The 115,343-nt window shown below is 71.5% G+C and carries 89 protein-coding genes and 2 tRNA genes (2 of these 91 running past the window's edge); 45 read left to right on the top strand and 46 right to left on the bottom strand.

Annotated elements, in window-relative coordinates:
- The 14 genes from ABT170_RS08340 to ABT170_RS08275 all read right to left on the bottom strand — a co-directional run.
- Positions 1-124, bottom strand: the beginning of a protein-coding gene (locus ABT170_RS08340) for a TIGR03936 family radical SAM-associated protein (RefSeq protein WP_329944003.1). It extends 659 nt beyond the left edge of the window; 124 of the gene's 783 nt are visible here — the first part of the coding sequence; the start codon lies at positions 122-124; the stop codon falls past the left edge of the window.
- Positions 125-247: 123 nt separating this feature from the next.
- The gene (locus ABT170_RS08335; protein WP_351865125.1) at positions 248-1,426 is read right to left on the bottom strand and encodes a hypothetical protein; all 1,179 of its coding nucleotides are present in this window, start codon (positions 1,424-1,426) and stop codon (positions 248-250) included.
- Between the two features lie 62 nt (positions 1,427-1,488).
- Complete coding sequence (locus ABT170_RS08330; RefSeq protein ID WP_351865122.1) at positions 1,489-2,061, bottom strand: GNAT family N-acetyltransferase; 573 nt, start codon at positions 2,059-2,061, stop codon at positions 1,489-1,491.
- Positions 2,062-2,128: 67 nt separating this feature from the next.
- A complete protein-coding gene (locus tag ABT170_RS08325) occupies positions 2,129-4,057 on the bottom strand; it encodes a TIGR03960 family B12-binding radical SAM protein (RefSeq protein WP_329944006.1) in 1,929 nt (642 codons plus the stop codon).
- A 52-nt stretch (positions 4,058-4,109) separates the two neighbouring features.
- Positions 4,110-5,678, bottom strand: a complete 1,569-nt coding sequence (locus ABT170_RS08320; protein WP_351865119.1) for a CYTH and CHAD domain-containing protein — start codon at positions 5,676-5,678, stop codon at positions 4,110-4,112.
- A 96-nt stretch (positions 5,679-5,774) separates the two neighbouring features.
- Positions 5,775-6,968: a rod shape-determining protein RodA gene (rodA, locus tag ABT170_RS08315; RefSeq protein ID WP_329944008.1), complete on the bottom strand. Its 1,194-nt coding sequence runs from the start codon at positions 6,966-6,968 to the stop codon at positions 5,775-5,777.
- On the bottom strand, positions 6,968-9,142 hold the full coding sequence (gene mrdA, locus ABT170_RS08310; RefSeq protein ID WP_329944009.1) for a penicillin-binding protein 2: 2,175 nt from the start codon (positions 9,140-9,142) through the stop codon (positions 6,968-6,970). The genes rodA and mrdA overlap by 1 nt, the downstream gene beginning before the upstream one ends.
- Positions 9,143-9,203: 61 nt before the next feature.
- Positions 9,204-9,866: a rod shape-determining protein MreD gene (mreD, locus tag ABT170_RS08305; RefSeq protein WP_329944010.1), complete on the bottom strand. Its 663-nt coding sequence runs from the start codon at positions 9,864-9,866 to the stop codon at positions 9,204-9,206.
- Between the two features lie 5 nt (positions 9,867-9,871).
- On the bottom strand, positions 9,872-10,987 hold the full coding sequence (mreC, locus tag ABT170_RS08300) for a rod shape-determining protein MreC (RefSeq protein ID WP_351865115.1): 1,116 nt from the start codon (positions 10,985-10,987) through the stop codon (positions 9,872-9,874).
- A 98-nt stretch (positions 10,988-11,085) separates the two neighbouring features.
- On the bottom strand, positions 11,086-12,105 hold the full coding sequence (locus ABT170_RS08295) for a rod shape-determining protein (protein WP_037698738.1): 1,020 nt from the start codon (positions 12,103-12,105) through the stop codon (positions 11,086-11,088).
- 291 nt (positions 12,106-12,396) lie between these two features.
- Positions 12,397-12,810: a nucleoside-diphosphate kinase gene (gene ndk / locus ABT170_RS08290; protein ID WP_266930635.1), complete on the bottom strand. Its 414-nt coding sequence runs from the start codon at positions 12,808-12,810 to the stop codon at positions 12,397-12,399.
- 123 nt (positions 12,811-12,933) lie between these two features.
- Positions 12,934-13,284 carry a DUF4233 domain-containing protein gene (locus tag ABT170_RS08285; protein WP_329944012.1) on the bottom strand — a complete coding sequence of 117 codons (351 nt, stop codon included), beginning with the start codon at positions 13,282-13,284 and terminating at the stop codon, positions 12,934-12,936.
- A gap of 2 nt (positions 13,285-13,286) precedes the next feature.
- A complete protein-coding gene (gene folC, locus ABT170_RS08280; protein ID WP_329944013.1) occupies positions 13,287-14,810 on the bottom strand; it encodes a bifunctional tetrahydrofolate synthase/dihydrofolate synthase in 1,524 nt (507 codons plus the stop codon).
- A 283-nt stretch (positions 14,811-15,093) separates the two neighbouring features.
- Positions 15,094-17,715: a valine--tRNA ligase gene (locus ABT170_RS08275; protein ID WP_351865109.1), complete on the bottom strand. Its 2,622-nt coding sequence runs from the start codon at positions 17,713-17,715 to the stop codon at positions 15,094-15,096.
- Between the two features lie 137 nt (positions 17,716-17,852).
- Here ABT170_RS08275 and ABT170_RS08270 point away from each other — a divergent pair, with 137 nt between their 5' ends.
- Complete coding sequence (locus ABT170_RS08270; RefSeq protein ID WP_351865106.1) at positions 17,853-18,869, top strand: hypothetical protein; 1,017 nt, start codon at positions 17,853-17,855, stop codon at positions 18,867-18,869.
- A gap of 91 nt (positions 18,870-18,960) precedes the next feature.
- On the opposite strand, the gene clpX is transcribed toward ABT170_RS08270, so the two are convergent.
- The 5 genes from clpX to ABT170_RS08245 form a co-directional block, all read right to left on the bottom strand.
- The gene (gene clpX, locus ABT170_RS08265; RefSeq protein WP_073723175.1) at positions 18,961-20,262 is read right to left on the bottom strand and encodes an ATP-dependent Clp protease ATP-binding subunit ClpX; all 1,302 of its coding nucleotides are present in this window, start codon (positions 20,260-20,262) and stop codon (positions 18,961-18,963) included.
- A gap of 156 nt (positions 20,263-20,418) precedes the next feature.
- Positions 20,419-21,102 carry an ATP-dependent Clp protease proteolytic subunit gene (locus ABT170_RS08260; RefSeq protein ID WP_323179675.1) on the bottom strand — a complete coding sequence of 228 codons (684 nt, stop codon included), beginning with the start codon at positions 21,100-21,102 and terminating at the stop codon, positions 20,419-20,421.
- Positions 21,103-21,181: 79 nt separating this feature from the next.
- A complete protein-coding gene (locus tag ABT170_RS08255; protein ID WP_329944148.1) occupies positions 21,182-21,787 on the bottom strand; it encodes an ATP-dependent Clp protease proteolytic subunit in 606 nt (201 codons plus the stop codon).
- A gap of 315 nt (positions 21,788-22,102) precedes the next feature.
- A complete protein-coding gene (tig, locus tag ABT170_RS08250; RefSeq protein WP_351865102.1) occupies positions 22,103-23,512 on the bottom strand; it encodes a trigger factor in 1,410 nt (469 codons plus the stop codon).
- Between the two features lie 150 nt (positions 23,513-23,662).
- Positions 23,663-23,739: transfer RNA gene (locus tag ABT170_RS08245), tRNA-Pro, on the bottom strand.
- A 193-nt stretch (positions 23,740-23,932) separates the two neighbouring features.
- Between ABT170_RS08245 and ABT170_RS08240 the strand changes: the two genes are divergently transcribed.
- Positions 23,933-24,006: transfer RNA gene (locus ABT170_RS08240), tRNA-Gly, on the top strand.
- A 114-nt stretch (positions 24,007-24,120) separates the two neighbouring features.
- On the opposite strand, the gene ABT170_RS08235 is transcribed toward ABT170_RS08240, so the two are convergent.
- Positions 24,121-24,315: a hypothetical protein gene (locus ABT170_RS08235; protein ID WP_073723181.1), complete on the bottom strand. Its 195-nt coding sequence runs from the start codon at positions 24,313-24,315 to the stop codon at positions 24,121-24,123.
- A 524-nt stretch (positions 24,316-24,839) separates the two neighbouring features.
- On the opposite strand from ABT170_RS08235, the gene ABT170_RS08230 reads away from it, so the two are divergent.
- On the top strand, positions 24,840-26,021 hold the full coding sequence (locus ABT170_RS08230) for an acyltransferase family protein (RefSeq protein WP_351865099.1): 1,182 nt from the start codon (positions 24,840-24,842) through the stop codon (positions 26,019-26,021).
- A 99-nt stretch (positions 26,022-26,120) separates the two neighbouring features.
- Here the strand turns inward: ABT170_RS08230 and ABT170_RS08225 are convergent, their stop codons facing one another.
- The 3 genes from ABT170_RS08225 to ABT170_RS08215 are packed head-to-tail and all read right to left on the bottom strand — an operon-like array spanning position 26,121 to position 30,041.
- A complete protein-coding gene (locus ABT170_RS08225; RefSeq protein WP_351865096.1) occupies positions 26,121-26,621 on the bottom strand; it encodes an HD domain-containing protein in 501 nt (166 codons plus the stop codon).
- Between the two features lie 28 nt (positions 26,622-26,649).
- A complete protein-coding gene (locus tag ABT170_RS08220) occupies positions 26,650-29,112 on the bottom strand; it encodes an ABC transporter permease (protein WP_351865093.1) in 2,463 nt (820 codons plus the stop codon).
- Positions 29,112-30,041 carry an ABC transporter ATP-binding protein gene (locus tag ABT170_RS08215; protein ID WP_351865090.1) on the bottom strand — a complete coding sequence of 310 codons (930 nt, stop codon included), beginning with the start codon at positions 30,039-30,041 and terminating at the stop codon, positions 29,112-29,114. The genes ABT170_RS08220 and ABT170_RS08215 overlap by 1 nt, the downstream gene beginning before the upstream one ends.
- Positions 30,042-30,281: 240 nt before the next feature.
- On the opposite strand from ABT170_RS08215, the gene ABT170_RS08210 reads away from it, so the two are divergent.
- Entirely contained in the window at positions 30,282-31,508 is a 1,227-nt protein-coding gene (locus ABT170_RS08210) for a cation:proton antiporter (RefSeq protein WP_329944021.1), read from the top strand.
- 130 nt (positions 31,509-31,638) lie between these two features.
- On the opposite strand, the gene ABT170_RS08205 is transcribed toward ABT170_RS08210, so the two are convergent.
- Positions 31,639-32,784 carry a SpoIIE family protein phosphatase gene (locus ABT170_RS08205; protein ID WP_329944022.1) on the bottom strand — a complete coding sequence of 382 codons (1,146 nt, stop codon included), beginning with the start codon at positions 32,782-32,784 and terminating at the stop codon, positions 31,639-31,641.
- 105 nt (positions 32,785-32,889) lie between these two features.
- Between ABT170_RS08205 and ABT170_RS08200 the strand changes: the two genes are divergently transcribed.
- Positions 32,890-34,122, top strand: a complete 1,233-nt coding sequence (locus tag ABT170_RS08200; protein ID WP_329944023.1) for a GNAT family N-acetyltransferase — start codon at positions 32,890-32,892, stop codon at positions 34,120-34,122.
- 140 nt (positions 34,123-34,262) lie between these two features.
- Here the strand turns inward: ABT170_RS08200 and ABT170_RS08195 are convergent, their stop codons facing one another.
- Positions 34,263-35,075, bottom strand: coding sequence for an Fpg/Nei family DNA glycosylase (locus ABT170_RS08195; protein ID WP_329944024.1), 813 nt, complete (start codon positions 35,073-35,075; stop codon positions 34,263-34,265).
- A gap of 152 nt (positions 35,076-35,227) precedes the next feature.
- A complete protein-coding gene (locus tag ABT170_RS08190; protein WP_329944025.1) occupies positions 35,228-35,716 on the bottom strand; it encodes a ribose-5-phosphate isomerase in 489 nt (162 codons plus the stop codon).
- Between the two features lie 223 nt (positions 35,717-35,939).
- On the opposite strand from ABT170_RS08190, the gene ABT170_RS08185 reads away from it, so the two are divergent.
- Positions 35,940-37,385: an amino acid permease gene (locus ABT170_RS08185; RefSeq protein WP_329944026.1), complete on the top strand. Its 1,446-nt coding sequence runs from the start codon at positions 35,940-35,942 to the stop codon at positions 37,383-37,385.
- Between the two features lie 189 nt (positions 37,386-37,574).
- Here the strand turns inward: ABT170_RS08185 and ABT170_RS08180 are convergent, their stop codons facing one another.
- Positions 37,575-38,168: a biotin transporter BioY gene (locus tag ABT170_RS08180; RefSeq protein ID WP_266930664.1), complete on the bottom strand. Its 594-nt coding sequence runs from the start codon at positions 38,166-38,168 to the stop codon at positions 37,575-37,577.
- 396 nt (positions 38,169-38,564) lie between these two features.
- On the opposite strand from ABT170_RS08180, the gene ABT170_RS08175 reads away from it, so the two are divergent.
- Both ABT170_RS08175 and ABT170_RS08170 read left to right on the top strand, forming a co-directional pair.
- Positions 38,565-40,022 carry an amino acid permease gene (locus ABT170_RS08175; RefSeq protein ID WP_329944027.1) on the top strand — a complete coding sequence of 486 codons (1,458 nt, stop codon included), beginning with the start codon at positions 38,565-38,567 and terminating at the stop codon, positions 40,020-40,022.
- A gap of 119 nt (positions 40,023-40,141) precedes the next feature.
- Positions 40,142-41,563 carry an amino acid permease gene (locus ABT170_RS08170; RefSeq protein WP_329944028.1) on the top strand — a complete coding sequence of 474 codons (1,422 nt, stop codon included), beginning with the start codon at positions 40,142-40,144 and terminating at the stop codon, positions 41,561-41,563.
- Positions 41,564-41,684: 121 nt separating this feature from the next.
- Here ABT170_RS08170 and ABT170_RS08165 read toward each other — a convergent pair whose 3' ends face one another.
- Positions 41,685-42,320 (bottom strand): histidine phosphatase family protein, encoded by a 636-nt coding sequence (locus ABT170_RS08165; RefSeq protein WP_351865080.1) that lies wholly within the window; start codon positions 42,318-42,320, stop codon positions 41,685-41,687.
- Positions 42,317-43,741, bottom strand: coding sequence for an FGGY-family carbohydrate kinase (locus ABT170_RS08160; protein WP_329944030.1), 1,425 nt, complete (start codon positions 43,739-43,741; stop codon positions 42,317-42,319). The genes ABT170_RS08165 and ABT170_RS08160 overlap by 4 nt, the downstream gene beginning before the upstream one ends.
- A gap of 146 nt (positions 43,742-43,887) precedes the next feature.
- On the opposite strand from ABT170_RS08160, the gene ABT170_RS08155 reads away from it, so the two are divergent.
- From ABT170_RS08155 to ABT170_RS08100, 12 genes are all read left to right on the top strand, one after another.
- A complete protein-coding gene (locus tag ABT170_RS08155) occupies positions 43,888-45,318 on the top strand; it encodes an ABC transporter substrate-binding protein (protein ID WP_351865076.1) in 1,431 nt (476 codons plus the stop codon).
- 60 nt (positions 45,319-45,378) lie between these two features.
- A complete protein-coding gene (locus ABT170_RS08150; protein WP_329944032.1) occupies positions 45,379-46,284 on the top strand; it encodes a carbohydrate ABC transporter permease in 906 nt (301 codons plus the stop codon).
- Positions 46,285-46,397: 113 nt separating this feature from the next.
- Positions 46,398-47,243: a carbohydrate ABC transporter permease gene (locus ABT170_RS08145; RefSeq protein WP_351865072.1), complete on the top strand. Its 846-nt coding sequence runs from the start codon at positions 46,398-46,400 to the stop codon at positions 47,241-47,243.
- On the top strand, positions 47,240-48,400 hold the full coding sequence (locus ABT170_RS08140) for an ABC transporter ATP-binding protein (protein WP_329944034.1): 1,161 nt from the start codon (positions 47,240-47,242) through the stop codon (positions 48,398-48,400). Before ABT170_RS08145 ends, ABT170_RS08140 begins: the two co-directional genes overlap by 4 nt.
- A complete protein-coding gene (locus ABT170_RS08135; RefSeq protein WP_329944035.1) occupies positions 48,397-49,272 on the top strand; it encodes a DeoR/GlpR family DNA-binding transcription regulator in 876 nt (291 codons plus the stop codon). Before ABT170_RS08140 ends, ABT170_RS08135 begins: the two co-directional genes overlap by 4 nt.
- Positions 49,265-50,341: an ABC transporter ATP-binding protein gene (locus tag ABT170_RS08130; RefSeq protein ID WP_351865069.1), complete on the top strand. Its 1,077-nt coding sequence runs from the start codon at positions 49,265-49,267 to the stop codon at positions 50,339-50,341. The genes ABT170_RS08135 and ABT170_RS08130 overlap by 8 nt, the downstream gene beginning before the upstream one ends.
- Positions 50,338-51,360, top strand: coding sequence for a 2-hydroxyacid dehydrogenase (locus tag ABT170_RS08125; RefSeq protein WP_351865066.1), 1,023 nt, complete (start codon positions 50,338-50,340; stop codon positions 51,358-51,360). The genes ABT170_RS08130 and ABT170_RS08125 overlap by 4 nt, the downstream gene beginning before the upstream one ends.
- 92 nt (positions 51,361-51,452) lie before the next feature.
- Positions 51,453-52,940, top strand: a complete 1,488-nt coding sequence (locus ABT170_RS08120) for an FGGY family carbohydrate kinase (RefSeq protein ID WP_351865064.1) — start codon at positions 51,453-51,455, stop codon at positions 52,938-52,940.
- A 141-nt stretch (positions 52,941-53,081) separates the two neighbouring features.
- Entirely contained in the window at positions 53,082-54,149 is a 1,068-nt protein-coding gene (locus ABT170_RS08115; RefSeq protein WP_329944039.1) for a glycerophosphodiester phosphodiesterase family protein, read from the top strand.
- A 129-nt stretch (positions 54,150-54,278) separates the two neighbouring features.
- The gene (locus tag ABT170_RS08110) at positions 54,279-54,920 is read left to right on the top strand and encodes a superoxide dismutase (protein ID WP_215110486.1); all 642 of its coding nucleotides are present in this window, start codon (positions 54,279-54,281) and stop codon (positions 54,918-54,920) included.
- Positions 54,921-55,105: 185 nt separating this feature from the next.
- On the top strand, positions 55,106-55,462 hold the full coding sequence (locus tag ABT170_RS08105; RefSeq protein ID WP_351865059.1) for a metalloregulator ArsR/SmtB family transcription factor: 357 nt from the start codon (positions 55,106-55,108) through the stop codon (positions 55,460-55,462).
- Positions 55,459-56,205, top strand: a complete 747-nt coding sequence (locus ABT170_RS08100; protein WP_329944041.1) for a DUF2071 domain-containing protein — start codon at positions 55,459-55,461, stop codon at positions 56,203-56,205. Before ABT170_RS08105 ends, ABT170_RS08100 begins: the two co-directional genes overlap by 4 nt.
- On the opposite strand, the gene ABT170_RS08095 is transcribed toward ABT170_RS08100, so the two are convergent.
- Together ABT170_RS08095 and ABT170_RS08090 are read right to left on the bottom strand one after the other, a co-directional pair.
- Positions 56,189-56,863: an O-methyltransferase gene (locus tag ABT170_RS08095; RefSeq protein ID WP_351865056.1), complete on the bottom strand. Its 675-nt coding sequence runs from the start codon at positions 56,861-56,863 to the stop codon at positions 56,189-56,191. The genes ABT170_RS08100 and ABT170_RS08095 overlap by 17 nt on opposite strands.
- A gap of 149 nt (positions 56,864-57,012) precedes the next feature.
- Positions 57,013-57,615, bottom strand: a complete 603-nt coding sequence (locus tag ABT170_RS08090) for a GNAT family N-acetyltransferase (RefSeq protein WP_329944043.1) — start codon at positions 57,613-57,615, stop codon at positions 57,013-57,015.
- Positions 57,616-58,140: 525 nt separating this feature from the next.
- On the opposite strand from ABT170_RS08090, the gene ABT170_RS08085 reads away from it, so the two are divergent.
- Positions 58,141-58,785 (top strand): CatB-related O-acetyltransferase, encoded by a 645-nt coding sequence (locus ABT170_RS08085; RefSeq protein ID WP_351865052.1) that lies wholly within the window; start codon positions 58,141-58,143, stop codon positions 58,783-58,785.
- Between the two features lie 135 nt (positions 58,786-58,920).
- Here ABT170_RS08085 and ABT170_RS08080 read toward each other — a convergent pair whose 3' ends face one another.
- The 4 genes from ABT170_RS08080 to ABT170_RS08065 all read right to left on the bottom strand — a co-directional run bounded on the left by ABT170_RS08080 (position 58,921) and on the right by ABT170_RS08065 (position 61,993).
- Positions 58,921-59,766 (bottom strand): hypothetical protein, encoded by an 846-nt coding sequence (locus ABT170_RS08080; RefSeq protein ID WP_351865049.1) that lies wholly within the window; start codon positions 59,764-59,766, stop codon positions 58,921-58,923.
- A gap of 221 nt (positions 59,767-59,987) precedes the next feature.
- A complete protein-coding gene (locus tag ABT170_RS08075; protein WP_329944149.1) occupies positions 59,988-60,962 on the bottom strand; it encodes a phosphotransferase family protein in 975 nt (324 codons plus the stop codon).
- A gap of 224 nt (positions 60,963-61,186) precedes the next feature.
- Positions 61,187-61,609: an RNHCP domain-containing protein gene (locus ABT170_RS08070; RefSeq protein ID WP_329944046.1), complete on the bottom strand. Its 423-nt coding sequence runs from the start codon at positions 61,607-61,609 to the stop codon at positions 61,187-61,189.
- Positions 61,610-61,651: 42 nt separating this feature from the next.
- Positions 61,652-61,993: an RNHCP domain-containing protein gene (locus tag ABT170_RS08065; protein WP_329944150.1), complete on the bottom strand. Its 342-nt coding sequence runs from the start codon at positions 61,991-61,993 to the stop codon at positions 61,652-61,654.
- Positions 61,994-62,596: 603 nt separating this feature from the next.
- On the opposite strand from ABT170_RS08065, the gene ABT170_RS08060 reads away from it, so the two are divergent.
- Positions 62,597-63,664: a TSUP family transporter gene (locus tag ABT170_RS08060; protein ID WP_329944047.1), complete on the top strand. Its 1,068-nt coding sequence runs from the start codon at positions 62,597-62,599 to the stop codon at positions 63,662-63,664.
- Positions 63,665-63,814: 150 nt separating this feature from the next.
- Here the strand turns inward: ABT170_RS08060 and ABT170_RS08055 are convergent, their stop codons facing one another.
- From ABT170_RS08055 to ABT170_RS08045, 3 genes are all read right to left on the bottom strand, one after another.
- Positions 63,815-64,375 carry a DinB family protein gene (locus tag ABT170_RS08055; RefSeq protein WP_329944048.1) on the bottom strand — a complete coding sequence of 187 codons (561 nt, stop codon included), beginning with the start codon at positions 64,373-64,375 and terminating at the stop codon, positions 63,815-63,817.
- A gap of 79 nt (positions 64,376-64,454) precedes the next feature.
- Positions 64,455-65,639 (bottom strand): serine hydrolase domain-containing protein, encoded by a 1,185-nt coding sequence (locus tag ABT170_RS08050; protein WP_351865045.1) that lies wholly within the window; start codon positions 65,637-65,639, stop codon positions 64,455-64,457.
- 225 nt (positions 65,640-65,864) lie between these two features.
- Positions 65,865-66,515 carry a mycothiol-dependent nitroreductase Rv2466c family protein gene (locus ABT170_RS08045; RefSeq protein ID WP_329944050.1) on the bottom strand — a complete coding sequence of 217 codons (651 nt, stop codon included), beginning with the start codon at positions 66,513-66,515 and terminating at the stop codon, positions 65,865-65,867.
- Between the two features lie 146 nt (positions 66,516-66,661).
- Between ABT170_RS08045 and pepN (ABT170_RS08040) the strand changes: the two genes are divergently transcribed.
- The 5 genes from pepN (ABT170_RS08040) to pepN (ABT170_RS08020) all read left to right on the top strand — a co-directional run bounded on the left by pepN (ABT170_RS08040) (position 66,662) and on the right by pepN (ABT170_RS08020) (position 78,384).
- Complete coding sequence (pepN, locus tag ABT170_RS08040; RefSeq protein ID WP_329944051.1) at positions 66,662-69,262, top strand: aminopeptidase N; 2,601 nt, start codon at positions 66,662-66,664, stop codon at positions 69,260-69,262.
- A 364-nt stretch (positions 69,263-69,626) separates the two neighbouring features.
- The gene (locus ABT170_RS08035) at positions 69,627-70,697 is read left to right on the top strand and encodes a hypothetical protein (RefSeq protein WP_351865041.1); all 1,071 of its coding nucleotides are present in this window, start codon (positions 69,627-69,629) and stop codon (positions 70,695-70,697) included.
- 300 nt (positions 70,698-70,997) lie between these two features.
- The gene (locus ABT170_RS08030; RefSeq protein WP_351865038.1) at positions 70,998-74,300 is read left to right on the top strand and encodes a S8 family serine peptidase; all 3,303 of its coding nucleotides are present in this window, start codon (positions 70,998-71,000) and stop codon (positions 74,298-74,300) included.
- Positions 74,301-74,547: 247 nt separating this feature from the next.
- A complete protein-coding gene (locus tag ABT170_RS08025) occupies positions 74,548-75,576 on the top strand; it encodes an aspartate-semialdehyde dehydrogenase (protein WP_329944054.1) in 1,029 nt (342 codons plus the stop codon).
- A 231-nt stretch (positions 75,577-75,807) separates the two neighbouring features.
- Complete coding sequence (gene pepN / locus ABT170_RS08020; protein WP_329944055.1) at positions 75,808-78,384, top strand: aminopeptidase N; 2,577 nt, start codon at positions 75,808-75,810, stop codon at positions 78,382-78,384.
- Between the two features lie 112 nt (positions 78,385-78,496).
- Here pepN (ABT170_RS08020) and ABT170_RS08015 read toward each other — a convergent pair whose 3' ends face one another.
- The 6 genes from ABT170_RS08015 to ABT170_RS07990 all read right to left on the bottom strand — a co-directional run bounded on the left by ABT170_RS08015 (position 78,497) and on the right by ABT170_RS07990 (position 84,107).
- Positions 78,497-78,958, bottom strand: a complete 462-nt coding sequence (locus tag ABT170_RS08015; RefSeq protein WP_351865033.1) for a hypothetical protein — start codon at positions 78,956-78,958, stop codon at positions 78,497-78,499.
- 90 nt (positions 78,959-79,048) lie between these two features.
- On the bottom strand, positions 79,049-80,197 hold the full coding sequence (gene alc, locus ABT170_RS08010; RefSeq protein ID WP_351865030.1) for an allantoicase: 1,149 nt from the start codon (positions 80,195-80,197) through the stop codon (positions 79,049-79,051).
- Positions 80,198-80,260: 63 nt separating this feature from the next.
- On the bottom strand, positions 80,261-81,169 hold the full coding sequence (locus tag ABT170_RS08005) for a LysR substrate-binding domain-containing protein (protein WP_351865027.1): 909 nt from the start codon (positions 81,167-81,169) through the stop codon (positions 80,261-80,263).
- Positions 81,170-81,279: 110 nt separating this feature from the next.
- The gene (locus tag ABT170_RS08000) at positions 81,280-81,510 is read right to left on the bottom strand and encodes a hypothetical protein (protein ID WP_266930723.1); all 231 of its coding nucleotides are present in this window, start codon (positions 81,508-81,510) and stop codon (positions 81,280-81,282) included.
- 20 nt (positions 81,511-81,530) lie between these two features.
- Positions 81,531-83,771, bottom strand: coding sequence for a 4-alpha-glucanotransferase (malQ, locus tag ABT170_RS07995; RefSeq protein ID WP_351865024.1), 2,241 nt, complete (start codon positions 83,769-83,771; stop codon positions 81,531-81,533).
- Complete coding sequence (locus tag ABT170_RS07990) at positions 83,772-84,107, bottom strand: hypothetical protein (protein ID WP_329944060.1); 336 nt, start codon at positions 84,105-84,107, stop codon at positions 83,772-83,774. It abuts the gene before it with no gap.
- 296 nt (positions 84,108-84,403) lie between these two features.
- On the opposite strand from ABT170_RS07990, the gene ABT170_RS07985 reads away from it, so the two are divergent.
- Positions 84,404-87,397: a glycoside hydrolase family 84 protein gene (locus tag ABT170_RS07985; RefSeq protein ID WP_351865239.1), complete on the top strand. Its 2,994-nt coding sequence runs from the start codon at positions 84,404-84,406 to the stop codon at positions 87,395-87,397.
- A gap of 43 nt (positions 87,398-87,440) precedes the next feature.
- Here ABT170_RS07985 and ABT170_RS07980 read toward each other — a convergent pair whose 3' ends face one another.
- Positions 87,441-87,977 (bottom strand): HNH endonuclease, encoded by a 537-nt coding sequence (locus tag ABT170_RS07980; RefSeq protein WP_266930731.1) that lies wholly within the window; start codon positions 87,975-87,977, stop codon positions 87,441-87,443.
- A 328-nt stretch (positions 87,978-88,305) separates the two neighbouring features.
- On the opposite strand from ABT170_RS07980, the gene ABT170_RS07975 reads away from it, so the two are divergent.
- From ABT170_RS07975 to ABT170_RS07910, 14 genes are all read left to right on the top strand, one after another.
- A complete protein-coding gene (locus ABT170_RS07975; RefSeq protein ID WP_329944061.1) occupies positions 88,306-89,370 on the top strand; it encodes a mechanosensitive ion channel family protein in 1,065 nt (354 codons plus the stop codon).
- 198 nt (positions 89,371-89,568) lie between these two features.
- Positions 89,569-90,774, top strand: coding sequence for an ROK family transcriptional regulator (locus ABT170_RS07970; RefSeq protein WP_329944062.1), 1,206 nt, complete (start codon positions 89,569-89,571; stop codon positions 90,772-90,774).
- Positions 90,775-90,857: 83 nt separating this feature from the next.
- Entirely contained in the window at positions 90,858-92,189 is a 1,332-nt protein-coding gene (locus tag ABT170_RS07965; protein ID WP_329944063.1) for an ABC transporter substrate-binding protein, read from the top strand.
- 7 nt (positions 92,190-92,196) lie between these two features.
- On the top strand, positions 92,197-93,138 hold the full coding sequence (locus tag ABT170_RS07960; protein ID WP_329944064.1) for a carbohydrate ABC transporter permease: 942 nt from the start codon (positions 92,197-92,199) through the stop codon (positions 93,136-93,138).
- A 3-nt stretch (positions 93,139-93,141) separates the two neighbouring features.
- Entirely contained in the window at positions 93,142-94,038 is an 897-nt protein-coding gene (locus ABT170_RS07955) for a carbohydrate ABC transporter permease (protein WP_266930738.1), read from the top strand.
- 2 nt (positions 94,039-94,040) lie between these two features.
- Positions 94,041-95,306 (top strand): 6-phospho-beta-glucosidase, encoded by a 1,266-nt coding sequence (locus ABT170_RS07950; RefSeq protein WP_329944065.1) that lies wholly within the window; start codon positions 94,041-94,043, stop codon positions 95,304-95,306.
- Positions 95,297-96,271, top strand: a complete 975-nt coding sequence (locus ABT170_RS07945) for an N-acetylglucosamine kinase (RefSeq protein WP_329944066.1) — start codon at positions 95,297-95,299, stop codon at positions 96,269-96,271. Before ABT170_RS07950 ends, ABT170_RS07945 begins: the two co-directional genes overlap by 10 nt.
- Positions 96,272-96,604: 333 nt before the next feature.
- Positions 96,605-98,011 carry a GlnX family signal transduction membrane protein gene (locus tag ABT170_RS07940; protein WP_443034315.1) on the top strand — a complete coding sequence of 469 codons (1,407 nt, stop codon included), beginning with the start codon at positions 96,605-96,607 and terminating at the stop codon, positions 98,009-98,011.
- Between the two features lie 11 nt (positions 98,012-98,022).
- A complete protein-coding gene (locus tag ABT170_RS07935; RefSeq protein WP_329944068.1) occupies positions 98,023-99,069 on the top strand; it encodes a glutamate ABC transporter substrate-binding protein in 1,047 nt (348 codons plus the stop codon).
- A 48-nt stretch (positions 99,070-99,117) separates the two neighbouring features.
- On the top strand, positions 99,118-100,464 hold the full coding sequence (locus ABT170_RS07930; protein WP_351865014.1) for a coiled-coil domain-containing protein: 1,347 nt from the start codon (positions 99,118-99,120) through the stop codon (positions 100,462-100,464).
- A complete protein-coding gene (locus ABT170_RS07925; RefSeq protein ID WP_351865011.1) occupies positions 100,461-103,256 on the top strand; it encodes a tetratricopeptide repeat protein in 2,796 nt (931 codons plus the stop codon). Before ABT170_RS07930 ends, ABT170_RS07925 begins: the two co-directional genes overlap by 4 nt.
- A 2-nt stretch (positions 103,257-103,258) precedes the next feature.
- Positions 103,259-104,689 carry a PP2C family protein-serine/threonine phosphatase gene (locus tag ABT170_RS07920; RefSeq protein ID WP_329944071.1) on the top strand — a complete coding sequence of 477 codons (1,431 nt, stop codon included), beginning with the start codon at positions 103,259-103,261 and terminating at the stop codon, positions 104,687-104,689.
- Between the two features lie 77 nt (positions 104,690-104,766).
- Positions 104,767-106,125, top strand: coding sequence for a vWA domain-containing protein (locus tag ABT170_RS07915; RefSeq protein WP_329944072.1), 1,359 nt, complete (start codon positions 104,767-104,769; stop codon positions 106,123-106,125).
- A 74-nt stretch (positions 106,126-106,199) separates the two neighbouring features.
- The gene (locus tag ABT170_RS07910) at positions 106,200-107,555 is read left to right on the top strand and encodes an FHA domain-containing protein (protein ID WP_351865007.1); all 1,356 of its coding nucleotides are present in this window, start codon (positions 106,200-106,202) and stop codon (positions 107,553-107,555) included.
- 16 nt (positions 107,556-107,571) lie between these two features.
- Here ABT170_RS07910 and ABT170_RS07905 read toward each other — a convergent pair whose 3' ends face one another.
- Positions 107,572-108,567, bottom strand: a complete 996-nt coding sequence (locus tag ABT170_RS07905; RefSeq protein WP_351865236.1) for a methyltransferase domain-containing protein — start codon at positions 108,565-108,567, stop codon at positions 107,572-107,574.
- A gap of 147 nt (positions 108,568-108,714) precedes the next feature.
- On the opposite strand from ABT170_RS07905, the gene ABT170_RS07900 reads away from it, so the two are divergent.
- The 3 genes from ABT170_RS07900 to ABT170_RS07890 form a co-directional block, all read left to right on the top strand.
- Positions 108,715-109,119: a globin gene (locus ABT170_RS07900; protein WP_329944074.1), complete on the top strand. Its 405-nt coding sequence runs from the start codon at positions 108,715-108,717 to the stop codon at positions 109,117-109,119.
- 145 nt (positions 109,120-109,264) lie between these two features.
- On the top strand, positions 109,265-112,579 hold the full coding sequence (locus ABT170_RS07895) for an ABC transporter permease (RefSeq protein ID WP_329944075.1): 3,315 nt from the start codon (positions 109,265-109,267) through the stop codon (positions 112,577-112,579).
- A gap of 1 nt (position 112,580) precedes the next feature.
- Positions 112,581-115,343: the 5' portion of an FtsX-like permease family protein gene (locus tag ABT170_RS07890; protein WP_351865004.1), read on the top strand. The gene runs 105 nt beyond the window's last position; 2,763 of the gene's 2,868 nt are visible here — the first part of the coding sequence; it begins with the start codon at positions 112,581-112,583; its stop codon lies off the right edge, out of view.

Below are 115,343 nucleotides of genomic sequence, written 5' to 3'. Positions count from 1 at the left end.
CGGCCGAGTACGCCATCGGCACCTCGGAGCGGCGCAATGCCCGCTCGAAGGCCCGCTGGAAGTCTCGGTGGCTGGTGAACCGGAGGCGGCCGCGCTTGGTGTAGCGCAGGCGGATGCGCTGCACTGCCGGTGCGGGCGGCGGGCCTTCGGGCTGTCGCTTGCCCAGTGGTTCTTCTCCTCGGTGCGGGGCGGGCTCGGTGGAGCGCCGCCCACGAAATACGGGTGGCCCCGGGGCGCCCGCCCCGGCTCACCCCCGCTTGAGGGTTTCCGCTCCAAGCGGGGAGATCTCGGGTGCCTGCGCCGCGCTGGGGACAGTCGCTGTCTGTTGCGCACTACCCAGCGTACGCGCAGCAACCGTGCCCCGTTCCCCGGCCCGGGGGTCCGCTCCTCCCCCGACCAGCGCCCGCCAGGCACCCCGGCGGGCCTGCCGTACGCTCTCGCGGGCCGCTCGCAGGGCGTCGCGGGTGGCCCGCCCGGCCTCCACAGCGGCCCGTACGGCGGGGGCCCAGACCGCGTCGCGCACACGATGTCCGACCGGGGTGCACACCGAGCGGTAGACCCAGGTCGCCGGGGCGACGACCAGATACCGGGCCAGCCGGGCCAGGGCCCGGCCGATGGCCCGGGAGAGCTGTCCGGCGACCCGCCAGGCGACCTCGATCGCGGCGCCGATCTCCCGGCCGACCGGGGCGAGCACCCGCCGGTAAAGCCAGGAGACGGGGGCGACCAGCAGCGTCAGGACCAGCCGTACGAGGGCTGCCGCCAGGCCGCGTACGACTGCCTCGATACCGCGTCCCACCATGACGAGCAGCCAGGAGACGCCGTGGCCGATGGGGGTGAGGACCGTCCCGTACAGCCACACCAGCGGTACGACGAGTCCGTACCGCACCACCGGCACCACCGCGTACCGCCACAGGCCGGCCACCGGCCGTACGAACAGTGCGGTCAGCAGCCGGCCCAGCGCGGTGCCGATGCCGCGCCCGGCCGGGACCAGCAGCGTGCGGTACAGCCACCGCGTCCCGTGGCCGATGGGGGTGAGGACCGTCCCGTACAGCCACACCAGCGGTACGACGAGTCCGTACCGCACCACCGGCACCGCCACATACCGCCACAGGCCGATCCAGGGCCAGACGAACAGTGCGGTGGCCAGCCACCGCAGGGCGTGGCCGAGCGGGGTGAGGACGGTGCGGTACAGCCAGGCCGACGGGACCGCGACGAGCGTGTCGAACAGCCGGGCCAGGGCCCGGCCCAGCGGGCGCAGCAGTACCCGTTCGGCGGCACGCCAGGTGACGACGAGCGCGTCCCGGACCATGCGTACGGGCAGCACGATCACCAGGACCACGATCCGCACCGGAACCCTGATCAGGGTGGTCAGGCAGCCCTCACCGGGCTCGTACGCCTGTGGCGCCTGGTGCTTGCCGTATTCCATGCCGTGAATGACGCGATGGCCCGGTCCGGAGTTTCCCGGACCGGGCCATCGTCATCGAGCTGTCACCCGGCGGAAGCGGGGGCGGAGCGACCGGACGGGCTCACCGGCGACCGCACACCGAACCACTGCTCGGCGCCGTGCTCCTCGAACCGCTCCACCTCGGCGAACCCCAGCCTCGCCGCGAGACGCATCGCGCGGTCGTTGGCGGTCCGGGTGCAGAGCACGACCGGCTCGCCGGGAAGCGCGTCGGCGAACCAGTCCAGTGCCGCCGCGCACGCCTCGGCGGCGTACCCGCGTCCCCACGCCCGCGGCAGGAACAGGTAGCCCAGCTCGGCCTCATCGGCGTCCGGGCCGACGTGCCCGGGACGCTCCGCGGCGCGCCGGTCGAGCGTGGTCATGCCGATCATCGTTCCGTCGAGCTCGACCACGAAGAGGCCGGGGCGACGGCCCGGCACCTCGGGCACCGCGCGTTCGAGGTCGTCGCGCGGCCGGGAGCCGCCGAGGTGGGTACCCACCTCCGGCGAGGCGAACAGCTCGATGAACTCCGCGCGGTCCCGGGCCTCGGACTCGCGGAGCACCAGCCTCTCCGTCCGGATCGGGGCAGGCGGCCAGGCGACGGTTCCCAGCCCGGTCATGGTCGGCGTCCTCTCGTGCGCCTGCCGGGCATGAGCCCCGGACGGCCGGCATCCCCGCTGGTCACGGCTACTTGTTGACCACGGTCAAGGGCAGCAGCGTCTTGCCCGTCGGGCCGATCTGGATGCTGGTGTCCATCTGCGGGCAGACGCCGCAGTCGAAGCACGGGGTCCAGCGGCAGTCCTCGACCTCGGTCTCGTCGAGCGAGTCCTGCCAGTCCTCCCAGAGCCAGTCCTTGTCGAGGCCGGAGTCGAGGTGGTCCCAGGGCAGGACCTCCTCGTACGTGCGCTCCCGGGTGGTGTACCAGTCGACGTCCACGCCGAACCCGGGCAGCGTCTTCTCGGCGCTGGCCATCCACAGGTCGTAGCTGAAGTGCTCGCGCCAGCCGTCGAAACGGCCGCCGGCCTCGTAGACGGCGCGGATGACGGAGCCCACCCGGCGGTCACCGCGCGAGAGCAGGCCCTCGACGATGCCGGGCTTGCCGTCGTGGTAGCGGAAGCCGATGGAGCGGCCGTACTTCTTGTCGCCGCGGATCTTGTCGCGGAGCTTCGTCAGCCGGGCGTCGGTCTCCTCGGCGCTGAGCTGCGGGGCCCACTGGAAGGGGGTGTGCGGCTTGGGCACGAAGCCGCCGATGGAGACGGTGCAGCGGATGTCGTTCTGGCCGGAGACCTCGCGGCCCTTGGCGATCACCTTGACCGCCATGTCACCGATCTGGAGGACGTCCTCGTCGGTCTCGGTGGGCAGGCCGCACATGAAGTACAGCTTCACCTGGCGCCAGCCGTTGCCGTACGCGGTGGAGACCGTACGGATCAGGTCCTCCTCCGAGACCATCTTGTTGATGACCTTGCGCATGCGCTCGGAGCCGCCCTCGGGGGCGAAGGTGAGCCCGGAGCGGCGGCCGTTGCGGGTCAGCTCGTTGGCCAGGTCCACGTTGAACGCGTCGACGCGGGTGGAGGGCAGCGAGAGGCCGATCTTGTCCTCGGTGTACCGGTCGGCGAGGCCCTTGGCGATCTCGCCGATCTCGGTGTGGTCCGCGGAGGAGAGGGACAGCAGGCCGACCTCTTCGAAGCCGGTGGCCTTGAGGCCCTTCTCGACCATCTCGCCGATGCCGGTGATGCTTCGCTCCCGCACGGGGCGCGTGATCATGCCGGCCTGGCAGAAACGGCAGCCGCGGGTGCAGCCGCGGAAGATCTCGACGGACATCCGCTCGTGGACGGTCTCCGCGAGCGGGACCAGCGGCTGCTTCGGGTAGGGCCACTCGTCGAGGTCCATGACGGTGTGCTTGGACACGCGCCACGGCACGCCGGACCGGTTGGGCACGACACGGCCGATGCGGCCGTCGGGGAGGTACTCGACGTCGTAGAAGCGCGGGACGTAGACGCCGCCCGTCCTGGACAGCCGGAACAGCACCTCGTCACGGCCACCGGGACGGCCTTCGGCCTTCCAGGCCCGGACGATCTCGGTGATCTCCAGGACCGCCTGCTCGCCGTCGCCGATGACCGCGCAGTCGATGAACTCCGCGATCGGCTCGGGGTTGAACGCGGCGTGGCCGCCCGCGAGCACGATCGGGTCGTCGACCGTACGGTCGGCGGCCTCCAGCGGGATGCCCGCGAGGTCGAGGGCGGTGAGCATGTTGGTGTAGCCGAGTTCGGTGGAGAAGCTGAGCCCGAAGACGTCGAACGCGCCGACGGGACGGTGGCTGTCCACGGTGAACTGCGGGACCCGGTGTTCGCGCATCAGCGCTTCGAGGTCGGGCCAGACGCTGTAGGTGCGCTCGGCGAGGACGCCCTCGCGCTCGTTGAGTACCTCGTAAAGGATCATGACGCCCTGGTTGGGCAGTCCGACCTCGTAGGCGTCGGGGTACATGAGGGCCCAGCGGACGTCGCAGCTGTCCCACTCCTTGACGGTGGAGTTCAGCTCACCGCCGACGTACTGGATGGGCTTCTGCACATGCGGGAGCAGAGCTTCGAGCTGTGGGAAGACCGACTCGGCAGACATCTCGCGAACCTTCGTGAGCTGGCAGGGGTGACCATCCAGCGTACCCCGCTGCTCACCCCTTCAGATCCGCCCGCAGTTCCGGCCCGGACGCCCTCCGCCAGACCTCCGGCAGCTCTCTCTCACCGGCCGCCGCCCGCGCCTCCTCCCTGCCGTACAGCAGTCCCCAGGTGAAGGCGGACTCCCCCGCCGCGTGTGCCTGGACCGCGAGGTCGCGCAGCGCCTCGCGGGCGACGACGCTGTCCTGGTGGTCGCCGAGGAGGGTCTGTACGGCCTTGGTCCTGCGGACGAACCGCTCGGCGGGCCCGCCGAGGGCGGGCCCGGCCGCCTCGCCCGCGTACCGGGCGCGTTTGGCCGCCTTGCGGGCCTCGTGCAGCGCCAGGTCGCGCTCGTGGCCGGGCGGGTGCGCGAGGGCGTGGCGGATGCGGTCGGCGAGGCGGTCGTGGTCCTTCAGCACCGCGCGGGCCAGGGCCTTCCTGGGCTTGCGGGCCGCGCCGGGCAGCAGGGGCGGGTCCGCGCGGAGCGCGTCCAGGGAATCCAGGAGGGCGAGGTAGCGCCGCCCGTCGAGCAGGGCGACGGTGCGGCGGCGGGAGCCGGCGCGACGGGCCGCCGACCAGATCCGCAGCCGGCCGCGGACGGGGCCGAGGCACAGGGTGCGGGGCAGTTCGGCGAGCGCGGTGCGCAGCCGTTCGGCGAGGACTTCCCGGTCGCGCTCGACGCCGAGCTCGGTGGCGAGCCACTTCAGCTCCTCGCGCACCGGATCGGTGACGGCGCGGTCCAGCACCTTGCGGTACGTCGTGAAGGCGCTGCGCAGCCGCCGGGTGGCCACGCGCATCCGGTGCAGGGAGTCGGGCAGGTCGCGCCGTACGGCGGGGTCGAGGGCGATGATCGCCTCGATCTGTTCGCGTACGTAGGTGAGGACATGGTCGCCCGCGGTGACCCGCGCTCTCCCGCCGCTGCCCCGCCCGTCCCCGCCCCCGCTCCCCCGCCCGTCCCCGTTCCCTCGGCGCGTCGTCGCGGGGGCGGTCTCGGCGAGGGCCCTGGCCAGCTTGGAGGCGGACGCCGAGGGGCGCACCCCGGCCTCGCGCAGCCTGCGTTCGACCACGTCCAGGAACGCGGGGTCGCCGTCGTCGGCCAGTTCCACCTCCAGCTCGGTCCACTGCGCGGTGGCGCCGCCGCCGTCCTCGGTGAGCCGTTCGGCGCGGACCCGGTCGACGCTGAGCTCGGCGAGGAGGCTGCCGTCGGCGGCGAGCAGATGGTGGACGTCACGGGCGGAGCGCAGCCGTACGACGGGGGCGAGTGCGGTGTGCCGGACCCGGGAGCGGAGCAGTGCGGCGAGCTCGGCGGGCAGGGTGTCGGCGAGCGGGGCGCGGATCTCGTCGCGGATGCCGGAGGCGACGGGGAACTTCAGGTGCCAGCCCTCGTCGTCGCCGCCGGTCCTGCGCCGCAGGGTGAGCGAGGCGGCGGCGAGCCGGAGGTCCTCGGTGTCGTAGTAGACGGCATCGAGCTCATGGACGCCTCGGTGGGCGACTTCGAGGACCCCGGCCGCGCGGGTCAGGTCGGGCAGCCGGGTTCCGGGAGCCGCTTCGTACTTCCGCTCGATCTCACGCTTCGAGTCCGCCATGTACCGAACCTAAGGGCAGAACGGCCGTGAGACGCGTTGTCCGCGATGGGGAGGGACGCGATGAGGCAGGGGGGCGGGGCGTGCTGTCGGCGCGTCTCAGGCCGTTATCGGCCGCTGCACCCTGATCGACTGCAACAGCCCGATCGCCACCCAGACGGCGAACATCGAGGACCCTCCGTAGGACACGAACGGCAGCGGGAGACCCGCCACCGGCATGATGCCGAGGGTCATCCCGATGTTCTCGAAGGCCTGGAAGGCGAACCAGGCGATGATGCCCGCGGCGACGATCGTGCCGTACAGCTCGGTGGTCTCGCGGGCGATCCGGCAGGCGCGCCACAGGACGACGCCGAGCAGGACGAGGATCAGTCCGGCGCCGAGGAAACCCAGTTCCTCGCCGGCGACGGTGAAGACGAAGTCGGTCTGCTGCTCGGGGACGAACTGGCCGGTGGTCTGGGTGCCCTCGAACAGCCCGGTGCCGGTGAGGCCGCCGGAGCCGATCGCGATGCGGGCCTGGTTGGTGTTGTAGCCGACGCCCGCCGGGTCCAGCGCCGGGTTGGCGAAGGCGGCGAAGCGGGCGATCTGGTAGTCGTCGAGCAGCCCGAGCTGCCAGATGGAGACGGCGCCCGCGGTGCCCGCGCCGAGCAGTCCGAAGACCCAGCGGTTGGAGGCTCCGGAGGCCAGCAGCACACCGAGCACGATGACGGCCATGACCATCACCGAGCCGAGGTCCGGCATCAGCATGACGACGGCCATCGGGATGACGGCCAGGCCCAGGGACTTGGCGACCGTCCGGTGGTCCGGGTGCAGCTGGTCGCCCGCGTCGACCCGGGCGGCGAGCAGCATCGCCATGCCCAGGATGATGGTGATCTTGGTGAACTCGGAGGGCTGGAGGGAGAAGCCGCCGCCGACGATGATCCACGCGTGGGCGCCGTTGACCGTGGCGCCCAGCGGGGTGAGCACGGCCATGACCAGGAGCACCGAGAGGCCGTACAGGATCGGGACCGCCCCGCGCAGGGTGCGGTGGCCGAGCCAGATGGTGCCGATCATCAGGGCGACGCCGATGCCGGTGTTCAGGGCGTGCCGGAAGAAGAAGTAGTACGGGTCGCCGTGGGTGAGCGTGTCGCGGTTGCGGGTGGCGGACCAGACGAGCAGCGAGCCGATGAAGGAGAGCGCGAGCGCCGAGCCGAGCAGCGGCCAGTCGAGCCGGCGTACGACGGAGTCCCGGGCGGTGAGCTTGGCCCAGGAACCGGGCTCGGGGGCGTACCGGGAGACGGAGAAGCCGCCGGCCATCAGTCCCGCCTTCCCGGTGCTCCGGCGAGTGCCTGCTGTCCCTCTTCGAGGGGAGGCTTCTGCGAGTTCGGGTCGTACGGCTTGATCCTCGGGGCGTCGATCGAGCCGTCGGGCTGGATCTTCGGCAGCGCCTTCTGGGGCTTGGGCAGCAGTGCCTTCTTCAGGTCCTGCTTGCCCGTGGTGTCGAGGCCGTAGAGGGCGTTGTAGATGTTGCGCACGGCGGGCCCGGAGGCACCGGAGCCGGTGCCGCCCTGGGAGATCGTCATGACGATCGAGTAGTCCTTGGTGTACGTGGCGAACCAGGAGGTCGTCTGCTTGCCGTAGACCTCGGCGGTGCCGGTCTTGGCGTGCATCGGGATCTTGTCCTGGGGCCAGCCGCCGAAGCGCCAGGCGGCCGAGCCCCGGGTCGCGACACCCGCGAGGGCTTCGTCTATTTTGTCGCGCGTGTCTCCGGTGAAGGGGAGCTTGCCGTGCGACGTGGGCTTGATCTTCTGCACGGTCCTGCCGTCGCCGCTGATGATCGCCTTGCCGACGGTCGGGTCGTACAGGGTGCCGCCGTTGGAGATGGCGGCGTAGATGGTCGCCATCTGGATCGGGGTGACGAGGGTGTCGCCCTGGCCGATCGAGTAGTTGACGGAGTCACCGGCGCGCATCTTGTTGCCTTCGAGACAGTTCTCGTACGCGATCTGCTCGACGTACGTCCCGCCCTTCTTGCCCTGCTTGCACCAGGCGTCCTTGTTCGCCTTGAAGAAGTCCTGCTTCCACTTGCGGTCGGGGACACGGCCGCTGACCTCGTTGGGGAGGTCGATGCCGGTCTCCTTGCCGAGGCCGAACTCGTGAGCGGTCCTGTAGAACCAGTCGTTGGCGTTCTTCTTCGGCAGCGTGCCGCCGTCCTTCTGCCACTCCTTGTGCGCGAGACCGTAGTAGACGGTGTCGCAGGAGACCTCCAGGGCGCGGCCGAGGGAGATGCTGCCGTAGCCCTGGGACTCGAAGTTCTTGAAGGTCTGGCCACCGATGGAGTACGAGCTGGGGCAGGGGTAGTTGCCGTCGAAGTCGTATCCCGCGTTGACGGCGGCGGTGGAGGAGATCACCTTGAAGATGGAGCCGGGGGCCGCCTGCCCCTGGATGGCCCGGTTCAGCAGCGGGAAGTTGGACTTCTTGCTGGTGAGCTTGGCGTAGTCCTTGCCGGAGATGCCGCCGACCCAGGAGTTCGGGTCGTAGTTCGGCAGGGAGGCCATCGACACGATGCGGCCGGTCTTGGCCTCCATGACGACGACGGCTCCGGAGTCCGCCTTGTAGTTCACCCCGGTGTTGCGGTCGAGCTCCTTGCGGGCCGTCTCCATGGCCTGGTTCAGCTCGTACTCGGCGACCGCCTGGACCCGGGCGTCGATGGAGGTGACCACGCTCGCGCCGGGCTCCGCCTTGTCGTTCTCCGCCTGGCCGATGACCCGGCCGAGGTTGTCGACCTCGTAGCGGGTGACGCCCGCCTTGCCGCGCAGCGCCTTGTCGTAGGTGCGCTCCAGCCCGGAGCGGCCGACCTGGTCGGAGCGCAGGTACGGCGAGTCGGTGTTCTGCGCCTTGGTGATCTCGTCGTCGGTGACCGGGGAGAGGTAGCCGAGGACCTGGGCGGTGTTGGCCTTGCCGGGTGCGGCGTAGCGGCGTACGGCGGTGGGCTCGGCGGTGATGCCGGGGAAGTCCTCGGCGCGTTCGCGGATCTGGAGGGCCTGCTGGGTGGTGGCCTCGTCGGTGACCGGGATCGGCTGGTAGGGCGAGCCGTTCCAGCAGGGCTGCGGGGTCTTCGCGTCGCAGAGCCGGACCTTGTCGAGGACGTCCTTGGGCTTCATGTCCAGCACCTCGGCGAGCCGGGTGAGGACGCTGTTGCCCTTGTCCTCCATCTTCATCAGCTCGGTACGGCTGGCGGAGACGACGAGGCGGGTCTCGTTGTCGGCGAGCGGTACGCCGCGGGCGTCGAGGATGGAGCCGCGGACCGCGGGCTGGACGACCTGCTGGACGTGGTTGTTCTTCGCTTCGTCGGTGTACTCCTGGCCGTTGCGGATCTGGAGGTACCAGAGACGGCCGCCGAGGGTGAACAGCAGGGAGAAGACGAGGACCTGAATGACGATGAGCCGGATCTGGACCCGCTGGGTCCGGCCGGTCTCGGGGATGTTGCTCACCGGTCACCCCCGGCGGTGGTCCGGCCGGCGGTACGGGGCTCCCGCCCCGGGAAGTACGGCGTCACAGTCGCTTGACCCCCTTGATCCTTCCTGCGCGTGCGGCACGGTTACGGGCGGCCTTGACGCGCAGTCCGCCGCGCTGGCCGCCGATCCGCAGCCCGGTGCCCGAGGTGAGCCACCCCGCGGCGACATCGCCGCCGCCGGAGGACTCGGTGAGCGGGTCGTTCTCGGTACGTCTGGCGAGGGCCATGATCAGCGGCACGGTGAACGGTGCCAGCAGCAGGTCGTAGACCGCGGCGGTGAACAGCAGGCTGCCCAGCCCCACATGGCGGGCGGCCGTGTCGCCGACCAGGGCGCCGACACCCGCGTACAGCAGTGTCGAGCCGATGGCCGCGGCGACCACGACGGCCATCGGGGCGAGCGCCGACTTGAGCTGCCCGTTCGTGGGCCGGGCCAGTCCCGCGAGGTAGCCGATGACGCACAGCACCAGGGCGTAGCGCCCCGCGGCGTGGTCGGCGGGCGGTGCCAGGTCGGCGAGCAGTCCCGCGCCGAAGCCGATGAGGGCGCCGCTGACGTGCCCGTACACGAAGGCGAGTCCGAGGACGGTGAGCAGCAGCAGATCGGGGACGGCGCCGGGGAGCTGGAGGCGCGCGAGTACGGAGACCTGGATGACGAGGGCGACCACGACCAGGGTGACGGAGAGCAGAGTCCGGTTGAAGCGCATGGGAATCAGCCCTGCTCCTGGTCGTTTGCCGCATTGTCGGAATCGGCGGCGTTGCCGGAATCCGCCGCGTTGTCGGCGTTGCCGGTGGAATTCCCGGCGGGATTCCGCGTGCTGTTCCCGGCCGGCTCGCCCGTGGTGTTCCCCGTGGGTTTCGTGCCGGGCTTCTCGTGGATGTTGCCGACGACCTTTCCGCCGCCGTCGACAAGATCGCCGTTCGGCTGGAGGGTGACGGTGACCGTGGGGGTGGGCTTCGGCTTTTCGGGTTTCTTCGGCAGCACCATGTCGCGGGGGTCCTCGCGCGGTGCCTGGACCACGATGCCGACGATGTCGAGCTTGGTGAACCCGACGTACGGCTTCACATAGACGGTCCGGGTCAGATCGCCGCCGGACGGGTCGACCCGGACGACCTCGCCGACCGGGACGCCGGGCACGAAGGGCTTGTCCTTGCTGGAGCCGAAGGTGACCAGCCGGTCGCCCTTCTTCACCTTGGCCTTGCCGTTGAGGAACTGGACCGACAGCGGCCGGGAGCCCTGGCCGGTGGCGAAGCCGAGCTCGTCGGTCTTCTCCATCCGGGTGCCGACGGTGAAGTCGGGGTCGTTGGCCAGCAGTACGGTCGCGGTGTCGGGGCCGACGGTGGTGACCCGGCCGACCAGCCCCTGACCGTTGAGCACCGTCATGTCGCGCTTGATGCCGTCGTTGCTCCCGACGTCGATGGTGATCGTCCAGGAGAAGCCCTGGGCCGCTCCTATGGCGATGACCTCGGCGCCCTTGATGCCGTACTGGCCGGCGCCCGCGTTCTTCATCATGGCGTCGAGCTGGCGGACCCGGCTGTTGTTGCGGTCGTCGCTGCCGAGCCTCGCCTTCAGGGCGGCGTTCTCCCGCTCCAGCGCGGCGATCCGGTCGTGCCGGTCGCCGGAGTCCCGTACGGCACCGATGGCATTGCCCACCGGGTCGACCGCTGCCGCCACGCCGTTCTCGACCGGTCCGAAGACCGTTGCGGCGGCCTGCCGGGCGCCGTCCACCGGTGACTCCTCACCGCCGCGGATATCCACCGTGATCAAAGCGAATGCGATGGCGATCAGCAGCACCAGGAGCAGCCGGCTCTCTCGTGTGTCCCTCACGTGCGGCGGCCGTGCCTTCCTCGTCGGAATGTTCGTGCCTGTATATCAACGATCCGACGTACGGAGCGGCAGCGTCCGCACGTCGGATCGTGGAGTTTCTACCGTCGGGGCTGGGCGTCCAGCACCTGCTGGAGCGCCTCGAACTCCTCGACGCACTTGCCCGATCCGAGCGCCACCGAGTCCAGCGGGTCCTCGGCGATGTGGATCGGCATGCCCGTCTCGCGGCGCAGCCGCTCATCGAGTCCGCGCAGGAGCGCGCCGCCGCCGGTGAGGACGATGCCGCGGTCCATGACATCGCCGGAGAGCTCCGGCGGGCACTTGTCGAGCGTCGTCTTCACGGCGTCGACGATCGCGTTGACCGGCTCCTCGATGGCCTTGCGGACCTCGGCGGCCGAGACCACGACGGTCTTGGGCAGCCCCGAGACCAGGTCGCGGCCGCGGATCTCGGTGTGCTCGTCCTTGTCCATGTCGTACGCGGAACCGATGGTGATCTTGATCTGCTCGGCGGTCCGCTCACCGAGGAGGAGCGAGTACTCCTTCTTGATGTGCTGGATGATCGCGTTGTCCAGCTCGTCACCGGCGACCCGGATCGACTGGGCAGTGACGATTCCGCCGAGCGAGATCACGGCGACCTCGGTGGTGCCGCCACCGATGTCGACGACCATGTTCCCGGTGGCCTCGTGGACCGGCAGACCGGAGCCGATGGCCGCTGCCATGGGCTCCTCGATGATGTGCACCTGGCGTGCGCCGGCCTGCGTCGACGCCTCGATGACGGCGCGTCGCTCGACCCCGGTGATACCGGAGGGCACGCAGACGACGACCCGCGGGCGGGCCAGATAGCGGCGCTTGTGGATCTTGAGGATGAAGTAGCGGAGCATCCGCTCCGTGATCTCGAAGTCGGCGATCACGCCGTCCTTCAGAGGCCGCACGGCAACGATGTTGCCCGGCGTACGGCCGATCATCTTCTTGGCCTCGGAGCCGACCGCGAGAATTCCGCCGGTGTTGGTGTTGATGGCCACGACGGACGGCTCGTTCAGAACGATGCCGCGCCCCCTGACGTACACCAGCGTGTTGGCAGTCCCGAGGTCGATAGCCATGTCACGGCCGATGAACGACATTGAGTTCCCCTTGTTCCCCATGAGGATGCGTCGGGCCTTCCCAAGAAGCGGAGATGGCTTTTTTTGGTAGGCGAGGGTTGGCGCTGCGGGCGTGGAAGCTTCCATCGTAGTGCCGTATGCACGGACACAGCGCGAGGGTCCTTCGCCATGGTGAGCGGAACGGGTTCCCGTTCTACCCATGGTGACGTTACGTCGCTGGGATGCGTTCCCGCGATCCGGAACCCTATGCCGAAGGGCGACCGAATTACTTCGGTCGCCCCAGGTCATGAGCGCTGATTGGCCGATCCGAAGTCAGGAAAGTCCCGGAAAGAACAGCTTGAGTTCTCGCTCCGCGGACTCCTCGGAGTCCGAGGCGTGGATGAGGTTCTCCCGGGTGATCGTGCCGAAGTCACCGCGGATCGAGCCGGGCGCGGCGGCGATCGGGTCGGTGGGGCCGGCCAGGGCACGGACACCCTCGATGACCCGCTCGCCCTCGGCCACCAGGGCGACGACGGGCCCGGAGGCCATGAACTCGACGAGCGGCTCGTAGAACGGGCGGCCCTTGTGCTCGCCGTAGTGCTGCTCCAGCGTCTCCTGGTCCAGCGTACGCAGCTCCAGCGCGGTGATCTGCCAGCCGGCCTTGCGCTCGATACGGCCGACGATCTCGCCGATCAGCCCACGCCTGACGGCGTCCGGCTTGAGAAGGACGAGGGTGCGCTGAGTCATGTGCGGCTCCTTGCAGGCATACGGGTGCGGTGAGGCGAGATTACAGGTGTACGGGAACGGGCCGGCGCCCGGGTTTACGCAGCGTCATCCCCTGGCCCGGGATGGCGGCCCAAGGGGCCGACGTCAGGCCGGGGCCTCGGTGGCCTCCTGTGCCGCCCAGCGGGCCTTCGCCTCGTCGATCTTGCGGCCGTAGTGCACCGAGGCCCACCACAGACCGCCGAAGGCCAGACCGAGGATGAACATCATCGGGACCACGAAACCACTGAGCACCAGAGCGATCTGGAGCACCCAGCCGAGCTGCACCCCGCCGGGGCGGGCGATCATCCCGCACAGCAGCACGGACAGCAGCATGCCGATGCCGCAGACCGTCCAGACCGTGGCCGCCGTCAGGTCGTCGGACTTCATCGCGACGAGACCGGCGAAGCCGATCACGAAGAACTCGCCGATCAGCGTCGACGCGCAGAGCGTACGCACCCTCAGCCCCTTCCCAGCAGCAGCCGGGCCTCGCCGACCGTGATCACGGATCCGGTCACCAGGACCCCGGCGCCCGCGTACTCCTCGTGCTCCTCGGCGAGGGTGATCGCCGCCTCCAGCGCGTCGTCCAGCCGCGGCTCGACCTGGACCCGGTCGTTGCCGAAGACCTCGACGGCGATACCGGCCAGCTCGTCCGCGTCCATCGAACGGGCGCTGGAGTTCTGGGTGATCACGACCTCGGCGAAGATCGGCTCGAACGCTTCGAGCAGCCCCCGCACGTCCTTGTCGCCGCTCGCCCCGACCACACCGATCAGCCGGGAGAAGCCGAACGCCTCGGAGATCCCCTCCGAGGCCGCGCGGGCACCCGCCGGGTTGTGCGCGGCGTCCAGGACGACGGTCGGACTGGAGCGGACCACTTCGAGGCGGCCCGGCGACAGCACCGAGGCGAAGGCCTTGCGGATCGCGTCGATGTCGAGCGTCCGGGCCTGCTCGGCGCCGATGCCGAAGAACGCCTCGACCGCGGCGAGCGCCACCGCCGCGTTGTGCGCCTGGTGGGCCCCGTACAGCGGGAGGAAGATCTGGTCGTACTCGCCGCCGAGACCGCGCAGCGTCAGCAGCTGGCCGCCGACCGCGATCTCCCGGGAGGCGACGCCGAACTCCATGCCCTCGCGGGCGACGGTGGCGTCCACCTCGACGGCCTTCTTCAGCATCACCTGCGCCGCGTCCACCGGCTGCTGGGCCAGGATGACGGTGGCACCCTGCTTGATGATCCCGGACTTCTCCCCCGCGATCTCGGCGGGCGTGGAACCGAGCCGGTCGGTGTGGTCCAGCGAGATCGGGGTGACGACGGCGACGGAGCCGTCGATCACGTTCGTCGCGTCCCAGGTGCCGCCCATGCCGACCTCGACGACCGCGACATCGACCGGCGCGTCGGCGAAGGCCGCGTACGCCATACCGGTCAGCACCTCGAAGAACGACAGCCGGTAGGGCTGCTGGGCGTCGACCATCTCGACGTACGGCTTGATGTCCTCGTACGTCTCGATGAAGCGGGTGGCCTCGATCGGGGCGCCGTCCAGACTGATCCGCTCGGTGATCGACTGGACGTGCGGCGAGGTGTAGCGGCCGGTGCGCAGCTCGAAGGCGTTGAGCAGGGCCTCGATCATGCGGGCCGTGCTGGTCTTGCCGTTGGTGCCGGTGATGTGGATGGAGGGGTACGCGCGCTGCGGCTCGCCGAGCACGTCCATCAGGGCCGCGATCCGCGTCACCGAAGGTTCGAGCTTGGTCTCGCCCCAGCGGCCGGCGAGCTCCTGCTCCACGGCGTGCAGCGCCCTGTCGGTCTCGGGGTCGGCCGGGCGGGTGGGGACGGTATCGCCCTGGGGCGGTCCGGACTGGGTGCGCAGGGTGCGGCTCCCGGCCTCGATCACCGCCAGGTCGGGGTCGCGCTGGGTCGCTTCGTCGACGATCTCCGCGAAGGTGTCGTCGGACTCTGACGCGTCGTGCCGGTCTGAAGGGCGGGGCTCACTCACGGGACCAGTCTACGGATGGGCACGGACATCGCGCGCAGCGCCCGGCGACGTGGGCGCGGGCGGCGGGCGGATCAGCCGTCCGGACCTCCGCCGACGGCCCCACCGGCCTCGTCCGGCCGCCGGCCCGTCCGCTGACGCCTGCCCTCACCCCGGTGATCCTCGCGCCGCTCGCCGTGGGGTGGCGTGCGGGGGCCCGGGCCGCGGGTCCCGAGCCGCGCCCGGGTACGGCGAAGCCCCCGCGCTCCCGGTCGGTCGGGGGTGCGGGGGCTTCGCCCTCAGGTCATCATCCCTGCGGCAGGCTCGCCAGCTGGGCGGTGATCCGCTCGATGTCGGCCTCGGCCTTGGCCAGCCGGCCGCGGATCTTGTCGACCACGTTGTCCGGGGCCTTGGCCAGGAACGCCTCGTTGCCGAGCTTCCCGTTGGCCTGGGCCTTCTCCTTGCCCGCGGCCTCCAGGTCCTTCGTGAGGCGCTTGCGCTCGGCCGGGATGTCGATCGTGCCGGAGAGGTCGAGGGCGACCGTGGCCCCCGCGACGGGCAGCGTCGCCGTGGCGTGGAAGCCGTCCCCGGCGGGCTGGAGCCGCAGCAGCTGGCGGATGGCCGCCTCGTGCGGGGCGAGCGCCGTGCCGGTCAGGGTCAGCTCGGCCGGGACCTTCTGGCCGGGCTGGAGGCCCTGGTCCGAGCGGAACCGGCGGACCTCGGTGACGACCTGCTGGACCAGCTCGATCTCCCGCTCGGCCGCGTCGTCCCGGAAGCCGGAGTCGGCCGGCCAGTCGGCGATGACCACGGACTCCCGGGCCGTGAGCGCGGTCCAGAGCGTCTCGGTGACGAACGGGACGATGGGGTGCAGCAACCGCAGCATCACATCGAGGACCTCGCCGAGGACCCGGCCGGAGACCTCGGCCGGCCGGCCGCCCGCGAAGAACGTGGTCTTGGACAACTCGACGTACCAGTCGAAGACCTCGTCCCACGCGAAGTGCCGCAGCACCTCACTGAGCTTGGCGAACTGGTAGTCGTCGTAGAACGCGTCGACCTCGGCCACGGTCTTGTTCAGCCGGGACAGGATCCAGCGGTCGGTCACCGACAGCTCGTCGGCGGGCGGCAGGTCGCCCTCGATCGTGGCGCCGTTCATCAGCGCGAAGCGGGTGGCGTTCCAGATCTTGTTGGCGAACTTGGCCGAACCCTGGACCCACTCCTCACCGATCGGGACGTCGGTGCCCGGGTTGGCGCCGCGCGCCAGCGTGAAGCGCAGGGCGTCGGAGCCGTACTTGTCCATCCAGTCCAGCGGATTGACCACATTGCCGAAGGACTTCGACATCTTCTTGCCGTGCTCGTCGCGGACCATGCCGTGCAGGACGACGGTCTCGAACGGCGGGACGCCGTCGTTGACGTACAGGCCGAACATCATCATCCGGGCGACCCAGAAGAAGAGGATGTCGTAGCCGGTGACCAGGACGGAGTTCGGGTAGAACTTCGCGAGGCTGTCGGTCTGTTCCGGCCAGCCGAGCGTGGAGAACGGCCACAGGCCGGAGGAGAACCAGGTGTCCAGGACATCGCTGTCCTGGGTCCAGCCCTCGCCCGTGGGCGCTTCCTCGTCCGGTCCGACGCAGACGACCTCGCCGTTCGGGCCGTACCAGACGGGGATGCGGTGGCCCCACCAGAGCTGGCGCGAGATCGTCCAGTCGTGGAGGTTGTCGACCCAGTCGAAGTACCGCTTCTCCATCTCCTGCGGGTGGATCTTGACCTTGCCGTCGCGGACGGCGTCACCGGCCGCCTTGGCGAGCGGCGCGACCTTGACCCACCACTGGAGGGAGAGGCGCGGCTCGATGGTGGTCTTGCAGCGCGAGCAGTGGCCGACCGAGTGGACGTAGGGCCGCTTCTCGGCGGTGATCCGGCCCTCGGCGCGCAGCGCGGCGACGATGGCGGAGCGGGCCTCCAGACGGTCCAGGCCCTGGAAGGGGCCCGGGACCGTGATGACGGCGCGCTCGTCCATGACCGTGAGGAACGGCAGGTCGTGGCGCTTGCCGATCTCGAAGTCGTTCGGGTCGTGCGCGGGGGTCACCTTGACGGCGCCGGTGCCGAACTCCGGATCGACGTGGTGGTCGGCGACGACGGGGATCGTGCGGTCGGTGAGCGGCAGCTTGATCTGCTTGCCGACGAGGTGGCGGTAGCGCTCGTCGTCGGGGTGGACGGCGACCGCGGTGTCACCGAGCATCGTCTCGGCGCGGGTCGTGGCGACGACGATGGTCTCCTCGCCCTCGCCGTACGTCATGGAGACGAGCTCGCCGTCGTCGTCCTGGTACTCGACCTCGATGTCCGAGATCGCGGTCAGACAGCGGGGGCACCAGTTGATGATGCGCTCGGCGCGGTAGATCAGGCCGTCGTCGTACATCCGCTTGAAGATGGTCTGGACGGCGGTGGACAGGCCCTCGTCCATGGTGAAGCGCTCACGGGACCAGGCGACGCCCTCGCCGAGGCGGCGCATCTGCCCCGCGATCTGGCCGCCCGACTCCTTCTTCCACTTCCAGACGCGCTCGACGAAGGCCTCGCGGCCCAGGTCGTGGCGGGACTTGCCCTCCTTGCCGAGCTCGCGCTCGACGACGTTCTGGGTGGCGATTCCGGCGTGGTCCATGCCGGGCTGGTACAGCGCCTCGAAGCCCTGCATGCGCTTGCGGCGGACGAGGGCGTCGATCAGGGTGTGCTCGAAGGCATGCCCGAGGTGGAGGCTTCCGGTGACGTTCGGCGGCGGGATGACGATGCTGAAGGGCGGCTTGTCGCTGTGTTCGTCCGCTTCGAAGTACCCGCGTTCTACCCAGCGCTCATACAGCTTCCCCTCTACATCGGCCGGCGCGTACTGGGTCGGCAGTTCGGGGTTGCTGGCTGGCTGCTGCTGAGTGTTCTCGGTCACGGGGGACAGTTTAGGGCCGTCACAGTCCTGCACTGAAACGGGATTGTTCAGTAACGGTGTGATCCGCGATGCCCCACGCCAGTGCCGCTTCCGCCAGGATGTTCGGAACGCATAAGCATTCTGGAGGGGACAGCGCAATGAGCTACAACCAGCCGGGCCCGTACGGCGGGCAGCCGCCGCAGGGCCAGCCCGGACCCTACGGTCAGGGCCAGCCCGGACCGTACGGACAGCAGCCCGGACCGTACGGCGGCCAGCCGCCCCAGGGCCCGCCGCCGGGTCCCCCGCAGGGCCAGCCCGGCTACGGCTACCCGCAGCAGGCCCCCCAGGGCGTTCCCCCGCAGGGCTACGGCTACCCGCAGGGCCAGCAGCCGGGCCCGTACGGCCAGCAGCCCCCCACGCCCCCCTACGGCGGCCAGCAGGCCTACGGCGGCCAGCCCCCGTTCCCCCCGGCCCCGCCGAAGAAGAAGACCGGCCTGGTCATCGGCGTGACCGTGGTGGCGCTGGCGGTCATCGCGGGCGGGGTGTACTTCCTCACCTCCGGCGGTTCCAGCAACAGCGATGTGGCGGACTCCACCAAGGGCTACAAGCTGACGCCCGCGGCCGCCGTGGACGACTACAAGAAGGACAGCTCGGAATCGGCACCCTCGGGCCCCGTCACCGGGACGGACAAGGCCAAGGCCGAGGCCATGGGCATCAAGAACGCCAATCAGGCGGGCGCCGCGTACAAGAGCGGTTCCGAGGAGAACCCGCTCACCATGAAGATGCTCATGCTCACGGGCTTCTGGGGTGAGGTCACCGATCCGGCGAAGGTCGTCGACAACGCGTTCAACGACGCCGAGAAGGACATGTCCAAGAGCAGCGGCGGCCAGAAGGTCTCCCTGGTCGGCAGCGCCAAGAACGTCAAGCCGGCCGGTTTCGAGGGCGCGCTGATGAAGTGCCAGGACCTCAAGATGGTCAACGACAAGGCCGACGGCACCGCGGCGGGCGGGCCGAAGGAGATGATCACGCCGGTCTGCGTCTGGTCCGACTACAGCACCGTGGGCATCGTCGTCGCGATCGACGTCGGCGGCGCGCTGACGGGCAAGGGCATGGCGCAGGACGAGGTGGCAGCCCTCGCCGCGAAGCTCTACAACACCTCCCGCACCAAGATCTGACACCCACAGGCCCGGTCCGCACAACAGCGAAGGGGCGCCCGCCGGTTGACCGGTCGGGCGCCCCTTCGGCGTACGTCGTGACGCTGCGCCGCTACGCGGACTTCTCGTGTCGGCCGCCGCCGTCGTTCTTGCCGATCGTGCGCGGCTCGCGCGGGACCAGCGTGGGGTTCACGTTGTTGCGGACGACGTCCGGGGTGATGACGACGCGGGCGACGTCCTTGCGGGACGGCACCTCGTACATCACGGACTGGAGGACTTCCTCCATGATGGCGCGCAGACCACGGGCGCCCGTCTGGCGCAGGATCGCCTGGTCGGCGATGGCCTCCAGGGCCTCGCGCTCGAAGTCCAGCTCCACACCGTCGAGTTCGAACAGCCTCTGGTACTGCTTCACCAGGGCGTTACGCGGCTCGACCAGGATCTGGAGCAGTGCTTCGCGGTCCAGGTTGTGCACCGAGGTCAGCACGGGAAGACGGCCGATGAACTCGGGGATCATCCCGAACTTCACCAGGTCCTCCGGCATGACCTCCTGGAACTGGTCGCTCGCCTGGATCTCCAGCTTCGAGCGGATCGTCGCGCCGAAGCCGATGCCCTTGGCGCCGGCCCGCGACTCGATGATCTTCTCCAGACCGGAGAACGCACCGCCCACGATGAACAGCACGTTCGTCGTGTCGATCTGGATGAACTCCTGGTGCGGGTGCTTGCGTCCGCCCTGCGGCGGTACGGAGGCGGTGGTGCCCTCCAGGATCTTCAGCAGGGCCTGCTGCACGCCCTCGCCCGAGACGTCGCGGGTGATCGACGGGTTCTCGCTCTTGCGGGCGACCTTGTCGATCTCGTCGATGTAGATGATCCCGGTCTCGGCCTTCTTGACGTCGTAGTCGGCCGCCTGGATCAGCTTGAGCAGGATGTTCTCGACGTCCTCGCCGACATAGCCGGCCTCCGTCAGCGCCGTCGCGTCGGCGATGGCGAACGGGACGTTGAGCATGCGGGCCAGCGTCTGCGCGAGGAGCGTCTTGCCGGAGCCGGTGGGGCCCAGCAGCAGGATGTTGGACTTGGCGAGCTCGATCGCGTCCTCGCGATTCGCGCCGCCGCCGTTCTCTCCGGCCTGGACCCGTTTGTAGTGGTTGTACACCGCGACCGAGAGGGCCTTCTTCGCGGGCTCCTGCCCGACGACGTACCCCTCAAGGAACTCGTAGATCTCCCGAGGCTTGGGAAGCTCTTCCCAACGCACCTCGGAGGTCTCGGCGAGCTCCTCCTCGATGATCTCGTTGCAGAGATCGATGCACTCGTCGCAGATGTACACACCGGGTCCCGCGATGAGCTTCTTCACCTGCTTCTGGCTCTTTCCGCAGAACGAGCACTTGAGCAGGTCGCCGCCATCACCGATGCGTGCCACGAGGTGCTTCCCCTTCGCCTGGGAGACGCCTGGTTCAGCGACTCCTGGTGCCTCTATCCGACGGTACCTTGCCTGGCCCCCCGTTCGGGCCCCCCTTGGCACGGTTCGCACGGTCCGGACCGTGCGATCGGACTGTGCCAAGGGGAAAGACCGACGTCAGACGGCTGCGCCGGCCGTGGTCTTACGGGTGGAGACGATCTGGTCCACCAGACCGTACGCGAGGGCGTCCTCGGCGGTCAGGATCTTGTCGCGCTCGATGTCCTCGCTGATCTTCTCCAGCGGGGTGGTGGAGTGCTTGGCGAGCATCTCCTCCAGCTGCGTACGCATCCGCAGGATCTCGTTGGCGGCGATCTCCAGGTCGGAGAGCTGCTCGCGGCCGGTCTGCGAGGACGGCTGGTGGATGAGCACCCGGGCGTGCGGGAGCGCCATGCGCTTGCCCGGCGTGCCCGCGGCGAGCAGGACGGCGGCGGCGGAGGCCGCCTGGCCCATGCAGACCGTCTGGATGTCCGGCTTCACGAACTGCATCGTGTCGTAGATCGCGGTGAGCGCGGTGAACGAGCCGCCGGGGCTGTTGATGTAGATCGAGATGTCGCGGTCCGGGTCCATCGACTCCAGGCACAGCAGCTGCGCCATGACGTCGTTGGCCGAGGCGTCGTCGATCTGGACGCCGAGGAAGATCACGCGCTCCTCGAAGAGCTTCGCGTACGGGTCGTACTCACGCACACCCTGCGAGGTGCGCTCCACGAAGCGCGGGACGACGTAGCGGTTGTCCACCTGCGGGCCGGTGTAGAGGCCGCTCGCGGAGGCGCCGGGGAAGTTGTTCATGTGGGTGTTCACCATCCTGGTGGCGTTCTGTGGGCTGGGGGTCTCGGCGTACGAGAGGTGCGCGGTGGGTGCTGCCGGTCCGGTGGAGACCGGATCAGGCACCGGTGCCGCCGCCGCCCGGAATGCCCGACGCGAACGTGATGATCTCGTCGATGAGGCCGTACTCCTTGGCCTCCTCCGCGGTGTACCAGCGGTCGCGGTCGCCGTCGCGGATGATCGTCTCCACGGTCTGGCCGGAGTGGTGGGCGGTGATCTCCGCCATCCGCTTCTTCGTGCGGAGCAGGTACTCGGCCTGGATCTTGATGTCCGAGGCGGTACCGCCGATGCCGGCCGAACCCTGGTGCATGAGGATGTCGGTGTTCGGAAGCGCGAAGCGCTTGCCCGCGGAGCCGCCGGTGAGCAGGAACTGGCCCATCGAGGCCGCCATGCCCATACCGATCGTGACCACGTCGTTCGGGATGTACTGCATGGTGTCGTAGACCGCCATGCCTGCCGTCACCGAGCCGCCGGGGCTGTTGATGTAGAGGTAGATGTCCTTGTCCGGGTCGGCGGCAAGGAGGAGGAGCTGTGCGGTGATCTTGTTGGCGATGTCATCGTCGACCTGCTGACCGAGGAAGATGATGCGCTCGCCGAGCAGTCGGCTGTAGACCTGGTCACCGAGGCCTCCACCGAGGGACGGCTCTCCGGCGGCGTAGGGCATCAGATTCGTCACGTATCCACCTGCTCGTCTCTGACGGCTCCGGCCGTCTCAGCGTCTTCGTACCGGGTGGGCGGGGACTCCCCCACCCTTCCTCTTCATGGACCCTAACGCGCAGGTAGGACAACGCCATCCCGCTTCCCCAACTGTTCGCTGGGAGCGCAAGGTCCGCAGTGGGCACAAGGGTTCCGGTGGTCGCACGGCGATACGACGGCGACCCTCGGACCCGGTACGGCGACGGGCCCCGGACGCGATGCGTCCGGGGCCCGTCGTACGAACCGTTCCGTGCCGGTCGGCCGGTGCCGATCGGCGCGGGGATCAGGCCTCGGTCTTCTCCGCGGACTGCGCCTCGGCGGCGGCCTCGGTGCTCTCCTCGGTGGCGGCCTCGGTGCTCTCCTCGGTGGCGGCCTCGACGTCCTCGTCCTCAAGGTCGATGACCTCACCGTTGGTGTCGGTGACCTTGGCGGCCTCGACGACCACGGCGAGCGCCTTGCCGCGGGCGACCTCGCCGACGAGCATCGGCACCTGGCCACCCTCGACGACGGCCTGGGCGAACTGGTCGGGGCTCATGCCGGAGGAGGCCGCACGCCGCATGAGGTGCTCGGTGAGCTCCTCCTGGTTGACGTTCAGCTTCTCCTTGTTGACGAGCTCGTCCAGGATGAACTGGGTCTTGATGCCCTTGATCGCCTGCTCGGCGGTCTCGGCCTCGAACTCTTCGAGCGTCTTGCCCTGGATCTCCAGGTACTTCTCCAGGTCGAGACCCATCTGGCCGAGCTGGTGGTGCTCCAGGTTGTGCTTGCGGGTCTGGACCTCGTCCGCGAGGAGCTTCTCGGGGATCGGGACCTCGGCGAGCTTCAGCAGCTCGTCCAGGACGCGCTCCTGGGCCTGGGTGGCCTGGTCGTACTGCTTGGTGTTCTCCAGGCGCTTGCGGCTGTCCGCCTTGAGCTCGTCGAGCGTGTCGAACTCGCTCGCCATCTGGGCGAAGTCGTCGTCCAGCTCGGGAAGCTCACGGGCGGCGACGGCGGTGACCTTGACGGTGACCTCCGCTTCCTTGCCCTCGGCGGAGCCGCCCTTCAGCTCGGAGGTGAAGGTGGCCTCGCCACCGGCCTCCAGGCCGGTCACGGCCTCGTCGATGCCGTCGAGGAGCTCGCCGGAACCGATGGTGTACGAGACACCGGCGGCCACGCCGTCCTCCAGGACCTCTCCGTCGACCTTGGCCTCCAGGTCGATCGTCACGACGTCGCCCTCGGCGGCGGCGCGCTCGACCGGGTTGGTGGAGGCGAAGCGCTCGCGGAGCTGCTCCACGGCCTTCTCGACGTCCTCATCGGTGACTTCGAGGGCGTCCACGGTGACCTCGATGCCGGAGTAGTCCGGGATCTCGATCTCGGGGCGTACGTCAACCTCGGCGGTGAAGGCCAGCAGCTCGCCGTCCTTCAGCTCGGTGATGTCGACCTCGGGCTGGCCGAGGACGTTCAGCTCACCCTCGTTGACGGCCTCGGTGTAGAACTTCGGGAGGGCGTCGTTGACGGCCTCCTCCAGCACCGCACCACGGCCGAACCGCTGGTCGATGACCCGGGCCGGGATCTTGCCCTTGCGGAAGCCCTTCACCGTGACCTGCTGGTTGATCTTCTTGTACGCCGCGTCGAGGCTGTCCTTGAGCTCCTCGAAGGGCACCTCAATGCTGAGCCGAACCCGGGTCGGGTTCAGGGTCTCCACGGCGCTCTTCACGGTTCGGTCTCCTTGGTGGCTGACTTCTTGGGGTTCTGCTGGGCCGCCGAGAGGCGGCTTCGCGGACCGAGCCCGGTACATCAGACACACGGGCACGCATTTTGCATAGTAACGGCAAGGGGGATGACTCCCACAATGCGATCTTGCCGGTGGTCGGGGTGGCCGGATTCGAACCGACGACCTTCCGCTCCCAAAGCGGACGCGCTACCAAGCTGCGCCACACCCCGTCGGTGCGACACGTAGGGTACATGCAGAAGGGCGGTGCATCCGCCGCTTTCCCCGGCGACCGGGCACCCGGTCCGAACGCGGCCCTCTCGGGGGCCGGAACACCGGCCGGAGACAACGGGTGTGCGGAGCGGGTCACGGACCCGCTACGATGCTCTTCGTGCCGAGGTCGCGACGACCTCCGGTGCGGTGCTTGCGGGCGTAGCTCAATGGTAGAGCCCTAGTCTTCCAAACTAGCTACGCGGGTTCGATTCCCGTCGCCCGCTCCATGCTTGGGCCCGGTCCGACGACAACCTCGTCGGACCGGGCCTTTTGCGTGCGCCGCTCGCGCACCGCGGATCACGCGCCGCGCCCGCCCGGGGATCCCGGGCGGGGGCGCGCGGTCAGAAGCTGATCTGGTTGATGGTGTCCGCTATCGAGTTCATGAACCTGTTGATCGACGGCGCCATGCCGGTCGACGCCAGGAAGAAGCCGAACAGCACTGCCACGATCGCGGGCCCGGCCTTGATCGATCCGCCACGGATCAGCACCACCAGGATGACCGCGAACAGCAGCACCATAGACAGTGAAATAGCCACGTCTGATCACACCCTCGGTCGGTCCGCCTTGCCGGCCCGGAAGCGTGCACCAGAGCGCGCCCCGTTGCGTCCATCGTGCCACCAACTCCCCTGTGGTTGCTGCCGCCTGATGAACCGACCTGACCGGATCCCGCCATCCTCGGAGCCGGATCGGATGAACCGGGCGGGGTCCGGGGCGGATCCGGGGGCCGGTTCCGGATCCCGGCGCGACCGGTACCGCCGGGGATTCACCGAAATCTGTACGGGCGCTGTGGGTGAACTGTGAATCCGCGACCGGGGACACGGGGCCGAATATGAATCACAGTGATCGTTTCCGTATCCCCACACTTCGTTCACAGGCTTTTGCCGATGCCAAGTGCGACGTAATTCACTGATCTCAACTGCCCGACGATATGCCCTATTTAAGGGGGATCAGTCGTGTCATAACGGTCGGTTTTTGGTAGTTTCACTTTCGAATGGGCGGGAACACGCGATATCTCGTGGTCGTTTTACGAACGCCAATCAACGGGTCTAAGGTGCCTTAGATGTTCCACGCTCCGAGCGCATTCAAGAGGGCCCCGCTCCCCCCAGCGACCCGGGAGTCGGAGCCCAGACACGAACAGACCATGACCGTCACCCGGACCTCCCCCACAGCGGTTCCGGTCACGCCGTCGGTCACCCCCTCGTCCGCGTCGGCGTCGTCCGCCGCACCCTCGAAGAAACGTGACCCCTACTTCGACAATGTGAAGTATCTGGCCATCGTGCTGGTCGCCGTGGCGCACGCCTGGGAACCGGTGATGGACGGCAGCCGTACCACCCGGGCGCTGTACCTCGTCGTCTACACGTTCCACATGCCGGCCTTCATCCTCATCTCCGGCTACTTCTCCCGCTCCTTCGACATGACCCCCGCCAAGGTGAAACGCCTGGTCACCGGGGTCGCCGTGCCGTACGTACTGTTCGAGACCGCGTACGCGCTGTTCAAGCGGTACGCGGGCGGCTCGGCCGACGAAGCGGTCAGCCTGCTCGATCCGCTGTTCCTGACCTGGTTCCTGGTCGCCCTCTTCGTCTGGCGGATCACCACGCCGATCTGGCGCGCGCTGCGGCACCCGCTGCCGGTCGCGCTGACGATCGCCGTGCTCGCCTCGGTGTCGCCGGACATCGGCGACGACCTCGATCTCCAGCGGGTTCTGCAGTTCCTGCCGTTCTTCGTGCTCGGTCTGGTCATGAAGCCCGAGCACTTCGAGACGATCCGCCGCCGCGAGGTGCGGCTGCTGTCCCTGCCGCTGTTCGCGGGGGCCCTGCTCTTCGCCTACTGGCTCGCCCCGCGGACGCAGCTCGGCTGGTTCTACCGCAGCAGCAGCGCGCAGGAGCTGGGCGCTCCGTGGTGGTCGGGTGCGGTGATGTCCCTGGCGATGTTCGGGTGCGCGCTGGTGCTGACGGCCGGGTTCCTGGCCTGGGTGCCGCGCCGCCGCATGTGGTTCACGGTGCTGGGCGCGGGCACCATCTGCGGCTATCTGCTGCACGGCTTCCTGGTCAAGGGTGCCGGCTACGCGGGGCTGTTCGACCGGCAGGAATGGCTCGCCGAGCCGGCCGGGCTGGTCGTCGTCTCCCTCGTCGCCGCCGCCGCCGTGACGCTCCTGTGCACTCCCCCGGTACGGCGCGCGCTGCGTTTCGCGACGGAGCCGGACATGGACTGGGCGTTCCGCCGGGACGCCGCCGGGCGCTGAGGCGCCGGTCGTCGCGCGATCAGATGGGCCCGGCCGGGTTTCCGGCCGGGCCCGCGCGGTCGCGGGTACGGGGTGCCGGTGCGGCTGCGGACGCTCCCGTCAGTGCGTCGCCGGGTTGGCTTGATCCTGACGGTCGGTGGGCGATTCCGGCCCGGTGAGACCCAACAGGCCGCGTACCTGCGCATATTTCGCTGTCAGCCGGGTACGAGTGGCCGGTTCCAGGACCGCGAGGCGGGCCGGGTCGGCGTTGTGGGCCAGGTCCGCCTCCTTCACGAGCAGGGCGCCCGGGGTGGCGAGGATCCGTCCGGTGTACGCGGACAGGTCCTCGCCGGTCCGTTTGGTGACGGCGAGGACCATGTCCTTGACCTGTCGCGGCAGTGCCGCCCCGGCCAGCCAGTCGGCGGAGAGCGCGTCGTCCTCGATCGCGTCGTGCAGCCAGGCCGCGGCGATCTGTTCGTCGCTGCCGCCCCGGGTCCGTACCCCCTCGGCGACCGCCTCGATGTGTTCGGTGTACGGGCGTCCCGCCTTGTCCCGCTGGGTCGCGTGGGCCGCGCGGGCGATCGCCTCGATCTCGGCCAGGGTCAGCTGTGGGGTCGGCACGGCCCCGACTGTACGGCCCGGCGGGGTCTCAGCGCAGGGCCGCGCGGGCCGGGATGGTGGAGGCCCCGAGCCCCAGGAGCACGGTCGCCGCGGCGAACGAGCCGTACAGCATCGGCGGGATGTACGGGGCCTCGCCCGTCAGGCCCTTCATCATCGGGACGAGTGTGGCCAGGGCGATGCCCGTACCGAGGACGATCCCGGCGCCGGTGACCAGCAGGGCCTCCCAGCGGATCATGTCCATGACCTGACGCCGGGTGGAGCCGACGAGGCGGAGCACGGTGAGCTCGCGGCGGCGGGCCAGGACCGTCATGACCAGGGTGTTGACCGCCGCGACCGCGGCGAATCCGCCGAGTACCGCGGCCATGGTGGTGTTGGCCCAGGCGTTCAGCTCCCGCTGCTGGTCCTGCGCGGCGGCGTAGCCGGAGTGGTCGGTGACGGTGCCCAGCGCGGTGAGCGCGCCCGCCGCCTCCGGGGTGGCGCGGACCAGGACGTCGGAGGCGTACGGCGAGGTGACATGGCCCCCGAGGTCGGCCGCGGGCAGGGTGACGAGCGAGATGCCCAGGCCCCGGCCGTAGATGGCGACGACCTTCGGGGACGCCTTGGTGCCGTCCGGGAGACGCAGTGCGAGCCGGTCGCCGGTGGTGACCTTCGCGGAGTTCGCCAGGGTGGTGTCGATGGCGACCGTGCCGGGGCGGAGGGCGCCGAGCGTCCCCGTGCGGACGTCGAGGTCCTGGACCTCGGCGAGGTCGGCGGGTGAGCCGATGACGCCCTGGGCGGACGCGGTGGCCAGCCATCGGTCGCCGCCGCTTCCGCTCGGCACCACGACGGCGGTGCGCAGCAGGCCGACCGCGGTGGACACGCCGGGGGTCGCGGCGGCTCGTCCGGTGGCGTCGGAGGCGAGTCCCGCCGGGGCGGAGACGATGTGGTCGGCGGTGATGCCGTCGCGCCGCTGGTGCTCGACGGCCCGGTTCTCGCTGGTGTGCATGAAGACGAGGGTCGAGGAGAAGGCCATGGCGAGCACGATCGGGGTGATCGCGGAGGCCAGCCGGCGGGCGTTCGCACGGGAGTTGGCGGCGGCCAGTTCCCCGGAGGCGCCCGCGGCGCGCAGCGGGAGGCCGAGGACACCCGCGCAGACCCGGGCGATCAGCGGGCCGAGCAGGGCGACGGCCAGCATGAAGAGCATGACGACGCCGAGCGCGGCGTTGGCGGCGTCGTCGCCTGTCTCAGAGGCGGCGACACCCGCGAGGACGCCCCCGCCGACGAGGGAGAGGATGCCCAGCGGTGTACGGATCCAGCCGAACGGGGCGCCCTCCACGGCGCTCCGGGCCAAGGCCAGGCCCGGCTTGACCTTCGCCGGGCGGCGGGCGGCGAGGTAGCCGGCGAGCAGCGCGGTGAGCACCGTGGTGGCGACGGCGATGCCCAGGGGCAGCGGACCGATGTCGAGCCGTACGGCTTCGGGGATGGCGCCCTTGTCCTTCAGCCGGCCGAACCACCAGTTCGCCAGGGCGATTCCGGGCAGGGTGCCGAGGGCTCCGGCGAGCGGGGCGACGAGGAGGGATTCGGTGGCGATCGTGCGGCGCAGCTGGCGCGGGGTGGCTCCGATGGCGCGCAGCAGGGCGAATTCGCGGCTGCGCTGAGAGACGGAGAGGGCGACCGTACCGGCGGCGGTGAAGACGGCGACCATGGTGGCGACGCCGCCGAAGGAGCCGCCGAGTCCGACGAGCAGTTCCTCGGCGCCCGCGAGGCCGGGGTCCTCGACTCCGCCCCGGTCGTCGCCGGTGTGGACCTTCGCGGAGTGCGCGCCGCCGACGGCCCGGCCGACCTCGTCGGCGAGGGTGTCGGGGGTGGTGCCGGGGGCGGCGAGTACGGCGATGGCGTCGACCTTGCCGGGGTGGCCGGAGACGGCGTCGGCCTGCCGGTCGGCGAACCAGAGGGTGGCGGCGGTGCCGGTGGTGCCCGAGACGCGGAACTCGCGTGCGCCGGCCGGGGTGTCCAGGGTGACGGTGTCGCCGATCCGGCCCGCGATGCCGGTGCCGATGACGACCTCGCCGCTCCCCGGCGCGTCGCCGGTGACCAGTTCCGTACCGGTGAACGCGGTGGATCCCCAGCCGTGGGCGGTGAGGGGGGTGCGGTCCTGGTGCACCGGGAAGGTGAGGTCGCCGATCGCGGCGGCGGCTCCGGGGGCCGCCGCGGCCTTCTTCACGAGGGATGCGGGCAGCCGTGCGGTGTCCGGGAGCACGGCGGTCGCCTCGTAGGCCTCCTCGCCGCTGCCGGACGTCATGCGGGCCTGCTGGTCGGCGGCGACGAGGACGGGGGCCCTGGCGTAGCGGTCGGCGGGGACCGAGGCGGTGATGCCGGTCTGGAGCAGGATGCCGCACGCGGAGACGATCGCTGCGGCCATCAGGAGCGCGACGAAGGTCCCGGCGAACGAGGAGGGCCGGAAGCGGACGGCCGCGCGGGCCAGGCCGTTCGGGAGGTGCGGGGTGAACATCAGGCCGCCGCTCCGGCGTGGGCGTGCGCGGGGGCGGGGGCCGTGAGGGCGGTCATCCGGGCCGCGATCCGCTCGGCCGTGGCGTGCGGCAGGCTGTCCGCGATCTCTCCGTCGGCGAGGAAGAGCACCCGGTCGGCCCAGGCGGCGGCGGCCGGGTCGTGGGTGACCATGACGACGGTCGCGCCGAGGCTGTCCACGGCGTGCCGGAGCAGGGCGAGGATCTCGGCGGCGGTGGTGGTGTCGAGGGCGCCGGTCGGCTCGTCGGCGAAGACCACGTCGGGCCGGGTGACCAGGGCGCGGGCGATGGCGACGCGCTGCTGCTGGCCGCCGGAGAGCTGGCCGGGGCGGCGATCGCCCTTGTCGCCGAGGCCGACGCGGGTGAGCATGTCGGCGGCGCTGCGGCGGGCCGCGGCGGAACCGGTGCGCCGTCCGTCGAGGCGCATGGGCAGCACGATGTTCTGTTCGACCGTCAGGGACGGCAGCAGGTTGAAGGCCTGGAAGACGAAGCCGAGGCGGCTGCGGCGCAGTTCGGTGAGCTTGTTCTCGCTCATGCCGGTGATCTCGGTGCCGCCGAGGCGTACGGATCCCTCGGTGGGGCGGTCGAGTCCGGCCGCACACTGGAGGAAGGTCGACTTCCCGGAGCCGGAGGGGCCCATCACGGCGGTGAAGCTGCCGCGCGGGAGCGTGAGGTCGATGCCGCGCAGGGCGTGGACGGTGGCGGAGCCCCGCCCGTACTGCCGCCGGACGCCGCGCAGTTCGACGGCCGCGTCGGAACGGGCGTGCTCCCCGCGCTCCCCGTACTCCGCGCGCTCCCCGTACTCCCCGAGGCCGTCCTGCGGGCCTCGTACGGCCTGCGAGCTCCGCGCCCCCCGCGAGCTCCGGTCCTCCCGCGAGCCCTGCGCGATGCGCTTCGTGCGTCGCAGCCCCATGGTGTGTGTCCTTCCGTCGCCACGTCCGAATCGATGCCTCGAACGTACGGATCACGGGGTGTCACCGGCCATGGCGGCTCCCGGTGGACCGGGGGTGGGGATTGCCCCACCCCCGGCGGATTCGACCAGGGCATAGTTGCGACGTCAATCGTTCGGTAAACTAATTACTGACGCATCCTTGACGCGCTCTTGACCTAACGAAGGACCAAGCTCATCGGACACGCAGACACGCTCATAGCCATGGGCGGCGCCTTCCTGGCCGCCGCCGTCCTCGCCCGTGTCGGCGGCCGCATCGGCCTGCCGACGATTCCCCTGTTCATCCTGGCCGGGATTCTGCTCGGCCCGCACACCCCCGGCATCGTTCTCGTCGCCGACCCGCACGAGCTGGAGATGCTCTCCGCACTCGGCCTCGTGCTGCTGCTCTTCTATCTGGGACTTGAGTTCCACCTCGACGACCTCAAAGCGGGCGGGCGCAAGATGGCGCTCGCCGGCGGCGCCTATCTCGCCCTGAACGTCGGCGCGGGACTCGGCTTCGGGTTCGCGCTGGGCTGGGGCACCTCCGAGGCGCTGGTCCTCGCCGGGGTGCTCGGCATCTCGTCCTCCGCCATCGTCACCAAGGTCCTCGTCGACCTGGGACGCATCGGCAATCCGGAGACCAAGCCGATCCTCGGCATCATCGTCGTCGAGGATGTCTTCCTCGCCCTGTACCTGGCGGCGCTCCAGCCGATCCTGTCCGGTGCGGACAGCCTCTCGGCCGCGGTCGTCGACGGCGGCAAGGCCTTCGGCTTCCTGCTGCTCCTCGCCCTGGCGGCCCGTTTCGGTACCAAGGTCGTCTCCAAGCTGATCAACACCAAGGACGACGAACTCCTCGTCATCTCCTTCCTCGGTGCCGCGGTCTTCGTCGCCGGGGTCTCCGAGTGGTTCGGTGTGGCCGACGCCATCGGCGCGTTCATGGTCGGCCTGATGCTCGGCAGCACGACCTCGGGCGGCCGGATACTCAAGCTGGTCCACCCGCTGCGGGACGCCTTCGGGGCGATCTTCTTCTTCGCCTTCGGGCTCTCCATCAACCCGGGCGATCTGCCGAGCGTGGTGTGGCCGGTGCTGGCGGCTGTCGCGGTGACCGTGGCGATGAACGTGTTCGCGGGGCTCGCCGCCGCCAAGGTGTACTCCTTCGGGGCGCAGGCGACGGCGAACATCTCCACCACCCTGCTGGCCCGGGGCGAGTTCGCCCTGATCCTGGCCACGATGGCGGCGGGCGCCGGTCTGGACGAACGGCTCTCCCCGTTCATCGCGGGCTATGTGCTCGTCCTCGCCGTCCTCGCCCCGCTCGCCGCCGGACGCTCGCACTGGCTGGCCCGGATTCTGCCCGGCGGGCGGACCGGGAGCCGGGGCGGCGGCGCGGACGGCGCCGGAGGCGGCGACGGGAACGGGGATCCGAATCCGGGCAAGGTTCCGGTCACCGCCTGAGACGAACGCGCGGGGCACCCCGATTGGGCACCTTCCGGTGACGGGGCGCCCCGCGTTGACGCCCGTACGGTATGGCCGGTTTTGCGTACGGTTCACGGACGGGGCCGCGCACTGGCCCGCGGTGTTCGGATCAGGCGCGGCGGGACAGCAGGAGCAGCGCGCGGTCGTCGTTGACGTCCTTCGCGCAGGCCTCGATCAGATGCCAGGCGGCACCCTCGAAGCCGGTGGTGACATAGCGGTCGGCCTCACCGGTCAGCCGGTCGATGCCCTCGGCGATGTCCCGGTCGGACGCCTCCACCAGCCCGTCGGTGAACAGCATCAGTACGTCCCCGGGGGCCAGCGAGCCCTTCACCGCGTCGAACTCCGCCCCGTCGTACACCCCGAGCAGGGGCCCCTCGGCGGCCTTCTCCTCCCAGTGGCCGCTGCCCGCGTGCAGCTGAAGGGCGGGCGGATGGCCGGCCGAGAGGATCTCGTAGTCGCCGGACTCCAGGTCCAGCACCAGATGGATCGAGGTCGCGAACCCCTCGTCCCAGTCCTGGCGCAGCAGATAGCCGTTGGCCGCGGGGAGGAAGGCGTGCGGCGGCAGCGAGCCGAGGAGCCCGCCGAAGGCGCCGGACAGCAGCAGGGCCCGGGAGCCCGCGTCCATGCCCTTGCCGGAGACATCGGTGAGTACGGCCTCCAGGGTGCGTCCGCCGTTGGTGCGCGCCGCGACGACGAAGTCACCGGAGAAGGACTGGCCGCCCGCCGGGCGCAGCGCCATCTCGCGGTGCCAGCCCTGCGGCAGCCGGGGCAGGGCGCTCTGGACCCGGATGCGTTCGCGCAGGTCGAAGAGCATCGTGCCGCCGCGCCGCCACGGCACCCCGACGCGGGCCCGGAACTGCGCGAGGACCAGCCCGAAGAACCCGCACGCCGCGACCACCAGGACGGTGCCCGGGGTGACCCGGGACAGGCCGTCCTCGTACGGTCCGAGCGTGAGGGCCTCCACGATCAGGGCGCCGGCGGCCGTGGCGTACAGGCCCAGCAGGCTGGCGGGCCGCAGCAGCAGTCCGCCCGCGACGATCGGCAGGACGAGCGCGGCGGGGGCGAACCACACGGGGTTCAGCACCGTGGCGCAGGTGATCGCCGGAATCGTCAGCAGCAGGCCGACGAGGGCGATCCAGTCGGAGCCGTCGCCCCGGAAGTAGTCGACCCCGGATTTGCGCAGCGCGACGCGGGCCCGGTGCGCGGACTTCCGCCATCGGGCCAGGTACGCGTCCACTGCTCCGCGACGGGCCATTGCGGGGACTTTATCCACCCGGCCGCCTCCGGTGCAGGGGGACCCCGGTGACAATGCGTTCGAAATCGGGTCGCTCGCCCGTCGCGCCCCTGATAGGCATGGCATATGACAACAGAACTCCGGGTATTGCGACCTTCCGAATGGGACGGCTGGTTCAGCTGTCTGGAGCGTGGCTTCGGCGCCGTGCCCTCCGCACCGGAGTCCCGGGAACTCTGGCTCTCCCTCGCCGAGTACGAGCGGTTCCTCGGGCTGTGGGACGGCGCCGACTGTGTGGGGACGACCGGGGCGTACAGCTTCCGGCTGACCGTTCCGGGCGGGGCGGCCGTGCCCGCCGCCGGGGTCACGGCCGTGAGCGTCGCCGCGACGCACCGCAGACGCGGAGCGCTCACCGGGATGATGCGGCGCCAGCTCGACGACGTCCGTTCCTGGGGTGAGCCGCTGGCCGTGCTGACGGCTTCGGAACCCGCGATCTACGGGCGCTTCGGCTACGGGGCCGCCGCCCGGGAGATGCGCCTGGACATCGAGACCTCCCTCGTGCGGCTCGACCGGCCGGCCGGTTCGGACGAGGTCCGGCTGCGGTACGCGGACCCGGTGAAGGCCCTGGCCGCCTGCGAGGCGGTGTACGCGCGGCTGGCGCCGGGGCGCCCGGGGACTCCCGTGCGGATGCCGAACTGGGACCGTGCGGCGGTGGTCGACCCCGAGCGGGATCGGTCGGGTGCCTCGCCGTTGCAGTGCGTGCTGGCGGAGCGGGACGGCGAGGTCGTCGGGTACGCCACCTTCCGCACCAAGCCCGACTGGGGCACGACCGGGCCCCGCGGCACGGTGACGGTGCGGGATCTGGGGGCGCTCGACCCCGCCTCGTACGCCTCGCTGTGGCGTTTCCTCTTCGACATCGACCTGATGGCGAGGGTCGAGTGCGACAACCGGCCCGCGGACGACGCGCTCCTGCACCTCGTGGACGATGTCCGGCGCTGCGACGTACGCGTGCTGGACGGGCTGTACGTCCGGCTGGTGGACGTGGGCGCGGCCCTGGAGGCGCGGACCTACCGGACGCCGGTGGACGTGGTGCTGGAGGTCGAGGACGCGTTCTGCCCCTGGAACGCGGGGCGTTGGCGCCTCACCGCGGACAGCGAGGGCGGGGCCACGTGCCGGCGGACGGAGGACGGGGCCGATCTGGCGCTCTCGGTGCGGGAGTTGGGGTCGGCGTACCTGGGCGGGGTGTCGCTGGCCTCGCTCGCGGCGGCCGGGCGGGTGCGGGAGCTGCGGCCGGGGGCGCTGGCGGAGGCCGGGGCGGCGTTCTCCTGGGACGTGGAGCCGTGGCTGCCGCACGGGTTCTGAGCCGTCGGTTCTGAGCCGTCGGTTCTGAGCCGTGGGTTCTGAGCCGTGGGGCAGCCGGTCCTGGCGGGCCCGGCGGGCCGGCCGGCAGACCTCCGCCGGGCGGCTCGTCCCGGCGGGCCCGGCGGGCCGGCCGGGAGACCTCAGCGGGCCGGCTGGCAGACCGGGCACCAGAAGAGGTTGCGGGCCGCCAGCGGGGCCGTGCGGATCTCGGTGTGGCAGATGTGGCAGGGCTGGTGCGTGCGGCGGTACACGTAGACCTCGCCGCCGTGGTCGTCCACCCGGGGCGCGCGGCCCATCGCCTCGGGCAGGTGCTCGGGGCGGACCGTGTCGATCCGGTTGTTCCGTACGCCCTCCCGCATCAGCATCGCGAGGTCGGCCCAGATCGCGTCCCACTCCTCGCGGGTGAGGTCCCTGCCGGGGCGGTACGGGTCGATGCCGTGCCGGAACAGGACCTCGGCGCGGTACACATTGCCGACGCCCGCGACGACCTTCTGGTCCATCAGGAGGGCCGCGACGGTGATCCGGCTGCGGGAGATCCGCTGCCAGGCCCGCTCGCCGTCCTCGTCGGTGCGCAGCGGGTCCGGGCCGAGGCGGTCGTGTATCGCGCGCTTCTCGGGCTCGGTGATCAGGGCGCAGGTGGTGGGCCCGCGCAGATCGGCGTGGTGGTCCTCGTTGACCAGGCGCAGCCGCACGGTGTCGGTGGGCGGCGGGGCAGGGGCCGTACCGAAGCCGAGCTTGCCGAACAGCCCGAGGTGGATGTGGACCCAGCCGGTGTCCCCGAAGCCGAGGAAGAGGTGCTTGCCATGGGCGTCCACCGCGTCCAGCACGTGCCCGTCCAGCAGCGCGGCGCTGTCGGAGAACTTGCCCTGCGGGCTGCTCACCCGTACCGGCCGCCCGGCGAATCTGTCCCGGTGGTCCGCGGCGAGACGATGGATCGTGTGTCCCTCGGGCACGGTCGGCTCCCTGTGCGATGCGGTGCTGTGCGATGCGGTGCGTGACGTCGGCGGTCGTGACGTCGGCGGTCGTGACGTCGGCGGTCGTGGAACGGCCGTGCCGCCGGGCGGACCCGGCGGCACGGTGACGTGGTGGGGCGGCGCGGGCCTGGTCAGCCCTGCTGCGGGTGGTGGGCCGGGATCGGGGGGAGCTCGCCCGTGCTCTCGTACGCCGACAGCATCTCGATGCGGCGCGTGTGACGCTCCTCGTTCGAGTACGGGGTGCTGAGGAAGATCTCGACGAACTTGGTGGACTCCTCCACCGTGTGCATCCGGCCGCCGATGGCGACGACGTTGGCGTTGTTGTGCTCGCGGCCGAGCGCGGCGGTCTGCTCGCTCCAGGCCAGTGCGGCGCGGACGCCCTTGACCTTGTTGGCGGCGATCTGCTCGCCGTTGCCGGAGCCGCCGATCACGATGCCCAGGCTGTCCGGGTCCGCGGCCGTCTTCTCGGCGGCACGCAGGCAGAACGGCGGGTAGTCGTCCTGGGCGTCATAGATGTGGGGCCCGCAGTCGACGGCCTCGTGGCCGTGGGCCTGGAGCCATTCGACGAGGTGGTTCTTGAGTTCGTAACCGGCATGGTCCGATCCGAGGTACACGCGCATGGCACGAAGTGTGGCACGAACATCGCGGGGTAGCCGTCAGCGGGGTCGGGACCCTCCAGGGCGCCGGTGTGGGCAGGACCACTCGGGCAACGATCCGGTCAACGTTCCGGAATCAAGGGTTCCGCTTTGGACAGGTCCCGGGCTTGAATGCGTGGCCTCGCCTCCGCACCCCCACGCGGAGCGGGAGCCGACCCGCGTGACCGCAAACGTAAGGATCCGTTCCATGACGTCGCAGACGACGACGGCGAAGCCGGGCCGGCAGCCCGGTGAGCCGGAGCAGCCGGAATCCCCCCACGGGCTCCAGGCCGGTCTGAAGAACCGCCACCTCTCGATGATCGCGATCGGCGGGGTGATCGGCGCGGGCCTGTTCGTGGGCTCCGGCGCGGGCATCGCCGCAGCCGGTCCGGCCATCCTCCTCTCGTACGCGCTGGTCGGCCTGATGGTCGTCTTCGTGATGCGGATGCTGGGCGAGATGGCCGCCGCCCGGCCGAGCTCCGGCTCGTTCTCCGCCTATGCCGACCAGGCGCTGGGCCGCTGGGCCGGCTTCTCGATCGGCTGGCTGTACTGGTTCTTCTGGGTCGTGGTGCTCGCCGTCGAGGCGACGGCCGGTGCCAAGATCCTGGAGAGCTGGATCCCCGGTGTGCCGCAGTGGGCCTGGGCACTGATCGTGATGCTCGTGCTCACCGCGACGAACCTGGTCTCGGTCGGTTCGTACGGCGAGTTCGAGTTCTGGTTCGCCGGGATCAAGGTCGTGGCGATCGGCGCCTTCGTGGTCGTCGGTCTGCTCGCCGTCTTCGGCCTGCTGCCGGGGTCGGACAACCCGGGGTCGGGGTTCGCGCATCTCACCGACAGCGGAGGGTTCTTCCCCGAGGGGCCCGGCGCCGTCCTCACCGGTGTGCTGATGGTCGTCTTCTCCTTCATGGGCAGCGAGATCGTGACCCTGGCGGCCGGTGAGTCCCAGGACCCGCAGCGGGCCGTGTCCAGGGCGACCAACAGCGTGATCTGGCGGATCGCGGTCTTCTACCTCGGCTCGATCCTCGTCGTGCTGACCCTGCTGCCGTGGAACGACCCGTCGATCGTCGAGGAGGGTTCGTACGTCGCCGCCCTCAACTCCATCGGCATCCCGCACGCCGGCCAGGTCATGGACGTCATCGTGCTGACGGCCGTGCTGTCCTGCCTGAACTCCGGCCTCTACACCGCCTCCCGGATGGCGTTCTCCCTCGGCGGCCGGGGGGACGCGCCGAAGGCCTTCGCCCGGGTGAACAAGCGCGGAGTGCCGCAGGCGGCGATCCTGTCCTCCGTGGTGTTCGGCTTCGTCGCGGTGTTCTTCAACTACCAGTGGCCCGACAGCGTCTTCCAGTTCCTGCTGAACTCCTCGGGCGCCGTCGCCCTGTTCGTCTGGCTGGTCATCTGCTTCACGCAGCTGCGGATGCGCGGGATCATCCTGCGCGAGTCCCCGGAGAAGCTCGTCGTACGGATGTGGCTGTTCCCGTATCTGACCTGGGCGACGATCGCGATGATCTCCTTCGTCCTCGTCTACATGCTGACCGACGACACCGGACGCGAACAGGTGCTGCTCTCCCTGCTGGTCGCGGCGCTGGTGGTGGCGATCTCGCTGGTACGGGACCGGCGTGGCCGCAGGACCGCGAAGGTGCCGGCCGGCAGGTGAACCGACAGCCGGCGGCCGGTGCCGGGTCCGTCGCCGCGGTGGCCGCGCCTGGTTGCCGCGGCGACGGACCGCGGCGGTGACCGCCGACGGGCGGCGGACAGCTCCCGGACACGCGAAAGGCTCGCCGGTCGGGTTTCCCCGTACGACCGGCGAGCCTTTCGCGGGGGCCGTCGAAGCGGCCCGGGGACGTCAGCCCCGACGCCCGATGAGCTTCCAGGACGCGGGCAGCGCGCCCATGGCCAGCGCCGCCTTGAGGGCGTCGCCGATCAGGAACGGCACCAGACCCGCCGCGACGGCGGCGCTCATCGACATCCCGGTGGAGAGCGCGAGGTACGGCACGCCGACCGCGTAGATGATCAGCGAGCCGACCGCCATCGTGCCCGCGGTGCGCAGCACGGAGCGGTCGCCGCCGCGCCGGGCGAGGCCGCCGACCACGGTGGCGGCGAGCAGCATGCCGAGCACATAGCCGAACGAGGCGCCGCCCGGTCCGGAGGTGCCCTCGGAGAACCACGGCATGCCGGCCATGCCGACGAGCGCGTACAGGGCGAGCGAGAGGAAGCCGCGGCGGGCGCCGAGCGCGGTGCCGATGAGGAGCGCCGCGAAGGTCTGGCCGGTGACGGGGACCGGGGAGCCGGGGACCGGGACGGCGATCTGGGCCGCGATGCCGGTGAGGGCGGCGCCGCCCACGACCAGGGCCGTGTCGACGGCGTAGCGGTGCCGGGCTGCGGGCAGCAGATCGGCGAGGACCGCTCCGGAACGGACGGGGGCGACAGCAGTGCTCATCGGGACTCCGCGGGTGAGGGCAGGCAGTGGGTGCAGGCCGGGTGGACGCGAACACGGTGGGTGCCCGCGTGCTGAGGACACCGGGGCGGGAACACCGGCGTGGGAACGCCGGGGTGGCACAGCCGGGGTGGAACAGCAGGGTGGAGACAGACTGCAGTTGACGTTAGCCCACCGGTTAACGCTCGATCACCGTCAGCCGCCCACAAAGCGGCGGGCGAGCCCGTGGTGGGATTCGCACAAAGACCGGCACACAATCATCCGTCGGCGTGAGACTTGTCACGGAGGCAGGGGCGGAGCGGGCACTGTTCGCCGGGCGAGGTCGTGCGGCGTGAGACTGTAGGTTCCCCATAAGACCGACCGGGTCGGTCTGACTGATCCGAGAGTGACCCGCACCCCATGCACGAAGTGCCTCCCCCCACGCACTCCCCCGCACCCGCCGAGCCGCTCGCCCACGGTCTGAAGCAGCGGCATCTGACGATGCTCGGCCTGGGCGGGGTGATCGGGGCCGGGCTGTTCGTCGGTTCCGGCGCCGGGATCGCGGTGGCGGGCCCGGCCATCGTCGTCTCGTACCTCATCGCGGGGGCGCTCGCGATGCTGGTGATGCGGATGCTCGGCGAGATGTCGGCCGCCATGCCCGCGTCCGGTTCGTTCTCCGTGCACGCGGAACGGGCGCTCGGCCGCTGGGCCGGTTTCAGCGCCGGGTGGCTCTACTGGTTCCTGCTCGTGGTGGTCCTCGCCGTGGAGGCGACGGCCGCCGCGCAGATCGCCCACGGCTGGGTGCCGGGGATGGAACCGTGGGCCTGGGTACTGGTGTTCATGGTGGTGTTCACCGTGGCCAACCTGACCGCCGTGAAGAACTTCGGCGAGTTCGAGTTCTGGTTCGCCGCCCTCAAGGTCGGCGCCATCGTGCTGTTCCTGGTGCTGGGCCTGCTGGCGGTCTTCGGGCTGCTCCCGGACACCGATCCGGTCGGGATGACCAACCTCACCGGGCAGGGCGGATTCCTGCCGCACGGCTGGGACGGGGTGGTCTCCGGCGTACTGACCGTGGTCTTCGCCTTCGGCGGTCTGGAGGTCGTGACCATCGCGGCGGCCGAGACCGACGATCCGGCGCGGGCGGTCGGGCGCGCGGTGCGCAGCGCGGTGGTGCGCATCCTCTTCTTCTACGTCGGCTCGATGCTGGTGATCGTGACCGTGCTGCCGTGGACCGCGCAGCAGGCCGGGCTCAGCCCGTATGTGAAGGTTCTCGACGCGATCGGGGTGCCCTCGGCGGCGCAGATCATGAACATCGTGGTGTTCGTGGCGCTCCTCTCCGCGCTGAACGCCAATCTGTACGGATCCTCGCGGATGATCTTCTCGCTGGCCGAGCGCGGCGAGGCACCGCGCGGGCTGCTCAAGGTGTCGGGCGGCGGCGATACGTCAGGCGGCGGAGGTACGAGCGGCGGAGGCACGGGCGGCGGTGTGCCCCGGCGCGCGGTGCTGGCGTCGGTCGCCTTCGGCTTCGTGTCCGTCCTGCTCAATCTGCTGTGGCCGGACACGGTCTTCCTCTACATGCTCAACTCGGTCGGCGCGGTGCTGCTGTTCGTCTGGGCCATGATCGCCGCCTCGCAACTGCGGCTGCGCCCCCGGATCGAGCGCGAGGCCCCGGCGGCGCTGACGCTGCGGATGTGGTGCTTCCCGTATCTGACCTGGCTGACGCTGTTCGGGCTGTTCGGCGTCCTGCTGCTGATGCTGACGGACAGCTCCACCCGCCCACAGGTGCTGTGGTCGGGCGGGGCGACGGCTCTGGTGCTGCTGGTGTCCGTGGTGCGGGAGTACAGAGTCCGGCCGGAGGGTCCGGAAGTTACTCGGAAGTAGGCACGTGCGCACCTTGTGTGAGCCTCGTGACCGTATAGCGGACAGCGGTTCCCTGTGAGCGGCGCCCGTGCTCAGACTGTGGGCTCGTCCACGTCTCACCTACCGAACTGAGCCCGTCCATGCCTCGGACCTCCGCGTCTCCCCCCACCGCTGACTCCGCAGCCACCGGCACCGTATCGGCCGACTCCGCGCTCACCCATGGCCTCAAGCAGCGCCACCTCTCGATGATCGCCCTGGGCGGGGTCATCGGGGCCGGGCTGTTCGTCGGCTCGGGCGCGGGTATCGCCGCCGCCGGGCCCTCGATCGTCATCGCCTACGGGATCTCCGGGCTGCTGGTGATGTTCGTGATGCGCATGCTCGGCGAGATGTCCGCCGCCAATCCGGCCTCCGGCTCCTTCTCCGTCCACGCGGAACGCGCGATCGGCCCCTGGGCGGGCTTCACCGCCGGGTGGGCCTTCTGGGTGCTCCTGTGCGTGGCCGTGGGGCTGGAGGGCATCGGCGCCGCGAAGATCGTCACCGGCTGGCTGCCCGGCACCCCGGAATGGGCCTGGGTCGCGCTGTTCATGGTGATGTTCCTCGGGACGAACCTGGCCGCCGTGAAGAAGTTCGGCGAGTTCGAGTTCTGGTTCGCCGCGCTGAAGGTCGTCGCGATCACGCTCTTCCTGGTCCTCGGCGTACTGGCGATCCTCGGGGTGCTGCCCGGCACGGACGCGCCCGGCACCTCCAACCTCACGGGCGACGGCGGCTTCCTGCCCAACGGCTCCAACGGCTTCATCATCGGGCTGCTCGCCTCCGTCTTCGCCTACGGGGGTCTGGAGACCGTCACCATCGCGGCGGCCGAGTCCGAGAACCCGGTGCAGGGCGTCGCGAAGGCCGTGCGGACGGCGATGTGGCGCATCGCGGTGTTCTACGTCGGCTCCATGGCGGTCATCGTCACCCTCGTGCCGTGGGACGACCCGAAGGTCGTCGAGGTCGGCCCGTTCTACGCGGCGCTGGACCACCTCGGCATCAGCGGCGCCGCGGAGATCATGAACGTGGTCATCCTGGTGGCCCTGCTCTCCGCGATGAACGCCAACATCTACGGCGCTTCGCGCATGGCCTGCTCGCTCGTCGCACGCGGCCAGGGCCCCAAGCGGCTCGGCCGGATCTCCTCCGGGGTGCCGCGCACCGCCGTGCTCGTCTCCTCCGTCTTCGGCTTCCTGTGCGTGCTGCTCAGCTACTGGCGGCCGGACGACGTCTTCCCGTGGCTGCTCAACATGATCGGCGCGGTGATCCTGGTGGTGTGGATCTTCATCGCCGTCTCGCAGCTGATCCTGCGCACCCGGCTGGAGCGCGAGGAGCCCCAGAAGCTGGTGGTGCGGATGTGGCTGTTCCCCGTGGGGACGATCGTCGCGCTGGCCGCGATGGCCGGGATCTTCCTGCTGATGCTGCGGCAGCCGGACACCCGTGATCAGCTGCTCGCCACGGGTGCGCTGACCGCCGTACTGATCGTCGTGGGGATGCTGCGGCAGCGGCGGGCCGCGGCGGACACCGCCCGATAAACGCCGCGCGGCCCCGCCCCGTTCCCGCTCCCCCGCCCTCCGTTCCCGCTCCTCACCGGCCGGTCGGTCTCCGTCGGCCCGTCGGCCGGTCGGTCTCCGTCGCCCCGTCGGCCGGTCGGTCTCAGTCGTCGCACGGCACGTTCAGGGAGAGCAGCGACGCGCCGGCGCCCCCCTCGCCCGCCAGCCTGATCTCGCTCACCGCCGCGTTGCGCAGCTGCGGGAAGACCCTGCGGTACGCGCCCAGGGGGATGCCCAGCAGCTCGCACAGGACCAGGCGCAGCAGGGTGTTGTGCGCGACGACCAGGATCCGGCCGCCCCGGCCGCCCTCCGCGATACGGCGCAGGGCGGCCGTTCCCCGGGCCGCCGCCGCCCGGGGGTCCTCGGCGCCCGGGAACGGATGCGCCACCGGGTCGGCCCGGAAGGCCTCCGCGCCCGCCGGGTCCTCGGCGGCGAACTCGGCGAGCGTCCGCCCCTCCACCGTCCCGAAGTCGCACTCGCGCAGGGCGTGTTCGCGCAGGGGTACGAGGCCGAGTGCCCGGCAGGCCGGCTCGGCGGTCCTCATGGCGCGCGAGACGGTGGAGGTCCAGACGGCGTCGACCGGGTTCCGGGCCGCCCACCGGCCCAGCTGCCCGGCCTGGCGGCGCCCCTCGTCGGTGAGGGCGATGTCGCTGACCCCGGCGTAGCGGTTCTCCGCGTGCCAGACGGTCTGCCCGTGGCGGGCGAGCAGCAGGGTGGTGGCGGGCGGACTCGCGGTCATGGGTGCTCCGTTCGGGTGCGGGCGTGTGCGGCGAGGGCGGCCGGGAGCCAGCCGCGCCGTTCCAGTTCGTCCACCAGCCTGAGGTACGGCCCCAGCTGACGGGCCGTACGCGCCGGGTCCGGGTGCAGGGTCCGGCGCAGCCGCACCATCCGGCCCGCGGCCTCGTGCACGGTGCCGGCCGCCCCTGCCCCGTAGGCGGCGAGGACGGCCATGCCGAGGGCGGGTTCGGTGTGGTGCGGAATGCGGACGGTGCGGCCGAGGATGTCGGTGCGCAGCCGGTTCCAGTGGTCGCTGCGGACCGCGCCGCCGGTGAAGGTGAGCGGGCCGCGGACGGGGGCACCGAGCAGGTCGAGGTAGTCGAGGCAGAGGCGTTCGACGAGGCCGACGCCCGTCAGGAGGGCCGCCCAGTGCTCGGCGTCCGACGCGGGTTCGCCGAGCAGGAAGCCGTGGGCGTCGGGGGCGAGGAACGGGAAGCGTTCGCCGTGCGCGGCCAGCGGGTACGCCACCACGCCCCCCGGCCCCCCGGCCGCTGCCGCCGCGTCCAGCCGGGCCGGGTCGGCCCCCGGGAACGCGGCGGTCAGCGCGCCGCCGCCGGCCCCGGACGCCCCGCCGGGCAGCCAGCTCCCGTCGGGCGCCCGGTGGTTGTAGAGGACCCCGGTCGGATCGGTGACCGGCTCCCGGGTGACCCCCTTGAGGACCAGGGTGGTGCCGAGCACCGCGTTCCAGGAACCGATGGTGAGCGCCCCGGAGGCGATCTGTGCCGCGCAACCGTCCGTCATCCCGGCGATCACGGGCGTCCCCACCGCGATCCCGGTCTCCGCGGCCGCCGCGGCGCCCACCGCGCCGATCCGCCGCCCCGGCCGCACCACCGGCGGGAACAGGCCCTCGGGCAGCCCCAGTCCGGCGAGTGCGCCGCGCGGCCAGTCCTCCCGGTCCAGGGCGTAGCCGGTCTTCAGGGCGTGGCTGGAGTCGGTGGCCAGCCGATGCCCGGCGAGCCGCGCCACCACGAAGTCGGCCTGGTGGGTCACCCGGGCGCCGTCCTCCCTCCCCCCGTACTCCGCCAGCAGCCACATCACCTTGGGCAGGGCCCAGGCCGGTGGTGTCCGGGCCCGGACCGCCTCGGCTCCCGCGCGCCCGTCGTCGTACATCAGCGCGGGGGTGATCGCCCGGCCGGTGCGGTCGGTGAGCAGCACGGTGCCGGAGGTGGAGCAGACGGCGAGCGCACGGGGCGCGGGGCAGTCGCGCAGGGCCTGACGGGCCGCCGCGCACACCGCCGTCCACCAGTGGTCCGGCAGCTGTTCGTGGCGTACCCCGTCGCGTACGCCGGTGAGCGGGGCGGATCCGCTGCCGAGGATCCTCCCGCTGTCCGAGGCGATGACCGCGCGGACGCTCTGTGTGCCGAGATCGATGCCCATCCACATATCGGCTCCCTCTGTGAACTTCTCACTGTGCACTGAGAATTTCACTTGCGCGAGGGATTGACGCGCAACTTGTGGTGTTCCAAGCTCTGTTAACCAGTCGACGAAACGTGTGAACAGCATCTCCGGCCGGACCGTGGAGGTCACGGATGGACAGGATCGGGCACGACCGACGGCGCGTGGTCGCTCTCGGCGCGGCGGCGGCGTTATCCGCCGCTCCGCTGCTGAGCGCCTGCGGGACGGGCTTCGGCGGCGGGGGTGCCACCGGCGGTGACGGTTCCGCCGCCGATGACATCACCGGCTCCTTCGACTGGAAGAGGGCCGAGGGAAAGACCGTCAAGGCGCTGCTCAACAAACACCCGTACACCGATGCCCTGATCGCCGATCTGAAGGCGTTCACCGAGAAGACCGGCATCAAGGTCGAGTACGACGTCTTCCCCGAGGACAACTACTTCGACAAGCTCACCGTCGACCTGTCCAGCGGGCGCGCCTCGTACGACGTGTTCATGCTGGGCGCGTACATGGTGTGGCAGTACGGCCCGCCCGGCTGGCTGGAGGACCTCGGCCCCTGGATGCGCAACCCCTCGGCGACCGGGGCCGAATGGGACCGGGGGGACTTCTTCCCGAATCTGCTCCAGGCCGGCCAGTGGTCGCTGAAGGCGGGCGCCCCGCTCGGCCGGGGCGGGCAGTACGCGCTGCCCTGGGGCTGGGAGACGAATGTCGTCGCGTACAACACCGAGGTGTTCAAGAAGCTCGGGGTGAGGCCCGCCGAGTCCTTCGACGAACTGCGCGAGCTGGCCGGGACGATCACCCGCAAGGCGCCCGGCGCGGGCTTCGACGGGATGTACGGGGTCGCGGTGCGCGGTTCGCGGAGCTGGGCGACGATCCACCCCGGCTTCATGACGATGTACGCGCGCAACGGGCTCAAGGACTTCACCGTCGAGGGCGACGAGGTGAAGCCCGCGATGAACTCCCCGGAGGCGGTCGCCTTCACCCGGGACTGGGCGGAGATGGTCAGGAAGGGCGGGCCGCCGTCCTGGACCTCGTACACCTGGTACCAGTGCTCCAGCGACCTCGGGGCGAAGAAGGCGGCGATGCTCTTCGACGCGGACACCGCCGCGTACTTCCAGGCGGTGAAGGGGGCCTCGCCCGCCTCCGGGAAGATCGCCTTCCACCCCGGCCCGAAGGGTCCGGGCGGCTCGCTCGCGACGAACATGTGGATCTGGTCGCTGGGCATGAACGCCAGGAGCCGCAACAAGTCGGCGGCCTGGCTGTTCCTCCAGTGGGCGACCGGCAAGGAGCATCTACTGAAGGCCGCGGTCCAGGACAACCACATCGACCCGGTGCGCACCTCGGTGAGCGAGGCCGCCGCGTACCGGAACAAGATGGGGGCGATCCCCGGATTCATCGACACGTTCGAGGCGGTCGTCGGCCAGACGAAGATCCAGTTCACCCCGCAGGAGCAGTTCTTCGACGCGACGACGAGCTGGGCATCGGCGCTCCAGGAGATCTACGGCGGGAAGAACGCCTCGTCCGTGCTGAACGGTCTCGCGGGCGATCTGGCGTCGAAGATCGGCTGACCGGTGCCCCTGACGATGCCATCGGCGCCCCCCGAGCCCGCGGCCGGCCCTCGCGAGGACGTGGCAGCCGCCCGGCCGGTGCCCGCGTGGCGCCGCTCGCTGCGGCCGTATCTCCTGATCGTTCCGGCGCTGCTGCTGACCGGCGGCATCCTCTATCCGTTCGGACTGGGCCTCTACTACACGCTGTTCGACTTCGCGGCGAGCAAGCCGCAGCCGGACCTGGTGGGGTTCGAGAACTACCGGCGGATCTTCACCCAGTCCTCGTTCTGGGACTCCGCCCGGGTCACCGTGCTGTACGCGGTGGGCGCGGCAGCCGTGGAGACGGTGCTCGGGGTGTCGGTGGCGCTGCTGCTGCACCGGGCGAGCGCCGTCGGGCGGGTGCTGGAGAAGATCCTGATCCTGCCGCTGATGATCGCGCCGGTGATCGCCGCGATCATGTGGAAGCTGATGCTCCAGCCCTCGGTCGGGGTGGTCAACCATCTGCTGGAGCCGCTCGGGCTGGGCGGGGTCCAGTGGACGGACACCCCGACCGGGGCACTGCTCTCGTCGATCGCCGTCGATGTGTGGGTGTACACGCCGTTCGTCGCGATCCTCGCCCTGGCCGGGCTGCGCTCGCTGCCCGCGTCGCCGTTCGAGGCCGCCGCGGTGGACGGGGCGGGCTGGTGGTTCACCTTCCGCCGGCTCACGCTGCCGATGCTCTGGCCGTACGTCCTGGTCGCGGTGATCTTCCGGTTCATGGACTCGCTGAAGGTCTTCGACATCATCTACGCGCTGACCGAGGGCGGCCCCGGCGACTCGACGGTGGTGCTCCAGATCCGGGCGTATCTGGAGGCGATCCGCTTCCAGCGCTATTCGTTCGGCATCAGCTACATGATCGTGCTCTGGGCGGTGGTCTACCTGGTGACGATGGTGCTGGTGCGCTATCTGGGGCGGATTCAGAGCCGTGCGGCGGAGGTGCCGAAGTGAAGCGCGAGCCGCGGACCGAAGCGGAACCGGAAGCGGAAGCGGAAGCGGGCAAGCCGACCGGCTCGGAGGCGCGGCGCCCCTCCGGCGGGAGCGGCGGGAGCGTAAGAAGCAGTATGCGCGGCAGGAGCAGCCGACGAACCCTGTCGGCGGTCGCCGCGGACGGGGCGCTGATCCTCTACTTCGTCTTCGCGCTGTTCCCGATCGCCTGGATGGTGATCCTGTCGCTGAAGCCGGCCGACGAGCTCTTCAGTACGTACTTCTCGTTCACCCCGACCCTCGACTCCTACCGCACGGTGCTCGGTGCCGGGGACGACCAGGGGGTGCCGTTCCTGCGCTTCTTCGTCAACAGCCTGGTCGTCTCGGTGGGGGCGGTGGCCCTGTCCCTGGTGATCGGACTGCCCGCCGCGTACGCCGCCGCCCGCTGGCGGTTCCGCGGCTCGGAGAACCTGATGTTCACCCTGCTCTCGTTCCGCTTCGCCCCCGAACTGACCGTGGTCATCCCGCTGTTCGTGCTCTATCAGCAGCTCGGCCTCTTCGACACCTACGTCGGCATGGTGTGGGTCCTCCAGCTGGTGACGCTGCCGCTGATCGTCTGGATCATGCGCTCGTACTTCTCCGATCTGTCGCCCGAGCTGGAGCAGGCGGCGCTGCTGGACGGCTACACCCGTAAGCAGGCGTTCTTCAAGGTCGCGCTGCCGCTGGTGAAACCGGGCATCGCGGCCGTCTCCCTGCTGGCGTTCATCTTCGCGTGGAACAACTTCGTCTTCCCGCTCATCCTGACCTCGTCGAACGCCCAGACGGTGACGGTCGGCGCGCTGTCCTTCCTCGGCGGCGACCGCCCCAAGTACAACCTCACGGCCGCCGCCGCCCTGGTCTCGGTGGTCCCGCCGCTGCTGCTGGCACTGACCATCCAGCGGTATCTGGTGCGGGGCCTGTCCTTCGGGGCGGTGAAGTCATGACCGCCCCGGCCGCCATCGCCCTGCGCTCCGTACAGCTGTCCTACGGCAGGCGCGTCGCGCTGGACGGCCTGGACCTGGAGGTGGCCGAGGGCGAGTTCTACTGTCTGCTCGGCCCCTCGGGCGCGGGCAAGACGACCACGCTGAAGACCGTCGCGGGCCTGGTGGAGCCTCGGTCCGGGTCGGTGGAGCTGGGCGGGGCGGACATGGCGGGCGTCGAACCGTACGACCGGGGCGTGGCCATGTGCTTCGAGTCGTACGCGCTCTACCCGCACCGCACGGCGTACGACAATCTGGCCTCCCCGCTCCGGTCGCCCCGCCACCGCCTCCCCGCGGACCGGGTGCGGGCCCGGATCGGGGAGACCGCCGAACTCCTCGGCATCAGCGCCCTGCTGGACCGGCCGGTGGGGGCCCTGTCCAACGGACAGCGGCAGCGCGTGGCGCTCGGCCGGGTGCTGGTCCGCCCGGCGCGGGCCTTCCTCCTCGACGAGCCGCTGTCGCACCTGGACGCCAAGCTGCGCCAGGCGATGCGGGCCGAGCTGCGGGCGATCGGCACGGTGCGCGACACGACCACGCTGTACGTCACCCATGACTCGGTGGAGGCGCTGGCGCTCGGCGACCGGATCGGGGTGATCAGGGACGGCCGTCTGGTGCAGAGCGGCACGCGCGAGGAGCTGTGGCACCGGCCCCACGACACGTTCGTCGCCCGCGCCTTCGGCCGGCCCCGGATCAATCTGCTGCCGGGCACGGTGACGGCCGAGGGGTGGTTCCGGGCGGCGGACGGGTCGTTCGAGCTGCCGCTGCCGGTTCCCGCCCCGCCGGGAACGCAGGTCCAGCTGGGGCTGCGGCCCCGGGACATCGGACTGGGCGACGGTCACGGCCCGGGGGACTCCGGGGAGCGTTCCGGCGGGCACGGAAGCGGACTTGAGGACAGCCCCGTCATCGCGCTCACCGGATCCGTCTACATCACCGAGGTGCTGGGACGGGCGACCGAGGTCACCGTCAGGACCGGCGGACAGCAGCTGTCCCTCGTCGTGCCGCGCGCCGAGGCGGCGGGCCTGCGCCCCGATGATCTGGTGCGGCTGCGGGCGGAGCGGGCGAGACTGCTGCTGTTCGAGGCCGACCGGCCGGAAAGACCAGGACGAAGGATCAGCCCATGAGCAGTCTTCAGCAGCGCGGCCCCGCCCCCCGTCAGGCGTCCATCGCCGAGTACGTCCTCGCCGAGGGCGAGGTCAGCGCGGCCGAGCTGGCGGAGCGGTTCGACGTCAGTCTGATGACCATCCACCGCGACCTCGACGAGCTGGAACGGCAGGGCATCGTGCGCAAGTTCCGCGGCGGCGTGACGGCCCAGCCGTCCGGCGTCTTCGAGTCGAACGTGGCCTACCGGCTGAAGACGATGCGCGCCGAGAAGGCCGCCGTCGCCGAGCGCGCGGTGGGGCTCATCGAGCCGGGCATGGCCGTGATGCTCGACGACTCGACCTCCACCCTGGAGATCGCGCGGCGGCTGCGGGCCATCACCCCGCTGACCGTCGTCACCAACTTCCTCGAAGCGATAACGCTGTTGTCGCAGGAGCGGGGCATCCATCTGATGGGGCTGGGCGGCGACTACGACCCCCTGCACTCCTCCTTCCTCGGGGTCTCCTGCGTGGAGGCCGTGCAGTCCCTCCAGGTCGATGTCTGCTTCACCTCCACCTCCGCGGTGTCCGGCGGCTTCGCCTACCACCAGGAGCAGCACATCGTGTCCGTGAAGCGGGCGATGCTCGACTCGGCCGCCCGTAACGTCCTGCTGCTCGACCACTCCAAGCTGGGGCGGGTGGCGCTGCACCGGCTCGCCCCGCTGTCCCGGTTCGATCTGGTGCTGGTGGACGACGGGGCGTCCGCCGAGGCGCTGCGCGACCTCGACGAGCACAAGGTCCCCTACGAGGTCTGCGCGACGGTCCCCGGGACCGTTACGGGCACCGGCACCGCGCCGGGCGGCACGGCGGGCACCGCATCGGCACGGCACCGGGAGGCGGCGATGAACGGTGACTGAACTGGCCCTGCGCGCCCTGCGCAAGACGTACACCGCGCGGGGCCGGGCGGCCGTCGAGGCGGTGCGGGCCATCGATATCGAGCTGCGGTCCGGGGAACTGCTGGGCCTGCTGGGCCCGTCCGGGTGCGGCAAGTCCACGACACTGCGGATGATCGCCGGTCTGGAGTCCGTCACCGGCGGCGACATCCTCATCGGCGGCTCCTCCGTCGTGGGGCTCCCTGCGCAGCGGCGCAACATCGGGGTCGCCTTCGAGAACTACGCGCTGTACCCGCCGTTGACGGTCGCGGAGAACCTCGGTTTCGGGCTGTCGGCGCGGCGGCGGTACGGCCGGGCCGAGATCCGCGGCCGGGTCGCGGCCATGGCCGGCCGTCTCGGGATCACCGACCTGCTCGGCGCCCGCCCGGCCGGGCTCTCCAGCGGTCAGAAGCAGCGGGTGGCGCTGGCCCGCGCCCTGATCCGGGAGCCCGACGTGCTGCTGCTCGACGAGCCGCTGTCCCATCTGGACGCCGCCGAACGGGATTCCACCCGGCGGGAGTTGAAGCGTATCCAGCGGGACTCCGGGCACACCGCGATCCTGGTCACCCACGACCAGGAGGAGGCGCTGTCGCTCGCCGACCGGATCGCGGTGATGCGGGACGGGGAGATCCAGCAGCTCGGCACGCCGGAGGAGATCTACGACGCCCCGGCCAATGTGTTCGTCGCCGACTTCGTCGGGGAACCGGCGGTCAACCTGCTCCCGGGGGTGATGGACGGCGGGGGTGTCCGGCTCTCGGACTCGGTGCGCTTCCCCGTGCCGCGCGGGCGGGCGGACCCGGGGCGCGCGGTCGTCCTGGGCGTCCGCCCCGAGGACCTCGCCCTGGGCGGTACGGGCATACCGGCCAGGGTCTCGGCCCATGAACCCCTTCTCGAATCGGGCATCGCCACCCTCGCCCTGGAGGGGGTGTCCGGTCCCGTCGTCGTACTGACCGGGCCCGGGATACGGCTCGACCGCGACGACACCGTCCGGATCACCGCAGACCCGCAGCACATCCATGTCTTCGACGCCGAGACAGGAGACGCCCTCCGATGAACCACCCCCCGATCAGGATTCTGGCGGCCGGTGACCACTTCGTCCGCAGCTCGCTGATCACCGAGGCCCTGCGTCTGACGGCGGCCGCGGACGCGGACATCACCGAACTCACCCTTCCCTGGCCCCTGGAGCCCTTCGGCAGGGTCGGCGAGGTCGACGAGGCCAGCGATGCCGAAGACGCCCTGATCGGCGCCCTGGAAGGGGTCGAGGTCTGTGTGACCCAGATGGCCCCGTTCACCGAGCGGGTGCTGGCCGCCTCCCCCGGGCTGCGGCTCGTCGTCGTCTGCCGGGGCGGCCCGGTCAACGTCAACGCGCAGGCGGCCCGCGACCGGGACGTACGGGTCTGCTTCGCCCCCGGGCGCAACGCGGCGGCGACCGCCGAGTTCACGGTCGGACTGCTGCTGGCGGCCCTGCGGCGCATCCCCGAGGCCCACGACACCCTGCGCACCCAGGGCCGCTGGGACGCCACGCATTTCCTGTACGAGAGCGCCGGCCTCGAACTGGAGGACACCCCGGTCGGCCTGATCGGCTACGGGGCGGTCGGCAGCCGGGTGGCGAGGGCGCTCGGCGCGTTCGGTGCCGAGGTCGAGGTGTACGACCCCTATGTGCGCGGCGATGTCCACGGCATGCGCGCCACGTCGCTGGACGCCATGCTCGCCCGCTCCCGGGTCCTGACGCTGCACGCCCGGCTGACCCCGGAGACCCGGCATCTGATCGGCGCCCGCGAGCTGGCGCTGCTGCCCCGGGGCGCGGTCCTGGTGAACGCGGCCCGGGGCGGGCTGCTGGACACGGGCGCGCTGTGCGACGCGCTGGAATCCGGGCAGTTGGCCGCCGCGGCCCTCGACACGTACGAGCAGGAGCCCCCGCCCACGTGCTCACGGCTGTTCCGGACCCCGCGACTGCTGATGACCCCGCATGTGGCGGGCGCCAGCCGTGCCGTCGCGGAGAAGGCGGCCCGGATCGCGGCGGCGGAGGTCGCCCGCTACGTACGGGGCGAGCCCCCGGCCAACGCCCTGTGAGGCCCTCGCCCGAAGAACTCCGCCGAAGCGGTTCCCTCCGGAACACCGCTGACGCGGCTCCCCGAAACCCCTCTGACCGGAGGTCGTGCGCCGTGACCAGGTACACCGGGACCACATACGTCGGGACCAGGTACGTCGGGACCAGGTACGTCGGGATCGATGTCGGCACCTCGCTGGTGAAGGCCGCCGCCTTCGACGAGCGCGGCCGCACACTGGCCGTCGAGTCCCGCCCCGTGGGGCTGGACATCCATGACGGCCACGTCGAGCAGGACATGGACGAGGTGTACGGGGCGGTCGTCGAGGTCCTGGACGCGCTGGGCCCGGACGGGGTGGCGTTCACCGGTCTCACCGGGCAGGGCGACGGGGTCTGGCTGGTGGACGCGGCGGGCCGCCCGGTGCGCAGGGCCATCTCCTGGATGGACGGCCGGGCCCACGAACTGGTCGACGACTGGCTGGTGTCCGGCGCCTTCGAGGAGGTCTACCGGCGCACCGGCAGCGCGATGTTCCCGGGGTGCCCCGGCCCGGTGCTGGCCTGGCTGGACCGCTGCGAACCCGACTCCCTGGACGCGGCGGCCACCGCCCTGTACTGCAAGGACATGGTGTTCCAGCGGCTGACGGGGGTCCGGGCGACCGATGTCTCCGATGCCTCGATGCCCTTCCTGGACCCGGTGACCCGGGCGTACTCCCCCGAGGTGCTGGCCGCGCTCGGCCTCTCCCACCGGGCCGGGCTGCTGCCGCCGGTGAGCGACCCGGTGGCGACCGCCCGGCTGCCCAGCGGGGTACGGGTGTCCAACGGTCCGTACGACCTGCCGGCCGCCGCGCTCGGCGCGGGTGTCACCCGGCCCGGCGACGGTCTGCTGATCGTCGGCACCTGCCTGGCCGCGCTGGTCGCCACCGACCGCCTCGATCTGACCGGCGAACCGGCCGGGCTGCACATCTCCACCGACCGTCCGGGCCACTGGCTGCGCGCCATGCCCGCGATGGTCGGCACGGCGGCCCTGGACTGGGTGCTGCACACCACCGGCGTACGCCTCCAGCAGGTCGACGCCCTGCTGGAGACGACGCCGCCCGGGGCGCACGGCGTCCGGGTGCTGCCCTATTTCGCGCCGTCCGGCGAACGCGCGCCGTTCGTCGAGCCCCGGCTGCGGGCCGAACTCACCGGCGTCACCCTGGAGTCGACCCCGGCCGATCTGATCCGTGCCGTCTGCGAGGGCATCGCCTTCGCCGCCCGGCACTGCCTGGAGGCGGCGGGGCTGACCGGCACCCTCGCCCTGTGCGGCGGCGGCACCCGCTCGCCCGCCTGGATGCGGCTGTTCGCCGATGTGCTGGGCCGGCCCGTGCGGATCGTGGAGGGCGAGGTGGGCGCGCGGGGCGCGGTGCTGGCGGCGGGGGCACGCTTCGGGGTGGAGCTGGACACGGCGTCATGGACGGCGCCGGCCTCGGTGGTGACGCCGGACGCCCGGCGGGCGGCGTTCTACGCGAAGGCGTACGAGGACCATCTGGCACGGCTCGCCGAGGCCCGGACCCACGCACGCGCCGACGGAGGTCCCGGCGCGCGCACCCGTACCCGTACCGGCTGACCCCCACGCGGACACCGCACCCCACACCCACGGAGCTCCGACCCCCCTCCCCGCGGCCGTACATGAACCGGCAAGCCGCAGTCCGCCCGGCCGTAACCCCCCATCGCTTTGGTGGTCCTTCCGCCCACCTGAGGAGTTCCCATGTCCCCTGCCCCCGGCCGCCGTTCGATCCTTCTGGCCACCGCCGCGGTGACCGCGGCGGCGACGACGCCCGCCACCGCCGACACCGCGGACCGCGGACCGCACCGGCCCCGGGGCCCGGTGGTCATCGGCCACCGGGGCGCGGCGGGCTGGCGCCCCGAGCACACGGCCGCCGCGTACACCTTCGGTGTGCGGTGCGGGGCCGACTGGATCGAGCCGGACCTCGTGCCGACCAAGGACCACGTCCTGGTCGTGCGCCACGAGAACGAGATCTCCGGGACGACGGATGTCGCCGGGCACCCGGAGTTCGCCGGCCGCCGCACGACGAAGACGGTCGACGGGAAGGCCGTCACCGGCTGGTTCACCGAGGACTTCACCCTCGCCGAACTCAGGACGCTGCGGGCGGTGGAGCGGCTGCCGCTGATCCGCAACCGCAACACGGTCTTCGACGGCCGCCAGCAGATCATGACGTTCCAGGAGGTCATCGATCTGGCGCGTGCGCTGTCGAAGGAGTACGGCCGCAGGATCGCGGTCTTCCCCGAGACGAAGCACCCCACGTACTTCCGCTCGATCGGCCTGCCGCTGGAGCCGGAGCTGGTACGGGTGATCCGCCGCAACCGCCTCACCGCCCGGGAGTGCGTCGTCCAGTCCTTCGAACCGTCCAGCCTGCACCGGATCGCCGGAGCGCGGCTCGGTGTGCCGCTCTGGCAGGCGCTCGGCACCGGAGGCGGCCCGTACGGCCACGGGATCACGTACAAGGAGATGATGACCCCGGCCGGGCTGCGGGAGATCGCCTCGTACGCGGACTGGATCGGCCCGGACAAGTCCTCGCTGGTGCCGCCGCTCACGCTGCTGGCCGACGCGCACGCGGCGGGCCTGAAGGTCGGTGCGTACACCTTCCGCGCAGAGAACCAGTACCTTCCCGCGCAGTACCGCCGGGGCACCGCGCCGAACGACTTCGGTGACGCGTTCGCCGAGTACGCCTTCCACTTCGCACGGGGCGTGGACGCGGTGGTGACGGACTTCCCGGACATCGCGGCGGCGGCGCGGGACGACCTGTGGGCGTAGTTCCCGCCACCTTCTGAGTCCTAGGCCGAAGGGCTGATCACGCGTGAACCCTCCTGCTGTTAGCCTGCTCTTGCATATAGGTTGCAATAACAACTGGACGGCATTTCCAGCAGTCGGAGGGTTCGCATCATGGCCACGTACACGCTCCCGGAGCTCCCCTACGATTACGCGGCGCTCGAACCGGTCATCAATCCGCAGATCATCGAGCTGCACCACGACAAGCACCACGCCGCGTACGTCAAGGGCGCCAACGACACCCTGGAGCAGTTGGAAGAGGCCCGTGACAAGGAGGCCTGGGGCGCCATCAACGGCCTCCAGAAGAACCTCGCGTTCCACCTCTCCGGCCACATCCTGCACTCGATCTACTGGCACAACATGACCGGCGACGGCGGCGGCGAGCCCCTCGCGGCGGACGGCGTCGGCGATCTGGCCGACGCGATCACCGAATCGTTCGGCTCCTACGCCGGCTTCAAGTCCCAGCTGACGAAGGCCGCCGCCACCACGCAGGGTTCCGGCTGGGGCGTCCTCGCGTACGAGCCCGTCAGCGGCAAGCTGATCGTCGAGCAGGTCTACGACCACCAGGGCAACGTCGGCCAGGGCTCGGTCCCGGTCCTGGTCTTCGACGCCTGGGAGCACGCCTTCTACCTTCAGTACAAGAACCAGAAGGTGGACTTCATCGAGGCGATGTGGCGCGTCGTCAACTGGCAGGACGTGGCGAAGCGGTACGCCGCCGCCAAGGAGCGCGCGAACGTGCTCCTGCTCGCCCCCTGATCCAGCGCGGACGTCCTGCCTCGTGATCGTCTTCTCAACCTTCACCCGGGCAGGCGGATGAACGAAGAGCCCCCGCGAGGACATGACTCGCGGGGGCTCTTCTCTGCCCGCCCCCGGCCGATAGCCGCCCACATGCCACCCCACCAGGCTTGTTAGCCATTTAGCTCATGTGCTAAACATGCGCCATGGACACACCCGGCGCACCTGTGGACCCGCCCGGCACGGGCGAGGCGAGCGCCTTCCGCGCCCTCGCCGACCCGACGCGGCGCCAGATCCTGGAGGACCTGCGGGGCGGCGAACTGGCCGCCGGTGAGATCGCGGCCCGGTTCCCGATCAGCGCGCCGTCCGTCTCGCGCCACCTCGGCGTGCTCAAGGGCGCCGGGCTCGTCACCGAGCGCCGTGACGCCAACCGCATCCTCTACTCGCTGGCCGAGGAGCGGCTCGCGATGTGCGTGGGTCGGTTCCTGAGCGCCGTGTGCCCCGAACAGATCGTGCTCCGCCACACCACGTGGCGCCCCGCCCCGGAAGACGACGCCTCATGATCGGCCCCCGGCTCTCCAGCGTCATCGAACGCCGCCTGCTCGTGAACTACCGGGTGGACCCGGGCGTCGCGGCGGGCCTGCTGCCCGCCCCCCTGCGCCCCCAGCTGGTGCGCGGCCGGGCAGTGGCCGGGATCTGCCTTCTGCGCGTCGGCGGCGTACGCCCCGGCTGGAGTCCGGCCCCGCTCGGGCTGCGCAGCGAGAACGCGGCGCACCGGATCTCGGTGGAGTGGGACGGCCCGGACGGGGTCGAGACGGGCGTCTACATCCCGCGCCGCGACAGCGCCTCCCGGCTCAACGTCCTCGCGGGCGGCCGGATCTTCCCCGGCGAGCACGGGCACGCGGACTTCACGGTGCGCGAGGCCGCCGACGGGATACGGGTGGCGTTCGCGACCCGGGACGGTGCCGTACGGGTGGACGCCGCGGTGGAGACCGCGGACGAGCTGCGGGGCAGTGAGCTGTTCACGGACCTGGAGGAGGCATCGGACTTCTTCCGCGCGGGGGCCAGGGGCCTTTCCCCCGACGCCGCCGGCCGCCGTCTCGACGTACTGGAGATGAACACCGACGCCTGGCGGGTCACGGCCGGGCGGGCCCGTTCGGTGCGGTCGTCGTTCTTCGAGGACACCGAGCGCTTCCCGGCGGGCAGCGCCACGCTGGACAGCGTGCTGGTCATGCGGGGCGTCCCGGCCGAATGGTCGCCGCGAGCCCCCTTCCCCCTCCCCGCCCCGGCTACCCGGCCTCGGTGACGAGCACGGCCATCAGCCCGTCGTACCCCTTGTCCCCCACGGTCTGGAGCGCGGTGGCGCTCAGGGTCGGGTCGGCCGCGACGAGTTCGGTGAACCGGCGCACTCCCTGCACCTTCGGATCGGCGCTGTCGGCGTCGACGACCTCACCGTCGCGTACGACGTTGTCGGCGATGATCAGGCTGCCGGGCCGGGTCAGCTCGACGGACCAGGCGAGGTAGTCGGGGTTGCTGGGCTTGTCGGCGTCGATGAACACGACGTCGAACGGCCCGTACCCCTCGGCGGCCAGCACGGGAAGCGTCTCCAGCGCCGGCCCGACCCGGACCTCGACGACATCGGCGAGCCCGGCCCGCGCGATATTGGCGCGGGCGACCTCGGCGTACGCCGGGTCCGCCTCCAGCGTCACGAGCCTGCCGCCCTCCGGGAGCGCCCGCGCCAGCCAGATGGTGCTGTAGCCGCCGAGGGTGCCGATCTCCAGGATGGTCCGCGCCCCCTGGAGCCGGGCCATCATATGGAGCAGTTTGCCCTGGTTCGGGGCGACCTGGATCTCCGGCAGCCCCGCCGCCCCGCTCGCCTCGACGGCGGCGTCCAGAGCCTCGTCGGGCCCCACCAGCAAGCCGTTGAAGTAGTTGTCGACCGCGGTCCACCGTGCCTGCGTCATGCGCGCTCCCTGCTCCGAAACGAGTGAGTTCCTCATGGGAACTCACTCGAACCTACTAGACGGAGGCACCCGGTGTCTTCCCGGCCCTGCGGTGGGGACGCGCGAGTGGCGGACGGGGCGGCCCAGCGGCGGGTCCGCGGGTCGGGCCCTCAGCGGGGATCCCGGCGCATGCACCAGGTGCGGAGGCCGTTGTCGGGAAGCTGGACATCGGCGGTGACCTCGAAGCCGAGGCGCTCGTAGAAGGCCACGTTCCGCTCGCTGGAGGTCTCCAGGAAGGCCGGGTGTCCGGCACGCTCGGCCGCCTCGATGCCGGGAGCCAGCACCGCGCCGCCGAGACCGCGCCCCTGGGCCTCCGGAGTCACCGCCACCGTGTTGAGGAACCACACCGGCTCCTGGGGCCGATGGGGGGCGACGATCTGTTCCGCGGCCTCGAAGGCGGTCGCCCGGTCACCGGCGAGCTCACCGATCAGTGGGCCGATCTCGGCGAAGGCGGGCGAGGGGTCCTGGTCGGGAGTGGACCAGACAGCGACGGCGCGGCCCGCTTCAGCGACCCAGACGCGGCCGTACACCATCCCGATGCGGGTCAGGCACAGCTCCTGGAACCGCCGGATCCGGCCCTCGTGGTCATCCTCGGCGATCACGTACCGCGTGTAGGGATAGTCGGCGAAGGCCCAGGTGAGGGAGTCGACCGCGGTCGGGACATCGGCGTCGGTGATGGGGCGTACGGAAGCGTCGTTCTGGTGCTGTGACATACCTTTGAGACGATCCGGACGGCAGGAGAATTCCCGGACGGCGGCACGTCGGCGGATCGCCCGGCCCGCTGCCGCCGCCGTCCGACCGCGCCGCTGCCGTCAAAGCCCCCGAGGGGAACGGGTCGCCATGTCGGGGAGCTCTCGTCGGGTCCTCCGCTCGACCCGGCGCTCCGGGTGACCCTCAATTTCCACCCGGACCGTTCCACGCGGGGCAGGACCGGCCCGGACCGGCGGTCGGGACGCCCTCGACGACCACGTCGACCTGCCGCGTTCTGGGGGCTTCGGTCCTGGGGGCTTCGGCGCTCATCCGCGCAGTATCCCCCCGACGGTCGCACCGTTCACGTGAGTTCAGCCTGCCCGGGGCCGTTCGCGGACGGAGAGAAATTACGTGCCGCGACGATCACAGGGCTGAAACGATGGGGGTGGTGGTCCACGCCGACACTGTCCCCGCGCGTTGCGCCCCTTTGCCTTCCGTCCCTTTCTCCCCACCCCGGTCCCCCGATGTACGAGCCGAAAGCGATACGTATGAGCCCCGCGCCCGCCGATCCCACCGTCCTCCACCCGATGCCCGGTCAGCCACGCGTGGTGCGGCTGAAACCGCTGGTGACCTCTCCACTGATCGAGGTCGGGGAGTACTCGTACTACGACGACCCCGAGCACGCCACGGAGTTCGAGACCCGCAATGTGCTGTACCACTACGGGCCCGAGCGGCTGGTCATCGGGAAGTTCTGCTCCCTGGGCACGGGGGTGCGGTTCATCATGAACGGCGCCAACCACCGCATGGACGGACCGTCCACCTTCCCCTTCCCCTCCATGGACAGCGCCTGGTCCGAGCACTTCGACCTGCTGACCGGCCTGCCCGCACGGGGCGACACCGTGGTGGGCAACGACGTCTGGTTCGGATACGGGGCCACGGTGATGCCCGGTGTCCGCATCGGGCACGGCGCGATCATCGGTTCACGGGCGGTCGTCGTCTCGGACGTTCCGGACTACGGAATCGTCGGCGGGAACCCGGCGAAGCTGATCCGGACCCGGTACGAGGAGAAGGACGTCGCGCGCCTGCTGGCGGTCGCCTGGTGGGACTGGCCCACCGAACACCTCAGCCGGCACATCCGCACCGTCATGTCCGGCACCCTCGACGAACTGGAGGCCGCGGCACCCGGCGCGTGAACGGCACCCCCGGACAACGGGGCGGGCGGGACAAGGTCTTGGCTGCTCACGATTCCTCGCTGTCGAATCGGGCGGTTGAGGTCGTCGCCGTGGCCGATCTCCTGGCTTCGGCTCCCGCCCGCCTTCACGCGGATGTCATCTGAAGAGCTTTCCCAGGTTGCTGGCGTAGCGCGTGATGATGTCGTCCGCGAGCTGGGTGTTCCACTTGACGTTGAAGCGGGTGACCTGCTTCCGCCATTTCTCCACGAACGAGGGCTTGTCGGCGCTTGTGGAGCTGGGGTCGAGCATGCTGTAGGCGGTCTTGCACGAGGGAAGGCCCTTCGCCTGGTCGAAGATGTCCGCCAGCGAGTTCACACCGCCCTCCCGCCCCAGCTCGTTCCACGTACCGGCCGCGGCTTTCGCGCACTTGTTGATGGCGTTGCCCAATCGGTTGTACAGCGGAAGCGGAACGACCTGGACTCCGTCGCGCTCGGCGAGATCCCGGGCCAGCCCGGCGTACTGCGCCGCGAAAACGGCCTCCTGGGTGAGTTCGAGGGGGACCACATCCACGGTGTACCCAGGTGGTGGCTGGTACAGCACCGCCCGTTCTCCGGGCAGGACGACCACCCTTCCCTGAGGCAGCCCGAGCAGGATCTGCCGGGCGGCGGTTTCGTCGGCCCACCCCGCAGGGGTCGCGGGATGCGCGGGCGCACCGATCACGCCGCCGTTGTCGCTCCAGAGCTGGAGGGGCACGGTGCCGACGTTCGTGACCACCGAGCAACCGGACGCCAGGTCGGCGAAGTGGGTGTACAGGCCGTCATAACCGGGCGCGACGGCAACGGGTGAAGTGGCTTCCGTACAGGGCTCAAGGGCCCTCGCGGTCCCCGGATCGGCCTGCGGCTCCGCCGGAACGGCGTGCGCGGTGATCGGGGCGGTGGCAAGGGCGAGCGTCAACGCCACGGCCGCACAGGGAGCGCGGCGCCTCTTCCAGCAGGCCGTCATGGACGACTCCTTGCCCGTTTGCCCCCTCGGAAGACAGTCCCATTATCCGCGCGGACCAGAACAGGCGCGCGGCGACGCCACGGGCAGGGCACGGGACCAAGGCCTGGCCCCGCCCGAGACCGATGTCTCGTGCACCCGGTGGGCGCTGCGGGCCCGCGCCGAGCGAACCGGCACCCCGGCGTCCTGCCGTCGGCTCGGCAGCAGCGTTCAGGCGCCGGCTCTCAAGCGTGGACCAGTTCCAGCGCCTGCTTCAGGTTGTACTCGGCGACGCCCACCATGAACTCCCGGCCGGGGAAGTCCCCGTCGAGCAGTCGCAGCGGACCCGCCGTCAGCGAGAGTCGCTGTGCCAGCGTGTAGAGCGCGAGCCGGTCCTCGTCCAAGCCGTCCGCCCCCAGCAGCCGATAGGTGTCGTGCAGACGGATGCGCAGAAACACGTGCTCCCACTCGACGTCGAAGTACATCAGTCCCTCGATGTCGATCACCACGGGGTTGCCGTCCGCGTCCACCAGCACATGGTCGGGCCCCAGTTCGCCGTGCACGACCGCGTACTGCGTGCGTGGCCGCACGGCCGCCGCCAGGTCCAGCAGCCGCTCCGCCAGCCGGTCGCGGGCGCCCGCGATCCGCGGATCGCGCGAGGCGGCCTCGGCCAGGTCCCTCAGGGCGCGGTCGAGAACCACCCCCTCGCACGACGTACCGCGCGACGTTCCCCCGCCGTCGACCACGCCCACCTTGCCGTACGCCGGTGCCCGGTGGCCCCGCATCGCCTCCAGCGACTCCGCGAGCCGGGCCATGACCGGACCGGCCGCGTGCCGGTCGCGCGCGAGCAGGCCCTCCAGGTTCTCGCCCCGGAGGTCCTCGACGATCGCGAGGTCGGCCGAGCAGTGGGCGCCGTCGCGGTCGACGAGACGGATCGCCGGAACGCGGACTCCGAGCGCGTCCAGCCGCGTGTGCGCGGCCTCGAACAGGTCGAGCCTGAGACCGGGCGAGAACGGATCGGTGAGGTCGTCGTCGCCCTCGGCCGTCGGCCAGTAGTTCTCGGCGTCGTCCCACAGGTAGGCGATCGCCGTCGTCGCGTCGTCCATCACCAGGCGGTACACGCCCTTCTTGCTTCCGCCCGCGACCCGCTCGACCGCCTCCAGCCGCCGCCCTGCCCCCAGCGCGGCCCGCGCCGCACCCGCCAACCGCTCCCGCGTCACTGCTCCGGATGCCACGTTCCGACCTGCCTCTCCATCAGACAACCCGCGAACCCTACGGGAGCGGTGGCGGAGGGACGATCGGTTCGCTCCGGCCCGGTCGCTCCCCGGAGCAGGATCACCGACGGTGACCGCCGGATCGCGGGCTCCGCGGGAAACCGGCGGCAGCCGGACGTGCGGGCCCACCGGCCCCGGGGCGCCCGGAGGGTTCCGGGCGCCCCGCCGTGTCACAGCGCGAACAGCGCCCGTACGGGGACACGGGCGTCCGCCAACGGCCGCAGCGCCAGCCGCATCAGAGCCAGCGCGTTGTCGTCGCCCGCGATGCGGTTGGCGCTCAACTCCCCGCAGGTCAGGCAGTGGTGGATCAGCGTCCACTCCCCGTCCTGCCGCACCGACAGGCTCAGCGCCTCCATGCGTCCGCCGCAACGGGCCGATCGGTCGCCCGGTATCCGCCGGTCGACGTGCAGGCTGGCCAGGCAGGACGGGCAGTGGTTGCGGTGTGCCGTGCCCGGTGCCACCAGTGGTACATCGAGCCGGCAGCCGACGCACCGGAACGCGTCACCACGCGCCCCCGCCGGTCCGTGGAGCACGTCCTTGGGCCGCTGGGGGCGGTGCTGCCGCCCCGACTGTCGAGGTCTACGCCGTGGCACGGTCGCCTCCCGTTCCGCTCCCGCGGAGCCTTCGGGCCCGGTTCACAGGTCACCGAACGCTTCGAGCGGGAACGGTGGCTGGGCCAGCGGACGCACGGCCATCCGCATCAGGATCAGCTGGTTGTCGTCCCCGCAGACCGGGTTCGAGGTCAGCTCGTCGCAGCGGGTGCAGCGGTGGACGACCATCCAGTCACCGGTGCGCAGCACCGCGATGGAGATGGGGGTCATCCGCCCCTCGCAGTCGGACGGCCCGCCCTCGACGTGGTCGACGAGGTGCTTGGAGTGCAAACAGCTGGGGCAGTGGTTGCGCCGGTCTCCGCCGGGCGCGTGCGCGGCGACGGTCAGTCCGCAGCGCACACAGGTGAAGGTGTCGATGAAGGACATGGCTGAACGGTTCTGGGGGTTGTCGTCGGACACCCGGATCACTCCTTGCCGAAGGTGAGGAACAAAGCAGCAGGGAAGTACCGAGCAACCCTCAGGGGCACCCGGCGCGAAGTGCGGGGCACGGGGGCGCAGGGCGCGGGCGCGAAAGGACGGGGCGCGGAAAACGGGCCGGACGGCGTACGGCGTGTACTGCGTACTGCTTCAGTCGGTCAGCAGGAAGCCGTGAACAGCGGCATGCGGTCGGACCCGGTCGCCCCGGCGCGGAAGGCGCGGCGAGGGAGGCTCGGAATCACTGGCCGGGGCATACATCAACTGCTTTCCAGGGCGGTGTGCGCCCAGACGTCGCCTGCGGTCGGTACCGCGGCGGAGGTACGAGCAGCGTAACCACGCCTGCCCGTCCGGATCCACCGGATTACGCTCCCTCGGATCTCCGGGACGGACACCGGCCGAGACCGGAGGGGATCTTCGTAGTTGCTGAGAACAGCACGAAGCACCATCGAGCGGCACACGATGGGGCAGCCTTTCCCCGGTGCACTGGCCGGTCGGTCGGTCGACCGGTGGGGAGCGTCCGGCGGAACCGCTCCCGTGACGAGAGGGGAAGCGGTGTCGGGGAACACGCGACTGCCGAGGGTCCTGGTGGTCAACATGGTGCTCGCCGGGGTGGTGTGGCTGATCTGGGCGCTGGTCTGGGGCAGTCGCTACTTCGATGTCCTCGCCGAGAACTGGCGGGTGGCGGTGACCATGGTGTTCGGGTCTCTGGTGGGCGGCGGGACCAGCGAGGGCGGCGGGGCGATCGCCTTCCCGGCCCTGACCAAAATGCTGGCCGTCCCGCCGGACCAGGCCCGGATCTTCACCTTCGCCATCCAGTCCATCGGTATGACGGCGGCCTCGCTGTCCATCCTGCTGTGCCGGATACCCGTGGAGCGGCGGGTGGTGCTCCACGGTTCGGCCGCCGGGGTCGTGGGGGTGGTCCTGAGCGCGACGCTTCTCGCACCGCTCGTGCCGCTGCCGGCCGTGCGAGCCCTGTTCACCATGCTGCTGGTGGCGCTCGCGGTGGCGCTGGGGATCCAGTTGAGGCAGCGCGGCTACCGGCGCAACGCCGCCGTCCCGGTGTGGACCGCACGGGAGCGGCGGCTGGTCCTGGTCGCCGGGTTCTCCGGCGGTGTCATCAGCGGGGTGGCCGGCGTGGGCGAGAACTGCGTGATGTTCCTGCTGCTGGTGCTGCTCTTCCGGGTGTCCGAAAAGGTGGCCACCCCGACCACGGTGGTGATGATGACCGTGGTGTCGATCGCGGCGTTCCTCACCCATGTGTTCGTCACCGGCGACTTCACCGGACCGGTGGTCGACTACTGGGTGGCCGCCGCCCCCGTCGTCGCCGTCGGCGCCCCGTTGGGAGCCTGGTACTGCACCAGGCTGTCCCCGGTCGCGATCCGGGCGGTTCTCTTCGTCCTCATCGGCGCCGAACTGGCCAGCACCTTGTTGCTGGTGCCGTTCACCCCGGGCATCGTCGTGGCCAGTGTCCTCACGCTGGCACTGTTCACCGGTCTGTGTCTGTTCCTGGTCGGGCGGGACCGCTACGCCGCACCACTCCCGCGGCCCGGTGAGCCCGAAGGTCACCACGCGCGACGATCCGCATCGGCCTTGTCCGGGAGTTCGGACAGAACGCCATGACCATGCCTCCGGCCACGTTCGGCCTCCGTCACGAGAGGGCGGCCGGGACAGCACGAAGCCCCACCGTGCGGCGCACGGTGGGGCGGCCCGCGGCTGGGCGACGGGCCCGGGTCGCCGAAGGCCGGGCCGGTGCCCGCCACCGGCTCTCCGCTACTGACCCACCCTGCCGTCCACGCACTCGCGCAGCAGGTCCGCGTGCCCGCAGTGGCGGGCGTACTCCTCGATCCTGTGCACCATCAGTTCCCGGATCGCGATGTCTTCCCTGCCCAGGCGTTCGCCCAGATCCGGGTGTTCGGCCAGCGCGGCGTCGAGTGCGGCCTGCTCGCGCTCCAGATCTGCGTACGAGGCGTCGACCACGGCCTGATCAGCGACGGCCCCGTCGAAGTCCGCGTCGCGCGCGCCGTACAGCTTCGGCAGCGGTTCATCGTGGCTGATCCAGTTGCGCCAGTCCCGCTCCACCTCGGCGAGGTGCCGGATCAGGCCGAGCAGCGACATCGTCGACGGCGGAACCGAACGGCGGGCCAGTTGTTCCGGGTCCAGTCCCTCGCACTTCATCCGCAGCGTCAGGCGGTATCCCGACAGGAAGTCCAGCAGCGTCGGAAGCTCGCCGTCCGGACTGCCGTTGTTGTTCTCGCGGGGGTCGTTGTCCGGGTCGGCCCACATGTCGGGGTAGACCGTTGCCTGGCTCCATCGTGCGGGTTGATCACTCATGCGGTCATGCTCGTGTGTGAGTGACCGAGTCCACCAGTCCTTTTTCTCTGCCGCCCGGCGAACGGGGTTCGGGAGAGGGTCAGCCGCACAGCGCCGTGTCCACGGCCTTCTCCAGCGCCTTGTCCGCCTCGGCGTTCGGCTGGGTGGTCACCGCGATGTTCACCGCGCGGCCCTCGCGGTTCACGCCGCCCCGGGTCTCGTATCCCGGGAAGCTGCCGCCGTGGCCCCAGTAGACACCGCCGCACGACAGGGGCTTGCTCATGAGTCCCAGTCCGTAGCGGGCGCCGGTGCCGAAGGTGGCGTCGGCGGGGCGGGTATGGGCACGCATCTGGGCGAGCTGGGCCCGCGGGAGGAGACGGCCGTCCAGGAGCGCGGAGAAGAACCGGTCGAGGTCGGAGTTGGTGGAGATCAGCTGACCCGCCGCCCAGCCCCAGGAGGGGTCCGTCTCCGTGAAGTCGGTCAGCGGCGCGCCCTCCGCGAGCGGGTAGTAGCCCTTGGGGTGGGGTTCCCGGATGGTCACGTCGCCGGGGGCGGGGAAATAGGTGTGGCGCAGCCCGAGGGGCTGGATGATGCGCCGGTCCAACTCCTCGGCGAAGGGGCGGCCGGTGACCTTCTGGATGATCAGGCCGGCCAGCACGTAGTTCGTGTTGCTGTACTTCCAGCTCTTCCCGGGGGCGAATTCGGCCTTGTGCTGGAGGGCGATGCCGACGAGCTCCTCGGGGTCGTAGTAGCGGGGCTGGATGTCGTAGTCGGTGTAATTGGGCAGTCCACTGGTGTGCTGGAGGAGCTGGCGGACGGTGATGCGGCGGCCGTCGATCCCGTCCCCGCGTACGAGGCCGGGCAGATGGGTCTCGACCCGGTCGCCGAGGCGGATCCGCCCCTCGGCGACCAGTTGCAGCACGACCACGGCCGTGAACGTCTTGGTGTTGCTGCCGACCCGCACCTGACCGTCCCTGGGCACCGCCGCCCCGGTGGCCAGGTCGCCCACTCCGGCGGTGTAGGTCCGGTGGTGGCCCTCGCGGTCCGTGACGCTCGCCAGCGCGGCGGGCATGCCATGGGTGTTCACCAGCGCGTTCAGGTTCCGCTGGACGGTGTCCGGCCGGGGGGCGTCGGGCCGGGAGGCGGCGAAGGCCGCCGGCGGCGCGAGGGCCCCCACCGTCATGACGCCCACGACCACCGCCGCCGCGGCGGACACGGCTCCGCGCCTGCCACCCCGCTGCCGCCGCCCGGAAGAACGGAACTTCTGCCTCGCCTGCTCGCGCACGGGCCAACTCCTACGGAAACCTGGGGAAACCCGGCGTTGTCGCCGGGCCCCCAGCATTTCCGGACACGGTCGCCCGGGGCGATCCCGCTAGCTGCCCGTTCCTGGTGGGGCTATCCCCCGGAGCCGCTGCCGGCTCCGGGGGTGGTGCGGGGCTCGGGCCGGCACCCCGCGCCACCCGCCCCGCCCGCCCTCGGACACGAGCCGCGAACGGAGGGCGAAACGGCCTCAGTCGAAGATCGGGTCCTGCGTCCGGGTCCGCTTGATCTCGTAGAAGCCCGGGATCGACGCGACCAGCAGCGTGCCGTCCCACAGCTTCGCCGCCTCCTCGCCCTTCGGGGCGGGGGTGACGACGGGGCCGAAGAAGGCGATCTGCTCGCCGTCCGCGCCCGGTACGGCGATCACCGGGGTGCCGACCTCCTGGCCGACCTTGTCGATGCCCTCCTTGTGGGAGGCGCGCAGCTCGGTGTCGTACGCGTCGGAGTCGGCGTACTCCACGAGGTCGGCGGGCAGCCCGACGTCCTTGAGGGCGCCGACGATCGCCTCGCGGGTCGGGCCCTCGCCGTTGTTGTGGATACGGGTGCCGAGCGCTGTGTAGAGGGGGCCGACGACCTCGTCGCCGTGCTTCTGCTGGGCGGCGACGACGACGCGGACCGGGGCCCAGGCCTTGTTGGCCAGAAGGTCCTGGTACTCCTCGGGCAGCTCGTCGATCTTGTCCTCGTTCAGGACCGCCAGGCTCATCACGTGCCAGCGGACCTCGACGTCGCGGACCTTCTCCACCTCCAGCATCCAGCGCGAGGTCATCCACGCCCAGGGGCAGAGCGGATCGAACCAGAAGTCGGCCGGAGTTCTGCCGTTCACCGTGCTGTTGTCAGACATGTCTCTCCTCAAGAGGGCGGTTCCCACCTGTGCGGCAGAACACCGCAGGGCGGTTCACCCATTCCCGGATACCGGCGCTCCGGGCCGCATGCGAGGATCAAAGGCGTTCGAACACGACACAAAACGCGCGTCACGAAGGAGTGCCCGTGCCTGGTGAAAACCTGTCCCGCGACGAGGCCCATGAGCGGGCCGAGCTGCTGACCGTCGACGGATACGAGGTCGCGCTCGACCTGCGTTCCGCCATCGGTGAGCCCGACGAGGGCGACGGGGAGGCCGGCGGCACCGGTCCGCGGACCTTCCGCTCACTGACCACCATCCGGTTCCGCGCGGCCCGCGCCGGGGTCTCGTCCTTCGCCGACCTGGTGGCGCCGAGCGTCAACGCGGTGACGCTGAACGGTACGGCCCTGGACCCGGCGGCCGTCTTCGACGGGACCCGGGTGGCGCTGGACTCCCTCGTCGAGGGCGAGAACGTCCTGGTGGTCGACGCGCAGTGCGCGTACAGCCGGACCGGCGAGGGCATGCACCGGTTCGTCGACCCGGAGGACGGCGAGGTCTACCTCTACACGCAGTACGAGCCGGCCGACGCCCGGCGGGTCTACGCCAACTTCGAGCAGCCCGACCTGAAGGCTCCGTACCGCTTCCGGGTGACCGCGCCGGAGGGCTGGCGCGTGTGGAGCAACGGGGCCGAGGAGTCCCACGAGGGCGAGGTGTGGACCTTCGCCGAGACGAAGCCGATCTCCACGTACATCACGACCGTCGTCGCCGGTCCGTACCACTACGAGACCGACCACTACACCCGCACCTTCGAGGACGGCTCCAAGCTGGAGATCCCGCTCGGGGCGATGTGCCGCAAGGGGCTGGCGCGCCACTTCGACACCGACGACATCTTCCTCGTCACCAAGCAGGGGCTGGACTTCTTCCACGACCACTTCGACTACCCGTACCCGTTCGGGAAGTACGACCAGGCCTTCGTGCCCGAGTACAACCTCGGCGCCATGGAGAACCCGGGCTGTGTCACCTTCCGCGAGGAGTACATCTACCGCGGCAAGGTCACCTCGGCGTCCTACGAGCGCCGGGCCAACGTCATCCTGCACGAGATGGCGCACATGTGGTTCGGCGACCTGGTCACCATGCAGTGGTGGGACGACCTGTGGCTGAAGGAGTCCTTCGCCGACTTCATGGGGTCCTTCTCCATGGTGGAGGCGACCCGCTTCACCAACGGGTGGATCACCTTCGCCAACAACCGCAAGGCCTGGGCCTACCGCGCCGACCAGCTGCCCTCCACCCACCCGATCACGGCCGACATCCGTGACCTGGAGGACGCCAAGCTGAACTTCGACGGCATCACGTACGCCAAGGGCGCCTCCGTCCTGAAGCAGCTGGTGGCGTACGTCGGACGGGACGCGTTCCTGGAAGGCGCCCGGCGCTACTTCAAGCGGCACGCGTACGGCAACACCCAGCTGGGCGACCTGCTCTCGGTGCTGGCCGAGACGTCCGGCCGCGACATGAGCGCCTGGTCGCGCTCCTGGCTCCAGACGGCGGGTGTCAATGTGCTCACCCCCGTCGCCACGTACGACGAGGCCGGGCGGATCACCGAGCTGGCCGTGGTCCAGGAGGCCGCCGAGTCGCACCCGGAGCTGCGCCCGCACCGCGTCGCGGTGGGCCTGTACCGGCGCAACCCGGACGGCGACCTGGTGCGCTACGCCCGCGCCGAGGTGGACGTCGCCGGGCCCCGCACGGTGGTCGGGGAGCTGGCCGGGGCCGAGCGGCCCGAGCTGATCCTGGTCAACGACGACGACCTGACGTACTGCAAGGTGCGCTTCGACGAGGTGTCCCTCGCCACCCTGCGTGAGCACCTCGGCGCCATCACCGACCCGCTCGCGCGGGCGCTGTGCTGGTCGGCCCTGTGGAACCTGACGCGCGACGGGCTGATGCCCGCCCGCGACTTCGTCCACCTGGTGCTGGCGTTCTCCGGCCGGGAGTCGGACATCGGCGTGCTCCAGATGCTGCACGCGTGGACGCAGTCGGCGCTGGTGCACTACGCCGCCCCCGCCTGGCGCGAGGAGGGCGGCACGGCACTGGCCGAGGGCGCCCTGCACGAGCTGCGGCTCGCCGAGCCGGGCAGCCAGCACCAGCTGACCTGGGCCCGCTTCTTCGCGGCGACCGCCACCTCGGAGTCGGACTTCCAGCTGCTGGGCGAGCTGCTCGACGGCACCGCCCGGATCGAGGGTCTGGACGTCGACCAGGAGCTGCGCTGGGCGTTCCTGTCCCCGCTGGCCTCGCACGGGGTGGCCGACGAGTCGGTCATCGACGCCGAACTGGCCCGCGACGACACGGCGTCCGGCAAGCGGCACCAGGTGCGCGCTCTGGCCTCGCGGCCCTCGGCCGCGGTGAAGGCGCAGGCGTGGGCGGCGGTCGTGGAATCGGACCAGCTGTCCAACGCGCTGGTCGAGGCGACGATCGCGGGCTTCGTGCAGCCCTCGCAGCGCGAACTGCTGGCGCCGTACTCCGCCGCGTACTTCGAGGCGATCGAGCGGGTGTGGGCCGAGCGTTCCATCCAGATCGGCATGGACGTGGTCAAGGGGCTCTTCCCGGGGCTCCAGGACGACCCGGCCACGCTCGCGGCGACGGACGCGTGGCTTGCCGCGCGCCCGGACGCGGCACCGGCGCTGCGCCGTCTGGTGCTGGAGGCCCGCGACGACCTGGCGCGTGCGCTGCGCGCCCAGGAGTGCGACAAGAAGGCCTGAGCCGCACGGGACGAAGACGCGCTCGCGCAACGCCCCTCGTACTAGGGGGGTTCCGCGCGAGCGCGTCTGCGCGCGCGAGGCCGCACGGGCGGATCGCGCAGGCGGCTTGCACCGGGCGGCGGGCGTGAGCGGCCCGTGCGAGCCGCCTGTGTGAGGGGATTGCGCGAAGGGTTTGTGTAAAGGGGTGCGCGAGGGGCGCTCGGGTGGCGCTCGCACATCTGCTCGTGGCGCCCCGGCACAATCCGCTGTGTCACGGCTCTTTTCGGCCGTCGAACATCCGTCCTTTAGGACAGCGTTGTCCTGAATTGTCGACGGGTGTGTAACAGGGGTTAGCGCTCACGTGTCGAGCGGGAAACCCCGGGACATGACCCAGAACACCCCGCTCTCCTCCTGCCCCCTGAACCACTTCCGCGAGGTCCGCCAACGCGTGCTGTCCACCGCCCAGTTGCGGGCGCACGGGGTGTCCGCCACACAGGCCGCCTCGCAGTGCCTGCCGAGCGGCCCCTGGCAGCAGTTACTGCCGGGGGTCTATCTGCTGCACCGGGAGCCGCCCACCGGTGCGGACCGGCTGCACGGCGCCCTTCTCTACGCAGGGCGTACGCCGGCCCCAGGACGACGGGCGGGTTCCCCGCAGGCCGCCGCCGCGCAAGCGGGGTCCGGATACGGGGCGGCGATGGTCACGGGGCTCGCGGCGCTCACGCTGTACGGCTTCGACTCCGCCCCGCCCCTGATGTCGCTGCGCCGGATCGATGTGCTCGTGCCCCGCACCCGGCGGCTGCGCTCGACCCGGTTCGTCCAGGTGCTGCGGTCGGCCGGACTGCCCTGCCCCGGGCAGGTCGCGGGGGTACCGGTCGCGCCGGTGGAGCGGGCGCTCGCCGACGCGGTGGCGGAGCTGACGGACGCGGCGGCCGTGCGCCGACTGCTGACCGAGGCGGTCCGGGGCGGGCACAGCGAGCCCGCCGCGGTCGTACGGGAGCTGAGCGCGGCGAAGCTGCTGAGCCGGGCGCCGGTGGTCGACGCCGTGGACTCGCTGCTGGCCGAGGGGCGGGCGGTGGCGGAGCGGCGGCTGTACGCGATGGTGCGCGACCAGGGGCTGCCGGACCCGCTGTGGAACGTGGAGCTGCGGATGCCGGGCGGCCCGGGGCTGGGCGGCGTCGACGCCTACTGGCCCGACCAGGCCGTCGCGGTGGTGCTGGACACCCGAGCGCCCCGGCACAGCGCGCCGGAGGCCGGGGAGCAGAAGGAGCACGACGCGCGGGGGTCCGCGTACGCCACCGGGCGGGAGCATCTGGAGGAGCTCGGGATCACCGTCGTCCCCGTCGCCCCGAGGAAGCTGCGCGAGGCGATGGAGCAGCAGGCGACGGTGGTGCGTACGGCGCTGACGGCGGCGGCCGACCGCGAGCCGGCCGCGTACGTGATGATCCTTCCGCGCTGAACGACTGCCGCGTACGCGATGGCCCTTCCGCGCCGAACGACTGCCGCGTACGCGATGGCCCTTCCGCGCCGGGAGCCGTCGGCCGCGCGGGCGGGCTCCGGGACTCCGGGGAGGCGGAGGCCGGGCTCCGGGTAGGCGACTTTCACCCCATTCATCCCCTGTGACGCATCAGCCGCGTTGGCGGATCTCTGCCATGTCCAATTCTCGTCTCCGTCAACTCTCCACAAACCCCTGTCATTTACGAAAGGGTGAGCGGTCATCCGGTACCGAATTCCGGACTCTCTCTTTCAGATACCAGGGATGCTGATGACCAAGGAATCCCCCAGCTCCATACCCGGGGCGAGACGCGCGGCCCGTATCGCGGCCGCCGCCGGTCTGGTGGCCGCACTGGCCGCCTCCGGTGCCGCCCCGGTCTTCGCCGCCGATGACCCGGCCCCCGCCGTCAAGCCGTCCGCCACGAGCGGCAAGACCGACAAGCTCGGCAAGGCCGACGCCGACGTGCTGTCCAAGGCCGAGGCCAAGGGCGAGAAGAACGTCACGATGATGGTCGCCACCACTCCGGGTGCGACCGAGCAGGTCACCAAGCAGCTGGACGCCGTCAAGGGGTCCGTGCTGGGGCAGACGTACGACAAGCTCGGCTATGTCCGCGCGACCGTACCGACCGCCTCGGCCGAGTCGACGATCAAGGCGGCGTCGAAGCTGTCGTCCGTTCTCGGCATCGATCTCAAGCAGGAGATCAAGCTGGACGACCCGACGCCCTCGGGCGACCGGGCCGCCGGGGCGAAGAAGGCGAAGGCCACGGGCAGTTACCCGGCCCCGGGCAGGAAGACCCCGGCGAAGAACCCGTACAACCCGTCCTTCGAGACGGGCGCGGTCGACTTCGTCGCGCAGCACCCGAAGGCCGACGGCCGCGGGATCACCATCGGTGTCCTGGACTCCGGCGTCGACCTCGGTCACCCGGCCCTCCAGAAGACCACCACCGGCGAGCGCAAGATCGTCGACTGGGTGACCGCGACCGACCCGGTCGACGACGAGGACGGCACCTGGCTGCGGATGACCGAGGCGGTCTCCGGCCCGACGTTCACCGCCCAGGGCAGGACGTACTCGGCGCCCGCGGGCTCGTACCGCTTCAGCCTGTTCAAGGAGTCCGCCACACTCGGCGGCGAGATGGCGGGCGACCTCAACCGTGACGGTGACACCACCGACACGTGGGGCGTGCTGTACGACCCGGTCACCGGCACCACCCGCGTCGACCTGAACAACGACGCGAACTTCTCCAACGACACCGTCCTGAAGCCGTACAAGGACAAGCACCAGGTCTCCTACTTCGGCAAGGACGACCCGCGCACCGACGTCGTCGAGCGCATCCCGTTCGTCGTCGAGACCCGCAAGAACGTCGTCTACAACGCCGCGGGCGCCAAGGCCGACTTCGTCAGCATCGGTGTCATCGAGGGCGCGCACGGCACGCACGTCGCGGGCATCACCGCGGCCAACGGCCTGTTCGGCGGCAAGATGAACGGTGCGGCGCCCGGCGCCAAGATCGTCTCCTCGCGCGCCTGCACCTGGACCGGTGGCTGCACCAACATCGCGCTCACCGAGGGCATGATCGACCTCGTCGTGAACCGCGGTGTCGATGTCGTCAACATGTCGATCGGCGGCCTGCCGCCGCTGAACGACGGCAACAACGCCCGCGCCGAGCTCTACAAGCGGCTCATCGACATCTACGGCGTCCAGCTGGTCATCTCGGCCGGCAACGACGGTCCGGGTGTCAACACCATCGGTGACCCCGGTCTCGCCGACCACGTCATCTCGGTGGGCGCCTCCATCTCCAAGGAGACGTGGGCCGCCAACTACGGCTCGAACGTCACCAAGAAGTACGACATGCTGCCCTTCTCCTCGCGCGGTCCGCGTGAGGACGGCGGCTTCGCGCCGGTCATCACGGGTCCGGGTGCCTCCATCAACACCACCCAGACCTGGCTGCCGGGCGGACCGGTCAAGGAGGCGGGTTACGACCTGCCGGCCGGTTACTCCATGCTCCAGGGCACCTCGATGTCCTCGCCGCAGGTCGCCGGTGCCACCGCGCTGCTGCTGTCCGCCGCGAAGCAGCAGAACATCGAGCTGCCGCCGGCCGATCTGCGCACCGCGCTGACCAGCACCGCCACCCACATCAAGGGCGTGCCCGCGCACGCCCAGGGTGCCGGTCTCATCGACATCGTCGGTGCCTGGAAGGCCATCGGCAAGGGCGCCACCGCGCACGAGTACTCGGTGAAGGCCCCGGTCGACACCGCGATCGACTTCGCGCTGAAGGACCCGGGCTTCGGCACGGGCCTGTACGACCGTGAGGGCGGCCTCAAGGCCGGCCAGAAGAAGTCGTACGACGTCACCGTCACCCGCACCACGGGTCCGGACCGCAACGTCAAGCACAAGCTGAAGTGGAAGAACAACGACGGCACCTTCAAGCTGACCGGCCCGAGCACCGTCTCGCTGCCGCTCGGCAAGCCGGTGACCGTCAAGGTCCAGGCGAAGCCCGGCTCGGCCGGTGTGCACAGCGCGATCCTCACGGTGGACGACAAGAAGACCGTCGGTGTGGACCACCAGATCCTCACCACCGTCGTCGTGGCCACCGACCTCAAGAAGCCGGGTTACGCGTTCAAGGCGTCCGGCTCGGTGCAGCGCAACAGCACCACGTCGTACTTCCTGAACGTGCCGGCGGGCGCCAAGACCCTTGAGGTCGCCCTCAGCGCCCTGCGTTCGGGCAGCCAGACGCGGTTCATCTCCCTGCACCCGTACGGGGTCGCGATGGAGGACAGCGCCACGATCTACTGCTACCCGAACTACGAGAACCCGGCCAACACCTGCCGCCCGGACGTGCGGTCCTACAAGGACCCGCAGCCCGGCGTCTGGGAGATCGAGGTCGAGTCGCGCCGTACGTCGCCGCTGCTGGACAACCCGTACAAGCTGGACGTCAGCCTGCTCGGCGCGTCCTTCGACCCGGCCGTGCAGACCATCGCCGAGGCGAAGATCGGCAGCCCGGCCGCGGTGGACTGGACGGTCACCAACAACGCCGCCGCCCTGGAGGGCAAGCTCAAGGGCGGTTCGCTGGGTTCGGCCAACGTCGAGCGTCCGTCGCTCTCCACGGGTGAGACCTACGAGACCACGGTCACCATCGGTGAGGGCGTCGAGAAGCTGGACGTCGCCATCGGCGGCACCTCGGACGCCAACGCCGACCTGGACCTGTACGTCTTCAAGGGCAGCGCGGAGGTCGGCAAGTCGACCACCGCGGGCTCCGAGGAGGCCGTCAGCCTGGTCAAGCCCGCCGCCGGTACGTACACCGTCGTCATCGACGGCTACTCGGTCCCGGCCGGGACCACCGAGTACGACTACCGCGACGTGTACTACTCGCCGTCGCTCGGCACGATCAAGGTCGACGAGTCGAAGGCCGTGAACCTGGCCAACGGCGCCTCGGCCCAGGTCGGCGCCGAGGTCCTGGTCGCCGGAGCGGCTCCCGAGGGCCGGCAGTTCTTCGGTGAGGTCCGGCTGGTGAACCCCCGCGGAACCGCGGCGGGCACCGGCAGCGTCGTGATCGAGAAGGTCGCGCCGTAACGCCTGTGTGATCCATGGAACAACCAGCGGGGCGGGCGCTCTCCCGGGAGCTCCCGCCCCGCTGTACGTCGTACGCCGCCCGGTCCCGGGGCCCCGGAGATGTTCCCCCTCCGGGGCCGGAACGCCACAGAATGTCCGGTCCGTGTCCCAGGATTCCGCAGGCCGGACAATGGATTGGACAAGGCGGGCAGGGACATACGCATCATGGAGCGGCAAGCGGGCCGCACAAACGTACAGAGGAGCTCCTGTGAAGGTCGGAATCGTCGGCGCCACCGGTCAGGTCGGCACAGTCATGCGCAGGATCCTGGCCGAGCGGAAGTTCCCGGTCGCCGAGCTGCGGCTGTTCGCCTCCGCGCGCTCGGCCGGTTCCACGATCGAGTGGCAGGGCACGGACATCACCGTCGAGGACGCCTCCACGGCCGACTACACGGGCCTGGACATCGTGCTCTTCTCCGCCGGTGGCGCGACCTCGAAGGCGCTGGCCGGGAAGGTCGCCGCCCAGGGCGCCGTCGTGATCGACAACTCCTCCGCCTGGCGGATGGACCCCGAGGTCCCGCTGGTCGTCTCCGAGGTCAACCCGCACGCGGCGCTCATCCGGCCCAAGGGGATCATCGCCAACCCGAACTGCACCACGATGGCCGCGATGCCCGTGCTGCGCCCGCTGCACACCGAGGCCGGCCTCGAAGCGCTGACGGTCGCCACCTACCAGGCGGTGTCCGGTTCCGGTGTCGCCGGTGTCGCCGAGCTGCACGGCCAGGTGTCCAAGGTCGTCGCCGAGGCCGACCGGCTCGCCCATGACGGCGAGGCCGTGGACTTCCCCGAGCCGGGTGTCTACAAGCGCCCGATCGCCTTCAATGTGCTGCCGCTGGCCGGTTCGATCGTCGACGACGGCTCGTACGAGACGGACGAGGAGCAGAAGCTCCGCAACGAGTCCCGCAAGATCCTGGAGATCCCGGGCCTCAAGGTGTCCGGCACCTGTGTCCGGGTCCCGGTCTTCTCCGGGCACTCGCTCCAGATCAACGCCCGTTTCGCCCGCCCGATCAGCGTCGAGCGCGCCTACGAGCTGCTGAAGGACGCGCAGGGCGTCGAGCTCTCGGAGATCCCGACCCCGCTCCAGGCGGCCGGCAAGGACGCCTCGTACGTGGGCCGCGTCCGGGTCGACGAGACCGTCGAGCACGGCCTCGCGCTGTTCGTCTCCAACGACAACCTCCGCAAGGGCGCGGCGCTGAACGCCGTGCAGATCGCGGAGCTGGTGGCGGCCGAGCTCCAGGGCTGACCCCTCACGCCCCACGTTCCACACGCCGATGGGCGGCCACCGCGTTCCGGTGGCCGCCCATCGGCGTGCTCAGGGCCATCGGCGTGCTCAGGCGCATCGGCATGCGGAGCCTCGCATGGTTCGGGGGCGGTGCGGGCAGCCGTCCGTCTCCGGCGGAAAAACGGACATCGCGCGGGATGCGTACCGCGTGGAAGGATGGCCGGAAACGTCGCATACCAAGGAGATGACCGCGTGCCTGGCACGAATCTGACCCGCGAAGAGGCACAGGAGCGGGCGCGCCTGCTGACCGTGGACGCGTACGAGATCGATCTCGACCTCTCCGGAGCGCAGGAGGGCGGCACCTACAGGTCCGTCACCACCGTGCGCTTCGACTCCGCCGAATCCGGTGCCGAGTCCTTCATCGACCTGGTCGCCCCGGCGGTGCACGACGTCGAGCTGAACGGGAAGTCGCTCGACGTCGCCGCAGTCTTCCGTGACTCACGGATCGCGCTGCCGCACCTGCTGGCGGGCGCCAACGAGCTGAAGGTCGTCGCGGACTGCGCGTACACCAACACCGGTGAGGGTCTGCACCGCTTCGTCGACCCGGTCGACGAGCAGGCGTACCTGTACACGCAGTTCGAGGTGCCCGACGCGCGCCGCGTCTTCGCGAGCTTCGAGCAGCCCGACCTGAAGGCGACCTTCCGGTTCACCGTGAAGGCACCGGAGGGCTGGACCGTCATCTCGAACTCGGCGACGCCCGAGCCGAAGGACAACGTCTGGTCCTTCGACCCGACGCCGCGCATCTCGACGTACATCACGGCCCTGATCGCCGGCCCGTACCACTCGGTGCACAGCAGCTACGAGAAGGACGGCCAGTCCGTCCCGCTCGGCATCTACTGCCGTCCCTCGCTCGCCGAGTACCTCGACGCGGACGAGATCTTCGCCGTCACGCGGCAGGGCTTCGACTGGTTCCAGGAGAAGTTCGACTACGCCTACCCCTTCGCCAAGTACGACCAGCTCTTCGTCCCGGAGTTCAACGCGGGCGCGATGGAGAACGCGGGCGCGGTCACGATCCGCGACCAGTACGTCTTCCGCTCGAAGGTGACGGACGCCGCGTACGAGGTGCGGGCCGAGACCATCCTGCACGAGCTGGCCCACATGTGGTTCGGCGACCTCGTCACCATGGAGTGGTGGAACGACCTGTGGCTGAACGAGTCGTTCGCCACGTACACCTCGATCGCCTGCCAGGCGTACGCCGAGGGCTCGAAGTGGCCGCACTCCTGGACCACGTTCGCCAACTCCATGAAGACCTGGGCGTACCGGCAGGACCAGCTGCCCTCCACGCACCCGATCATGGCGGAGATCAACGACCTCGACGACGTCCTCGTCAACTTCGACGGGATCACGTACGCGAAGGGCGCCTCGGTCCTGAAGCAGCTCGTGGCGTACGTCGGCATGGACGAGTTCTTCAAGGGCGTGCAGGCCTACTTCAAGGCGCACGCCTTCGGCAACACGCGCCTGTCGGACCTGCTGGGCGCGCTGGAGGAGACCTCCGGCCGTGATCTGAAGACCTGGTCGAAGGCCTGGCTGGAGACGGCGGGGATCAACATCCTGCGCCCGGAGATCGAGACGGACGAGAACGGTCACGTCACGTCCTTCGCGGTCCTCCAGGAGGCTCCCGCCCTGCCCGCCGGCGCGAAGGGCGAGCCGACGCTGCGCCCGCACCGCATCGCGATCGGCTGCTACGACCTCGACGCGGACGGCCGGCTGGTCCGGACGGAGCGGATCGAGCTGGACGTCGACGGCGAGCGCACAGCCGTGCCGTTCCCGCCGGACACGGCCCGCCCGGCCGTCATCCTGCTCAACGACGACGACCTCTCGTACGCGAAGGTCCGGCTCGACGAGGAGTCGCTGCGGGTCGTCACCGAGCACCTGGGCGACTTCACCGAGTCGCTGCCGCGCGCCCTGTGCTGGGCCTCCGCCTGGGACATGACCCGGGACGGCGAGCTGGCGACGCGGGACTACCTCTCCCTCGTCCTGTCCGGCATCGGCAAGGAGTCGGACATCGGCGTCGTCCAGTCGCTGCACCGGCAGGTGAAGATGGCTCTGGACCTGTACGCGGCTCCGGAGTCCCGTGAGGCCGTCCTGATCCAGTGGACGGACGCCACGCTGGCCCACCTGCGGGCCGCGCGGCCGGGCAGCGACCACCAGCTGGCGTGGGCCCGCGCCTTCGCGGCGACCGCCCGCAACCCGCAGCAGCTGGACCTGCTCCAGGCCCTGCTGAACGGCTCGGAGACCATCGAGGGGCTGGCGATCGACACCGAGCTGCGCTGGGCGTTCGTGCAGCGGCTGGCCGCGACCGGTCTGCTGGACGAGGAGGAGATCGCCGCCGAGTACGAGCGTGACCGGACGGCGGCGGGCGAGCGCCACGCGGCGACCGCCCGTGCCGCGCAGCCCTCGGCGGAGGCGAAGGCCGCGGCGTGGGCCTCGGTCGTCGAGTCCGACCGGCTCCCGAACTCCCTCCAGGAGGCGGTGATCGGCGGCTTCGTCCAGACCGACCAGCGCGAGCTGCTGGCGCCGTACACGGAGAAGTTCTTCGCCTCGGTGAAGGACGTCTGGGACTCGCGCAGCCACGAGATGGCCCAGCAGATCGCGGTGGGCCTCTACCCGGCCCTCCAGGTCTCGCAGGCCACCCTGGACGCCACCGATGCCTGGCTGGCCTCGGCGGAGCCGAGCGCGGCCCTGCGCCGGCTGATGTCGGAGTCCCGGTCGGGCGTGGAGCGCGCGCTGAAGGCCCAGGCCGCGGACGCGGAGGCGGCGACCGCGTAATCGCCGCACCGCCGCACATGTGAGGGGCGCCTCCCCTGGGGGGGCGCCCCTCCGGTTTCGGGCCGCCCGTGACGCTCGGGCCGTCCTCCCCGTGATCCGGGCCGCTTCCGGGCTACTCGGGCCGCGGTGCCAGGATGAGCGGCCGGCTCCCGCCCGACCGGGCCTCCGCCACGACCTCCTCGGCCGGCGTCCCGGCGGGTGCCGTCAGTACGGCGGTGATGTCCGCGGCCCGCGCGTAGGTGCCGGGGCTGACCCGGGCGCTCACCCGCAGCAGCCGCAGCGCCTCCGGATCGGCCGCCGACCGTTCGGGGAACCGGTCCGCTTCGGCCTCCAGCCCCTTCAGTACGGCGGGGTACGCGACGATGTCCACGGTCAGCAGCTCACCGTCCAGCCGGCGCTCGGCCCAGCCGTCCGTCCGCACGAAGTAGAGGCAGCCGTCGCCCTCGTATCCGTACGCCCCGAGCCTGGCGACGGCGTCCTCGCCCGGGGTCCTCCCCTCCGCCGCGGTCACCACGAGCGTCACGGATTCCGGATCGTCCGGATCCAGTCCGGTGCACAGGACGAGCTCTGCCATCTGCCATCCCCAGGGGAGCGAGGTAACGGGACCGACGGCAGACTAGCCCGTCCTCCGAAGGCCCTCGGACGCCCGGCTCCCCGTAGGCCCTCAGGCACCCGACTCCTCGTGGCGGCGGACCAGTTCGGCCGTTCCCGTCTCCGTGAACGTGCCGTGCAGACGCATCCGGGCCACTCCGCCGTCGGGGAAGGTGTCGAGGCGGACATGGGTGACCACGGCCCGGACGCGCGGCACGAAGCGGTGGAGGGTGTCCGGCTGGAGCGCGGTGCGGGGGATGATCTCGAACCATTCGCCCGTCTCCCCGTCGCGGCCCCGAAGGGCGATCCAGCCGGCCGCGTTGCCCTTGAGGCAGGCGGTGTCGATCTCGACCGCGCGGACCGCGCCCTGGGCGGGCAGCCGGAAGCGGACCCAGTCGTTCGTGTCGCGGACCCGGCGACGGCGGTTCTCCCAGCCGTCGTCCATCTTGCGGGAGGTGCCGGGCAGGATGATCTGGGTGGGCGAGGAGTAGAAGCGGTCGGAGGCGTCCTCGTACGTACCGCCGTTCAGGACCGAGATCAGGTCGACGGTGCCGAGTGCGGCGAGCCAGGCCGGGTCGGGGATCACCTCGCCGTGCACACGGAGGCGGGCGATGCCGCCGTCGGGGTGCTGGCAGAGGCGGACGTGGGTGTAGCGGCGGCCTCCGGTGATCTCGAAGGCGTTGGCGGCGTGGCCGCGTACGGGGGCCGGCGGGAGGATCTCGTCCCACTTCACGTCGTCGGCCAGCAGTTCGGCGGGGCCGGGCGCGCCCTCGGCCGAGGTGGCCTGGACCGATACGCGCTGGGGGTAGTTGCCGCGGAAGTGGGCGGTGTCCACGACGATGCCCCGGATGACGCCGGGGGCGCCGAGCCGGACGATGGCCCAGTCGTGCTCCCCGGGGGCGGGGAAGGGGTGGGCCGCGTCGGCACCGCGTCGGCGGCGGGTCTCCCAGCCGTCCATGATCTTGCCCTTGTGCCCGAACCGCTCGGGGTCGAAGACGGCCGGCTCGCGGACCAGGAGGTTCTCGCGCTCGGCGAAGAACTCGTCGTTGGCGGCGATCACGCCCGCGCCGAGGCGGCGGTCGGCGAGGTCGACGAGGTCGGTGAAGGGGAGGCCGTCGGCGGTGCGGTAGTCGGCGTACGGGTCGCCGCCGCCGTAGGGGGCCGCGTCACGGGCATGGGGGTCGGTGTCCTGGAATGTGGTCCCGCTCGCGTCGAAGGTCATGGGCCGACTGTCCTACGCCGAATCCATCAGGTCCATCGAAAGTTTTCGCACATCATGTTCAGCTCAGCCGAACGATCGGGCGGCCCTGACGAGGGCCTCCAGCACCCGCGCCACGGCCGGTCCCCCTTCCGCCCCCTGCCGGACCGCGGCCACCACATGCCGCCGGGGCCGGTCCGCCTCCAGGACCCGCAGCACCACGCCCTCCCGGCGCTCCCGCGAGGCCATCCGCGGAATCAGGGCGATGCCCATGCCCGCCTCGACCAGGGAGAGGATCGCCGTCCAGCCCGCGGCGCTGTGCGCCTGCTCGGGCACGAACCCGGCGGCCTCGCACGCCGCCGTCGTGATCTGCGACCAGGGGCCCGAGCCGCCGAAGATCCACGGCTCACTGGCCAGGTCCGCCAGCCGGAGGGCGGGGGCGCGGGCCAGCCGGTGGTCCGCCGGGAGGGCCACGTCCAGGGGGTCGGCCAGCAGGGGCAGCAGGGTGAACCGGGGATCGCGCTCCGTCGGGGCGTGCGCGGCGAGGGAGAGGGCCAGGTCCACATCGCCGGAGGTGAGCAGCTCGTACGCCTGCGCCGCCTCGGCCTCCCGGACCCGTACGTCCGGCGCCGGGCGCTCCTCGGCGCGCAGGAGCCGGACGGCCGGTACGACGAGGGCGGGCACGGCGGTGGAGAACGCGCCGACCCTGACCTCGCCCGCCTCACCGCGCAGATAGCCGGCCAGTGCGGCGTCGGCGCGCTCCAGTTCGGCGAAGACCGCCTCGGCGTGGCGGAGTACGAGGTGGGCGGCGTCGGTGAGGCGGACCCGGCGCCCCTGGGCCTCCAGGAGCGGCACGCCGAGCTGTCCGGCCAGATTGGTGAGCTGCTGGGACACCGCGGACGGGGTCATCAGCAGTGCCCCGGCCGTCGCGGTCACCGTGCCCCGGTCGCGCAGGGTGCGCAGGATCCGGAGCTTCTTGACGTCCCACTCGGTCATGAGCGCAACCTACCGGGCGGGTATGCCCGCCGGCTCCGGCGCCCGGACACACGGACGCGCCGCACGGTAGCTCGTACCGGCGGCGCACCCGTCAGGGACTACGGCAGTGCTCAGGCCTGCTTCTTGGACCTGTCCAGCACCATGACCAGGCCCGTGATCACCACGAACAGGGCGATGGGCGCCACGACATAGAGGCCGATGGTCTCCATCGCGCTCAGGCCGGGGCCCGGGTCGTCGCCGTCATCGCGGGTGAGCGCGAGCGCCGGGGACGACATGAGCAGCATCATCAGCGTCGTACCGGCCGCGACGGCGCCGGCGCGCATAGCGTTCTTCTTGTCCACGGTGCAAACGTAGCGAACGCCTAGGAGCGACGCGCGCCCGGGGGTGCCGTATGACCCTTTCGGGGCCTCAGAACGTCCATCAGGCCGTGCAGTCGGGGCGAGTGGGCCAGTTCCTCCAGGGTGACGGGATGCCCTTCGGCATCGGCCACGGGCAGCCGCCAGTTGGGGTACTGGTCCCAGGTGCCGGGGAGATTCTGCGGGCGGCGGTCGCCGACCGTGTCGGGCAGCCAGACGCCGACCATGCGCGCGGGGGTGCTCAGCAGGAAGCGGTGGACGGCCCGGACCGCGGCCTCCTCCCGCCCCTCACCCTCGGGGAGCAGCCGGAGCCGGGCGAGGTGGGCCAGCCACTCGGCGGTGCCGGTGGCGTCCTCGGTCAGCTCCTGCTCCAGGGGGCGGGTGAGCAGGCCGAGCCGGTGGCGCAGCCTCACATGGTCACCGGTCAGCCGGGCGGCGGTGGACGGCAGGTCGTGGGTGGTGGCCGTGGCCAGGCAGTCCCGGCGCCATCTCTCCGGCGGGAGCGGCCGGCCCGTGCCGTTCCAGTCGCGCTCGAACCAGAGCACGGAGGTACCGAGCACGCCCCGCCGGGCGAGTGCCTCGCGCACGCCGGGTTCGACGGTGCCCAGGTCCTCCCCCACGACAACGGTCCCGGCCCGGTGCGCCTCCAGGACGAGGACGGCGAGCATCGCCTCGGCGTCCTGGGCGACATAGGTGCCCTCGGTGGGCGGGCGGCCCTCGGGGACCCACCAGAGCCGGAAGAGGCCCATCACATGGTCGATGCGCAGGGCGCCCGCGTGGCGGAGCAGCCCGCGCAGCAGGCCGCGGTAGGCGGCGTATCCGGTGGCGGCGAGGACGTCGGGGCGCCACGGGGGCAGCCCCCAGTCCTGACCGTGCGCGTTGAAGGCGTCGGGGGGCGCGCCGATGGACATCCCGCGGGCGAGGACGTCCTGCTGGGCCCAGGCGTCGGCGCCCCGGGGGTGCACTCCGACGGCCAGGTCGTGGACGATCCCGATGCCCATCCCGGCGTCCTCGGCGGCGCGCTGGGCGTCGGCGAGCTGAGTGACGGTCAGCCAGACGAGCCGGCAGTGGAAGTCGACCCGGTCCAGCAGCCCGGTGCGGGCGTGGGCGGTCTCCCGCGAGCGGGGGTCGCGCAGCGCGGCGGGCCAGGTGTGCCAGTCGGGGCCGTGCACCTCGGCGAGGGCGCACCACAGGGCGTGGTCCTCCAGGGCCTGTCCGTGCTCGGCCAGGAAGTCGCAGTAGGCCGCCCGCCGTCCGGGGGTCAGCGGCACCTCGTGGATGAGTTCCAGGGCCTGCCGCTTGAGCTCGCGGACGGCGTCCCGGTCGATCGGCTCGCCCTTGTTCAGCACGGCCTCGCGCAGGGACGCGGCGTCCTGGCGGAGGTCGTCCAGGGTGGTCCGGTCCTGGACGAGCCCGTACTCGGGGATCGACTCGACGCGCAGGTGGACGGGGTCGGGGAAGCGGCGCGACGAGGGGCGGTAGGGGGACGGGTCGGAGGGTCTGCCCGGTACGGCCGCGTGGAGCGGGTTGACCTGGACGAAGCCGGTGCCGAGGGTCCGCCCGGACCAGGCGGCGAGGTCGGCGAGGTCGCCGAGGTCGCCCATGCCCCAGGAACGCGCGGAGAGCAGGGAGTAGAGCTGGACGAGGAAGCCGTGGGTGCGGGCGGGCGGCTGCGGGGCGCGGGGCGGGGCGACGACGAGCGTGGCGGTGGCCTGGGCCAGGCCGGCCGTGTGGACGGTGAGGCGGTGGACGCCGAGCGGCGGGTCGGTCCACCAGGAGGGTGCGGGCGGCCCCTCGGCCCCGTCCATGGGGGGCGGACCGGGCGGGCGGTCCGGGGCGGGTGGGGCTTCCGCCCGGTCGGCGGCGGGTGGACCGGGCGGGCGGTCCGCGGCCCGGTCCGCCCGCCATGACACCCGCATCAGCAGGGGCCGCGGCGCGGGGGCGCCGGCCCGGCCGGGCTCGGGCTCCGGGTCGACGGTCAGCGTCGTGCCGGGCGGCAGCGTGGTCAGGGCGGGCGGCAGCGGTTCGCCGGACCAGATCACCACCGTCGCCGGGAGCAGACGGGAAGCCGCCGCCGATTCGGCCGCCGTCAGCGATTCGCGTACGTCCTCGGGGGTGCCGGCGTCCACGCCCAGCGCGGCGAGCACGGCCGTGACCGTGCCGTCGGGGACGGACACCGCGGCATCCGGGGACGGGGAGCAGGAGGTGGCGACGCCGTGCAGTGCGGCGAGCCGGGACAAGCCCATTCAGACTCCAGGGAACTCCATGCCCCCTGCGGTGCCGGGTGCGGTCGGCTCGCTGGTCAGAGGGGCGACGGCGGCGAGCGGTGGCTCGCTCGTGAGCGGGGTGGCGTCGGCGAGCGGGGGCTCGCTGGTCAGGGGTGCGGCGTCGGCGAACGAGGATTCGCCGGTCGGCCGGGGGACGTCGGCGAGCGGCGGCCCGCTGATCAGCGGAGCCACCTCCGCCAGGGGCGGTTCACTGGTGAGCGGAGCGGAGCCGGGCGGGCCGGCCACCTGTCCGGGGATGTTTCCGGGGACCTGTTTGGAGAGGGCGGAGAGCAGAAGCTGCGCGGCGGCGGGCATGGTGGCCTCCTGGCCATGGAGAACAGGACACAGCAGGCCTACCCAGCCCCGGCGGGAGCAGACGTGGACGAGACGTAGGCGTTATGACAACGAGCCCAACGTGCCGTAGGTCACATTCCGTTCCCCCGTACGGCGACTATGCGGCGTTTTCCGCCAGTCGGAGCCATGCCTACAGGTCATCAGGAACCGCACCCGTCAACACTCCGGGCATATCCGACAGAACAGCCACGCACATTGACACCCTCGGTCCCGGGTGGTGGGCTCGGAGCCCACCGGTGGGACGAGGGGAGAGCGACGTGCAGTTCGGGCGCAGAAGGCACGCGACGGCTGTCGCCGTCGCCGTGATCGGCGGACTCCTCGGTGCCGTCGCTCCGGCCGCGACGGCCGCCCCCGTCGTACCCGGTCAGCAGGCAGCCACCTCGCCCGACCGCGCCGACAGCGCGCGGCTGCCGTCCGTCTGGCCCCGGCCCCAGAGCATCAAGCCCGCCGGGCAGGCCGTGCCGCTCGGCACCGAGGCCACCCTCGTCGTCGGCGCGGACGCCGATCCGTACGCCGTGGACGCGCTGCGCGGCGTGCTGCGCGGGGCGGGGGTACGGACCCTGCACGAGGCCCTGCCCGGCCGTGGCCCGGTCTTCCGGATCGGCGGCGCGGGCGCCCTGGACGCGCTGCGGACCCTGCGCGCGCCGGAGCGCGCCGACCTGCCCCCGGGCGGCTACCGGATCGCCGTCGGCCAGGTCGCCGGGCGCTCCACCGTCGCGCTGGACGGCATCGGCGAGGACGGCCTCTTCCACGGTGTCCAGACGCTGCGTCAGCTGGTGCGCGACGGGGCGGTGGCCGGGGCCGTGGTGCGCGACTGGCCGGGCACCGCCGTACGCGGCATGGCCGAGGGCTTCTACGGGCAGCCGTGGACCCGTGAGGAGCGGCTCGCGCAGATCGGGTTCATGGGGCGGACGAAGCAGAACCGCTACCTGTACGCGGCGGGCGACGACCCCTACCGGCTGGCCCGCTGGCGCGACCCGTACCCGGCCGAGGGGCGCGCCGACTTCCGGGCACTGGCCCAGAAGGCCCGCGCCGAGCATGTGACGCTCGGCTGGGCGGTCTCCCCCGGCCAGGCGATGTGCATGTCGTCGGACAGCGACATCAGGGCACTGACCCGCAAGGCCGACGCCATGTGGGCGCTGGGCGTACGGGTCTTCCAGCTGCAGTTCCAGGACGTCAGCTACAGCGAGTGGCACTGCGACCAGGACGCGGAGACCTTCGGCAGCGGCCCCCGGGCGGCGGCCAGGGCACAGGCCCGGGTGGCCGGCGCGCTGACCCAGCACCTGGCGGACCGTCACCCGGGCTCGGCTCCGCTGTCGGTGCTGCCGACGGAGTTCTACCAGGACGGCGCCACCGACTACCGCACGGCGCTCGCCGCCGAGCTGGACGACCGGGTACAGGTGGCGTGGACCGGTGTCGGGGTCGTGCCGAGGACCATCACCGGGCGGGAACTGGCCGGGGCCCGTGCCGCGTTCCGGCACCCGCTGGTCACCATGGACAACTACCCGGTCAACGACTACGCGCAGGACCGGATCTTCCTGGGCCCGTACACCGGCCGGGAGCCGGCGGTGGCGAGCGGTTCGGCCGCGCTGCTCGCCAACGCGATGGAGCAGGCGTCCGCCTCCCGCATCCCGCTGTTCACCGCCGCCGACTTCGCCTGGAACCCGAAGGGGTACCGGCCGCAGGAGTCCTGGCACGCGGCGATCGACGACCTGGCGGGCGGGGACGCCCGGACCCGGGACGCGCTGCGGGCCCTCGCGGGCAACAGCGCGGCCTCCGTGCTCGGCGGCGACGAGTCCGCCTATCTCCAGCCGCTGCTCGCCGCGTTCTGGAAGTCCCGTGCGGCGGACGTGACGGCGCGCGACGGCGCGGCGCGCGAGCTGCGGGCGGCCTTCTCCGTGATGCGGGAGGCCCCCGAGCGGCTGAAGGCCCCGGCGGACGGACGGCTGGACGCGGAAGTGCGGCCGTGGACCGAGCAGCTGGCCCGGTACGGCGAGGCGGGCGAGCTGGCCGTCGATCTGCTCCAGGCGCAGGCGCGCGGGGACGGGGCGGGCGCCTGGCGGGCACAGCTGGCCCTGGAGCCCCTGCGCGAGAGGATCGCGGCGAGCGGCGCGACGGTCGGCAAGGGGGTGCTGGACCCCTTCCTGGACCGGGCCCGCAAGGCCGCCGACGGCTGGAACGGTGCCGACCGCACGGCCGGGACGGTCACCAAGGACGCGCACAGCTACACCGTCCGGCTGAACCGGGCCCGTCCCGTCGAGGCCGTGACCACGATGACGGAGCCGGGCGGCGGATTCACCGACGCCTTCCTGGAGGCCCATGTGCCGGGCGAGGGCTGGCGCCCCCTGGGCAGGCTCTCGGCGGCCGGCTGGACCCACACGGCGGCGAAGGGGCTGCGGACGGACGCGGTGCGCGTCACCGTGCCCCGGGCCGCCCGGAACGCTCCCCCGGCCTTCATGAGCCCGGCCCTGCCCGCGGCCCCGCGCGTGGACCCGGACGCCCTGAAGGTGCGGAACCTGATCCCGTGGTTCGGTGACGAACCGGCGGCCAAGCTCGAACTCGTACGCGGTGTGACGGACGCGGAGATCGGCGGCGGCCCGCAGCGCGTGGCGGCCCGGCTGGCCGGGCAGCGGCCCGAGGAGGTGCACGGCGCGCTCACCGCCAAGGCCCCCAAGGGCATCGAGGTGCGGGTCCCGAAGCGGACGACGGTGCCGCGCGGCTCCCGTACCGACGTCCCCGTGGACATCACGGTCCCGGCGGACACCCCGGCCGGCGAGTACGCGGTGCCGTTCACCTTCGGCGGCGAGGAGAGCACCCTGACGGTGCGGGCCTACCCGCGGACGGCGGGGCCCGATCTGGCCCGTACGGCCACGGCGTCCTCGTCCGGCGACGAGACCGCGGACTTCCCCGCCTCGGCGGCCTCCGACGGGGACCCCGCCACCCGGTGGTCCTCACCGGTCGAGGACGGCGCCTGGTGGCAGACCGAGCTGGCGGAGCCCGTACGGCTGGGCCAGGTCGTGCTGCGCTGGCAGGACGCGCACGCCTCCCGCTACCGCATACAGGTCTCCGCGGACGGCCGCAGCTGGCGTACGGCGGCCACCGTGCGGGAGGGCAGGGGCGGGCGCGAGTCGGTCCGGATGGACGCCAAGGACACCCGGTTCATCAGGGTGCAGGGCGACACCCGGGCCACCGAGTACGGCTACTCGCTCTGGTCGGTGGAGGCGTACGCCGTCGCTCCGGACAGCCCCTGAGCCGCGCCCGTACCGCGCGCCCAGCACGACGAAGGCCCGGGTCTCAGGCGGAAACGCCGTCGATCCGGGCCATCGCGTCGTCCGCGCCGAACGGTTGCAGATACGGCAGCCAGCGCGGGTCCCGGTGTCCGGTCCCGATGATCCGCCAGGCCAGGCCGGTCGGCGGGGCGGGCTCATGGCGCAGCCGCCAGCCGAGCTCGGGCAGATGCCGGTCCGCCTTGACGTGGTTGCAGCGGCGGCAGGCCGCCACCACGTTGTCCCAGGCGTGCTGTCCGCCCCGGCTGCGCGGGATGACATGGTCGACGCTGGTCGCGGCGGCGCCGCAGTACATGCAGCGTCCGCCGTCCCTGGCGAACAGCGCCCGGCGGGTCAGCGGAACGGGCCCCCGGTAGGGGACCCGTACGAACCGCTTGAGGCGGACGACGCTGGGCGCGGGTACGGCACGGGTCGCGCTGCGCAGGAGGGAGCCGGACTCCTCCAGGCAGATCGCCTTGTTTTCGAGCACGAGGACGAGCGCGCGGCGGAGCGGTACGACGCCGAGCGGCTCGTACGACGCGTTGAGAACCAGGACGTGCGGCACGGTGGATGCCTCCTTGTACGCCGGCGGCGCGTGGCTCGCGCCGGGACGATCCGGTCTCAGTCTCTCCTCCGGCCTGGTCGGAGCGCCACCACGTACGGGTAACGGGCCGGGAGGATTTTCCTCACCACCCGCCCGGACGCACCGCCCCGGCCCGCCGGAACAGCGGCTTCACCGGAGTGGGGAGCGGCACTGTGCGATCGGCCACAGAACGGGTATGCGCGGGTGAGACGTGTCTCTCTCCCGCGAACACGGCAGCGATCCGCCGCACCTGCTTCGTTAGTGTGGTTGATCAGGCTCTCAGCCGTCGTACCCCTTGGAGGTCCTCACCGTGTCCCTGTCAGCCCTCTTGGCCGCAGCTCCGTCACCCGGGCCGGGCGGCTCGCTGGACGAAGCGGCCGAGCAGGCCGGCAACGCCGCGGGCTGGGTCGAGGAGAACTGGTCCACCTGGCTGAACACCGGTCTGCGCATCGTGCTCATCGCGGCCATCGCGATCGTGCTGCGCTATGTGATCCGCCGTGCTCTGACCAACCTCATAGAACGGATGAACCGCAGCGCCCAGGCGGTGGAGGGCACCGCGCTGGGCGGCCTGCTGGTCAACGCCGAGCGCAGACGCCAGCGCTCCGAGGCGATCGGCTCGGTGCTGCGCTCGGTGACCTCGTTCCTGATCCTGGGCACGGCCGCCCTGATGATCCTCGGCGCGTTCCAGATCAATCTGGCGCCGCTGCTGGCCTCGGCGGGTGTGGCCGGGGTGGCACTGGGCTTCGGCGCCCGCAATCTCGTCACCGACTTCCTCTCCGGGGTCTTCATGATCCTGGAGGACCAGTACGGCGTCGGGGACACCATCGACGCGGGCGTCGCCTCCGGCGAGGTCATCGAGGTGGGTCTGCGGGTCACCAAGCTGCGCGGCGACAACGGCGAGATCTGGTACGTCCGCAACGGCGAGGTCAAGCGGATCGGCAACCTCAGCCAGGGCTGGTCCACGGCCGGGGTGGATGTGACGGTGCGCCCCACCGAGGACCTGGAGGAGGTGCGCGCGGCGATCACCGCCGCCGCCGGGACCATGGCGAAGGAGGAGCCCTGGTCGGAGCGGCTGTGGGGCCCGGTGGAGGTGCTGGGCCTGGACGCCGTCCTGCTGGACTCCATGACGGTCCGGGTCACCGCGAAGACGATGCCGGGCAAGGCGCTGGGCGTGGAGCGCGAGCTGCGCTGGCGGATCAAGCGGTCCCTGGACGAGGCGGGCATCCGGATGGTCGGGACCCTGCCCGTCCAGGCGGACGGCGCTCCGGCCCCGGACCCGACGGCCCAGATGGCCGCCCCGTCGGCGTACGCCTCCTCCACCTCGCCGCAGTCGTTGGCCGCGACACCGATCACACCGCCGAACATCACGAAGTAGCACCCGTCCGGGTGAACGGTGAGGGGCGCTCCGCGACTGTTCGCGGGGCGCCCCTCCGGCGTCGGGAGGGTACGGCCACCCTTCAGGTAACGCTTTGGTTGCCACGGGGGTGTGAACCATTGACGGTGCGGTGACCTGCGCCATACCGTCCTCTCACCGAATAGGAAAGTTTCCTAACAGAGGGCGGGTGCATCGATCATGGCGGGGACCACTCCGGGTACGCCACGCGTCCTGCGCGCGATGAACGACCGGGCCGCCCTCGACCTGCTGCTGGAGCACGGCCCGCTCTCCCGGACGAGGATCGGGAAGCTGACCGGACTGTCCAAGCCCACCGCCTCCCAGCTGCTGGCGCGGCTGGAGGCGGCCGGTCTGGTCGTGGCCACCGGCACCAGCGAGGGGCGCCCCGGGCCCAACGCGCAGCTGTACACGGTGAACGCGCGGGCCGCCCATGTGGCCGGGCTCGATGTGAGCACCCAGCGGATCGTCGCCGCGGTCGCCGATGTGACCGGTGAGACCGTCGGCGAGTTCGAGCTGCGCACCCCCGGCCGGCGCGCCGTCGGCGTGGTGCGGCAGGTCGCCGACGCGCTGGACGGCGCGGTCAAGGACGCCGGGCTGACCCGCGCCGATGTGCACCGGGTCGTCATCGGGACGCCGGGCGCCTTCGACCCCGGGACCGGACGGCTGCGCTACGCCTCGCACCTGCCCGGCTGGCACTCCACCACCCTGCTGGACGAGCTGGCCGCGTTCCTGCCGATGCCGGTGGAGTACGAGAACGACGTGAATCTGGTGGCCGTGGCCGAGCAGCGGCTCGGCGCGGCCCGCGGCGACGAGGACTTCGTCCTGCTGTGGAACCAGGAGGGCCTCGGCGCCGCCCTGGTCATCAACGGCCGGCTGCACCGCGGCTTCACCGGGGGTGCGGGTGAGGTCGGATTCCTGCCGGTGCCGGGCACTCCGCTCGTACGCCAGGTCGTCAAGGCCAACAGCGGCGGCTTCCAGGAGCTGGCGGGCGCCCAGGCGCTGCCCCGGCTCGCGAGGTCGCTCGGCATCGACACCCCGCAGCAGCCCTACTCCGAGGTCGCCGCGGCCCTGCTCGTGCGGGCCGTCGCCGCGTACGAGCAGGACGGGCCGCTGACGGAGCTGCTGCGCCAGTACGCCCAGCGGCTCGCCACCGGTCTCGCCTCCGTCACCGCCGTCCTCGACCCCGGGCTGATCGTGCTCTCCGGTGAGCTGGTCTCCTCGGGCGGTGAACTCCTGCGGTCCCTGATCCAGTCCGAGCTCGCCGAGCTCGCGGCTTCCCGGCCCCGTCTCGTCCTCGGCGAGATCGACCGGCATCCGGTCCTGCGCGGCGCCCTGGAACGGGCCCTCGCCGACACCCGCGACGAAGTGTTCGACACCTCTCGCTGAGTCCCGCACACCGCCTCACCCCTCGTACCGCTTGTCCCCCGCTTCCATCCCCTGCCCCTTTCCCTGTCCCTGGGAGTTCCGTCATGCGCACCAGCCGTCTGACCACCACCGCTGTCGCCGTCGCGGCGATCTCGGTTCTCGCCTCCGCGTGTACCGGCCAGTCCGAGTCCGCCGCGAACGACGACCCGAACGCGAAGACCACGATCAACTTCTGGCACGGCTGGAGCGCGCCCGCCGAGGTCAAGGCGGTCCAGGACAACGTGGACCGGTTCGAGAAGGCCCACCCGAACATCAAGGTCAACGTCGTCGGCAACATCAATGACGACAAGCTCAACCAGTCGCTGCGCGCGGGCGGTTCGAAGGGGCCCGACGTGGTGTCGTCCTTCACCACGGCCAATGTCGGCAAGTTCTGCTCGTCCGGCGCCTTCGCCGATCTGAAGCCCTTCATCGAGAAGTCGAAGCTCGACCTGGAGAAGACCTTCCCGAAGGTCCTGCTGGACTACACGCAGTTCGAGGGCAAGCGCTGCGCGCTGCCGCTGCTCGCCGACGCCTACGGGCTCTACTACAACAAGGACGCCTTCGAGAAGGCCGGCATCACCGCGCCGCCGAAGACGATGTCGGAGCTGGCGAGCGTCGCGAAGAAGCTGACCGTCGAGAAGGGCGACAGCTACCAGCAGCTCGGCTTCATGCCGACCTTCCACGGGTACGAGACGGTCGCCGACCACTACATGTCCTCGTGGGACCACAAGTACTTCGACGGGAACGGCAAGTCCAACATCGCCAAGGACCCGGCGTTCGCGGAGATGTTCACGTACCAGAAGAAGCTGGTCACCGACCTCGGCGGCTACGAGAAGCTGGAGAAGTACCGCGGCACCTTCGGTGACGAGTGGGGCTCCAAGCACCCGTTCCACACCGGTCAGGTCGCCATGCAGCTGGACGGCGAGTGGCGTCTGGGCATGGCCGAGGACGCCAAGGTGCCGTTCGAGATCGGTGTCGCGCCGATGCCCGTCGCCGACGACGAGGCCGACAGCTACGGCAAGGGCTTCCTGTCCGGCACGATCATGGGCATCGCCCCGGCGAGCAAGAAGCAGAACGCCGCCTGGGAGCTGGTCAAGTTCATGACCAGCGACACGAAGGCCGTGGTCGACTTCGCCAACGGCATCCGCAATGTGCCCTCCACCTTCGAGGCGCTGAAGTCGCCCGACCTGAAGTTCGACCCGCGCTTCAAGACCTTCCTGGACATCGCCCAGCACCCCAAGTCCAACACCCCGGACGGGGCCATCAACGGCTCGACGTACCAGTCGACCATCCAGGACTTCGGCTTCCAGTACGAGAAGGGCGCGGTGAAGGACCTGAAGGCCGGTCTGGAGAAGACGGCCGCGCAGATCGACACCGACATCGCCAAGGCCAAGTAGCAGCACGATGACGACGCACACGCTCCGCGCCAAGCGCCGCAGGTCGGCCCTTCGGACAGCAGCCTTCATGTCGCCGTGGCTGATCGGGTTCACCGTCTTCTTCGCGTACCCGATGGTCTCGACCGTCTACTTCTCCTTCATGGAGTACGACGGTTTCGGCGCGCCGGTCTTCAACGGCCTCACGAACTGGACGTATGTCTTCGAGGACTACCCCATGTTCTGGCCGTCGCTGCGCAACACGCTCTGGCTGGTGCTCGTCATGGTCACCTGCCGGGTCGTCTTCGGCCTGGGCATCGGCCTGCTGATCACCAAGATCAAGACGGGTACGGGAGTCTTCCGCACCCTGTTCTACCTGCCCTACCTCGCACCCCCGGTCGCCGCGACGCTGGCCTTCGTCTTCCTCCTCAACCCGGGGACGGGGCCGGTCAACTCGATCCTCGGGGACCTGGGGCTGCCGACGCCCGGGTGGTTCAACGACGCCTCCTGGTCCAAGCCGGCGCTCACCATGCTCGCGGTCTGGGGCATCGGCGATCTGATGGTCATCTTCATGGCCGCCCTGCTCGACGTGCCGACCGAGCAGTACGAGGCCGCCGAGCTCGACGGCGCCTCGCCCTGGCAGAAGTTCCGCTTCGTGACACTGCCGAACATCTCGCCGATCGTGATGTTCGCCGTGGTCACCGGAGTGATCCAGGCCATGCAGTACTACACACAGCCCCTGGTCGCGGGGAAGGTCGCCTCCGGCATCATCGGCGGCTCCGGCCAGTCCTTCGAGCCGGGCTATCCCGACAAGTCGACACTGACGCTTCCGCAGCTCGTCTACAACCTCGGCTTCCAGCGCTTCGACTACGGCTCCGCCTGTGTCGTGGCCCTCGTCCTGTTCGCCCTGGCCATGACCTTCACCGCGCTGCTGATGCGGGGCCGCAACAACCTTCTCCAGGCCGGTGACTGAGTCATGACCCAACTCCTCGACAAGCCCGCGGCCCCGGTGGCCGACGAGCCGACGCCCGCCGAGCGGGTGGCACGCCGCAAGGCGCTGCTGCACTGGATCGCCGTGCACTCGCTGGGCATCGCGGCCGCGCTCTTCTTCGTGCTGCCGTTCGTCTTCGTCGTGCTGACCTCGCTGATGAGCGACCAGCAGGCGCTGACCCGCGACCTCACCCCGAACACCTGGGAGTGGGACAACTACAAGCGGGTCTTCAACACCCCGGGCTTCCTGACCTGGTGGCGCAACACCCTGCTGTACGCGGGGGTCGGCACCGTGCTGACGGTGGTGTCGTCCGTCCCCGTGGCGTACGCGCTCGCCAAGTTCCGCTTCCGCGGCCGCAAGCTGTCGCTGATGCTCGTCATCTCGATGATGATGCTGCCGCCTCAGGTCGTCATCATCCCGATGTACCTGTTCTGGGCGAAGCAGCTGGACCTGTCCGGCACGCTCTGGCCGCTGATCATCCCGATGGCCTTCGGCGACGCGTTCTCCATCTTCCTGCTGCGGCAGTTCCTCCTGACCATCCCCAACGAGTACCTCGACGCGGCCAAGGTCGACGGCTGCGGCGAATTCCGCACGCTGATCAGGGTCGTTCTGCCGATGGCCAAGCCCGGCATCGCGGCGATCGCGCTCTTCCAGTTCTTCGCCGCCTGGAACGACTACTTCGGCCCGCAGATCTACGCCTCGGAGAACCCGGCCGCCTGGACGCTCAGTTACGGCCTGGAGTCCTTCAAGGGCGCGCACCACACCGACTGGAATCTGACCATGGCCGCGACCGTACTGGTCATGGCCCCCGTGATCGCCGTCTTCTTCTTTGCCCAGAAGGCATTCGTCGAAGGCGTCACACTGACCGGAGTAAAGGGCTGACCATGAAGCTCGCAGTAGTTGGTGGCGGGTCCACCTACACCCCCGAACTGATCGACGGCTTCGCACGGCTGCGCGACACCCTGCCGGTCGAGGAGCTGGTGCTCATCGACCCGGCGGCCGACCGGCTGGAACTGATCGGCGGACTCGCCCGGCGGATCTTCGCCAAGCAGGGCCACCCGGGGAGGATCACCACGACCTCCGACCTGGACGCGGGCGTCGCCGACGCCGACGCGGTCCTGCTCCAGCTGCGCGTCGGCGGACAGGCCGCGCGCAACAAGGACGAGACCTGGCCGCTGGAGTGCGGCTGCGTCGGCCAGGAGACCACCGGGGCCGGCGGCCTCGCCAAGGCGCTGCGCACGGTGCCGGTCGTCCTCGACATCGCCGAGCGGGTCCGCCGCTCCAACCCGAACGCCTGGATCATCGACTTCACCAACCCGGTCGGCATCGTCACCCGGGCACTCCTGACGGCCGGTCACAAGGCCGTCGGCCTGTGCAACGTGGCCATCGGCTTCCAGCGCAAGTTCGCCGGGCTGCTCGACGTCACCCCGGGCGAGGTCCACCTGGACCACGTCGGGCTCAACCACCTGACCTGGGAGCTCGGGGTGCGCCTGGGCGGCCCCGAGGGCGAGAACGTCCTGCCGAAGCTGCTCGCGGAGCACGGCGACGCCATCGCGGACGACCTGCGGATGCCGCGCGCGATCGTGGACCGCCTCGGCGTCGTCCCCTCGTACTACCTGCGGTACTTCTACTCGCACGACGAGGTCGTCCGGGAGCTCGGCACCAAGCCGTCCCGGGCCGCCGAGGTCGCGGCGATGGAGAAGGAACTCCTGGAGATGTACGGGGACCCGGCGCTCGACGAGAAGCCCGCGCTGCTCGGCAAGCGCGGCGGCGCCTTCTACTCGGAGGCGGCCGTGGACCTGGCGGCCTCGCTGCTCGGCGGCACCGGATCCGCGGTGCAGGTCGTCAACACGTACAACAACGGGACGCTGCCGTTCCTCGCGGACGACGCGGTGATCGAGGTGCAGGCCCGGATCGACGGCACCGGCGCCACCCCGCTGGCCGTCCCGTCGCTGGACCCGCTGTACGCCGGTCTCATCGCCAACGTCACGGCGTACGAGGACCTCGCCCTGGAGGCGGCGCTGCGCGGCGGCCGGGACCGGGTCTTCAAGGCGCTGCTCTCGCACCCGCTGGTCGGGCAGTACGAGTACGCCGAGGGCCTCACCGACCGGCTGATCGCCCACAACCGGGAGCACCTCGCGTGGGCGTGAATGTCTCGGTCGTCGCCATCGACGCGGGAAACAGCAAGACCGATGTGGCACTGATCGGCGAGGACGGGAGCGTGCTGGGCACGGCCCGCGGCGGCGGCTTCCAGCCGCCCGCCGTCGGGGTGAGCGCCGCGCTCGACGTGCTGTCCGGGATCCTGGACCGGGCGGTCGCGGCGGCCGGCGGGACCGTCGGGAACATCGGGCATGTCTCCGCGTGCCTGGCCAACGCCGATCTGCCGGTCGAGGAGGCGGAGCTGACCGAGGCCCTGCTCGCCCGCGGCTGGGGCGGCACCGTGGAGGTGCGCAACGACACCTTCGCGATACTGCGGGCCGGGGTGGACGAGCCCCGCGGCGTGGCCGTGGTCTGCGGTGCCGGGATCAACTGTGTCGGCATGGTGCCGGACGGGCGCACCGCCCGCTTCCCCGCGATAGGCCGGATCTCCGGTGACTGGGGCGGCGGCTCGGGGATCGCCGAGGAGGCCATGTGGTTCGCCGCGCGGGCCGAGGACGGCCGCGGCGAGCCCACGGAGCTGGTCCGTACGCTGCCCGGCCACTTCGGGCTCGACACGATGTACGCGCTGATCGAGGCGCTGCACCGGGGGCAGGTCCCGTACGAGCGGCGCCATGAGCTCACCCCGGTGCTGTTCGCCACGAGCGCGGCCGGTGACCCGGTGGCGGCCTCCGTGGTGAACCGGCTGGCGGAGGAGGTGGTCGCGATGGCCTCGGTCGCGCTGGGCCGTCTCGGTCTGCTGGACGAGGAGGCACCGGTCGTCCTGGGCGGCAGCGTGCTGGCCGCACGCCACCCCCAGCTGGACGACGGGATCGCCCGGCTCCTCGCGGCCCGCGCCCCGAAGGCGGTGGTCCGGGTGGTGTCCGAGCCGCCGGTCCTGGGGGCCGCGCTGCTGGGTCTCGACCACGTGGGTGCGGCGCCCGAGGTGCACCGGAGGCTGCGCGCCCAGTACACCTGACACACTGAGCACGCCGTGGGGGCGTCTCCCAGCGTTCGCGCCGGGGGACGCCCCCACTGCTCCGGGGGAACCGATCAGTGGTCAGGGACGTGTTCCTGGTGGGGAGACCGGTGCGCTCGGGGATGCTCCGGCATCGCTCGCGGGGATGTTCGGGGCTTGTTACGGTGATCGTCTTGATCGACTGCGCTCGCACTGATCGAATGCGGGGACCGAGGCGGGATCCAGGCGTTCGTCATGTGGACTCCGTTCCCTGCGGCCATACTTCTGGCCGGGTACCAGTTCCCCGACCGGCCGGGGGGCCGGGCCACCGTCAGTGACCGAGGGGGAGGTCGAGTGACACACCCGCCGATGGGGGGCTCGCGGGCTGAGCGGGCACCGGCTCCGCCGTCCGCGCCCGCTCAGCCTTCCGCGCCCGCGACCGTACCCGCGCAGCGCCGTGGTGCCTGGAGTGGGCAGACGGAGCGGCTGCGCGCCGCGGCGACGACCGAACCCGGCCGGCTGCGGATCATCGGAGCCGTACTGGCGCTGCTGGTCGTGGCGTTCGGGGCGGTGACGGCCATGGAGATCTCGGGCCGGGCCTCCGCCGCCGACGACGTGGTCAGCCGCAGTCAGCCGCTGAGCGCGGATGCGGCGGCCATCTACCGCTCGCTCGCCGACGCGGACACGATGGCGGCGAGCGGCTTCCTGGCGGGCGCCCAGGAGCCGAGGAACGTGCACGAGCAGTACGAGCGGGACATCAGGGACGCCTCACGGCTGCTGGTGAAGGCCGCGGCGGGCACGGACGCCACGACCCGGTCCCGGCACGAGATCGCCACGCTGAACGAACTGCTCCCGGTCTACACCGGTCTGATCGAGCGGGCCCGCGCCAACAACCGGCAGGGCCTGCCGCTGGGCGGGGCCTATCTCCGGTACGCGAACCAGAAGATGAGCGACGAACTGCTGCCCGCCGCCGAGCGGCTCTACGTGGCGGAGACGGGCCGGCTCGGCCGTGACTCCGCCGACGCCCGGCAGTTCCCGTATCTCTCCCTGGTGGCCGGGGTCGTGGTGCTGGCCGCGCTGGTGTGGCTCCAGCGGCGCAACTACCGCCGTACCAACCGGGTCTTCAACCACGGCCTGCTGGCGGCCACGGCCGCCGCGACCGTGCTGCTGCTGTGGATGGCGGTGGGGCACACGGTGGCACGGACCGAGCTGCGTGCCGCGATGGTTCACGGGCAGGAGTCACTCGATGTCCTCAACAACGCGCGGATCAGCTCCCTGAAGGCGCGCGCCAATGAGAACCTCACCCTGGTCGCCCGCGGTGCCGTACTGACCGAGGACGGCACCGCGGACAAGTACGAGACCGACTACACCACAGGCATGAAGGCGCTCGGCACGCAGTTGACGAAGGCCGGGAAGCTCGCCGACAACCTCCAGGGGAGAGATCCGGTGGCGAAGGCCATCACCAGTGTGTCCGAGTGGCAGGCCCGTCACCGCAAGGCCCGTGCGACCGACGACAACGGCGACTACGACGGTGCGCTGAAGCAGATCATCGGCCCGGAGGGCACCACGGGCGAGTCGTTCCACGAGGTGGACACGGCGCTGGAGAAGGCGCTCGCCCATGAGCAGGGCGAGTTCACCCGGTCGGCGACGGACGGGCGCGGCGCGCTGGGCGGGCTGCCGGTCGGGGCCGCCGCGCTGGCGGTGCTGGGCGCGGCGGCCGTCGTCGTGGGCGTCAACCGCAGGCTCTCGGAATACCGGTGAGAGGGGCAGCGATGACCGGGGCGAAGGACTGGGCCGCGCGTGGCGGACTGCGCGGCTGGGGCGGGGTGACGGGCATGGCGGTCGCCTGTGCCGTCACGGCCTCTCTCACCCTGCTGCCGCTGTCCCACGGCCGTACGGGACCGTTCGGCACGGACCCGGCGGGCACGGGGCGGACAGCGGCGGTGCCCGCGCGGGCGGAGGCGTGCACCGAGCCGGAGGCGAGCCTGCCCGCGTCCAGGGAGAGCGGGCCGAACATCGAGAAGATCCGCGAGCGCGGCAAGCTGATCGCCGGTGTCGACCAGAACAGCTTCCAGTGGGGTTACCGCAACCCGGGCAATCCGGAGACCGGCTCGCTCGAAGGCTTCGACATCGATCTGGTGCGGGCCATCGCGCAGGACATCCTGGGCGACCGCGACGCGGTGATCTTCCGGGCCATTCCCACCAACCAGCGCATCACGGCCCTGGAGCAGGAACGGGTCGACGTGGTCGTGCGGACGATGACGATCAACTGCAAGCGGCTGGAGCAGGTGTCCTTCTCCACGGCCTACTTCCAGACCGGGCAGCAGGTCCTGGCCCCGAAGGACTCGACGATCACGGGGTACGACTCCTCGCTGAAGGGCAAGCGCGTCTGCACCGCCGAGGGCTCCACCGCGTACGAGGCGCTGGAGAAGCAGTCCTTCGGCGCGGTGTTCAAGGACGACGCCGACGGCACCGGGCGGGACAAGGACCAGCTGACCGTGCCCAACCAGCTGGACTGTCTGGTCCGTCTCCAGCTCGGCGAGGTCGACGCGATCGTCACGGACAACGCCCTGGCGGCGGGCCAGGCGGCGCAGGACCCGGCGGTGGCCCTCAAGGGCGACAAGCCGTTCACCACCGAGTACTACGGCGTGGCGGCGAAGAAGGGCGCGGACGATCTGGTGGCCCGCGTCAATCAGGTACTGGTCGACTACCGCGCGGGCGGCGACGACAGCCCCTGGATGCGTTCGTACCGCGACTGGCTGGAGACCGGGCTGCCCGGGATCAAGGCGCCGCCGGCGCCCAAGTACCGGAGCAACTGATCCCGTTCCGGGCCCATGGGCCCGACGGGGAGAGCTGAGAGGTGATCGATGGGCGTGGCGGGATCCTTCCCCAGCTTCGCGGGGAAGCCCCCCGGCCCGGTCATGGACCGGGAGGAGGCGGACCGTGCGCTGGCCCGGCTCGGCGCGGAGCACGAGGCCATCGAGACCTCGCTCCTCGCCCTCCAGGACCATGCCGGCCGCCGGCTCCTGGAGGGTGCCGAGCTGACCGGGGTCACCCGTGACCGCTGGGCCACGACCGACCAGGCGATCACCCTGCTGTGGGGGTACTTCGACGCGTACTCCGGCGCGCTGGCCCAGGCCCGCGAGGTCCGGGCCCGCAGGCGCTACCCGAACCGTGACGACCTGGTCGCCCTGACCGGGCTGCTGCGCGGGGAGGGTGTCACGGTGGCGAACACCGCGGCGCTGTCCGCCCCTTCGATCACCGGTCCGGCCCGGCTCTCCGAGCGGTTCACGCTGGAGGAGCTGGTGGGCCGGATGAACGAGCTGTACGCCCGCTCGCTGGACATGGTCGTCGCCTCGGACTCCGTATGGTCCGCGCTGCCCGCCCGGATAGACCTGCTCGCCGCCGAACTCCACCGGACCCGCTCGCTGGCCCACTCGGTGGGGGTCCGTCCCGGTGAGCATCCGGCGGGCGACGACCTGGAGGAGATCACCCGGGAGCTGACCACGCTGCGGGTGCAGGTGATCTCCGACCCGCTGGCTTTCTGGCTGCCGGGCCCCGGCAGCGCGGCACCCGGCGGCGGGCGCCCGGACACCACCCGGTACGACCGGGCGGCCCGCGCCCTGGAGGACGTACGCCGGGAGATCGAGGCGGTGCTCGCGGTCCGGCAGGACGCCGAACAGCGTCTGGTCCAGCTGCGGGACGTGCTCTCGCGGGCGGACCGCACACTGGCCGAGGCCCGTGCGGCGCGCGGCGAGGTGCTGGCGAAGATCGCCGCGTCCGAGGTGCCCGCGGTGAGCGGCCCGCCGACGGCTCTTCAGGAGCGGCTCGCGGCGGCGTCCGACTATCGCAGGCATGCCCTGTGGCACCGGCTCTCGCCGCTCCTTGAGTCACTGGAGCGGGAGGCCGAGGACGAGTTGCTGCGGGCCCGGGAGTCGCTGACGTCCGTCACCGCGCCGCTCGCGGTCCGCGCGGAGCTGCGCGGCCGGCTCGACGCGTACAGGGCGAAGGTGGCCCGGCACGGGCTGGCGGAGGACCCGCTCCTGATCGAGCGGTACGACGCCGCGCGCCGGATGCTGTGGAGCGCCCCGTGCGATCTGCGGGTGGCCGGGCAGGCGGTGCTGCGCTACCAGCGGACGGCCGCGGAACTGCTGACACCGCAGCGGCCGTCCTCACCGGAGGACCGTCGGGGCGAACAGGGGGATACACCATGAGTACGCAGTGCCAGCGCCCCGCGTGCGAGGGCGGTTACGAGGACATGGGCGGCGGTGAGCTGTACTGCGACACCTGCGGGCTGGCGCCGGTCGTCTCGCCGAACGGCATGGTCTCCTCGCCGCCCACGGGTATCGCGGGCGGCGGCCGGGGCAGCAGCGGTTCCCAGCGGTCGGCCTCGCGCGCCTCGGCCCGTGCCTCGTCACGGGCCTCCTCGCGGTCCTCGACCTCGCGGCGCTCCGTCTCCGGACGGCTGTCGCGCTCGCTGTCCGGTGCCTCCACGTCCCGTTCGGTGTCGGTGCGTTCCTCGGGGACCGCGTCCGGATCCTCCGGCCGGGGCAGGCTGGGCGCGGGCCTGGTGCAGGTCCCGGACGTGCCGCGCCCCGACCCGCGTACCGCCGTGATGGAGAATCCCGAGGTCCCCGAGCGCAAGCGGTTCTGCTCCCGGTCCGACTGCGGGGCGCCGGTGGGCCGGGCGCGCGGCGAGCGGCCGGGCCGCACCGAGGGGTTCTGCACGAAGTGCGGCCACCCCTACTCCTTCGTGCCGAAGCTGCGCGGCGGGGACATCGTGCACGGTCAGTACGAGGTCGCGGGCTGTCTGGCGCACGGCGGGCTCGGCTGGGTCTACCTCGCGGTGGACCGTGCCGTCTCCGACCGCTGGGTGGTCCTCAAGGGCCTGCTGGACACGGGTGACCAGGACGCGATGGCGGCGGCCATCTCGGAGCGCCGCTTCCTCGCGGAGATCGAGCACTCCAACATCGTCCGCATCTACAACTTCGTCGAGCACCTCGATCAGCGGACCGGGTCGCTCGACGGCTACATAGTGATGGAGTACGTCGGCGGCAAGGCGCTCAAGGAGATCGCCAACGAGCGCCGCACCCCGGCCGGGAAGCGGGACCCGCTGCCGGTCGAGCAGGCGTGCGCGTACGGGATCGAGGCCCTGGAGGCGCTCGGTCATCTGCACAGCCGGAATCTGCTGTACTGCGACTTCAAGGTCGACAACGCGATCCAGACCGAGGACCAGCTCAAGCTGATCGACATGGGCGCGGTGCGCCGGATGGACGACGAGGAGTCGGCCATCTACGGCACCGTGGGCTACCAGGCGCCCGAGGTCGCGGAGGTCGGCCCGTCGGTCGCCTCCGACCTGTACACGGTCGCGCGGACGCTCGCGGTGCTCACCTTCGACTTCCAGGGGTACACGAACGTCTTCGTGGACTCGCTGCCGGACCCGGACAACATCGAGGTGTTCCGGACGTACGAGTCGTTCTACCGGCTGCTGGTACGGGCCACCGACCCGGATCCGGCGCGGCGCTTCGCCTCGGCGACGGAGATGGCCGAGCAGCTGACGGGGGTGCTGCGGGAGGTCGTGGCGCTCCAGACGGGACGGCCGCGTCCGGCGCTGTCGACGCTCTTCGGCACGGAACTGCGGGTGACGGACACGGAGTTGTTCTTCGAGCTGACGGGGGACGTGTCCCGGCTGGGCTTCCGGGCCGATCCGGTGGGCGGCGCGCGGCCGGGCCGGCGCAAGCGCCGCGCGGGCTCCGGTGCCGTGCCGCCCCCGGCCCCGGGTGCGACGGCGGTGGCGGGCGCGCCTCCGGTGGGCGGCCCGGCCACGGGGCTGCCGCCGGCACCCGGGTACCACGCCGCGGGCGGAGCCCCGCTGTCGGCGCCGCTGTCGGCGCCGCTCACCCATGTGCAGGGCGGCTCCGGCGGTCCCGGGTACGGCGCGGGTGGCGTTCAGGCGCCCCCGTACACACCGGTCCAGGCCCCCGTTCCGGCACCCCGGACGGCGGTGGCCGGCCCGGCCCGGCCACCGGGAGCGGCCGGCGCCGGTCAGGGCGTCCGGCTCCCCGGGCTCGACGCGCGGGGCACCTCGCTCGCGCTGCCGGTGCCCCGGGTCGACACCGCCGACCCGAACGCCGGTTTCCTCGCCGGGCTGATGGCGTCCGCGCCCGCCGAGCTGATCGCCGCGCTCCACTCCGTGCCCGCCGCCTCGCTGGAGACCCGGCTGCGGGAGCTGCGGGCCCGGCTGGAGATGGGGGAACCGGACGCCGCCGCGCAGACGCTGAGCGCCCTGGAGGCGCAGCACCCGGACGACTGGCGGGTCGTCTGGTACCGGGGCATCACCTCGCTGGTGACCGGGGACAACGAGAACGCCGCGCTGTCCTTCGACGCGGTCTACGACGCCTTTCCCGGGGAGCCCGCGCCCAAGCTGGCGCTGGGCATCTGCGCGGAGGTGCTGGGCCAGCTGGACAACGCCGCCGAGTACTACCGCCTGGTGTGGGCGACCGACCCGAGCTTCGTCAGCGCCGCCTTCGGCCTGGCCCGGGTGCAGATCGCCGCCGGGGACCGGGCCGGTTCGGTGCGCACCCTGGAATCGGTGCCGGAGGCGTCGATCCACTACACGGCGGCACGGGTCGCCGCCGTGCGGGCACGGCTGCGTGAACGCGCCCCGGGGGAACCCCTGCTGACGGACCTGACGGCCGCCGCGGTCCAGGTGTCGGCGCTGGCCGGCTTCGGACTGGACCCGGTGCGCCGCGAGCAGTTGTCGACCGAGGTACTGGGCAAGGCACTGGACTGGGTACTCTCCGGTAGTCCCGGTGCGTCCCCGGTCGGTCCGTCCGCCGGTGCTCCGGGCACACACAGACTGCTCGGCACCGAACTGGACGAGCGGGGGCTGCGGTTCGGGCTGGAGCGCTCGTACCGGATGCTCGCCCGGCTCGCCCAGCGGGGCGACGAGAGGATCGAACTGGTGGAGCGGGCCAACCGTTTCCGCCCCCGGACGTGGGTGTGAAGATGTCACAGATCCACCAGCAGACCTCCTTGTCGAGGTGCCCCGGCTGCGAGGAGCCGCTGGAGTCGGGCGACCTGTTCTGCGGTGCGTGCGGGTACGACCTGTCGGCCGTACCCCCACCGCCGGGCGACCGCCCGACGATGCCCATCGCCGTGCCGGTGACGGGCGCGCCCCCGGCCGGTGCCCCGGGTGCCGGTCCGGACGCGGGTGCCGGTGCCGGTGCCGCTCCGGGTGCCGAAGCGGTGGAGTGGCCCCCCGCGTCCGAGGTCGACAGTTCCGATCTGCCCGCTCCCCTGCACCGTGCGACCGACCTGCCCGGTACGGACTCGGGCGGCAAGCCGCTGCCCACCACGGCACCGGACCCCGGCCCGGCCCCGGCCCCGGTGCGCCATGACGTCCCGGGCGGCCCGGCAGGCGCGGTCCCGGACGGCTCGGGCGACTTCGAACTGGCGGCGCCCGACCCCCGTACGGCGGAGCACACCGCCACCCCGGCGGCGGGCACCAAGCTCTGCGTGGCCTGCCGTTCGGGCCGGGTGGACACCGACGGCTACTGCGAGAACTGCGGCCACGCGCAGCCCCGCGAGCGCGACCACATGGAACAGGAACTGGGCTCGGTGGCCGCGGTCAGCGACCGGGGTCTGCGCCACCACCGCAACGAGGACTCCTTCGCGGTGTCCTCGACCGCCCTGCCGGACGGCTCACCGGCCGTCGTCGCGATCGTCTGCGACGGCGTCTCCTCCGCGAGCCGGCCCGACGAGGCCTCGGCCGCCGCCGCGAGCTGTGCCAACGAGTCGCTGCTGGAGTCGCTGCCGCGCGGGACGCATCCGCAGCAGGCCATGCACGACGCGATCATCGCCGCGTCGGAGGCGGTCAACGCGCTGGCCCGGGAGCCGGGCCGGGTGCCGGAGCACGAGGCCCACCGGCATCAGAACGCCCCGGCCTGCACGCTGGTCGGCGCGATCATGGCGGGCGGTCTGCTGGTGATCGGCTGGGTCGGCGACAGCCGGGTCTACTGGGTCCCGGACGACCGCGCCAACCCGCCCGCCCGGCTCACCGAGGACGACTCGTGGGCCGCGCAGATGGTGGCGGCCGGTCTGATGAGCGAGGCGGAGGCGTACGCGGACGAGCGCGCGCACGCCATCACGGGCTGGCTCGGCGCCGACAGTTACGAACTGGAGCCGCACACCGCCTCGTTCAAGCCGGACCGGCCGGGGCTGGTGGTGGTGTGCACGGACGGTCTGTGGAACTACGCGGAGTCCGCCGAGGAGATGGCCGCGGCCGTGCCTCCGGACGCGTACGCACGGCCGCTGCACGGTGCCCGGGTACTGGTGGGGCACGCGCTCGACGGCGGGGGCCACGACAACGTAACAGTGGCGCTGCTGCCGTTCGCGGTACCCCCGCAGGGGGCAGGATCGGCCCACAGCACCGCGTGAGCCCCGGTTCCTGCTTCACCGGTCCTCCGGCCGCACCCCAGCCCTCCGGCTGTTTCCCGCCCCTAGGAGCCGATCAGATGGCCAACTTCTCCAAGTCGAACGTGCCGCAGTTCTCGGTCGAGGTGTACCAGAACGAGTTCCTGCCCGACGGCGGCCGCGAGGTCAACGCGATCGTCACGGTCACCTCGACCGGTGGCGGCACCACCGGCGGCATACCGCTGAGCGGTGCGCCGGCCTCGCCCACGCGCCTTCCCGGGCAGGCGCCGAACGCCGCCGTGGTGATCATGGTCGACTGCTCCGGATCGATGGACTACCCGCCGACGAAGATGCGCAACGCCCGTGACGCGACGGCCGCGGCCATCGACACCCTGCGCGAGGGCACCCGGTTCGCGGTGGTCGCCGGTACGCATGTGGCCAAGGACGTCTATCCCGGCAACGGGCGGCTCGCCGTCGCCGACGCGCAGACCAGGGCGCAGGCGAAGGACGCGCTGAGGCGGCTCGGCGCGGGCGGCGGTACCGCGATCGGCACCTGGCTGCGGCTCACCGACCGGCTGCTCGCCGCCGCCGACGCGGACATCCGGCACGGCATCCTGCTGACCGACGGGCGCAACGAGCACGAGTCCCCGGAGGACCTGCGGGCCGCCCTCGAATCCTGTGCGGGCCGCTTCACCTGTGACGCCCGCGGGGTCGGCACCGACTGGGAGGTGAAGGAGGTCACCTCCATCGCCTCCGCGCTCCTGGGAACGGCCGACATCGTCGCCGACCCGGCGGGTCTGGCCGCGGACTTCACACAGATGATGGAGAACGCGATGGGCAAGGAGGTCGCGGATGTGGCGCTGCGGCTCTGGACGCCCGTCGGGGTCGAGATCAGGTTCGTGAAGCAGGTGGCGCCCACCGTCGCCGATCTGACCGGCCGGCGCACCGAGGCGGGACCGCGCGCCGGGGACTACCCCACCGGTTCCTGGGGCGACGAGTCCCGCGACTACCACGTATGCGTTCAGGTCCCCCAGGCCGGAATCGGGCAGGAGATGCTGGCGGCCCGCGTCTCGCTGATCCTTCCCGACCCCTCCGGCGGCGCCCCGCAGGCCCTGTCGCAGGGACTCGTACGGGCGGTGTGGACGGACGACATGGCCGCGTCCACCTCGATCAATCCGCAGGTCGCGCACTACACGGGACAGGCGGAACTGGCACAAGTCATCCAGCAGGGGCTCGACGCACGCAAGTCGGGCGACTTCGACGGCGCGACCGCGAAACTGGGCCGCGCGGTGCAGCTCGCGTCGGCCTCCGGGAACGAGGGCACCGCGAAACTGCTTTCGAAGGTGGTCGACGTCGTCGATGCGGCGACCGGTACTGTGCGACTGAAGGCGAAGGTCGCGGAGGCGGACGAGATGACCCTCGAAACGCGCTCCACCAAGACCGTTCGCGTCAAGAAGTAGCGAAAGCGCAACACACCGCGACCGAATGAGCATGACGGCCTGCGGGCCGGACGAGGAGAGGGGGAAGCGCCGACATGCCGACCTGCCCGAACGGACACCAGTCGGGTTCCGAGGACTGGTGCGAGGTCTGCGGACACCGCATGGCCGGAGCGGGCGCGCCCGCCGGCGCGGTACCACCGCCGCCTCCCCCGCCGCCCGCGCCCGGCTACGGCTTCCCGCAGGGCCCCGGCCCCGGTTCGCAGCCGACCGTGCACGCCGAGCTGTGCCCGCAGTGCCGCACCCCGCGTGAGGCGATGGCGCCGTTCTGCGAGGAGTGCCGCTGGAACTTCCTCACCAACACGGCGACCTCGTACACCCCGATCGCCCCGCCGCACGGCGCTCAGAGCGGCAGCCCGGTGCCGGGGCTCAACCTGCCGCCGGGCTTCCAGGCCCAGCAGCCTCCGCCGCAGGCGTCGCCCCCGCAGCCTCCGCAGCAGCAGTCGGCACCGCCGCAGCAGCCGCGTGATCCGTTCGAGTACCAGGGCTCGCGCCCCTCGCAGGTGAACCGCCCGGCCGAACCGCTCGCTTCGGAGCAGTCCGGTCCCGGGCAGCCCGGTCCTGGTGGGCAGGGCGGGCCGCCGCCTCCGCCGTCGTTCCAGCAGGGGCCGCCGCCGTCGTTCCAGCAGAGTGCGCCGCCCCCTCCGTCGTTCCAGCAGCAGCCCGCCCCGCCGTCGTTCCAGCAGCAGTCGGCACCTTCGCCGTTCCCGCCGCACCAGCAGCAGTCGGCACCGCCCGCGCCCGCGCAGCCGCAGGCCCCGCAGCCCGGCGGGGACGACTGGATGCTGTCACCTCCCTCGCAGGCACAGGCACCGCAGGCACCCCAGGCACCTCAGCCGCCCGTCCCGCAGCTGCCGCAGGGATTCCAGCCGCAGGTCCCGCAGACGCCCCAGACGCCCCAGACGTCCCAGGGCCCGCAGGGAGCACCGCAGTTCCCGGGGCAGGGACTCGACCAGGGGCAGCACCAGCAGCCCGCCGCTCCCGCCGCCACCACCTGGACGGCCGTCATCGCCCCGGACCGTGAGTACTTCCTGGCGATGATGCAGCGCAGCGGCCCCGAGGCGACCGGGCTCAATCTGCCCGCGTACTCCCCGGAGCAGCGCCTCGCGCTCACCGGCAACCAGATCACCATCGGGCGCCGCCGGCACAGCACCGGGGAGTCGCCCGACGTCGACCTCTCGGTGCCGCCGGAGGACCCGGGCGTCTCGCACCAGCACGCGGTGCTGGTGCAGCAGCCCGACGGCAGCTGGGCCGTGGTCGACCAGAACTCCACCAACGGCACCACGCTCAACGGCGCCGAGGACCCGATCCAGCCCTATGTCCCCGTCCCGCTCCAGGACGGTGACCAGGTGCACGTCGGCGCCTGGACGACGATCACGGTCCGCCGGGACTGATCCGGACCGGTCCGGATCAGGGGTCCGACGCCTCCGCGAGCGGCCAGGCGTACGGCCCCTCCGGGTCGTCCAGCCAGGCCCACTGCCCTTCCGGCCCGACCGTGATGCCGTATCTCTCCCTCCGGGGGCGCCGCTCGCGCCGCCAGAGGGAGAGTGCCTCGTGCGGATCGAGACTGCCCTCGGTCAGGGTCAGCAGGAAGTGGAAGAGCTCCTCGTCGAACACGTCCCTCGGCAGTCCGCCGAGGGGCCGGCGCCGGGCGGGCGGGGGCAGCGCTCCGCGCAGGTGCACGAAGTACGCCGGGGTGTGCAGGAACCGGCCCTCCGCGTAGCGGCCGTGCGCCGTCTCGCGTACGCGCAGGGAGATCAGCCCGGTCGCGAACGGGGCCAGGATCCGCCCGCCCGGCCGGCACTGGGCCAGCCAGGCGTGCGGTACGGACGGCAGGGTGCAGGTGGCGATGATCCGGTCGTACGGGGCCCGTGCCGGGCAGCCGCGCGCTCCGTCGCCCGTGATCACCGCCGGGCGGTAGCCGGCCGCGGCCAGGTGACGGCGGGCCGACTCCGTGATGTCGGGGTCCAGGTCGACGGTGGTCACGGCCCGGTCGCCGAGCCGGTGGGCGAGCAGCGCCGCGTTGTACCCGGTGCCCGCGCCGATCTCCAGGACCGTGTGCCCGTCCCGTACGTCCAGTTCGTCGAGCATCCGGGCCATCAGGGAGGGCTGGCTGCTCGACGAGATGAGTTCGCCGTCCCTGATCCGGGTGGCCAGCGGGGCGTCCGCGTACACCCCGCGCAGCCAGCGTCCGCGCCGTACGGGATCGGGGTCCTCGCCCCAGAGGCGTTCGTACCCCCGGGACCCGCTGGTGTAGAAGTACGGCACGAACAGATGGCGCGGTACGTCCTCGAAGGCGGCGCGCCAGGCGGGGTCGCCGAGCGCTCCGGCCGCCGCGACCGCCCGCGCCAGGGACCACCGCGCCGCCTCGGCGTCGGCCGCGAACTGTTCGTGGTGTGCGCCCATGCCCCCACTGTCCTGCGGCGGCGCTCCGGGGGCGAGTACCGCGACGGGCTCGGTGGCGGTGTTGCCGTCCGGGGGCGGCCGGGCGGGTGTACGGACGAAGGTCCTAGGACCCGGGTCCTCGGCCGGTGCGTCTGCGACCATGGACGGGTGACAGAGATTCCGCACGGCACGCTTCAGGAGCAGACCTTCTACGAGCAGGTCGGCGGCGAGGCGACCTTCCGGCGCCTGGTCCACCGTTTCTACGAGGGGGTCGCGGACGACGAGCTGCTGCGGCCGATGTACCCGGAGGAGGATCTGGGCCCGGCCGAGGAGCGGTTCACGCTGTTCCTGATCCAGTACTGGGGCGGCCCCCGGACCTACGGCGAACAGCGCGGGCACCCGCGGCTGCGGATGCGGCACGTCCCGTTCCGGGTCGACCGGGCCGCTCATGACGCCTGGCTGGGCCATATGCGGGTCGCGCTCGACGAGCTCGGCCTGGCGCCCGAACACGAGCAGCAGCTGTGGAAGTACCTCACCTACGCCGCCGCCTCGATGATCAATACCGCGGACTGATATCCGGAATACAGAATTCCATCCCCGGATAACGGTCACGATCGGATCAAGGTGACCCCGCAAGCGGTTTCCATAACCCTGTGCCCTCTGAAAGCATCACGTGGACGTCGGGGGGCGTGCGGGTTCAGGGGTTCGGGGGGGTCAGGTGACGGGTTTCGTCTTTCTGCGGGTGAGGGCGCACAGGCTCCTTCTCGCCGCGGCGCTCCTGGCGGTGCTGCTGACCACAGCGGTGCTGGCGGCGCTCACCGCGTTCTCCGGTTCCGTGGGCGATGCCGCGCTGCGTCACACGCTCACCAACCGCTCCGCCGCCTCCGCCTCCCTGGTCGTCTCCGCCCAGGTGGACCAGCAGAACCGGCAGGAGCGCGAGCAGGCGGAGCAGGCCGCCCGCAAGGCGGCCCGCGAGACCTTCGGCGGGCTGCCCGTGACCGTACGGAAGCTGGAGAGCTCGGGGCCGTACGCACTGCCGCGCGATCTCCAGTCCCCGGCCGCACGGCGCGGTGAGCCCGACCTCACCCACTTCGCCGCGCTCGACCGCAGCCGGATCCGGCTCACCGCGGGCCGGCCGCCGGTGGCCACGAAGGGCGAGGGCCCGGTACAGGTGGCCCTGCCCGGTGTCGCCGCCGAGATCCTGAAGCTGAGGCCGGGCTCCCGGCTCACCCTCACCGACCGGCTGAGCGAGACCCGGCAGCAGGTGCTGATCACCGGCCTGTACGAGGTGTCCGACCAGTCCGACGCGTACTGGCAGCTGGACTCGCTCAACGGGCGCGGGGTCCGCAAGGTCGTCTTCACCACCTACGGCCCGCTGCTCACCGATCCCGCTCTGCTCGGCTCGGGCCGGCTCAGCACCGGCGACACGTCCTGGCTGGCCACGGCCGACTTCCGGACGGTGACCACCGACTCCATGGACGCGCTGAGCGAGGCGTCCACGAACGGGCCGAAGGCCCTGCTGGCCACCCCGGTGTTCAAGAACGGCGCCACCGCGCGGATCGGGCTCCCCACCGTTCTCGACCAGACCGGCCGGGCGCTCCTCGTCGCCCGCTCGACGCTGATGATCGTCGCGGTGCAGCTCGTACTGCTCGCCGCGTACGCCCTGCTGCTGGTGGCCCGGCTGCTGAGCAGCGAACGCGGCGGCGAGACCGAACTGCTGCGGGCCCGCGGCGGTTCGCGTGGCCGGATCACGTCGTTCGCGGCGATCGAGGCCCTGATGCTCGCGGTGCCCGCCGCCGTCATCGCCCCGCTGCTCGCGGGGCCGCTGACCCGGCTGCTCGCGGAGCGCAGCGAACTCTCGCGGATCGGGCTGCGGTTCGGGGAGGCGACCACCGGCACGGTGTGGCTGGTCGCCGCCGCCGTCGCGCTGGCCTGCGCACTGGCCGTGGTGGCGCCCGCGCTGGCCGCCAGTGCGGGCGGTGGCCGCAAGGCACGCGCCGCCGCCCTCCCCGGCCCCGTGCGCGCGGGCGGCGACCTGGGGCTGCTGCTGATCGCCGCGGTGGCGTACTGGCAGCTGGACCGCCAGACCGGCGGTTCCGGCGGCGGGGCACTGAGCGGTGACCGGGAGGGGGACCTCGGTATCGACCCGCTGCTGGTGGCCGCCCCCGCGCTGGCGCTGCTCGCCGGCACCGTACTGACCCTGCGGCTGCTGCCCCCGGCCGCGAAGCTCGCGGAGCGCCGCGCGGCGAGCGGCCGCGGGCTGCCCGCAGCGCTGGCCGGCTGGCAGTTCAGCCGCCGGCCGCTGCGCGGCGCCGGACCGGTGCTGCTGCTCGTCCTCTCGGTCGCGATGGGCATGCTGGCGATCGGTCAGAGCGCTTCGTGGAACCGCTCGCAGGGCGACCAGGCCGACTTCCGCTCCGGTGCCTCGGTCCGCATGGTGGGCGGGCTCAGCAGCGATCCGTCGACGGCCGCCGCGTACCTGGGACTTCCCGGGGTACGGGAGGCGGCGCCCGCCTACCGCACCGAGGTGGAGCTTTCCGGCCAGCGCATGGGCCAGGTGATCGCCCTGGACACCGGGCACACCGACGAGGGCATGCTGATCCGCGCCGACCTCGCCGACGGGAAGCCGGAGCGGCTGTTCGACGCGATAGCCCCGGCGAAGACCGTCCGTACCGGGCTGTTGCTGCCCAAGGGCAGCGAACGGCTGACGTTCGACGTACGGATCGACGGCCGGGCCGCGAAGAACCGGGGCACGGAGCCGGGGCCGACGGTCACCGTGCTGCTGGAGGACCGTTACGGCCTTCCGTACCGGATCCTCGCCGGGCAGATACCCATCGACGGCAAGCCGCACCCCCTCTCGCTCCCCGTGGCCGCCGCGGCCGAACTGGCCGTGACCGGCTTCGAGATCGACGACCAGCCGGCCGGGGACCGCACCGAGCAGCGCCGGTTCGCCGTGAGCGGGCTGGGCGCCACGACCGCCGATGGCGGGCACAAGCCGCTGCGCGCGCAGGACGGACTGCGCTGGCAGGCCGGTACGACGATCAACGAACTCGGCGAGGAACGGCCGGGTCCGGTTCCGGCCGAGGCGAAGACGTCCGGGGACGCCCCGGTCTTCGACTACAACACCGGGATCCCCGCGGACGGACTGTCGGAGTACATGCCCGCGACCAGCACCCTGCGCATCGCCACCGTCCGCCCGAAGGCGGCACCGCTCAAGGCGGTCGTGACGGACGCGTATCTGAAGGCCGCGGGCGCGAAGCTGGGCGACGAGGTCGACCTCACCCTGGCCGGGAACGTGGTGCGGGTGGCGCTCGTGAAGTCCGTACGCCAGCTGCCCACGACCGGCGCCGACGCCCAGACGGAATCCGGGGACTCCGCGTCCCGGGCCAAGGACGGCGGCGGCATGCTGCTCGACCTCCGGTCCGTCACCGCGCTGCTCGCCGAACGGGCGGGGGCCACCATCTCCCCCACCGAGTGGTGGATGAGCACGGACCCGGGGGGCTCCTCGAAGGTGGCCGCCGCGCTGCGCGCGCTGCCCGACACCGACCCGGCCCAGGTCCAGGTGCGCGACGAGACCGCGCAGGACCTGGTCAACGACCCGCTGGGGGCGGGGCCGCAGTCCGCGCTGCTCGCCGTGACCGTGGTGGCCGCCGCGCTGGCGGCGGTCGGCTTCGCGGTCAGCGCGGCGGGCTCGCAGCGTGAACGGTCCGCGGAGTTCGCGGTCCTGCGGGCGCTGGGGGCACCGCGCCGCCGGCTGGCCCGGATGATCGCCGCCGAACAGGGCGTGCTGATCACCATCGCGCTGCTGGTCGGGCTGGCCCTCGGAGCCGCGCTGACCAGGGCCGTCGTACCACTCATCGTGCTGACCAGGCAGGCGGCCCAGCCGGTGCCCGAGGTCCTGGTGCAGCTGCCGGCCGGCCAGGTCGCCACTCTGCTGGCCGGGGTCGCCGCACTGCCGTTGCTGACCGTCGCGGCGATCGCGCTGCGCCGCGCCGACCCGGCGGTATCGCTGCGCCACCAGGGGGACAACTGACATGAGTGCCGACCAGAACCAGACTCCCGGAACCCCGGGGGGCACGGACAGGACCGGGGCCGTCGCACGGGGTGCGGCCTGCGCCCCCTGGATCCGTACGCGGCTGCGTACCGCTCCGGGCGCCGCGGCGGCGCTCGCGGGCCTGGTGCTGCTGACCTCGTTCCTCGCCGCCGCGTTCCCGCGTTCGGTGGAGGCGTACGAGACACGGGGGCTGCGGCACGACATCGTCTCGGCCTCACCGGCGCGCAGCATCCTGGAAGTGACATCGCCGCTCCCCGACCCCGAACTGGGCCCGGACATGCAGGACGCCGCGGTACGGGGCGCCGGGCTGGCCGAGGTCGACACGGCGCTGAAGAAGATGATGCCGGCGCCCATACGGCCCGACCTCCCGCGCTCCTCCTACGGGGTGCACACCACGGACCCCGCCGCCGCGACCGAGCGGTGGCTGGACCGGCCCAACGGGCTCGACCCTAAGCTCACCCTCGCCACCCCGTCGGGGCTCGACAAGCACAGCAGGCTGCGCTCCGGACAGTGGCCGAAGGCCCGGGGCGATGTCAGCGTGGACAGTCGGGAGGTGGAGGCCGCGGTCACCGCCGAGACGGCGTCCGCCCTGAAGATCAAGGTCGGCTCCACGATCGCGGTGCCCACCCGGAACGGTGAACCGCTGACCGTCCGTGTCACGGGCATCATCACCCCTCTGCGGCCCGCCGAGAGCTACTGGTCCGTCGAACCGCTGTTCAAGGCACCGGTGCTGACCCCGACACCCCCGACGCCGCGTGGCGGGAGTGAGCCGCTGTTCTTCTGGACGGCCGCGCTGCTGCTGCCGCAGGACGCCGCGCCCGCCCTGCTGGCCACGATGAACAAGCCCGAGGTGTACTGGCGCATCGCCCCGGACGCCTCGCGGCTCACCGGGCTCGACGTGGCCGGGCTCCGGTCCGCCGTCGCCTCGCTGGAGAGCGGACCGGAGCTGCTGAACGTGCGGGAGACCGTGGGTCCCACCGCGGCGCTCACCACCTCGCTGGACGACATCGTCCTCAGCCATTCGCAGATGCGGTCCGCGATCGGTCCCGTCGTGACGGTCGCCGGGGTCGGGATCGGGGCGGTCGCCGCCGTCGTCCTGCTGATGACGGGCGCCCTGATCGGCGGACGCCGCCACAGCGAACTGGCCCTGATGCGCTCGCGCGGCGGCTCCCTGCGGGGCATCGGCCGGCGCCTGTTCACGGAGACCGCGGTGACCGTGCTGCCCGCGGCGGCGCTCGGTCTGCTGCTCGCCGTACTGGCCGTCGGGCAGGCCCGGCTGTGGCCCGCGGTGACCGCCGCGGCGGTCACCGCCGCACTGGTCTGTGTCGCGCTGCCGCTCCGTACGACGTTGCAGCACATCCGGCCGCAACTGCACGGCGCCCGGGACGACATGATGACCGCCCGGCCCTCCCAGCGGCGCACCATCGCCGAACTGACCCTGCTGGTCCTGGCGATCGGCGCGGTCGCCGCGCTGCGCCGCCGGGGCACGGACGCGGGCGGCGGCACCGACCTGCTGGTCAGTTCGGCACCCGTACTCGTCGGGCTGATCGCGGCCCTCGTCCTCGTACGGCTCTATCCGCTGCCCCTCCGGCTGGCCTCGCGCCCCGTCGCCCGGCTGCGCGGTGCCATCGGCTTCCTGTCGCTGGCCCGCGCCGGGCGCGCCTCCTCCAGCGGCACACTGCCGTTGCTGGCGCTGCTGATCGCGCTGACCACGGCGGCGTTCGGCGGCTCGGTGCTGGCGGGGATCGGGGACGCCCGTGACGACGCGGCGCTGGCGGCGGTCGGGGCGGACGCGCGGATCAGCGGTCCGGACGGGCCTCTTCCGCTGCCGGACGGCCTCGCGGAGCGGGTGCGCAGGGTGGACGGTGTCGATGATGTGGCGGCCGTCCAGGTCGAGTTCGGCGTCGTGCTGCCGGCCGCCCCGGGCGACGGCGGGCAGAAGAAGACCGCCGCCCTGCTGGGCGTCGATCCCCAGTCGTACGCACGGCTGGCACGGGCCACGGGCCTGAAGTCCTTCCCCGCGCACCGGCTGAAGGCCACCGGCTCGGCGGCCCCGGTCCCCGAGGGCACGGATCCCTCGCGCGACCGGGTGCTCCCCGTGATCGCCTCGCCGTCGGTGGCCGAACGGCTGGGGAAGCGCGAACACAGCATCGACGCGCTCGCCGGGGACTTCAAGGTGAAGGTCGTGGGTGTCCAGCCGCTCACCTCGGCGGTGCCCAACACCGACTTCATGATCGTCAACAGCGCTTCGCTCACCGCGCGGCAGACCACGACACTGTTCGTCACGGGCTCGCAGCCGGACGCCGAGGAGCTGCGCGCGGCGACCCGGGACGCGGGCGGGGACATCGTCGTACAGCTGCGGTCCGAGGAGCGCGGGGCATACGTCGACAGCCCCATGCAGGAGGGCGCCGGGCAGATCTACGCGGCGGCCATCGCGGCGGGCGCCGGCTACGCGCTGCTCGCCGTGCTGCTGTCGCTGCTCCAGACCGCGCCGGAGCGCACCACGCTGCTGGCACGGCTGCGCACCATGGGGCTCACCACCCGCCAGGGCAGGCGGCTCCTCGCGTTCGAGGCGATGCCGCAGGCGCTGCTGGCCGCCGTCGGCGGTCTGCTCGTCGGCTGGGCGACCATCACCCTGCTGGCCCCCGGGGTGAACCTGGCCTCGCTGGCGATGTCCGGCACCGCCGGATCCGCCCCGCTCAACGTTTCGCTGCGTGCCGACCTCTGGTCGCTGGTGCTCCCG

The organism is Streptomyces sp. NPDC001787 (genome assembly GCF_040297465.1).
Classification (GTDB): Bacteria; Actinomycetota; Actinomycetes; order Streptomycetales; family Streptomycetaceae; genus Streptomyces.
Note: the sequence above shows the minus strand (reverse complement) of the source record. Positions and strands in the feature narration are given on the sequence as shown.

Coding starts and splice junctions, on each gene's coding strand:
- ABT170_RS08335 (WP_351865125.1), bottom strand. CDS start 1,426: ATGGAATACGGCAAGCACCAGGCGCCACAGGCGTACGAGCCCGGTGAG.
- ABT170_RS08330 (WP_351865122.1), bottom strand. CDS start 2,061: ATGACCGGGCTGGGAACCGTCGCCTGGCCGCCTGCCCCGATCCGGACG.
- ABT170_RS08325 (WP_329944006.1), bottom strand. CDS start 4,057: ATGTCTGCCGAGTCGGTCTTCCCACAGCTCGAAGCTCTGCTCCCGCAT.
- ABT170_RS08320 (WP_351865119.1), bottom strand. CDS start 5,678: ATGGCGGACTCGAAGCGTGAGATCGAGCGGAAGTACGAAGCGGCTCCC.
- rodA (WP_329944008.1), bottom strand. CDS start 6,968: ATGGCCGGCGGCTTCTCCGTCTCCCGGTACGCCCCCGAGCCCGGTTCC.
- mreD (WP_329944010.1), bottom strand. CDS start 9,866: ATGCGCTTCAACCGGACTCTGCTCTCCGTCACCCTGGTCGTGGTCGCC.
- ABT170_RS08295 (WP_037698738.1), bottom strand. CDS start 12,105: ATGTCGTTCATCGGCCGTGACATGGCTATCGACCTCGGGACTGCCAAC.
- ndk (WP_266930635.1), bottom strand. CDS start 12,810: ATGACTCAGCGCACCCTCGTCCTTCTCAAGCCGGACGCCGTCAGGCGT.
- ABT170_RS08270 (WP_351865106.1), top strand. CDS start 17,853: ATGAGCTACAACCAGCCGGGCCCGTACGGCGGGCAGCCGCCGCAGGGC.
- ABT170_RS08260 (WP_323179675.1), bottom strand. CDS start 21,102: ATGGTGAACACCCACATGAACAACTTCCCCGGCGCCTCCGCGAGCGGC.
- ABT170_RS08255 (WP_329944148.1), bottom strand. CDS start 21,787: ATGCCCTACGCCGCCGGAGAGCCGTCCCTCGGTGGAGGCCTCGGTGAC.
- ABT170_RS08230 (WP_351865099.1), top strand. CDS start 24,840: ATGTTCCACGCTCCGAGCGCATTCAAGAGGGCCCCGCTCCCCCCAGCG.
- ABT170_RS08220 (WP_351865093.1), bottom strand. CDS start 29,112: ATGTTCACCCCGCACCTCCCGAACGGCCTGGCCCGCGCGGCCGTCCGC.
- ABT170_RS08215 (WP_351865090.1), bottom strand. CDS start 30,041: ATGGGGCTGCGACGCACGAAGCGCATCGCGCAGGGCTCGCGGGAGGAC.
- ABT170_RS08210 (WP_329944021.1), top strand. CDS start 30,282: ATGGGCGGCGCCTTCCTGGCCGCCGCCGTCCTCGCCCGTGTCGGCGGC.
- ABT170_RS08205 (WP_329944022.1), bottom strand. CDS start 32,784: ATGGCCCGTCGCGGAGCAGTGGACGCGTACCTGGCCCGATGGCGGAAG.
- ABT170_RS08200 (WP_329944023.1), top strand. CDS start 32,890: ATGACAACAGAACTCCGGGTATTGCGACCTTCCGAATGGGACGGCTGG.
- ABT170_RS08190 (WP_329944025.1), bottom strand. CDS start 35,716: ATGCGCGTGTACCTCGGATCGGACCATGCCGGTTACGAACTCAAGAAC.
- ABT170_RS08185 (WP_329944026.1), top strand. CDS start 35,940: ATGACGTCGCAGACGACGACGGCGAAGCCGGGCCGGCAGCCCGGTGAG.
- ABT170_RS08180 (WP_266930664.1), bottom strand. CDS start 38,168: ATGAGCACTGCTGTCGCCCCCGTCCGTTCCGGAGCGGTCCTCGCCGAT.
- ABT170_RS08175 (WP_329944027.1), top strand. CDS start 38,565: ATGCACGAAGTGCCTCCCCCCACGCACTCCCCCGCACCCGCCGAGCCG.
- ABT170_RS08170 (WP_329944028.1), top strand. CDS start 40,142: ATGCCTCGGACCTCCGCGTCTCCCCCCACCGCTGACTCCGCAGCCACC.
- ABT170_RS08165 (WP_351865080.1), bottom strand. CDS start 42,320: ATGACCGCGAGTCCGCCCGCCACCACCCTGCTGCTCGCCCGCCACGGG.
- ABT170_RS08160 (WP_329944030.1), bottom strand. CDS start 43,741: ATGTGGATGGGCATCGATCTCGGCACACAGAGCGTCCGCGCGGTCATC.
- ABT170_RS08155 (WP_351865076.1), top strand. CDS start 43,888: ATGGACAGGATCGGGCACGACCGACGGCGCGTGGTCGCTCTCGGCGCG.
- ABT170_RS08145 (WP_351865072.1), top strand. CDS start 46,398: ATGCGCGGCAGGAGCAGCCGACGAACCCTGTCGGCGGTCGCCGCGGAC.
- ABT170_RS08140 (WP_329944034.1), top strand. CDS start 47,240: ATGACCGCCCCGGCCGCCATCGCCCTGCGCTCCGTACAGCTGTCCTAC.
- ABT170_RS08135 (WP_329944035.1), top strand. CDS start 48,397: ATGAGCAGTCTTCAGCAGCGCGGCCCCGCCCCCCGTCAGGCGTCCATC.
- ABT170_RS08125 (WP_351865066.1), top strand. CDS start 50,338: ATGAACCACCCCCCGATCAGGATTCTGGCGGCCGGTGACCACTTCGTC.
- ABT170_RS08115 (WP_329944039.1), top strand. CDS start 53,082: ATGTCCCCTGCCCCCGGCCGCCGTTCGATCCTTCTGGCCACCGCCGCG.
- ABT170_RS08110 (WP_215110486.1), top strand. CDS start 54,279: ATGGCCACGTACACGCTCCCGGAGCTCCCCTACGATTACGCGGCGCTC.
- ABT170_RS08105 (WP_351865059.1), top strand. CDS start 55,106: ATGGACACACCCGGCGCACCTGTGGACCCGCCCGGCACGGGCGAGGCG.
- ABT170_RS08100 (WP_329944041.1), top strand. CDS start 55,459: ATGATCGGCCCCCGGCTCTCCAGCGTCATCGAACGCCGCCTGCTCGTG.
- ABT170_RS08095 (WP_351865056.1), bottom strand. CDS start 56,863: ATGACGCAGGCACGGTGGACCGCGGTCGACAACTACTTCAACGGCTTG.
- ABT170_RS08090 (WP_329944043.1), bottom strand. CDS start 57,615: ATGTCACAGCACCAGAACGACGCTTCCGTACGCCCCATCACCGACGCC.
- ABT170_RS08085 (WP_351865052.1), top strand. CDS start 58,141: ATGAGCCCCGCGCCCGCCGATCCCACCGTCCTCCACCCGATGCCCGGT.
- ABT170_RS08080 (WP_351865049.1), bottom strand. CDS start 59,766: ATGACGGCCTGCTGGAAGAGGCGCCGCGCTCCCTGTGCGGCCGTGGCG.
- ABT170_RS08065 (WP_329944150.1), bottom strand. CDS start 61,993: ATGTCCTTCATCGACACCTTCACCTGTGTGCGCTGCGGACTGACCGTC.
- ABT170_RS08055 (WP_329944048.1), bottom strand. CDS start 64,375: ATGAGTGATCAACCCGCACGATGGAGCCAGGCAACGGTCTACCCCGAC.
- ABT170_RS08045 (WP_329944050.1), bottom strand. CDS start 66,515: ATGTCTGACAACAGCACGGTGAACGGCAGAACTCCGGCCGACTTCTGG.
- ABT170_RS08035 (WP_351865041.1), top strand. CDS start 69,627: ATGACCCAGAACACCCCGCTCTCCTCCTGCCCCCTGAACCACTTCCGC.
- ABT170_RS08030 (WP_351865038.1), top strand. CDS start 70,998: ATGCTGATGACCAAGGAATCCCCCAGCTCCATACCCGGGGCGAGACGC.
- ABT170_RS08015 (WP_351865033.1), bottom strand. CDS start 78,958: ATGGCAGAGCTCGTCCTGTGCACCGGACTGGATCCGGACGATCCGGAA.
- alc (WP_351865030.1), bottom strand. CDS start 80,197: ATGACCTTCGACGCGAGCGGGACCACATTCCAGGACACCGACCCCCAT.
- ABT170_RS08005 (WP_351865027.1), bottom strand. CDS start 81,169: ATGACCGAGTGGGACGTCAAGAAGCTCCGGATCCTGCGCACCCTGCGC.
- malQ (WP_351865024.1), bottom strand. CDS start 83,771: ATGGGCTTGTCCCGGCTCGCCGCACTGCACGGCGTCGCCACCTCCTGC.
- ABT170_RS07990 (WP_329944060.1), bottom strand. CDS start 84,107: ATGCCCGCCGCCGCGCAGCTTCTGCTCTCCGCCCTCTCCAAACAGGTC.
- ABT170_RS07970 (WP_329944062.1), top strand. CDS start 89,569: ATGGCGGGGACCACTCCGGGTACGCCACGCGTCCTGCGCGCGATGAAC.
- ABT170_RS07965 (WP_329944063.1), top strand. CDS start 90,858: ATGCGCACCAGCCGTCTGACCACCACCGCTGTCGCCGTCGCGGCGATC.
- ABT170_RS07960 (WP_329944064.1), top strand. CDS start 92,197: ATGACGACGCACACGCTCCGCGCCAAGCGCCGCAGGTCGGCCCTTCGG.
- ABT170_RS07955 (WP_266930738.1), top strand. CDS start 93,142: ATGACCCAACTCCTCGACAAGCCCGCGGCCCCGGTGGCCGACGAGCCG.
- ABT170_RS07950 (WP_329944065.1), top strand. CDS start 94,041: ATGAAGCTCGCAGTAGTTGGTGGCGGGTCCACCTACACCCCCGAACTG.
- ABT170_RS07935 (WP_329944068.1), top strand. CDS start 98,023: ATGACCGGGGCGAAGGACTGGGCCGCGCGTGGCGGACTGCGCGGCTGG.
- ABT170_RS07930 (WP_351865014.1), top strand. CDS start 99,118: ATGGGCGTGGCGGGATCCTTCCCCAGCTTCGCGGGGAAGCCCCCCGGC.
- ABT170_RS07925 (WP_351865011.1), top strand. CDS start 100,461: ATGAGTACGCAGTGCCAGCGCCCCGCGTGCGAGGGCGGTTACGAGGAC.
- ABT170_RS07920 (WP_329944071.1), top strand. CDS start 103,259: ATGTCACAGATCCACCAGCAGACCTCCTTGTCGAGGTGCCCCGGCTGC.
- ABT170_RS07915 (WP_329944072.1), top strand. CDS start 104,767: ATGGCCAACTTCTCCAAGTCGAACGTGCCGCAGTTCTCGGTCGAGGTG.
- ABT170_RS07910 (WP_351865007.1), top strand. CDS start 106,200: ATGCCGACCTGCCCGAACGGACACCAGTCGGGTTCCGAGGACTGGTGC.
- ABT170_RS07905 (WP_351865236.1), bottom strand. CDS start 108,567: ATGGGCGCACACCACGAACAGTTCGCGGCCGACGCCGAGGCGGCGCGG.